This is a genomic window from Gardnerella sp. KA00771 (assembly GCF_049244045.1).
GTDB lineage: Bacteria > Actinomycetota > Actinomycetes > Actinomycetales > Bifidobacteriaceae > Bifidobacterium > Bifidobacterium swidsinskii.
Genome location: NZ_CP058368.1, coordinates 692,056 through 807,398, shown reverse-complemented (window position 1 = coordinate 807,398; position 115,343 = coordinate 692,056). Strand labels below are relative to the sequence as shown.

General features: G+C 38.8%; 98 protein-coding genes, 1 tRNA gene, 1 other RNA gene and 3 pseudogenes (2 of these 103 only partly in view). 33 read left to right on the top strand and 70 right to left on the bottom strand.

What is annotated here, in order from left to right; all coding sequences use genetic code 11:
• Positions 1–749, bottom strand: the 5' portion of a protein-coding gene (locus HXT57_RS03490) for a hypothetical protein (protein WP_012914156.1). Its footprint begins 112 nt before the window's first position; only the first 749 of its 861 coding nucleotides appear in the window; its start codon is at positions 747–749; its stop codon lies beyond the left edge, outside the window.
• Between the two features lie 188 nt (positions 750–937).
• Here HXT57_RS03490 and HXT57_RS03485 point away from each other — a divergent pair, with 188 nt between their 5' ends.
• Complete coding sequence (locus tag HXT57_RS03485; protein WP_012914155.1) at positions 938–1,237, top strand: hypothetical protein; 300 nt, start codon at positions 938–940, stop codon at positions 1,235–1,237.
• Between the two features lie 102 nt (positions 1,238–1,339).
• Here the strand turns inward: HXT57_RS03485 and HXT57_RS03480 are convergent, their stop codons facing one another.
• The 9 genes and pseudogenes from HXT57_RS03480 to HXT57_RS03440 all read right to left on the bottom strand — a co-directional run bounded on the left by HXT57_RS03480 (position 1,340) and on the right by HXT57_RS03440 (position 9,373).
• Positions 1,340–2,053, bottom strand: a complete 714-nt coding sequence (locus HXT57_RS03480; protein ID WP_119504431.1) for a hypothetical protein — start codon at positions 2,051–2,053, stop codon at positions 1,340–1,342.
• 299 nt (positions 2,054–2,352) lie between these two features.
• Complete coding sequence (locus tag HXT57_RS03475; protein WP_012914153.1) at positions 2,353–3,753, bottom strand: hypothetical protein; 1,401 nt, start codon at positions 3,751–3,753, stop codon at positions 2,353–2,355.
• 204 nt (positions 3,754–3,957) lie between these two features.
• A pseudogene (locus tag HXT57_RS03470) lies at positions 3,958–4,179 on the bottom strand (recombinase family protein); the annotation flags it as partial.
• A gap of 431 nt (positions 4,180–4,610) precedes the next feature.
• Positions 4,611–5,537 (bottom strand): hypothetical protein, encoded by a 927-nt coding sequence (locus HXT57_RS03465; protein WP_012914151.1) that lies wholly within the window; start codon positions 5,535–5,537, stop codon positions 4,611–4,613.
• A 9-nt stretch (positions 5,538–5,546) separates the two neighbouring features.
• Complete coding sequence (locus HXT57_RS03460; protein WP_012914150.1) at positions 5,547–6,107, bottom strand: hypothetical protein; 561 nt, start codon at positions 6,105–6,107, stop codon at positions 5,547–5,549.
• 596 nt (positions 6,108–6,703) lie between these two features.
• Positions 6,704–7,696, bottom strand: a pseudogene (locus HXT57_RS03455) (Fic family protein); the annotation flags it as partial.
• Positions 7,697–7,743: 47 nt separating this feature from the next.
• Positions 7,744–8,178 (bottom strand): cytidine deaminase family protein, encoded by a 435-nt coding sequence (locus HXT57_RS03450; RefSeq protein WP_064621773.1) that lies wholly within the window; start codon positions 8,176–8,178, stop codon positions 7,744–7,746.
• Between the two features lie 349 nt (positions 8,179–8,527).
• A complete protein-coding gene (locus tag HXT57_RS03445) occupies positions 8,528–8,707 on the bottom strand; it encodes a hypothetical protein (RefSeq protein WP_041160496.1) in 180 nt (59 codons plus the stop codon).
• A gap of 174 nt (positions 8,708–8,881) precedes the next feature.
• On the bottom strand, positions 8,882–9,373 hold the full coding sequence (locus HXT57_RS03440) for an NUDIX hydrolase (RefSeq protein WP_012914148.1): 492 nt from the start codon (positions 9,371–9,373) through the stop codon (positions 8,882–8,884).
• A gap of 962 nt (positions 9,374–10,335) precedes the next feature.
• On the opposite strand from HXT57_RS03440, the gene HXT57_RS03435 reads away from it, so the two are divergent.
• The gene (locus tag HXT57_RS03435) at positions 10,336–10,590 is read left to right on the top strand and encodes a type II toxin-antitoxin system Phd/YefM family antitoxin (protein WP_004110957.1); all 255 of its coding nucleotides are present in this window, start codon (positions 10,336–10,338) and stop codon (positions 10,588–10,590) included.
• Positions 10,591–10,966: 376 nt separating this feature from the next.
• Here the strand turns inward: HXT57_RS03435 and HXT57_RS03430 are convergent, their stop codons facing one another.
• Positions 10,967–11,764, bottom strand: a complete 798-nt coding sequence (locus HXT57_RS03430; RefSeq protein ID WP_004110959.1) for an LEM-3-like GIY-YIG domain-containing protein — start codon at positions 11,762–11,764, stop codon at positions 10,967–10,969.
• 317 nt (positions 11,765–12,081) lie between these two features.
• On the opposite strand from HXT57_RS03430, the gene HXT57_RS03425 reads away from it, so the two are divergent.
• Complete coding sequence (locus HXT57_RS03425; RefSeq protein WP_004110960.1) at positions 12,082–12,357, top strand: type II toxin-antitoxin system RelB/DinJ family antitoxin; 276 nt, start codon at positions 12,082–12,084, stop codon at positions 12,355–12,357.
• A gap of 286 nt (positions 12,358–12,643) precedes the next feature.
• On the opposite strand, the gene HXT57_RS03420 is transcribed toward HXT57_RS03425, so the two are convergent.
• Entirely contained in the window at positions 12,644–12,769 is a 126-nt protein-coding gene (locus HXT57_RS03420; RefSeq protein ID WP_269199233.1) for a hypothetical protein, read from the bottom strand.
• On the opposite strand from HXT57_RS03420, the gene HXT57_RS03415 reads away from it, so the two are divergent.
• Both HXT57_RS03415 and HXT57_RS03410 read left to right on the top strand, forming a co-directional pair.
• Positions 12,711–13,199 carry a DUF4143 domain-containing protein gene (locus tag HXT57_RS03415; protein WP_196768831.1) on the top strand — a complete coding sequence of 163 codons (489 nt, stop codon included), beginning with the start codon at positions 12,711–12,713 and terminating at the stop codon, positions 13,197–13,199. The two genes, HXT57_RS03420 and HXT57_RS03415, sit on opposite strands and share 59 nt — an antisense overlap.
• A gap of 88 nt (positions 13,200–13,287) precedes the next feature.
• On the top strand, positions 13,288–13,428 hold the full coding sequence (locus tag HXT57_RS03410) for a hypothetical protein (protein WP_196768836.1): 141 nt from the start codon (positions 13,288–13,290) through the stop codon (positions 13,426–13,428).
• A 32-nt stretch (positions 13,429–13,460) separates the two neighbouring features.
• Here the strand turns inward: HXT57_RS03410 and HXT57_RS03405 are convergent, their stop codons facing one another.
• Complete coding sequence (locus tag HXT57_RS03405) at positions 13,461–14,864, bottom strand: sensor histidine kinase (RefSeq protein WP_076002864.1); 1,404 nt, start codon at positions 14,862–14,864, stop codon at positions 13,461–13,463.
• 6 nt (positions 14,865–14,870) lie between these two features.
• Positions 14,871–15,572, bottom strand: a complete 702-nt coding sequence (locus HXT57_RS03400; RefSeq protein ID WP_076002863.1) for a response regulator transcription factor — start codon at positions 15,570–15,572, stop codon at positions 14,871–14,873.
• 139 nt (positions 15,573–15,711) lie between these two features.
• On the opposite strand from HXT57_RS03400, the gene HXT57_RS03395 reads away from it, so the two are divergent.
• The 3 genes from HXT57_RS03395 to HXT57_RS03385 are packed head-to-tail and all read left to right on the top strand — an operon-like array spanning position 15,712 to position 17,976.
• A complete protein-coding gene (locus HXT57_RS03395; RefSeq protein ID WP_012913763.1) occupies positions 15,712–16,476 on the top strand; it encodes an ABC transporter ATP-binding protein in 765 nt (254 codons plus the stop codon).
• The gene (locus HXT57_RS03390) at positions 16,473–17,198 is read left to right on the top strand and encodes an ABC transporter permease (protein ID WP_012913764.1); all 726 of its coding nucleotides are present in this window, start codon (positions 16,473–16,475) and stop codon (positions 17,196–17,198) included. Before HXT57_RS03395 ends, HXT57_RS03390 begins: the two co-directional genes overlap by 4 nt.
• A 13-nt stretch (positions 17,199–17,211) precedes the next feature.
• The gene (locus tag HXT57_RS03385) at positions 17,212–17,976 is read left to right on the top strand and encodes an ABC transporter permease (RefSeq protein WP_076002862.1); all 765 of its coding nucleotides are present in this window, start codon (positions 17,212–17,214) and stop codon (positions 17,974–17,976) included.
• 593 nt (positions 17,977–18,569) lie between these two features.
• Here the strand turns inward: HXT57_RS03385 and HXT57_RS03380 are convergent.
• The 5 genes and pseudogenes from HXT57_RS03380 to HXT57_RS03360 form a co-directional block, all read right to left on the bottom strand.
• A complete protein-coding gene (locus tag HXT57_RS03380; RefSeq protein WP_119504415.1) occupies positions 18,570–20,411 on the bottom strand; it encodes a hypothetical protein in 1,842 nt (613 codons plus the stop codon).
• 385 nt (positions 20,412–20,796) lie between these two features.
• Positions 20,797–21,080, bottom strand: a pseudogene (locus HXT57_RS03375) (hypothetical protein).
• A 91-nt stretch (positions 21,081–21,171) separates the two neighbouring features.
• Entirely contained in the window at positions 21,172–21,765 is a 594-nt protein-coding gene (locus HXT57_RS03370; protein WP_012914145.1) for a DUF4097 family beta strand repeat-containing protein, read from the bottom strand.
• Between the two features lie 26 nt (positions 21,766–21,791).
• The gene (locus HXT57_RS03365) at positions 21,792–22,115 is read right to left on the bottom strand and encodes a recombinase family protein (RefSeq protein ID WP_244261701.1); all 324 of its coding nucleotides are present in this window, start codon (positions 22,113–22,115) and stop codon (positions 21,792–21,794) included.
• 92 nt (positions 22,116–22,207) lie between these two features.
• A complete protein-coding gene (locus HXT57_RS03360) occupies positions 22,208–22,792 on the bottom strand; it encodes a GNAT family N-acetyltransferase (protein ID WP_415697734.1) in 585 nt (194 codons plus the stop codon).
• Between the two features lie 382 nt (positions 22,793–23,174).
• Here HXT57_RS03360 and HXT57_RS03355 point away from each other — a divergent pair, with 382 nt between their 5' ends.
• Together HXT57_RS03355 and HXT57_RS03350 are read left to right on the top strand one after the other, a co-directional pair.
• A complete protein-coding gene (locus tag HXT57_RS03355) occupies positions 23,175–23,315 on the top strand; it encodes a type IIL restriction-modification enzyme MmeI (protein ID WP_012914143.1) in 141 nt (46 codons plus the stop codon).
• A gap of 306 nt (positions 23,316–23,621) precedes the next feature.
• A complete protein-coding gene (locus HXT57_RS03350) occupies positions 23,622–24,305 on the top strand; it encodes a DUF4190 domain-containing protein (RefSeq protein ID WP_119504414.1) in 684 nt (227 codons plus the stop codon).
• 91 nt (positions 24,306–24,396) lie between these two features.
• On the opposite strand, the gene HXT57_RS03345 is transcribed toward HXT57_RS03350, so the two are convergent.
• The 6 genes from HXT57_RS03345 to HXT57_RS03320 all read right to left on the bottom strand — a co-directional run bounded on the left by HXT57_RS03345 (position 24,397) and on the right by HXT57_RS03320 (position 32,815).
• Positions 24,397–27,003, bottom strand: coding sequence for an ATP-dependent Clp protease ATP-binding subunit (locus HXT57_RS03345; protein WP_119504413.1), 2,607 nt, complete (start codon positions 27,001–27,003; stop codon positions 24,397–24,399).
• 151 nt (positions 27,004–27,154) lie between these two features.
• Complete coding sequence (locus HXT57_RS03340) at positions 27,155–28,543, bottom strand: DUF3027 domain-containing protein (RefSeq protein WP_103014020.1); 1,389 nt, start codon at positions 28,541–28,543, stop codon at positions 27,155–27,157.
• Positions 28,544–28,560: 17 nt separating this feature from the next.
• Positions 28,561–28,950 carry a cold-shock protein gene (locus HXT57_RS03335; protein WP_012914139.1) on the bottom strand — a complete coding sequence of 130 codons (390 nt, stop codon included), beginning with the start codon at positions 28,948–28,950 and terminating at the stop codon, positions 28,561–28,563.
• 191 nt (positions 28,951–29,141) lie between these two features.
• Entirely contained in the window at positions 29,142–31,088 is a 1,947-nt protein-coding gene (locus HXT57_RS03330; RefSeq protein ID WP_012914138.1) for a sensor histidine kinase, read from the bottom strand.
• A 2-nt stretch (positions 31,089–31,090) separates the two neighbouring features.
• Positions 31,091–31,831: a response regulator transcription factor gene (locus HXT57_RS03325; RefSeq protein ID WP_004111521.1), complete on the bottom strand. Its 741-nt coding sequence runs from the start codon at positions 31,829–31,831 to the stop codon at positions 31,091–31,093.
• Between the two features lie 78 nt (positions 31,832–31,909).
• Positions 31,910–32,815: a hypothetical protein gene (locus HXT57_RS03320; RefSeq protein ID WP_004111520.1), complete on the bottom strand. Its 906-nt coding sequence runs from the start codon at positions 32,813–32,815 to the stop codon at positions 31,910–31,912.
• A 51-nt stretch (positions 32,816–32,866) separates the two neighbouring features.
• On the opposite strand from HXT57_RS03320, the gene HXT57_RS03315 reads away from it, so the two are divergent.
• Positions 32,867–33,160, top strand: a complete 294-nt coding sequence (locus HXT57_RS03315; protein ID WP_004111519.1) for a WXG100 family type VII secretion target — start codon at positions 32,867–32,869, stop codon at positions 33,158–33,160.
• A 106-nt stretch (positions 33,161–33,266) separates the two neighbouring features.
• Here the strand turns inward: HXT57_RS03315 and groL are convergent, their stop codons facing one another.
• Both groL and HXT57_RS03305 read right to left on the bottom strand, forming a co-directional pair.
• Positions 33,267–34,892: a chaperonin GroEL gene (gene groL / locus HXT57_RS03310; protein WP_012914136.1), complete on the bottom strand. Its 1,626-nt coding sequence runs from the start codon at positions 34,890–34,892 to the stop codon at positions 33,267–33,269.
• Between the two features lie 200 nt (positions 34,893–35,092).
• On the bottom strand, positions 35,093–35,761 hold the full coding sequence (locus HXT57_RS03305) for a LytR C-terminal domain-containing protein (protein ID WP_102703072.1): 669 nt from the start codon (positions 35,759–35,761) through the stop codon (positions 35,093–35,095).
• Between the two features lie 127 nt (positions 35,762–35,888).
• On the opposite strand from HXT57_RS03305, the gene HXT57_RS03300 reads away from it, so the two are divergent.
• The 12 genes from HXT57_RS03300 to HXT57_RS03245 all read left to right on the top strand — a co-directional run bounded on the left by HXT57_RS03300 (position 35,889) and on the right by HXT57_RS03245 (position 48,474).
• Positions 35,889–36,605 (top strand): uracil-DNA glycosylase, encoded by a 717-nt coding sequence (locus HXT57_RS03300; RefSeq protein ID WP_004106746.1) that lies wholly within the window; start codon positions 35,889–35,891, stop codon positions 36,603–36,605.
• A gap of 90 nt (positions 36,606–36,695) precedes the next feature.
• Entirely contained in the window at positions 36,696–37,820 is a 1,125-nt protein-coding gene (locus HXT57_RS03295; RefSeq protein WP_033888761.1) for an AAA family ATPase, read from the top strand.
• Positions 37,817–38,758: a DUF58 domain-containing protein gene (locus HXT57_RS03290; RefSeq protein ID WP_415697733.1), complete on the top strand. Its 942-nt coding sequence runs from the start codon at positions 37,817–37,819 to the stop codon at positions 38,756–38,758. Before HXT57_RS03295 ends, HXT57_RS03290 begins: the two co-directional genes overlap by 4 nt.
• A gap of 1 nt (position 38,759) precedes the next feature.
• Positions 38,760–39,287 (top strand): hypothetical protein, encoded by a 528-nt coding sequence (locus tag HXT57_RS03285; protein WP_004111504.1) that lies wholly within the window; start codon positions 38,760–38,762, stop codon positions 39,285–39,287.
• Positions 39,287–40,423: a vWA domain-containing protein gene (locus HXT57_RS03280; RefSeq protein WP_410311130.1), complete on the top strand. Its 1,137-nt coding sequence runs from the start codon at positions 39,287–39,289 to the stop codon at positions 40,421–40,423. The genes HXT57_RS03285 and HXT57_RS03280 overlap by 1 nt, the downstream gene beginning before the upstream one ends.
• The gene (locus tag HXT57_RS03275) at positions 40,420–41,535 is read left to right on the top strand and encodes a vWA domain-containing protein (RefSeq protein WP_415707597.1); all 1,116 of its coding nucleotides are present in this window, start codon (positions 40,420–40,422) and stop codon (positions 41,533–41,535) included. Before HXT57_RS03280 ends, HXT57_RS03275 begins: the two co-directional genes overlap by 4 nt.
• A complete protein-coding gene (locus tag HXT57_RS03270; RefSeq protein ID WP_410311132.1) occupies positions 41,532–42,122 on the top strand; it encodes a DUF6466 family protein in 591 nt (196 codons plus the stop codon). Before HXT57_RS03275 ends, HXT57_RS03270 begins: the two co-directional genes overlap by 4 nt.
• A gap of 110 nt (positions 42,123–42,232) precedes the next feature.
• Positions 42,233–42,421: a hypothetical protein gene (locus HXT57_RS03265; protein ID WP_041160494.1), complete on the top strand. Its 189-nt coding sequence runs from the start codon at positions 42,233–42,235 to the stop codon at positions 42,419–42,421.
• A 1-nt stretch (position 42,422) separates the two neighbouring features.
• The gene (locus HXT57_RS03260) at positions 42,423–44,030 is read left to right on the top strand and encodes an alpha/beta hydrolase (RefSeq protein ID WP_116440618.1); all 1,608 of its coding nucleotides are present in this window, start codon (positions 42,423–42,425) and stop codon (positions 44,028–44,030) included.
• A 62-nt stretch (positions 44,031–44,092) separates the two neighbouring features.
• On the top strand, positions 44,093–45,535 hold the full coding sequence (purB, locus tag HXT57_RS03255) for an adenylosuccinate lyase (RefSeq protein WP_415697730.1): 1,443 nt from the start codon (positions 44,093–44,095) through the stop codon (positions 45,533–45,535).
• A gap of 15 nt (positions 45,536–45,550) precedes the next feature.
• On the top strand, positions 45,551–47,986 hold the full coding sequence (locus tag HXT57_RS03250) for a lysylphosphatidylglycerol synthase transmembrane domain-containing protein (protein ID WP_119504410.1): 2,436 nt from the start codon (positions 45,551–45,553) through the stop codon (positions 47,984–47,986).
• Between the two features lie 206 nt (positions 47,987–48,192).
• A complete protein-coding gene (locus tag HXT57_RS03245; protein WP_004119480.1) occupies positions 48,193–48,474 on the top strand; it encodes an HU family DNA-binding protein in 282 nt (93 codons plus the stop codon).
• An 89-nt stretch (positions 48,475–48,563) separates the two neighbouring features.
• On the opposite strand, the gene HXT57_RS03240 is transcribed toward HXT57_RS03245, so the two are convergent.
• The 3 genes from HXT57_RS03240 to HXT57_RS03230 all read right to left on the bottom strand — a co-directional run bounded on the left by HXT57_RS03240 (position 48,564) and on the right by HXT57_RS03230 (position 51,811).
• Positions 48,564–50,915 (bottom strand): RelA/SpoT family protein, encoded by a 2,352-nt coding sequence (locus tag HXT57_RS03240; protein ID WP_116431719.1) that lies wholly within the window; start codon positions 50,913–50,915, stop codon positions 48,564–48,566.
• Positions 50,916–51,037: 122 nt separating this feature from the next.
• Positions 51,038–51,517, bottom strand: coding sequence for a dUTP diphosphatase (dut, locus tag HXT57_RS03235; protein WP_004106773.1), 480 nt, complete (start codon positions 51,515–51,517; stop codon positions 51,038–51,040).
• Positions 51,518–51,811, bottom strand: coding sequence for a DUF4193 domain-containing protein (locus tag HXT57_RS03230; RefSeq protein WP_004111484.1), 294 nt, complete (start codon positions 51,809–51,811; stop codon positions 51,518–51,520).
• 158 nt (positions 51,812–51,969) lie between these two features.
• On the opposite strand from HXT57_RS03230, the gene sepH reads away from it, so the two are divergent.
• Positions 51,970–53,178, top strand: a complete 1,209-nt coding sequence (sepH, locus tag HXT57_RS03225) for a septation protein SepH (protein WP_012914123.1) — start codon at positions 51,970–51,972, stop codon at positions 53,176–53,178.
• 134 nt (positions 53,179–53,312) lie between these two features.
• On the opposite strand, the gene HXT57_RS03220 is transcribed toward sepH, so the two are convergent.
• Positions 53,313–54,572, bottom strand: coding sequence for an alkaline phosphatase family protein (locus HXT57_RS03220; RefSeq protein WP_004111479.1), 1,260 nt, complete (start codon positions 54,570–54,572; stop codon positions 53,313–53,315).
• 161 nt (positions 54,573–54,733) lie between these two features.
• Here HXT57_RS03220 and HXT57_RS03215 point away from each other — a divergent pair, with 161 nt between their 5' ends.
• Positions 54,734–57,397, top strand: coding sequence for a DNA gyrase/topoisomerase IV subunit A (locus tag HXT57_RS03215; protein ID WP_415707602.1), 2,664 nt, complete (start codon positions 54,734–54,736; stop codon positions 57,395–57,397).
• A 36-nt stretch (positions 57,398–57,433) separates the two neighbouring features.
• On the opposite strand, the gene HXT57_RS03210 is transcribed toward HXT57_RS03215, so the two are convergent.
• From HXT57_RS03210 to HXT57_RS03175, 8 genes are all read right to left on the bottom strand, one after another.
• A complete protein-coding gene (locus HXT57_RS03210; protein WP_415707603.1) occupies positions 57,434–59,590 on the bottom strand; it encodes an InlB B-repeat-containing protein in 2,157 nt (718 codons plus the stop codon).
• 120 nt (positions 59,591–59,710) lie between these two features.
• Entirely contained in the window at positions 59,711–59,938 is a 228-nt protein-coding gene (locus HXT57_RS03205) for a DUF3791 domain-containing protein (protein ID WP_004111475.1), read from the bottom strand.
• A gap of 6 nt (positions 59,939–59,944) precedes the next feature.
• Positions 59,945–60,439 (bottom strand): DUF3990 domain-containing protein, encoded by a 495-nt coding sequence (locus HXT57_RS03200; RefSeq protein ID WP_012914120.1) that lies wholly within the window; start codon positions 60,437–60,439, stop codon positions 59,945–59,947.
• On the bottom strand, positions 60,436–60,678 hold the full coding sequence (locus tag HXT57_RS03195; RefSeq protein ID WP_012914119.1) for a DUF3791 domain-containing protein: 243 nt from the start codon (positions 60,676–60,678) through the stop codon (positions 60,436–60,438). The genes HXT57_RS03200 and HXT57_RS03195 overlap by 4 nt, the downstream gene beginning before the upstream one ends.
• 144 nt (positions 60,679–60,822) lie before the next feature.
• On the bottom strand, positions 60,823–62,010 hold the full coding sequence (locus HXT57_RS03190; protein ID WP_415697727.1) for an MFS transporter: 1,188 nt from the start codon (positions 62,008–62,010) through the stop codon (positions 60,823–60,825).
• Positions 62,011–62,126: 116 nt separating this feature from the next.
• Positions 62,127–64,505, bottom strand: coding sequence for a DNA gyrase/topoisomerase IV subunit B (locus HXT57_RS03185; RefSeq protein ID WP_415697726.1), 2,379 nt, complete (start codon positions 64,503–64,505; stop codon positions 62,127–62,129).
• A 106-nt stretch (positions 64,506–64,611) separates the two neighbouring features.
• Positions 64,612–66,081 (bottom strand): RNA polymerase sigma factor, encoded by a 1,470-nt coding sequence (locus tag HXT57_RS03180; protein WP_415697725.1) that lies wholly within the window; start codon positions 66,079–66,081, stop codon positions 64,612–64,614.
• 129 nt (positions 66,082–66,210) lie between these two features.
• Positions 66,211–67,077 carry a hypothetical protein gene (locus HXT57_RS03175; protein ID WP_119504403.1) on the bottom strand — a complete coding sequence of 289 codons (867 nt, stop codon included), beginning with the start codon at positions 67,075–67,077 and terminating at the stop codon, positions 66,211–66,213.
• Positions 67,078–67,271: 194 nt separating this feature from the next.
• On the opposite strand from HXT57_RS03175, the gene HXT57_RS03170 reads away from it, so the two are divergent.
• Complete coding sequence (locus HXT57_RS03170; RefSeq protein WP_119504402.1) at positions 67,272–68,378, top strand: polyprenyl synthetase family protein; 1,107 nt, start codon at positions 67,272–67,274, stop codon at positions 68,376–68,378.
• A 97-nt stretch (positions 68,379–68,475) separates the two neighbouring features.
• Positions 68,476–70,866, top strand: coding sequence for a Stk1 family PASTA domain-containing Ser/Thr kinase (locus HXT57_RS03165; protein ID WP_415697724.1), 2,391 nt, complete (start codon positions 68,476–68,478; stop codon positions 70,864–70,866).
• Between the two features lie 117 nt (positions 70,867–70,983).
• Here HXT57_RS03165 and HXT57_RS03160 read toward each other — a convergent pair whose 3' ends face one another.
• On the bottom strand, positions 70,984–71,691 hold the full coding sequence (locus HXT57_RS03160) for a lysophospholipid acyltransferase family protein (RefSeq protein WP_012914113.1): 708 nt from the start codon (positions 71,689–71,691) through the stop codon (positions 70,984–70,986).
• Between the two features lie 75 nt (positions 71,692–71,766).
• Here HXT57_RS03160 and HXT57_RS03155 point away from each other — a divergent pair, with 75 nt between their 5' ends.
• Positions 71,767–72,435: a hypothetical protein gene (locus HXT57_RS03155; protein ID WP_012914112.1), complete on the top strand. Its 669-nt coding sequence runs from the start codon at positions 71,767–71,769 to the stop codon at positions 72,433–72,435.
• A gap of 84 nt (positions 72,436–72,519) precedes the next feature.
• Here the strand turns inward: HXT57_RS03155 and secA are convergent, their stop codons facing one another.
• From secA to HXT57_RS03125, 6 genes are all read right to left on the bottom strand, one after another.
• Entirely contained in the window at positions 72,520–75,315 is a 2,796-nt protein-coding gene (gene secA, locus HXT57_RS03150) for a preprotein translocase subunit SecA (RefSeq protein ID WP_119504399.1), read from the bottom strand.
• 187 nt (positions 75,316–75,502) lie between these two features.
• Entirely contained in the window at positions 75,503–76,174 is a 672-nt protein-coding gene (gene hpf / locus HXT57_RS03145) for a ribosome hibernation-promoting factor, HPF/YfiA family (protein ID WP_004106803.1), read from the bottom strand.
• A gap of 215 nt (positions 76,175–76,389) precedes the next feature.
• The gene (locus HXT57_RS03140; protein ID WP_050567888.1) at positions 76,390–78,042 is read right to left on the bottom strand and encodes a recombinase family protein; all 1,653 of its coding nucleotides are present in this window, start codon (positions 78,040–78,042) and stop codon (positions 76,390–76,392) included.
• Positions 78,043–78,112: 70 nt separating this feature from the next.
• Positions 78,113–78,280 (bottom strand): hypothetical protein, encoded by a 168-nt coding sequence (locus HXT57_RS03135; protein ID WP_180947200.1) that lies wholly within the window; start codon positions 78,278–78,280, stop codon positions 78,113–78,115.
• Between the two features lie 17 nt (positions 78,281–78,297).
• Complete coding sequence (locus HXT57_RS03130) at positions 78,298–79,245, bottom strand: phage major capsid protein (RefSeq protein ID WP_421783720.1); 948 nt, start codon at positions 79,243–79,245, stop codon at positions 78,298–78,300.
• Between the two features lie 418 nt (positions 79,246–79,663).
• Positions 79,664–81,988, bottom strand: coding sequence for a phage/plasmid primase, P4 family (locus HXT57_RS03125; protein ID WP_421783718.1), 2,325 nt, complete (start codon positions 81,986–81,988; stop codon positions 79,664–79,666).
• 312 nt (positions 81,989–82,300) lie between these two features.
• Here HXT57_RS03125 and HXT57_RS03120 point away from each other — a divergent pair, with 312 nt between their 5' ends.
• Together HXT57_RS03120 and HXT57_RS03115 are read left to right on the top strand one after the other, a co-directional pair.
• On the top strand, positions 82,301–82,513 hold the full coding sequence (locus HXT57_RS03120; protein ID WP_421783716.1) for a helix-turn-helix domain-containing protein: 213 nt from the start codon (positions 82,301–82,303) through the stop codon (positions 82,511–82,513).
• Positions 82,513–82,803, top strand: coding sequence for a DNA methylase N-4/N-6 (locus HXT57_RS03115; RefSeq protein WP_421783714.1), 291 nt, complete (start codon positions 82,513–82,515; stop codon positions 82,801–82,803). The genes HXT57_RS03120 and HXT57_RS03115 overlap by 1 nt, the downstream gene beginning before the upstream one ends.
• A 117-nt stretch (positions 82,804–82,920) precedes the next feature.
• Here the strand turns inward: HXT57_RS03115 and msr(D) are convergent, their stop codons facing one another.
• The 3 genes from msr(D) to HXT57_RS03100 all read right to left on the bottom strand — a co-directional run bounded on the left by msr(D) (position 82,921) and on the right by HXT57_RS03100 (position 86,277).
• Positions 82,921–84,384: an ABC-F type ribosomal protection protein Msr(D) gene (gene msr(D), locus HXT57_RS03110; protein WP_000420313.1), complete on the bottom strand. Its 1,464-nt coding sequence runs from the start codon at positions 84,382–84,384 to the stop codon at positions 82,921–82,923.
• A gap of 119 nt (positions 84,385–84,503) precedes the next feature.
• Positions 84,504–85,721, bottom strand: a complete 1,218-nt coding sequence (gene mef(A), locus HXT57_RS03105) for a macrolide efflux MFS transporter Mef(A) (protein ID WP_000417519.1) — start codon at positions 85,719–85,721, stop codon at positions 84,504–84,506.
• Positions 85,722–86,106: 385 nt separating this feature from the next.
• Positions 86,107–86,277 (bottom strand): hypothetical protein, encoded by a 171-nt coding sequence (locus tag HXT57_RS03100; RefSeq protein WP_000873143.1) that lies wholly within the window; start codon positions 86,275–86,277, stop codon positions 86,107–86,109.
• A 580-nt stretch (positions 86,278–86,857) separates the two neighbouring features.
• On the opposite strand from HXT57_RS03100, the gene HXT57_RS03095 reads away from it, so the two are divergent.
• The 3 genes from HXT57_RS03095 (at position 86,858) to rnpB (ending at position 90,382) form a co-directional block, all read left to right on the top strand.
• The gene (locus HXT57_RS03095) at positions 86,858–88,804 is read left to right on the top strand and encodes a type I restriction enzyme endonuclease domain-containing protein (protein ID WP_421783745.1); all 1,947 of its coding nucleotides are present in this window, start codon (positions 86,858–86,860) and stop codon (positions 88,802–88,804) included.
• Positions 88,805–88,869: 65 nt separating this feature from the next.
• The gene (locus HXT57_RS03090; protein ID WP_415705298.1) at positions 88,870–89,793 is read left to right on the top strand and encodes an ABC transporter substrate-binding protein; all 924 of its coding nucleotides are present in this window, start codon (positions 88,870–88,872) and stop codon (positions 89,791–89,793) included.
• Positions 89,794–90,008: 215 nt separating this feature from the next.
• An RNA gene (rnpB, locus tag HXT57_RS03085) (RNase P RNA component class A) lies at positions 90,009–90,382 on the top strand.
• 19 nt (positions 90,383–90,401) lie between these two features.
• On the opposite strand, the gene HXT57_RS03080 is transcribed toward rnpB, so the two are convergent.
• From HXT57_RS03080 to eno, 21 genes are all read right to left on the bottom strand, one after another.
• Positions 90,402–91,082, bottom strand: coding sequence for an HAD family hydrolase (locus tag HXT57_RS03080; protein ID WP_421783712.1), 681 nt, complete (start codon positions 91,080–91,082; stop codon positions 90,402–90,404).
• On the bottom strand, positions 91,066–92,850 hold the full coding sequence (recN, locus tag HXT57_RS03075) for a DNA repair protein RecN (RefSeq protein WP_012914108.1): 1,785 nt from the start codon (positions 92,848–92,850) through the stop codon (positions 91,066–91,068). Before recN ends, HXT57_RS03080 begins: the two co-directional genes overlap by 17 nt.
• 54 nt (positions 92,851–92,904) lie before the next feature.
• Positions 92,905–93,828 carry an NAD kinase gene (locus HXT57_RS03070; protein WP_012914107.1) on the bottom strand — a complete coding sequence of 308 codons (924 nt, stop codon included), beginning with the start codon at positions 93,826–93,828 and terminating at the stop codon, positions 92,905–92,907.
• A gap of 90 nt (positions 93,829–93,918) precedes the next feature.
• Positions 93,919–94,722: a TlyA family RNA methyltransferase gene (locus tag HXT57_RS03065; protein WP_012914106.1), complete on the bottom strand. Its 804-nt coding sequence runs from the start codon at positions 94,720–94,722 to the stop codon at positions 93,919–93,921.
• Positions 94,719–95,819 (bottom strand): HAD-IIA family hydrolase, encoded by a 1,101-nt coding sequence (locus HXT57_RS03060; protein ID WP_012914105.1) that lies wholly within the window; start codon positions 95,817–95,819, stop codon positions 94,719–94,721. Before HXT57_RS03060 ends, HXT57_RS03065 begins: the two co-directional genes overlap by 4 nt.
• Positions 95,820–95,963: 144 nt before the next feature.
• Positions 95,964–97,595, bottom strand: coding sequence for a hypothetical protein (locus tag HXT57_RS03055; protein WP_012914104.1), 1,632 nt, complete (start codon positions 97,593–97,595; stop codon positions 95,964–95,966).
• 152 nt (positions 97,596–97,747) lie between these two features.
• Positions 97,748–99,067, bottom strand: coding sequence for a tyrosine--tRNA ligase (gene tyrS / locus HXT57_RS03050; RefSeq protein ID WP_076002805.1), 1,320 nt, complete (start codon positions 99,065–99,067; stop codon positions 97,748–97,750).
• A gap of 166 nt (positions 99,068–99,233) precedes the next feature.
• Entirely contained in the window at positions 99,234–100,751 is a 1,518-nt protein-coding gene (argH, locus tag HXT57_RS03045) for an argininosuccinate lyase (protein ID WP_102155228.1), read from the bottom strand.
• 38 nt (positions 100,752–100,789) lie between these two features.
• Positions 100,790–102,004 (bottom strand): argininosuccinate synthase, encoded by a 1,215-nt coding sequence (locus tag HXT57_RS03040; protein WP_119504397.1) that lies wholly within the window; start codon positions 102,002–102,004, stop codon positions 100,790–100,792.
• Between the two features lie 274 nt (positions 102,005–102,278).
• Positions 102,279–102,818, bottom strand: a complete 540-nt coding sequence (locus HXT57_RS03035; protein ID WP_032842537.1) for an arginine repressor — start codon at positions 102,816–102,818, stop codon at positions 102,279–102,281.
• Positions 102,819–103,075: 257 nt separating this feature from the next.
• The gene (pheT, locus tag HXT57_RS03030) at positions 103,076–105,697 is read right to left on the bottom strand and encodes a phenylalanine--tRNA ligase subunit beta (protein ID WP_004111426.1); all 2,622 of its coding nucleotides are present in this window, start codon (positions 105,695–105,697) and stop codon (positions 103,076–103,078) included.
• 5 nt (positions 105,698–105,702) lie between these two features.
• Positions 105,703–106,770, bottom strand: coding sequence for a phenylalanine--tRNA ligase subunit alpha (gene pheS / locus HXT57_RS03025; RefSeq protein ID WP_033888768.1), 1,068 nt, complete (start codon positions 106,768–106,770; stop codon positions 105,703–105,705).
• Between the two features lie 70 nt (positions 106,771–106,840).
• Positions 106,841–107,749, bottom strand: a complete 909-nt coding sequence (locus HXT57_RS03020; protein ID WP_012914098.1) for a TrmH family RNA methyltransferase — start codon at positions 107,747–107,749, stop codon at positions 106,841–106,843.
• Between the two features lie 112 nt (positions 107,750–107,861).
• Positions 107,862–108,836, bottom strand: coding sequence for a cation diffusion facilitator family transporter (locus tag HXT57_RS03015; protein WP_421783743.1), 975 nt, complete (start codon positions 108,834–108,836; stop codon positions 107,862–107,864).
• 291 nt (positions 108,837–109,127) lie between these two features.
• A tRNA-Leu gene (locus HXT57_RS03010) sits at positions 109,128–109,211 on the bottom strand.
• Positions 109,212–109,253: 42 nt separating this feature from the next.
• Positions 109,254–110,930 (bottom strand): DUF501 domain-containing protein, encoded by a 1,677-nt coding sequence (locus HXT57_RS03005; RefSeq protein WP_049762351.1) that lies wholly within the window; start codon positions 110,928–110,930, stop codon positions 109,254–109,256.
• A 111-nt stretch (positions 110,931–111,041) separates the two neighbouring features.
• Positions 111,042–111,515: an FtsB family cell division protein gene (locus HXT57_RS03000; protein ID WP_012914095.1), complete on the bottom strand. Its 474-nt coding sequence runs from the start codon at positions 111,513–111,515 to the stop codon at positions 111,042–111,044.
• 190 nt (positions 111,516–111,705) lie between these two features.
• Positions 111,706–112,845: a dihydropteroate synthase gene (folP, locus tag HXT57_RS02995; protein ID WP_012914094.1), complete on the bottom strand. Its 1,140-nt coding sequence runs from the start codon at positions 112,843–112,845 to the stop codon at positions 111,706–111,708.
• A gap of 56 nt (positions 112,846–112,901) precedes the next feature.
• Positions 112,902–113,402, bottom strand: a complete 501-nt coding sequence (gene folK, locus HXT57_RS02990) for a 2-amino-4-hydroxy-6-hydroxymethyldihydropteridine diphosphokinase (RefSeq protein WP_004119382.1) — start codon at positions 113,400–113,402, stop codon at positions 112,902–112,904.
• Between the two features lie 261 nt (positions 113,403–113,663).
• Complete coding sequence (locus HXT57_RS02985; protein ID WP_012914093.1) at positions 113,664–114,578, bottom strand: L-lactate dehydrogenase; 915 nt, start codon at positions 114,576–114,578, stop codon at positions 113,664–113,666.
• Positions 114,579–114,772: 194 nt separating this feature from the next.
• Positions 114,773–115,343, bottom strand: the final stretch of a protein-coding gene (gene eno / locus HXT57_RS02980; RefSeq protein WP_004111411.1) for a phosphopyruvate hydratase. Its footprint extends 725 nt past the window's final position; only the last 571 of its 1,296 coding nucleotides appear in the window; its start codon lies off the right edge, out of view; it ends in the stop codon at positions 114,773–114,775.

Sequence of the window (115,343 nt, the reverse complement as noted above, 5' to 3'; positions counted from 1 at the left end):
TTTGTCCAAAATTCTTTTGGATACCAAGAATTACTTTGTTGATCAACAAATGCACCTAAGTAATTTAAACGAACAAATTCCTTCCAATTATTGTTAAAATTATCCATCCATTTCTTGAATCTAAATACAGACTCAGCCATATGATCATTTCCATTATATCTGTTAAGCAATTCAAAAAGATATTTGTCATCATATGAATGACACCATTTAAAAATACAATACATGACTATATCCCAATAATCAGAATCGGCATATTCTCCACTCCTCTCTCTATTAAAATACAAAGGAACTGGAATTAAATTGCCCTTCGAATGTGCTAACTTTGAAAAATCCTCCATCCTTTTTGGCAATTTTGAACCCGCAATGATTTTGTCCGCGCATCTAATCTTGCCAACACTACGCATACCTTTAAGTCCTTCAGTTAACACAAAATACTTTCTTATAAAATTACCAAATGAAGTCATTGTATCCCCGTGATACACTATGCCATCTTTTACTATTTCAAATTTGTGTTTACTCTTACCTTCATATTGTTTTTTACACTTACCATTTTTTAAATAAGAATATTTTTCCAAATATTGATCGATAGCCCACTTCGATACATCTACATCTATTATGTTATTCTTTTCTTTATTAGTTTTACAATAAGCTGCCCATAATAAACTCGAAGACTTTTCAAGCTCTTCTTTATTGAATCTATTTTTTATATACAATGAGATAAATTCTTTTTTACCGTCATATAATTCCATAATGATTGCACCTACTTAATAATCTTTGTGAATTGTGAATTGTGAATGTTATATCATATACCTTTAATACTTCCAACATTTTAGCAACCCCTCAATCATTTTCCCATCCACTCGCGCCTTCCACATACCTACTTGTTGCCTTTGTTTCTACATTGAAGTATGTTATCAGCAATAGGAGGTACAAATTCATGGATAAAAATGAAAACATTAATTTACCTACGAAGGTCACCATTACTTTAGATCTTGACAAATTATACAATGAACTAAAAGAAAATGGTTGGAAACCTAATAGTACGGCTAAATACTACAAGCATTACATCCTTAAACATATTGGTAAAGAAGATACTATTCTTGGACCTGATGAAAGCGTGCGATATCTAATTGATCTGCTAGCCACAATTTCATCCCGTCATTTCTTATCAATGATTGAACCAGGCCCTGGCAAAGACGCTCTTATAAAACGTGTTATACACGAATATGAAAAATAACCCCCCTATTTTTTCAAACACAAAAGTCTAACTTTTTTTTGGGGGGGGGGGGCACATCACATTTACATCTGATAACTATTTCTTAGTTCTAAATAATATTATTTATTCAACTCCTATGGAATTTAAAAAATCAATAAGTGTTTTTCCAAGTTCTTCGTTTTCTTTTACTAGTTTTATGCATTTTTTAGGAATGTAGTAGAATTTATTGTCTCCGGCTCTTAAAACTATGAAATTTTTTTCTTCGCCTTTAGGGCAATTATTTTCTCCGTATAAAACTCCGCAATGAGATTGATTTTTAGTATTTCTTACTAGCATGATCTGTTTAATTTCTTTTCCTTTTATTACTACCTTCAAAGCATCATGCGGGTGAAAATTACCTGTAGTTATATCTACGTTATAATTGTTAGAATGTATTTTAGCTTTTTTATATTTTTCTTTTCTATTTTCCTTACTTATGATATCAAATAAGCGATTATCTCCCAAGAAATCATCTTCTTCATAATTTTTCAAATCTATTTCCGTACTTGTATTTGTATTTAAATCATCTTCTGTAAGTCCAAAAGTATATGGCATTAAAAGAATTTTGTTATATTTAATCCTGTAAATATCCACATCCACATTATCTTTTAGTTTTATTTCCCACCAATATAAATTTTTTAATAATTTTGATATAGATGCTCCTCTAGACACGTTAATTTTATTTTTAATTGTTGCAAATTTACTTAAATACTTATTCAATGTTTTTATCTCAGAATATGCTTCTCTAGCATTATTTATTTCAGCAGTTAACTCGTCTTTCGAACTATCGTTACCCATAATAAACTCTCTTTCCTTCTGCGTAAAATTCACATACAAAGCCAGGTGCAAATGGTGTGCATTTTTCTTACATCAATCTTGTACACTCAGCTCGTTTCGATACTAGTCTTTGACATCAATACTACACTCTCCACGCGTCTCGACATTACGCCTTGGACATTAGGCAAACACACTCCACGTGTGTCGGGTTATAACTATGGATTGAATTTGATATGTTGTGTAGGTGGTTTAGATGCCACAAATTACTGATACTATTTTCCTACATTTAAACTCATCATTTACACAACTTAAACATGTTGCTATTTTATTAACGCATTCACATTATTTATAAATTGATTCATGTTTTCCACAGCAATTTTTATTAATTCAGTTCTTTTATAATAACAATCTTCAAATACATAATATACTTTATCATCAATAACTTCTAATTTTATTCTACCATGTGCTATTGCATTTCTTATCTTATGTAGAATATATATAGTGTTTCCAAACTTTTCATCCCTACTTCTAATCGTACCATCTGATATTTTCTTTTTAACAAACAATGCCATTTGTGAACTATCATATTCAAAGTCATCTACGTTTAAAACAGAATATTTTATCGATTCTAGGTCAGTATCTTCCAACCTCAATGAAAAATTAATAATATATATAATTTTAAAGAACCATCGGAATTCTATCCATGAATCACTGTCTTCTTTTAATTCATCAATACTTTTCAATATTCGATCGATCATCTTAGCTTTTTTTGAATCTATAGCAATTTTATAATCTATGATTCTATCATTCAACTGAATTAGGTGAGTTAAAAAATTTGAAAATTCGGTTTCTATATCATAGATGCTTTTGACAAAATATCCTAGCTCATTCTTTGTAATATCTTTACCTAGATATTTATGTAACATTTCACAATACTTCGTTAATTCTTTTTTTGTAATTTCCGTTTTAGTAATTTCAAAGCAATCCTCATTATTAACTAAAAATTCTTTTAAAGCTTGAAATTCTCCACTCGAAAAGACCTTATTATTCATAGGATGTAGCTGATTATCAAGAGTATATTTTCGCTTTCCTTTATATTTAACTTCCATAAAATATGAAAGTTCTTCACTTAATTTAATATAGGTATGTTTGTAGGCAATAGATTTTGTCATTTGATTTAAGTATAGTTTTCCTATTAATTCATGACAAAGTGGTTCTATAACCAATCCCTTGCTTTTTAAAATCCCCTTATCTTTATTGAATGCAAAATAATATGGAATTGGGCCGTTCTCTCCATAACTCATAAAACATCCGTACTGCATATGTGCAAATGAATTTCTTAAAATTTTTCTACTATCCCATAATGACTTAGGTTTATATTTTAATTCTGATTCATTAAACTCATAATAAAACGTGTCATCAACAGTTATTTTAAATCTGTCTTCAATTTCTTTAATCGTTTCTCCATATTTATTCTTAATACTAGCAATATAATTTTTAGGATCAAAAGTATCTTTTAAATAATCTTTTTCTAATTTTTCTTTGTTAAACAACATCACACAAGAATCTAAAAAAATTCGAAATCTGAATAAATCTACTAAATTCATATCTATTTTGTTTGTGCAAATATCCTGCTTAATTTTATCGATATCAAAATTATGTTTATAATAATCCTCATATTTTTTTATTTGTATCACATTATTCAAAAAATAATTAGTCAATATTTGTACCCCCCGACCAACTTTTAATTTGTTATATATTATACATGCTCATCACTTATACTATACAAAAAAGAGATACACAGAACTATGTAAAGAAGGCAATCCTACATAGGTCTATGACTCTCTTACTTTTTAATATTGATAACTTGCCCTGTTTTCAGCTTTAACTCTAAACTAGCATCTTTTGCTCGTACTTCATCAACTAGCATCCATCGTATTGATGTTTTCCTTTTCAAAGTAAATAGCAACTTGTTTAGCCTTTAGCTCACGAGCGTATTGTAAGCAATCTAAAGTATTTCTGGCAAAGCGTGAAATAGATTTAGTAATCACTAGATTTATATACCTTGCTTTACACTCTTCAATCATTCGATTAAACTCTCGCCGATTCTTCATGTTAGTCCCAGAAATACTTTCATCTGCATAAATATCTACTAAATATATAGAATTAATTAGTAACGTTCATATGCTGTCCCTTTCACGGGAATTCTTACAGCAAAAACTAGGACTTTTTTGGACTTCTATTGTAATTACTTTTATAGTTACTTCTGCATAAACCACCCTGGGTGCACTTTTTAACGTTAACATCCTGTGCACTCGACCCTAGAACGTTGATATCTTCCCTCAAACAGCCAAAATACGTTCAAAAACCGAGCAAAGCCAGCTTAAATCCACCACAGGCTAAACCCTTTAACGATAACTCTCGCTAAGCCCTGCTACACAAAGGCAAATTTGCACCCACCTAATCAGACCTTGACATCAATACAACGCTTTTGACGTGCGTAGAGTTTTTTGCTCAAAAGAGAAGAAAACAGTCTTATAAAATCTTATGCGTCTACTGCAGTTCTTCTCCATGGGTGCTACTTGATAACGAGAACAATATCGGTAAGCACAATACCAACAACTACGCTTACCCATGCCAAACTCGGCGTAAAAAGCCAAGCGAGAACACCAAAGATCAGCAGTCGAAGCAGTACAACAATAACCAAGAAAGGCCAACTTTTTGTTAGGCATTTCTGTTGATCAGCCTTCAATGCGCCCATCAGAACCATAACCGCAGCCGCCGCGCAAGAAAATAGCATATTGCCCAAGAATATGACGAGTAGCGTGCGCCAGCCATCGATAGTACAAAGCATCCACCATTGCAGTATCAATGCAAGCAAAAATGTGACAACATCGCATACTGCTTCCATCAGCATATTCGCAACGATTAACGAGGAGAATGTTAAAGACGTACTTCTAGGAGTGCCTGTTTTACCTGCGCTCGCATGCTGTAATGCAATCATGTTTCTCGCCTCGGCGCGCTTTACGCGCTCTTCTTCAAGCATTTGAACGCCAAGCTCAACCGATTTCTTTGAAGCTTCCTGTAATTGCGCATCCGTCATACCTGGCTGCCAAGGCTTTTCAAAAACAAACAGCAACACACTAGTAATCGCTGCGCCAATAATAATGCTTAGCAGCGTAGTATTGGAAACAAGCAATGAAGCAATACCAGAGGTCACCAGCAGCCTGAGCACAAAATCGATGATTCCGATGAGCAAATCACCAGACCTGTCATCTGGTCTACGATGCCTGTCCCACTGCAGATACGCTGTACTTAGCAGCGAAAACACCACAACACTCAACGCGAGTATGACCACAGTTTCCCAACCTAGTACGCGGTGCCCTACGAACTGTTGTACAAGAAGCGAAATAATAAGAGTGCAAATGCCAGCAACAGTTTCTATAATCACATTATCCCAAAAAGCATGCTTGAAAAGCACTGGCCTTACATTCGTCTCGCCCATCATCTAACCCTAGGAAAGGCAATTACGAGTAATTGGCTCGATACCGAGAATCATTTCCAAAAACTTAGCTCCATCAGAACCAAGATGAGCTTTAAGCTCTCCTCGCGCTTTCCAGATAGCCGACACAGTTCTATATATTTGCTTCGCTCGCTTCAGCCAACCAAGTGCCTTAGCAATAGGCACACCATATTGAAATACAAATGAAGCTATCGCTAATGCACATCCGACCCAATTAACCATCGGTGCATAATGTCCAAACATAGAAACCCTATTCCTACGCATCAGTGACTTAAACGTTAAGCCATGCAATGCTGCATTTAAGCGTGCTTCATAATTTGAAGTTGTACGTGGATTAGCATACTGCAAATCAGCAGGCACTGATTCAAATGCACGGATCAACGCATCCAAGTCTGCATCTGTCATAGTTGTAGTAGAAGATAGGCTACCAGCAGCATATGTGAAGTTACCGCGCTCTGTCAATGTGTTAGCGGAAGACACTTCAGCTGAACACAATACTAGTGAGACACTAACAATCGGTACAGATAACATTTTCATTGCTTTACGCATCATTCTCTCTCCTCAAAAATCAGAAAACCCGAATTGATCCGCATTGTTAAGATGCGCGTCGGGTACTGTTATTTGCGTATGCTACACCAATGAGAGTATTTTATTAAATATTGCAAACTAAAACAAATTTTTCTTTCTAACAAGATTATTTAGTCTTACACTCACCTTTATGAACACAAATAAATGTCAGAACGAAAACGCTACAACAGGCTGCAGGCACAGTAGAAATCATCAAAACGCTATTGCGATTCAGTGAGATTTGCAAAGAAGCGCTACTGATTCTGTATGGCTCGACTGCTTCATCTTGGTGTCGAGTGTGTAGACAGATTCGTGCTCGTTCGCTGGAATTGGTCAAAGCGTGTTTTTGCTCGGAAACACACCGATTTTTGCCCTTATGCGTTCTCGGAAAAGTTCAAAGGACATGTTCCTGCCCATGATATGCAAATCCGTAGATTTGACGTTCATTTCAAGACTTCACTCTGAGGAAATAAGTCCGAAATCCCATCGTCTTGACATACCTATTTGTGAAACCAATACTGTACGTTGAATGTCCGTTTTCCTCTATTCGATATATGGTTTCTGTCTCCAATGGTCGCTTTTTAATCTTCAATGTTCACTTTTTTATATTTCTGGTTCCTGCTGTTTGGCTTATCTGGTATCGTCATTTCTATTTTTCCTGAACTAAGCAAAGGCTTGATATATTTTTCAGAAAAGTTTCTTCTACCGGTCAGCCCCATAAATTCTTGCATTTCTTTCCGACTACGAGGAACGATACAAAATTGAAGGAGAGCTTGTATCGTAACTTGCTCCTTTACTTGTTCCCTATCTTGTTCCCTATCTTGTTCCCTTGGATCAAGTTCTTCGGTCGGCCCGACCTTGGCAGTTGCAGCCTCAGAAAGAGGAATCACTGTCGTAAAAACATCTGCCTCTGTAAAGACAGGCTCTCCACCAGAATACATCTTCGTGTATTTATAGCTGTTGCGCATACCGCTTCCCAGTTCGTCAGCAAGACCGATCTCACGGAACACTTTTGCTATCGGCGGATTCTTTGCAAATGGCTTGAATGTTTTCAGATTCAAGTTTCCGTGCCCATGCGCAAGGTTCGCATTCTCTGTTGTAATCTTATCCCGTTCAATGACAAGCTTTGGTACATATCCACTGGAAAAATCACGGTGCATGAGCAGGTTGGAAATAATCTCACGCAGGATTTTATCTCTGGCGCTTATCCGCTGGACACCATCCAATGTAAAAACATCATTCAGATGCTTCTTTCCAAATTCCATCAGACGATCATAGCTTTCAATCAGGTTTGTGATCACCACATCCCTGTCATCATAACGATCAACATTGAACACTCTGAAAATAGCGTCTGTCTTATGCCGAGGTAACACGGTTATGATACGGTTATTCGTACCAAAAAGCAAGACTGCCGCAAGTGTGATACCTTCTTTGTTCGTTTCCGGATCCTCAAGTATGAGTCCGCAGCTTCTGAGCATCTCCTCATCCGTCATGTCAACCCACAGATGGTGCGCAGTATTCACTCTCGCCATTCTCCTTGCCCGATCCATAAGATCATGGCGAAGGCTTGAAACCAGGATGGCAGTGTGGGAGACTTGATCTGTCTATACAAGCGGGACGGTCATTTTGCTTTCGCTTCAGCATATCTATCTTTGCCCCACCAATTTGGCATGAGCTCCTTCAACGTGACAGTCTTCCGCTGTTCAAAGTCCTCCATAATCTCCATTTTTTCATTTTCTTCATTCAATTGATAAAAGAACTCTCTACACGCTCCACAAGGCATACCGCTTCCCGCGCCATAAGGTGCCTTGTCGCGGAATGCGATAAAGCGCTTCACCTTCGTCTGTCCGCTATTCACATACATATTAAGAGCGGCCACGCGTTCTGCGCACAAATTAAGAACACCACTGCAGCTCTCAATGCAGAAACCCGTGAAAATTTCTCCGTTTTCAGCTTCTATTGCACATACAACATGATGTGCGTAAATGAATGGAGAAACTTCCTCTGGATGAAATTGTGGCTTCGCCTTTTCATACATTGTATCCCAAATATCCATATATTCCTTTTCTCCTAAAATACCTGAATTTATCGCATAGGCCTTCCTATTCGCATATACTACAGTTTCATCATGATCTTTCCTGCCGAAAACTATTATCCGAATTAGGCATCTATCTCACAGCTACAACTACACCAACATCTAACTCGGCAACTCAACATAGTGACATCTATTAAGGCAACTCAACTCTCACACTTTTTGACCGATTACCCTAACTAATCACCGGCTAAACAGGACGGACATTGAGCCTGACTTTAAGATTCATAAAAAGAAGTGACTATTACTGACAGAGATCAGTAATAGTCACCCAACGTGAGATATTCAACTATTGACTTGAACCAAACAAAATTCAATCAGTCTTTCGAAGGACAGTCTTAAGCGAGATCACTGTGACACCAATAACAAAAGAGGTAAAACCAATTCTAATAGCAAGTGTGCCATCCCATATTAAGGCAATCAGCATCGCGATTAAGGCAACCGTCAAGCCGAATGTCGCTACTTCACGGCAAAAACGAACGAGCTTGTCCATTATCCTTAAACACCTCCTCGTACACATACTAACAATCAGGTTTCATTTTACCTTTTGAGCTATATTTCCCCACTTCACAGGGTGGGTGCAAAGTGTGTGCACTTTTTAACGTTAACATCCTGTGCACTCAACCCTAGAGCGTTGATATCTTCCCTCAAACAGCCAAACTTGAATTTATATATCTACTGTTTTAATAAGTTTGATTGCCCTTGATGATACTAACTCGTCTTGGCTCATTTCCAAAAGGCTCTTTTTATCTACCCACTTATAATTAACCGTTTCTCCTTTTTGAAGAGCAATTGCATTTTTCTTACAATCGGTTACGCATAGATATTCAACATAAAGAGAGTGGTAAACATCCTGCACAAATCTTCCGATCTCCATAATTTTTGAAGCTTCAATACCTGTTTCTTCTTTTAATTCTCTTACTGCACATTCTAATGGTGTTTCATATTGCAATGCAGAACCACCTGCTGTCAACTCCCACATTCCACCGAATTTCTTTTCAAAATCTCTTTGCATAATAAGGTAAGTCCCATCTATATGTTTAACAATTACTTCGCCCACCAAATGATACATGCCGTCAGGAATTGGTTCTCCTCTCACTAATATAATATTCTTTAATTTATTAAATTCTTTATCATACGCATCCCAAATCTCAGCCATAAAACCCTCCATAAGGCCTGATTGTCAATTTCATTAAATATGAATTTTATCTTTCTCCAGTGGATACAAATATATAATCGGATTTTGTGCCAACTGATTTAACTTCAGTCCGGATATTTACTTTCCAATGTAGTATTACTAATAAATATTATAATAAAAAGAGCTCAAAATTTCTTTTATACCCTCTGCATACATATCTAAAGTTCTATTAGACTCTAATTAATCCTTTTTCGTCTCTGCGATAAACTTCTTATTATCCATTCCTTAAACACCTCCTCGTGCACATACTAATAATCAGACCTCATTTTACCTTTTGAGCTATATTTTTCCACTTCACAGGGTGGGTGCAAAGTGGGTGCACTTTTTAACGTTAACATCCTGTGCACTCGACCCTAGAGCGTTGATATCTTCCCTCACACAGCCAAACTGCACTCAAAGACCGCGAAAACCCAGCCTAAAGCTGCCTCGCATTAAACCTTTTAACGATAGCCCTCGCTAAACCCTGCTACATAAGGGCAAAAATGCACCCACCTAATCAGCCTTTGACATCAATACGACAGTCTCCACGTGGATTGAGAGAACTCCAAGTATAGCTACACTTTTTTGAGTGCACAGCATGGATAGTGGGTGCACTTTTTAACGATAGAAAAAACTATCGTTAAAAGGTTTAAGATTGGCTTGATAACACGTTTACATTACAATTCTTCCAGTTGTTTAGTCTGGTCTCTTCCCATGTAAATAACCGCAAGTATTTGAACTTCTTTTCTACTCTCATCAACACAACGTTTTCTCATCCATATCAGCAAGCGTATACGATACGCAATATAAATATATTAAAGACGTTACTTATATACGAACCAATATTTATACACATCAAATACAGTTTTGAGAGTTTTAGACAACCATATAATTGTAATCTTGATAATATTATGATACTTTTTTGATAAAAGGAGGTTGATACTATGATCAATATTCGCCCAGTTTCCGATTTAAGAAATAAATTCCCAGAAGTAGAAGAAACAGTTATAAATTCAAATACACCAGTATTCCTTACAAAAAACGGTTATGGAACTATGGTTCTCATGAGCATCAAACAATACTCTGCTCTCACTGACGACATTGAAAGAAAACTCGACGAAGCAGATACTTTTGCCGCAAATACTTCTACGCGTCTTTCTAAAGACGACGTCTTTGATAGTGTAAGGAGAAGGGATTAATCAACACGAGAACACCACTACTACAGGATTAGTGTACGCAACTTTTCTGTTTTTTACGTTGTCATCGACGACACTATGGAAGTGCGCAGACTTCTATATTCAAAACGAAATATTGACGCACTACTGGAATAACTATTCCTAGTAACTATCATTATTATGTTAACGATTATTGAAAAAGCTATCGTTAAAAAGTTTAAGATTGGCTTAATAGCTTGATTTTAGGCAAGATATCCATTCTCTTAATACCATGCCCATGCAATATTAGATTGTTGACTGGAAGCCGTGGCGTTCTAATAATAGGCGTAAATTTCAATTTCAACTTCAAAACAAACGCACTTTCTAATAAATCATTTCCTACAATAAACTATAATTTATCTCACTTCTGCGGATTTAGGTATGTAATCGGATTCTGCGCCGACTGATTCAATTTCAATCTGATTATAGATTTCCCTAGATAAAAAGCTTCATTTTCATCAAGTGTAAATCCTTGTTCATATCTATCATCCACAAAAAATAATCTATTCGCCTTTTTTGGCTCAAGAATGATATCCTGCCTTGGAAGTCTGTCCTTTGCCTCTTTACAAACAAACCACTTTGACGGCTTATATACAGCCACAATCAAAGAATTGTATACACCAAAAACATATTCAACGGTTTTTACTTTTTCTTTTGATACTCTCCAGATACCACGAACAGCATCATACAATACATTCTCATCCATGCACCTCCGATAAAGCCTATTTATTTTTATAACAAGAATTCTGTGCTTTATGTCTTTTTCTTCAAGTTCGACCGCACCATTTATTCTTTCGTATTCATCAACCGATAATGCCTCTGCAGAATGATGCCCGGCAACAATATTAGTGAGGCCTGTGTCACTGACGTAATTAAATGCATTGATTAAAGACGCCTCTGACGCAAACGCCTCTTCTTCAGTAAGGTTTGAATTAATGATAATCTTTTCAACTTCAAGTCCAGCAGCCTTAATTTCTGATATTGTCTTAAGTTTCAGGTTTTCACTTTCAGAACTACCCAGGATTTTTTTCTCGTGTTCAAATACTCTGTTTCCTGCGCCTTTTCCAATATAGAAGATTCGCTTACTACGTGGATCGATAAGTCCATACACATAATAATCTCCAAGTGAAAGAAGACTTTTCTCTGAAAATCTATCCATCGTTTTCTCCTAATGAGCAGTTTCCCATTATTCGTATACAACTAAAATACGACTTAACAAAATCCAATACAATCATCTTCATCTGTTGATATAGCAAACTCTACATCCGTTTTTCTCTGAAATATTAAAGTCGATCAGCGTTTTTATCATAAAAATCAACAAATTGCATGATGTACTTCAAATTGTAATTTCCCATTGCAATTTTTTACTCTTTTAACATTAACACTAATTATTGAGTGCAAAATACTACTATTCCCTCTTTATGCTTGACAACGTATACCGTTCGTATCATAATCATTTTAAAAGGAGCTAATACTATGGCAACAAGTCCTACTCAAATTCGTATTGATAGTAATGTCAAAACAGAAGCAAATGAACTGTTTAGCGAACTCGGCATCGATATGTCAAGTGCCGTAAACATCTTCTTACGCCAATGCGTTTTGCATGGAGGACTTCCTTTTAAAGTAGAAATCCCAAAGTTCAATACTGAAACACTGGCGGCCATGCAAGAAGCCAAAAGAATTTCCAGAGACCCTAACGTACCATCGTATTCTTCTATGGAAGACCTTAAGAAAGCGCTGTTGCAAGACTGATGTACAACGTTAAGTTCACGAATGCTTATTATTCTCACCCTCACACTTATCAATACTGGTAGCCACGCAGACCTATTTGGTATGTGAACGTAAGAAATGCACGAAAATTAAAACTTGCTGCTTACCGTTCACCATATATGACTTAGCGCCTGTTAAAAACAAATGGGAGTCACGCACTACCATCACAAACTAGATCTTTTAACATTTAGTCCTTACAACCATATTTCTGAACAAAGCCAATCGTCGGAACAAAAACCCGCCAATCGTCGGAATGAAAGTTCGCTAATCATCGGAACGAAGATACGCCAATTAGTGAGGAAACTGTTGCGTCGTACGTTGATGCGCTTCGCAAAATATTTGTTGTAGAAGATATTCCTGCCTGGAATCCAAATCTAAGATCAAAAACTGCCATTCGTTCATCAGATACACGTTATTATATCGACCCATCTATCGCTGCAGCGGCTTTGGGGATTGGATCAAACGACTTGATAAATGACTTAAATACTTTCGGCTTTCTATTCGAGACACTTTGCGTCAGAGATTTGCGCATTTTTGCAGATTCTCTAGGCGGCGAGGTTTATCACTACAGAGATAAAGACGGACAGGAATGCGATGCGGTTATTCATTTAAGAAACGGTAAATATGGTCTTATTGAAATTAAACTCGGTGGCAGCAAACTCATTGAAGATGGTGCAAAAAGCCTTAAAGCGATGAAAGATAAAATCGACACCAATAAAATGGACGCGCCATCTTTCCTTATGGTTTTAACTGGAACAGGTGACTTTGCGTATTGCCGTAAAGACGGTGTTTATGTGGTTCCTATTGGCTGCTTAAAAAACTAATATAAATTGAATATTACTACACAAAACAACATACAAAACAACATATTTTCTTCAACCCAAAAAGGGGTAATTCCAAAAAGGAGCTCTAATGAACACATACCGCAAACTGTTTGCCTATATCCCACAGTTTAAGGGTTTGGCTAGCGAAAAAACAACGCTGCTACTGCTGATAAATGGTTCAATTCCGCTCTTCTATCAAGGAAATGTAAAAGGCAATATATTAAATTAAACTGTCGTTCATGCATGTTGCACAAGATTGATTCATATGTAAGTCTGCGATATCGTTAGAGAGACCTTAAGCCCACCATGTTTGCTTTTACTTATATCAACCGTTCCGTTATGAGAGCTAATAATCTGCTGAACAATTAGCAGACCCAAACCATGCCGCTGTTCTGCAGTACTTGTATCGCAAATCATATAGTGCGGTGCATGATTAAGCTTTTCGATTTTTTCATCTGAAGCACCTATACCATTATCCTCAACACAAATAATACAATTGTTATTATTTGCAGCAACGGATACATAAATCGTACACCCATTTTCATTATGAGATATGCTGTTCTGAATAAGATTAGATATTGCTCGTTTTAATAAATCTTTGTCTACGCTAATATTGCAAACAGTCAATTTAGCATCTGTTTCCCATTTAATCGAAAACTCATCTTGCATACCCATATTCATAAAATCCACAACAACTTGCCTAACAACAGCAACAATATTTTCTTCTTTTTTCATAATTGGTTGCATATTATATTCAAGTTTTGAAGCCAAATTAAGGTCATTAATCAAATTCTTCATTCTTGCACTTTGCTTAATAATCATCGTCGCTTTTTTACGATCTTCTTGCGAAATATGGAGAGAATTTTCTAACTGTCCTGCATACCCCATAACCATAGATAACGGCGTACGAATATCATGTGAAACTCCAGCTATCCAATTCGCTCTTGCAGTCTCCTTTTTTCTCAATTGTTCTTTTTGTATTTGCAAAATATCGGAAGCAGAATTTATGTTAGATGAAATTTCTGAAAGTGCTCCTGTTTCTGGAATATGCACGCTTTCTCCACTAGATAAACGTTGTATCCCTTTTGTAATCGGATTAATTGATTTTAGTAGTTTTATATTAGCTATTAAATAAATTCCAAGAATCAGCAAAATGTTGATAAATAATACGCTTAAAACAATCTGCGGAAAATTTAAGATTAAACTGTAGTTCCAACTCGGTCGCGTATGTTTCCAAAAGCTTTTATGCGGAAATCCGACTACAACAACTCCATTCTTATTATCACCCGTGTAAGTTGGATAACCATCAATATAACCAACGCTCAAATTAGCTATATCAGACAAAGTATAATCGTTTGGAATAGTTGCAGGGACATTTTCTGTTTTCCATACGACTTTCAACGTATTATTATCAATCAAAATTGCCCATGCGCCAGAATTTGTCAATTTGGAAGACATATTTTTTGATAATGCATAATCCCCACTTGCGGATAATTGTAATGCTTCTCCCGTCTCTTTTGCTATGCTATAAGGAGATATCTCTTTATCGGGAGCGTAATTTCCTATAAGTACAACAAACGCAATAATATTCATTAATACTATAAGCACAGAGCTTAGTAGAAAAATACTTATAAAGCGTTGTATTAGTTTTGGTATGCTTTTCATTCTGCTTTACTCCACAATCAGCTTATATCCTAAGCCTTTAACTGTTATTAAAGAAACAGGCTGCGATGGATTGAGTTCTATTTTTTCTCTGATACGACGTATATGCGCCATTAAAGAATTTTCATATCCAAAAGGATTATCACCCCATGCAGCTTCACATAACGCGTCAATTGTTACGATACGTCCCGCATTTCTATATAAAGCAGAAAGTAAATCGTGTTCTTTGGCTGTGAGTGGAATATGTTCGTTATTTTTTATTACTTGGGCAGAAGAAAAATCAATCTGACTATTTTTCAGTTTAACAATGGGATTTTCACTCTTATAGCTTCGTCTTAAAATTGCCATAATGCGAAAAGTTAGCTCTTTTGGAAGAAACGGCTTTACAATATAATCATCTGCTCCTAAGTCAAATCCCTTAAACTTATCTTCATCCTCACCGCAAGCAGTAAGAAACAAAACAGGACAATCACTATATTGTTTTATCTTCTCCATTAACTCAAATCCATTACCGTCAGGGAGCATAACATCAAGTATTGCTAATTCTGGACGTAATGTTTGTGTTGCTTCTACAGCATCTTTCATGCTTTTTGCAGTAGTTATATTATGAAAACCATATTCGCTTAATATGGATACAACCATATCTAAAAGTTCCTGCTCATCATCAACAAGCAGAATATGCTTGTTCAACAAATAATCATCCTGATTCATGGAGTGCCCCCTAACATATATTATGCCATGTGAATATTCATTTTTTGACCTCGCATAAAAATGTAAGGTAGATGTAAGGTGAAGAGAATGTTGTAGAAAGGTTGACGCAATATCATAAATCCTGAAAGGAGATATTGCCATGAACAATATTGTTACAACAGAACATTTAACAAAAAAATATAAATCATTTATTGCTGTTAACGATGTCTCACTCCATATTCGCAAAGGTAGCATTTATGGCTTTCTTGGACCGAATGGAGCTGGAAAATCTACAACAATGAAAATGCTCCTAGGACTTACAGCTCCAACAAAAGGCGTATTTACAATCGACGGAAAACAGTTTCCTGCCGACCGCATACCTATTTTGAAAGAAATAGGCTCGTTTATTGAATCCCCATCTTTCTATGCAAATCTAACAGGTAGAGAAAATCTTGACATTATACGTCGCATTTTAGAACTACCTAAGAGTGCAGTTGATGACGCATTAGAATTAGTAGGTCTTTCCGAGTTTGGAGACCGTCTTGCAAAAAAATATTCGCTTGGCATGAAACAAAGGCTTGGTCTTGCTGGAGCATTGCTTGGTAGACCACCTATTTTGATTTTAGATGAGCCAACAAATGGACTCGATCCATCTGGCATACACGAAATCCGAAATCTGATTAAGTCACTGCCAGACCTTTACGATTGCACGATTCTTATTTCTTCTCATATGCTATCCGAAATTGAGCTTATTGCAGATGATATTGGAATACTCAATCACGGACACTTGCTATTTGAAGGTAGTTTAGATGAACTACGACATCATGCATTACAATCTGGTTTTGCTTCCGACAATTTGGAAGATATGTTCCTATCCATGATCGATGAAGACAATAAGATCAGGAAGCAGAGTGCAAGACTATGAAAACGCTTGTAATCGAACTCAAAAAATGCAAGAGAACTGGCTTTATAGCTCTTATGATTGCTATTGGCGTTATGGGAGCAGCATACGCTTTTGTAAATTTCATTGTACGAAAAAATACATTATTAAACCTGCCTTTAGCTCCTATGGATATTCTTCTCACACAGCTTTACGGCATGATTATGGTGTTAAACATGTTCGGCATAATAGTCGCCGCATGCATTATCTACAACATGGAATTTAAGGGAAATGCAGTAAAAAAGATGCATATGCTACCTATGAGCGTTCCAACTATGTACCTATGCAAATTCATGCTGCTGACCGTTCTGTTACTAATCGCTATTTGCATACAAAATTTAGCACTTGCAAAAATCGGTGTAACAGATTTGCCACAAGGCACGTTTAATGTAAGTACTCTTATATCTTTTGCCGCATATTCATTTATTACATCAATGCCCGTATTGTCCTTTATGATTTTTGTATCATCACGATTTGAAAACATGTGGGTAACGCTTGGAATTGGTGTAGCAGGATTTTTAAGCGGCATGGCATTGGCTTCTTCAGACATCGTGCTTTTTATGGCATCACCTTTTATAGTTATGCTAAAACCAGCAGTTGCCATGAGCGCGCAACCTAATACTACGGTCGTAATCGTATCCATAGTTGAAACAATTCTGTTTTTATGTTCTGGATTGTGGGCAGCTAAGAAGCTGCACTACGAATAAGGAGATTATGAAAATGAGATTTTTTGAACTTCTTAAAATTGAATTTACGAAAGTAAAGCGGAGTAAAATTGTTCCTTTGATTTTTATTGCACCGCTAATTGTGGTTGGATCTGGTGTAGCAAGCCTGCATAGATACTTCACTCCAGAATATACACACGCGTGGTCTGCTATGTTTATTCAAAGCGCATTAGTCTACTCATATTATCTGCTTCCGCTTAGTATGATTGTTATTTGCGTGATGATTGCAGGACGTGAAACAAGCAATAACGGCATATTAAAAATGTTGGCTCTGCCTGTTAGCAGATACGCGATTTCTGCTGCAAAATTTTGCGTACTGTTATTTTATTTGCTTATGGAAATGGTTGTATTTTTTGCCGTATTTGTTATAGCAGGATTGTTTGCAACCAGTAGCACAGGAGTTACAGAAACGTTACCAATTATGTATCTACTAAAATGGTGTTTAGATCTGTTTTTGACTATGATTCCAAGCGTAATAGTCATGTGGGCTATTACTGTGCTTTTTGAAAAGTCAATGTTATCCGTTGGATTAAATATACTTCTTGTAATTCCTGGCGTATTAATAGCAAATACTCCGCTTTGGCTATTTTATCCTTATTGTTACAGCGGATATATGGTTTCCCGCTCTTTACATGCAGTTACATCAACAGGACTAGGGAACGGATTTAATCTTATCCCATTTTTGCTATGTGCAATTGCAATATCTGTGTTCGTATTTTTGATTGCAATAACACAATTTGGTAAAAAAGAGATGAGATAACAAGGGATACTAAATAATAATGCAGCGAAATAACAAATAAAACGAAACAACAAATATAAACGTGATTAGCAAAAGCGCACCCAGCTAATCTGTGCTTGGCATCATTTACAGTGCTCTCAATCTACATTGAGAGCACTCGTAGTATTTATACACTTTTTTGAGTGCACACTATTGATAGTGGGTGCACTTTTAACGTTAACATCCTGTGCACTCGACCCTAGAGCGTTGATATCTTCCCTCATACAGACAAAATACGTTCAAAAACCGCGAGAACCCAGCCTAAAGCCGCTTCGTATTAAACCTTTTAACGATAGCCCTCGCTAAGCCTTGCTACACAAGGGCAAATTTGCACCCATCTAATCAGCCTTTGACATTAATACGACACTCTCGACGTGAAACAAGTGAACACTAAGTATGTCAAGTGAACCTGTCTGTATGTTGGAACATATCGACTAAACTATTTAACGATAGCATAAGGTTATCGTTAAATAGTATCAGACTATAATGTCCCATACATAGAATACTTTTTGAGACATGTTTTAATGAATCTGAGTCTGTTTGTGAAAATATAACTTAAGAACTATTCAAGTAAATTATTTTATACTATTAAATTCATCTTCTTGTTTACAGTACCTTTCTATTCTTTTACAATATGTGTCTTTGTTGAAATTTTGCCGTGTAATATACAATTTATATCTTTTAAAAATTTTCTCTTTTAAAAAAATTTTTTCTATTGCACAACATGGGCTAATTTCATAATTATTGTTATCTCTAAGAAAATCAATAAATGTATTTGCTTTTTTATTTCTAAACAATTCTGGAGATAACATCCCTATTCGGAAATATTTCTTATTTTTATTATCAAAATAATGTACCACGGGCTGATTGGCAGTTATAAAATTGTATAACTTTGTATCATTTAAAATATATATTCCCTCTCTTTCAACAAAGGGATAAGAAATATTTGTTAATAAAACTGGGACTACATTTACATTATTTATATTGCATTTAATAGCCTTAAGCTTTGAATTGATGCTTTTCTTACCATTTTCATTCTCGGTAAAATATTTTAAATTACGTTTGAATTTCTCAATGTAATAGTCTAATTCCTGACTATTACGACAATATCCTCTCACATTATCATGCTGAAATTGAGTTTTGCACTCAATGACAAACAGTGTATCATCTATATATAGTAAAATATCTAATTCATAACTCTCGCCATTACTACTTGTTTTAACATTCTTAATTGCACTAAGATTGTATCTCAATAATAAATTATGTATGTTTTCTTCATATTTTGAACCCTTTTTCGATATTTCATTATTATTAGTAAAAAGAACCATTACACTTTTTAGTGGTTCAATTATTTTTATTAATGACGGAAGTAAAAGTATAAAATTGTTGTATTCAATTAAAAATGATGAGAATAAATCATTTTTGCTTTGACCAAATACCAGATGCTTAAAAATAACCTCTATTTCAGCTTCACTAAATTTATTTTGAAGTAAATCATTTTTTAATTTTTCTATTTCTATTTTTAGTACGTTTTTCTCATTAATAGCTAGTTTATAGAAATAAGTGTAGATGGAAACCCATCTTTCCAGTTTTATGTCTAGGTATTCTTCAGTTAAGTCTTCGCTATAAAAGAATTCTTTTAATTTTTCTCTAAAGGAATTCGAATATTTAATTATGTCATTTTCATTATCAAAATCTTTCAAATTTTTAGCATTATTTAAATTATAGTACTCTAAAAATGAAAATATTCTATCCGTAATTATTCCATGATTTTCTCTAATATATAATTTATTAAATAATCCAGTATTTACTTCCACATCTCCGAACATCCAATTAACAATTATATCATTTACTAAATTGAGTAACTGAATTAAAACTAGGATATCATTTGAATTTTTATCATCAGTATTTTGAAAACACGTCGACTTGTTATTTTTAAATCCATCTCTAAGCAATGTTCCTAATCCTAAAATGATATTTTCGCTAGAAACTAGATATTGTTGTCGCTTAGACTCAGATGAAGTTTTACTTAATTCATCTAAATTTTTAGATATTTCGTCATTAAATCTTTCCACCCAGTTTAAATATGAACAATTCATCTGTCTGAGTTTTAATATATCTTTTTTTATTTGATTTCTTTTTTTATTTAGTTTATTACCCTCTTTAGATAATCGTTTAAATTTCTTATAACTATTATCTGAAAGGTTATCTTTAACCCAATTTTTTATTATACGTTTAGTATCGTTACTAAATAATGTTTCATTTCTATCTGTAACAAAAAAACCCGAGTATTTTAAAACTTTTAGTATTTCTTCCTCATTTTTATTTTTGTTAATATAATCCAAATATTCTAAAGGATTATTCTTCATATTTCTTTCAATTGAATTTATTCTCACATCATTGTATTTCTTACTCATATGAATACTCCGTATTATTTTGCCAACGTTTATCAATTTCTATTTCTTAAGTATTTTAAAAGCATAATTATTGTTTTACAATATATAAATTTTTGTATCTATCCATCTATTGCACCTGCCCGTTTTCATTTTTTCACCCAACCATACTACAATTTCTGTCTGGATGGATTCCCATTAAACAATAACAAGAAGAATACCGTGATTCAAAATCATCTGCTTTAACTCCCAGATTTCTTTGATTTCGAGATTTTTAAGTCTTTCACTTCTATACTTTTGGCAGCAAACAAACCGTCTCAACGTGAGATTGTTAGGCTATTTTCAGAAATTGGTCTAACCCTTTAGTTTTTCCTGTATTACTACGGTTATCACTGCTTTGCTTTTTCAGTTATTTCAATTCTCGATTAGGTAATTTTCCAGTTCTCAAAGCGACAGTAACAAACTCAACCTCTTGCAAGCACTTCTCGCAAAGTTCATAACCTTCATTAAAGTTCACTCTTGACCTAAATGTGCTAGCAATGAATTCGCATGGTGAGGTGATCCTTTCAACTACACCGCACCGTTCGCACTCAGCATACACATTTCCATCCTTAATTGGAATAAACAGCCATGGTCTTTCTCATTTCCCATGACACTAACATCTTCGAAATCATCAAATTTTACATAGAGCATATACGACTTCCTCCTTTATTGGCATGTCTATATACGCTCTAATTCCAACTTATATCAAGTTTTATTGCTTCTTTTTTAATCTATATGCCTGCTACTTCGCAATAGCTTTCCCATTAAGACAGTGCACCATGTAATGCGCAAAACCATCGTTTTTACAATTTATCTTCTTCTTATCTGAAACCTCGGTGACACCATTCTTACAATCTACTTCAAGGCTTGCATCCTTGGTGATTGTTCCTTCTAAAATACTCATGCCATTTAACGTATCAAGCGTACAAACATGAGTTACTTCTACGTTTGTTGCTGAAGCCGACCCATTACAACATTTAAGAAAGACATCATCCGCTTTCAAATTAACAACTTCTACCTTGCCATTGTTCACTTCTACATAAAGCTTACCAATCTCAATATCCGTGATGAGCACTTGATTAGAATCAGATTCAACCTCACAAACTTCCACATCATGTGGCAAACTCACAACAATTTCAGGCATACCCTGAGTAAGCCACCTCACCCAATTCGAAGCTGAGACTTTTTTAGTTTGAATAAGCCTTATAACATTTTGCTCTTCCTCAACCCTCAATATATCTTGTTCACAGTTAACAAAGCTCACACCAAAGGTATCAGCACGTTTCACCGTTAAACGAACATCTTTCGTCTCTGCGATAAACTTCTTATTATCCATTACTTAAGCACCTCCCCGTGCACATACTAATAATCAGGTTTCATTTTAACTTTTGAGCTATATTTCTTAGACTTGCGTTTGACCGTTCCGTCTTCTCCAACTTCCAAATTACTCCGAGCCGCCATCTCAAGCTCAACGGCTTCAAACTTCTCTTTAGAAATAATTCCGGAATGATGATCCGAATACAAATATTGCCTGTCAGAACCGCCTGAATCTGCTATAGCCACATCGCCTGCATATTTACGCCTAGTCAAAGTACTCTCAACAGCCCGTTTACTCCAAATGTCTTTTCCCTTTGGAGACTTAACACCTCTATTTTTTAGCCTTTTAATAATACCGCCGATGCTCAAGCCTTTTAAATATCAGTCAAAGATATCTCGTACCACTTGCGCCTGAGCCTCAGCAATAACCAGCATGCCATGCTTATCTTTGCTAAAATTTCCTAATTATTATTTATCAGATATCTCCCTTGTTCAAAATAATCTTCGCTAAAATAATACACATTCCCGTTGCCATCATAGTCATCCAAAGCAGGATCATGTTTCAACCCTAGTGTCATGGCTGTCCGTATGGAAGGAATATTAGTGTTTAACGTTAAGGCAACAATAATATGAGATTGAAGCAGTGGGCATTCTGGTTCACTTATATTATCACTGGATGCTGGCCGAAGCACAGTATCAATAATCGTTCGTGCGGCTTCCTTAACATATCCACGACGCATTTTCTCTGGAGTAATCCGATAATAGAGATTTAAGTAAGGCTCTCCTTGAATAGTTACATGCTTGAGTCCACAAGCACCAACGTACCCTGCATCACTTTTATCAATGATGACATAATAGCCAAACCCATACCGGTCATGGTGCTTGATCCACCTATTTAATTCTTGCTGAAATACCTCTCGATTACGCACAGGCCCTGCCGGATTATAGCGGTTAGTCGCCGGGTCAGCATGGATCTGAAATAAAGGTTCTAAATCACTAGGCTCTGGCTTTCGCAATAGCAAGCGTGATGTTTCGATAACCAACATATGCTTACCTCCTAAAACAGATTTCTTTCTGCTTTATATTTCAATATCTTTTTGGCTGGGTGCAAAGTGGGTGCACTTTTTAACGTTAACATCCTGTGCACTCGACCCTAGAGCGTTGATATCTTCCCTCATACAGCCAAACTGCGCTCAAAAATCGCTCCGAGCCATCTTACAGTCGCCACTCACTAAACCTTTTAACGATAGCCCTTGCAAACCCTTGCTACACAAAGGCAAATTTGCACCCACCTAATCAGCCTTTGACATCAATACAACACTCTCGACGTGGTGAGTGTTGGGATATATAACACAGAAAGCAATAGTTTCAGAGTTCAGAAGGAAAAGTTTCATTGCACACAAGAGTTAAGAAACTGACCAAACATACATGCCAACAGATTTGCGCAAAGCTCATGACGAGCTAGATAAAATAGTAGATGTTGCTTTTGGTGCTACAAAGCCTTGCTCTAATAACGACGAGCGCCTAGAAATTCTCTTCAAATCCTATATTCGCATGACTAAGGAATGAATTTAATATAAGCAAACCTATAAAACGAAAAACCAATCTGTAGTTTCTACAAGTCAGGATTTATATTAAGAAGTGTTGATTGCTGTTAGCAGAGGGTCACAAGTTTTGTGTGACCCTCTAGCATATTCATTCTTCTGAAACAATACGCAGTTGAATTGTGAAACTCGTAACTGAACCTTTTATCCACATAGTTCGAAAAAAATATTGCTTTTTTTTAAGTGAATAAACTTTATTGTGTTGTATGCAAATTTTGGGGCTGACTCTAATTTTGCATAATTTTCAAATCGAATTAAGAAAGGAAGAAAGATGAATGGGGAGAATATGGAAATGTCTCCAGTGAATAATGATAACAATAACAAGCATTTGAGTGGGCTTGGAGTATCTGCGCTTGTATTGGGTATTATTAGCATTGTATTTTCTGTAGTTCCAATTATTAATAATATGTGCTTTGTGCTTGGAATTCTTGCTATAATTTTTGCTGGATGCTCTTGGAAATCAACTGGTAAAAAAGGACACAAGCGTGGTCATGGAATGGTAATCGCTGGTCTTGTTCTAGGTATCCTTTCAATAGTAATTACTTTATCTATGCAAGCAAGTTTTAGTGCTTCTATAGATAAAGCTAAGTCTGGCTTAGATAAAGCAAGTAAAAAGCTAGACAATATGGCAAAAGGTATTGCCAATGAGAATGCTAAAGAGATGAAGATTCAAGTTAAGGGCACTGCTCCAACTGATATTAACTTATTAGTTTCTGGTTCTAACAGCAATGAAAGCACAAATAATGGTGTTTGGGAGAAAGTCTTTACTGGCAAGGATGCTCAAAAGGATTGGACAATCATGGCATCGCCAAAAATAGACGTTGATAATCCAACGCCAGACAATTACAAAGTTGAATGTTCAATTACTGTTGATGGCAAAGAAGTGTCTCATAAGAGCGCAACTGGAACTTCTGCTAATGTAATGTGCACTGCGTCTGACACAACTGCTAAGTAATTTATACGTTTTTATAAAATTTATTCAAACAAAAAGCCCGACGAGTTTACGCGCCGGGCTTTTAGTGTATTCAGTTAGTTATTGTGTAACTTTACTTATTCTTATTGCTATCTTCTTTAGCTGCGCTATCTTCTTTTTCGCTATCTTCAGACTTATTATCCTCAGATTTATTTTCTTCAGACTTATTTTCTTCAGTAGCAACAGCAGCAGTTGTGTCTATTGTCTCAAACTTTTCGCCTTTAATTGTGAACTCCCCCAGCAATCCTTCGCCTTCAGCATCCACCTTAATGTGTTCGCCGTCAGAAAGTTCACCAAGCAAAATCTTTTCAGAAATAGTATCCTCAATATCTCGCTGAATTACGCGACGCAACGGACGTGCACCAAGCAAAGGATCGAAGCCTTTCTGTGCAAGCAAATTCTTAGCGGCATCCGTAATTTCTAGAGACATGTGACGATCAAACAGCCTGTCGTTAAGCAACTTCACGTCCATGTCAACAATTTGACGAACTTCTGGCTCCGTAAGCTGACGGAACACAATAGTGTCGTCCAAACGGTTTAAGAACTCTGGACGGAAATGACGCTTAAGCTCAGAATTAACCTGATCTTTCATGCGCTGATACGTGGAATCAGCGTTATTTCCAAGTGTAAAGCCAGTATTTGCAGCCTTCGCAATATCGCGAGTACCAAGATTGGTGGTAAGAATAATAATCGTATTCTTAAAGTCCACTTTTCTACCCTGACCGTCTGTTAAGTGACCGTCATCGAGTACTTGCAAAAGCGTGTTGAAAATATCTGGATGAGCTTTTTCAATCTCGTCGAAAAGCACCACAGAGAATGGCTTTCTGCGAACTTTTTCAGTAAGCTCGCCACCTTCTTCATATCCAACATATCCAGGAGGAGCACCGAAAAGCCTAGACGCAGCATACTTTTCTGCAAACTCTGACATGTCAACTCTGATTAAGGCATTATCGTCATCAAACAAGAAGTTTGCAAGCGCCTTGGCAAGCTCAGTTTTACCAACTCCAGTAGGACCAGCAAAAATAAACGATCCAGAAGGACGTTTAGGATCCTTCAAACCAACTCGAGCACGACGAATCGAGCGAGCTAAAGCAGACACAGCTTCATCTTGACCAACAATACGCTTGTGAAGTTCAGATTCCATTTGAAGAAGCTTCTGTGATTCCGCTTGAGTAAGCTTTACTACAGGAATGCCTGTAGTGCTTGAAACAACGGAAGCAATCATGTCTTCATCAACAACCATCTTGACATTAGACTCGCCTTCGCGCCAAGCCTTTTCCTTCTCTGCAGCTTCATTCTCAAGCTTTTCTTGATCGTCGCGAAGATTGGCAGCTTCTTCAAAATCTTGCTGCTTGATTGCTTCATCTTTCTTTTCAGAAATCTTAGCAATCTTATGGTTTAATTCTTTGAGCTCAGGCGGCTGAGTCAAGCGCTTAATACGCAAGCGCGCACCAGCTTCATCAATAAGATCAATAGCCTTATCTGGAAGGTGACGATCTTGAATGTAACGATCAGAAAGCTCAGCAGAAGACTGTAAAGCTCCATCGGTAATAGTTACATGATGGTGATTTTCGTAGCGAGAACGCAATCCTTTAAGAATCTCGATTGTTTCAGCAATTGTAGGTTCTGGAACTTGAATCGGCTGGAAACGACGCTCCAAAGCAGCATCTTTTTCAATATACTTGCGATACTCGTCAGTAGTAGTAGCACCAATTGTCTGTAGCTCTCCACGCGCAAGCATTGGTTTAAGCATATCGGATGCACCAAGAGCTCCATCAGCAGAACCTGCTCCAACAATAGTGTGAATCTCATCAATAAAAAGCACAATATCGCCGCGTGTTTTAATTTCTTTAAGCACTTTTTTCAAGCGCTCTTCGAAATCGCCACGGTAGCGAGATCCTGCAATCATTGAACCTAAGTCTAGAGAATAAACTTGCTTATTTTTTAACGTTTCCGGCACATCGCCTTCAACGATTTTCTGTGCGAGACCTTCTACAACTGCAGTCTTACCAACTCCAGGCTCTCCAATAAGCACAGGATTATTCTTCGTGCGTCGGCTAAGTACAACCATAACGCGTTCAATTTCTTCAGAACGACCTATAACAGGATCAAGCTTTCCTTCTTGAGCTTCAAATGTTAAATTGCGTCCAAATTGATCAAGAAGAGCAGAGCCGGATTGATTTCGCTTATCTTGTACACTTCCAGCATTAGCTAACTCGCCCTTCTCGCTACCATTAGGAGCATTATCTCCACGAATTAAATCAACAGTAGTGCTTCGCAAGTCTCCAAGATCAACTTCCATCTTTATAAGTACTTGCGTGCCCACACCTTCGCCTTCGCGTATAAGCCCTAGCAAAATATGCTCAGTACCAATATAACTGTGACCAAGCTGAAGAGCTTCGCGCAAACTCAGTTCAAGCACTTGCTTAGCGTGAGGCGTAAAAGGAATATGACCAGCAGGCGAAACAGTGCCTTTGCCGATCATCTCTTCAACCTGTTTGCGAGTGCCTTCTAAGCCTACGCCTTTTGAGCTTAACGCTTTCGCGGCAATGCCCTCACCTTCGCGAATAAGCCCGAGCAAAATATGCTCAGTACCAATATAATTGTGCTGAAGTGAGCGAGCCTCTTCCTGAGCTAGCACAATCACGCGTCGTGCGCGATCAGTGAACCGTTCAAACATAACTACCTTCCGTTCTTTTCTTTCATTCCATGGTAACGAGTCGCCATGACGCGAAGCGTCGTATATATTTATTCATTCGTACAGCATTCCATAGCATCACAATAATCATGAATGATGAACCTAAATATTCATATTCTCGTTTCTTGCATAATTACTTATGTTGTCTGCGAGATTTTCTTTTATATAATCGCATTGATGTGGATGCTGTAGTTTTTGAAGTGTCTTCAGATTCTTGTGACTCTTCCACTTTTCCTGTTAACGGTATTTCTTCTGTAACAGAATTTTCGTCTACTAAGTTTACTTCTGAAGAATCAGGATAATCTGTATCTTTTTGGGATTTTTCAAATTTTTCAGATTCATTAGCTACAGTCTCTTCAATTTTTTCAGTTTGATTTTCAACTTCAATTTCGCGATTTTTGTCATCATTATTTTCATATGATTTTTCGTCAATAGTTGAATTGTCTATTAAATCAGATTCAGATAAATTATTTTGTTCATCTTTGTCTGTTGAGGCTTCTTTTTTGTTGCGCAATTTTGAATCTAATTTTCTGCGCTTACGACGATGCATCTTACTGTCTTCGATTGCTTCCTCAATAAGCTCAACGTCTGCTCGCTCATCTCGTGGAGCTTGTTGCAAAATGTCAATATGATAATCGTCGTATGCAGGTTCAGATTGAATCCAAAGCTGCGATGGCTCAGGTGGTTCAATGTCAGAATGCTCACCACAAGCATGATCAAGCGATACAACTCGCCCATCGTCTGGGCTCCACATGTTTGCGCATACGCCAAACATAGAGCCTAAACTTCCAGCTAGAGGAATGAGGAATCCGCATGATGAACATGCTTTGCCATCGGCAATTTTTGTAGATAACGACTTTGGGCCATGTTGACCTGCGTACCAGCGTTTAGCTGTTTGTGAAATTGCTTCCGCAGTCATTACTCGTCTGCGAGACAGTCTTAGCGTTGAAACAGCTTCTTCAAGATCTTCGTCAAAATCATTATTTGCATCGCAAGATTCTTGATTTTGATTAATATCTTTTTCTGCGTTTGCGTTTGTGTCTGCATCTTCTTCGCTAGTATTAGCTTTAGCGTCATCTTCAGTTTTAGACTCAGAATGATCATCTGAATTTGTTGATTCTATATTCTTTTCAGAATTATTATCATCAATATTATTTACTTGGCGGAAGCCATCTTCTAGTCGAGAATCGTCTTCAGATGTGCCAATAGAGTCCATTACAGAAAGATCACTTGGTTTCAAGCGGTCTTTCCACGGAATCCATGGTGGTGAAAGCAAAGAATTTTCAGTAGGAACAAGCGTTGATTCGTTCACGGTCCAACGTTGCGTTTCTTCATCATGATACAACGTAACTGACCACTGCCAGCCTTCATACCCAACTAAATTGCTTACGAAACGAAAGTCTGTAACTCCGTTGCCAAGCTCTATAGAAGATACAAAATCTCCTACTGCATCAGTACGTTCTGAAGTTTCCACAGCTATACTTCTAGCTAGTTCTTGTGGATCCATCACTTCATCAGTCATAAATAATATTCCAGACACTATTCCTGAACGTCAAAATTATCTGCCACTGCACGCAACAATGTAGCAAGTTTTTTGCTTTCAGCAGTTGATGGGTAATGACGTCGACGCAAACCATTACCAGCAGAATCAAGAAGCTTAATAAGATCTTCTACAATAGCTGCCATATCTTCGGCTTTAGGACGAGTAGCCTTTACAAGCGATGGTGCTGTTGCAATAACATTCAAGCCCATAGCCTGTGGTCCTTTGCGACCTTCAATTACAGAAAACTCAACTCGTGTACCCTTGTGTAAACTTTTTACAGTAACTGGCAATGCTGCTGCTGGCAAGAAAACATCCTTACCATCATCTCCAACAATAAAGCCGTACCCCTTCTGCGTATCGTACCAACGCACGCGCCCATTGGGCATAACACACCTCACTCCAAATAATTCTCATTTCGCACGCTGAAGTGCACAAGGCATAAAGTATCAGCATATGCGATAGGTTTATAGATAGTGTACCAAATATTGTTATTACTTGTTTCCTTATTACATTGTAGCGCATACACGCGGGCAATAAAATTTTTTTAACCTACGCAAGTGTTGCTAATGCCAATATTTTAATCGCTAACAATTTTAGAAGGCTCATCGATTTCATTAACTGGCAGAACTACAGTAAGAGTTAGGCCATGAGCTTTAACATCTATTTGCTCAGACCCATCCATAGTGTCATCAAGATTAGTTTTAGAATTGGTCGATGCTTCTAATGGAGAAGATATAGTTGCGCAAATAAAACCATGATGTGCTTTTACTACAGATTGCGCAATTGCCATACCCAAGCCAGTTCCACCTTTTTCTCTAGCTCTTGATGGGTCAGCAATATAGAAACGCTCGAAAATTCTAGACAATGATTCTTCTGGAACTCCAGGGCCATGGTCAACAACTCGAATTACAGCATACTTATGACCCGTATCAGTAGATTGGCTGACTTCCGCTGCTTCCAAAAACTCCTTCAGTGATTCTTTTACAGAAGGTAATTTAGATAATTCATTTGGAGTTATAGACGCCTTCATAACTCCTACTGCAATTTCTACAGGAGAATCAACAGGGGTGTATCTATGAATATTTCCTACGATATTTGTCATTACTTGGCGTAATCTAGCACCATCACCGAGTAGCGTAACAGTTGGAAGTGTACCAACATGGAATTGGAGCTTACGCTCAAAATCGCAATTTGTGCAACTCATAAGCTTCCACTCATCCGAAATAGTTAAATAGCCTTGTTGAACGGATCTAGCAGGATCAAGAGCATGTAGATCATTAGCCGCGTCAGAAAGTATTGGAGATAAGCTAACTTGCTGTGAAATATTAATTCCACGACCCTCATCAAAACGCGCCAAAGAAAGCAAATCTTCTACTAGTTCAGTCATTCTCTCGCTAGAAGCCTTAATGTGGGCAATAGAGTCATCTGCTCTCTCCTGCTCTCCTGGCATGTTGCGCCACATTGTATATAACTCAGCATATCCATGAATTGCAGCTAATGGAGTACGTAATTCATGACTTGCATCTGAAACGAATCGCTTCATTTTTTCTGTCATATCTTCTTGCTCATTAAATCCTCTTTCAATACGAGCAAGCATAGAGTTAAGAGAAGCTGCTAAAGATCCAACCTCAGTATTTTCAGGAGCAGATGGAACTCGTTTGCTTAAATCTCCAGAAGCAATTTTTGAAGCTGTTTTTTCAATTCGTTTTAACGGTCTTAAAGCTGATTGAATAATAATTGCTGAAAATACTGCTCCAAACAAAATAACTGCAATACTCACCATTATACAGTAACGAGTAAGTGTGCTAACGGTATCAATTTGATCGCTAAGAGATAAAGCAATATAGACATAACCGCTAACACTTAACTCTGAATTATAGCTATTTTTTTGACCCCACGTTAATACTAAAACTCTCCATGGAGCTGTTGCAGCCTTTTTAGTGATTGCATCGACTTTATTAGTATTCCCCTTGACGATTGCAGGTGCTGTGTAAGGCTTGTGGGTAACAATTTTTTTACTATCAAAACCGTCTGCAGGAAGTTTAGGAACCGAAACAACCGATCCTTTAATTGGTATTAATGGAGTAGAAATAATTTTATTATGCGTATCTCTAACTTGCATAAAGTAATTATTTGGACCTACTGAAGATTGATTTGAGTTTTTCATGCGCAATGAATCAACATTGTCATAAACAAATTGCGCTTGACTTGCTAATTGTACATCAGTTTTTTCTAGCAAATAATTTCCTACGAGCTGCTGAATTGATAGTGATATGCAAAAAGCGGCTACAGTTAAAATAGCGAGAGTACATGCAACTAAACGCGTACTCAGTGGTATTGCATTTATGCGACGACGTAGCCAGCAGGTTTTACGAGGCTTTTTGTTTTTTTTGTTATTTTCACTTAGCTCTATCGCAACACTTTTTCCAGCAGTTCTAACATCTGAATCATCTTTAGAGTTATTATTTGTGCTGTTGCTAATAGTTGATTCAGCGTTATTGTAGTTATTATTACTAGATTGCATGATCAGGCTTGACCTGCCTTAGGCTCTCGAATCATATAACCGATGCCACGTTTAGTTTCAATAAGAGGAACTACTTTTTGCTGTTTTCCTGAATCATCAGTAATTTCAATGCCATCAATCTTCTTTCTTAAATAAGAAATATAAGATTCAACGATTGCTGCGTCTCCGCCCCAATCGTACTGCCATACGTGATTCAAAATCTGGCTTTTTGACAGAACTCGACCTTCATTGTCCATAAGATAATGAAGTAGTTTGTATTCAGTTGGGCTAAGTTCGATTGGCACGCCACATCGAGTTACGTCATGAGAATCCTCGTTAATCTCAAGATCCGCAACTTTTATAATATGAGTTTCTTCATCAGGTTCTTGTGTTCTGCGAAGAATTGCTCGTATTCTTGCCACTACTTCTTCCAAGCTGAATGGCTTTGTAACGTAGTCATCTCCACCAACGGTTAGACCCATAATTTTATCTTGTGTATCGTCTCTTGCAGTTAGGAACAATACAGGAACTTTAATTCCATTTTGACGAATACGCCTCGTAACAGTAAAACCATCAATATCTGGGAGCATAACATCCATAACGATAAGATTTGGATTTACTCGTTCAATTACTTCAACAGCTTCTGAGCCGGATGCAGCAGTTTCTACTTCAAACCCAGCAAAATGCAAAGATGCTACCAAAAGTTCACGGATTGATGGCTCGTCATCGACCACGACAATAGATGCTTCAACGTTCTTACTCATATTGATTAGCATCACTTATCAAGCTGAATGTTTCCTGAATAATTGCTGAAAATAAAACAAGTTATCGAATATTTTTGTCTACCTGTGACGAGCGTGCCTTCTACGAGCTTTTCTAACACCAGCAAGTATTTGACGTTGTATGCGATTCTTTCTAAACAGAATAATCGCGACTATTGAGAATAATGCCAACAATATTAATAGCATAATAATTGTAGAAATAAGACTTGCAGAAGAAGTTGTTGACGTACGTTTTGCACGCATTATTTGTTTCATCATCATTATTGCAGATTGATCCCAATGCGTTCCAGTTGTGCTTACTAATGGCTTATAAGCTGCATCGGATAACGAGTCTACAGTATTTTTATTTTTGAGCCATTCATCGGAATTAGGCGAAACAGCTACAACTAATCTTCCATCATGAGTTGCTACTGCAAGCAGCACAGTATTTTTAGCTGGAAGCGTACTAATCAACAAATCACTAGCCCATTTTGATGGATTTTTTGTATTTCCAAAAGTAGACAAATATAAGAGCCTAACATTTACTCCTGTACGCTTTTTTGTTGTCTCAATCATGTCAGCAACTTTACTGACAGAATCCCCAAGCAAATTTTCTGTGTCTGTTATTGAGTCTGTTGCAACTATTCCAGAATTTTGCTCATTACTTTCAGCATATGCATTAATTGTATTTACTCTATTTAAAGGTGAAAATATGAGCGAATTTATTGGAAGAGTTGGAAGAATAAAAGAAAAACTAAATAAAAATGCCATTAATAAAAGCAATACGCGTTTAGCTAAAAATAGTTTTGAATGAGAATGCTGGTAGTTAAAATTTGCAATACGCGTGCAAGTTAAGCTTTTAACCACATTGGTGCATGAATCTTTTTCGTAGTTTTTTGATGGCATATATTCATAATAGCGTGACATCACACAAGTAAAAGTAGCATTATAAAAATCCTTGCTTAATTTATTTGGAATGTTTCGCAAAATAATTTATAAAAAGCGTTTATTTAGACGCAAAACAAATGGAGGGGAAATATGGCACAATTTCGAGTTGATTCAGAGCAAATTCAGCAGGCTGCGGCAGCCGTTGGAACCTCGGTTAGTGCAATTAGAGATGCAGTCAACGGGATGTATACCAATTTACAGCAATTGCAGAGCGTGTGGACTGGATCGGCGGCTACACAATTTGCGTCGACCGCTCAGCAGTGGCGAGCGGCGCAACAACAAATGGAACAATCATTAGAAGCAATTCAGCAAGCTATGCAACATGCGTCAGGAGTGTATCTTGATGCGGAAGCTCAAGCTACTTCCCTATTTGGAATGGGCTGAATAGTCTGAATAATCTAATGAAATATAAATGGCGGTATACTTTACTTGTGAGCATACCGCCATTTACTATGAGCTATTCAGCTATAAAATTTTTACAACTTTTAATTTAGTAGCCCATGTCGGCACCAGCTTGTGGTGCTGCAGCTGGTTTTTCTGGCTTGTTAGCAACCACAGCTTCAGTGGTTAAGAACAAACCTGCAATAGAAGCAGCGTTCTGTAGAGCAGAACGAGTTACCTTAACTGGGTCAGTAACGCCAGCAGCCATCAAATCTTCGTAAGTGTTGGTTGCAGCGTTGAAGCCTTCGCCTTCTGGAAGCTCACGCACCTTGTTGAGCACAACATCTCCAGAAACGCCAGAGTTCTGAGCAATCTGCTTGATTGGAGCTTCTACAGCGCGGAACACGATTGCAGCACCCGTCGCTTCTTCGCCCTTAAGCTCTGTGATTGCTTGAGACTTTTCAATCTTTGCAGCAGCCTGAACCAAAGCTACGCCACCGCCTGGAAGCAAACCTTCCTCAATAGCAGCCTTAGCGTTACGAACTGCATCTTCAATACGATGCTTACGCTCCTTAGCTTCAACTTCAGTAGCAGCGCCAACCTTAATAACAGCAACGCCGCCAGCAAGCTTAGCAAGACGCTCCTGAAGCTTTTCGCGATCGTAATCGGAATCAGTGTTCTCGATTTCTGCGCGAATCTGAGCCACGCGAGCATCAACATCTTCCTTAGATCCAGCACCAGAAACGATAGTTGTTTCATCCTTAGAAACAATAACCTTAGCTGCGTGACCAAACACAGAAGCGTCGATAGAATCGAGCTTTAAGCCAAGGTCGTCAGAAACAACCTGTGCACCGGTCAAAATAGCCATATCTTGAAGCATAGCCTTACGACGATCGCCGAATCCTGGAGCCTTAACAGCAACAGTGTTGAAAGTGCCACGAATCTTGTTCAAAACAAGTGTTGGCAATGCTTCACCATCAACATCTTCAGCAATAATAAGCAATGGCTTGCCAGACTTCATAACAAGCTCAGCGATGTGGACGATATCCTGCTGGCTTGAAACCTTGCCAGAAGTGAGCAAAATGTATGGATCTTCAAGAACAGCAGTTTGATCGTCAGCGTTAGTGACGAAGTAAGGGGAAATATAGCCCTTATCAAAGCGCATACCTTCAGTGAAGTCCAAGTCAAGACCAAACTTGTTGTTGTCTTCAACTGTGACAACACCATCCTGACCGACCTTATCCAAAGCTTCAGCAATCTTTTCGCCAACTTCAGGATCAGCTGCAGAAATCGTAGCAGTAGCAGCAATCTGTTCCTTGGTCTCAACATCCTTTGCAGAAGCAAGCAATTCCTTGACGATTGCTTCAGCAGCCTTTTCGATGCCGCGGCGAAGAGCGATTGGGTTGCTTCCTGCAACAACATTCTTCAAACCTTCATGCACCAAAGACTGTGCCAAAACAGTAGCAGTTGTAGTACCGTCGCCTGCAACATCATCAGTCTTCTTAGCTACTTCCTTAACAAGTTCGGCGCCAATACGCTCGTATGGATCTTCAAGATCGATTTCCTTAGCGATAGAAACGCCATCATTTGTGATAGTTGGTGCACCGTAAGTCTTATCTAATACAACGTTGCGACCCTTTGGACCAAGTGTAACTTTAACAGTGTCTGCAAGCTTATCCAAACCGGCGAGCATACCCTGGCGGGCGTCTTCCTGGTAGGCAATAATCTTTGCCATAGTTCCTCCACATACGTTATTTATGAACTTTTCACTGCAATCTTGAGTAATAAGCCGTCAGCTGCTTATTATCACTCTCAAGGCTTGAGTGCTAATTTGAAGATTAGCACTCTATGTACCCGAGTGCCAACTTTTTTGGCGTTTATACATAAAAACCGGTTAGAAAATAATTCTAACCGGTTATTTTTATGCGAAAAATATTACTTGCAAAGCACAACTACAATCGGAGAAACGATTTGTTTTTCATTTTCGACAGCACTAATACCTAAAGTCTTTGCAATATCTTCAGCTGCAGCTTTTTGTGAATCGTCTTTATACCAAACAACAGACTCGCCTGGGACTTTACCAGTTGGATTTCCAGCTGTCACATTTGCGTATCCCGCTTGCTTTAACTTATCTGCGCCAGCAGCAGCATGACCGCTTATCTTGGTTGCGTTAAGAACTTTCACAGCAACTGATTTATCTAGTGAAGTTTGCGTCTTAGAATCATTTGCTGAATTATCCTTAGAGTCACCAGCATCTTTCCTATCTGATTTATTTTCTTCAGATTTATTATCGTCGTCATCTTCGCCTTCAGAAGATTTATCTTCGTCGCTTTTAACCGACTTTTTGTTTTCAGAAGTCTTAGAAGGCGATGCTGATTGAGATGATTGTTGCTGATGATTCCAAGGCAACGGAAGATGTGAGATTTCGCCAGAAGCGATAGCCCAAACCAAAACACCAACAACCGCTGCAACAATTAATGCAACAAAATAAGGAAGTATTACGGCATACCACGCAGGATTTCCACGATGAACTCCAATCGGTCCCTCTGGTGGCTCATCAAAAGCATCAGGCGTATACGACACGTTCTGATTATTTCGCGCCATAATTGCACTCCTTATAAAATCATTTAAACAATAATGAATCTATACTATCTAATGCTTAGCACAAAGCACAAATTTAGAAAATTTGATTGGTTTCCTTTTATGGTATGCCTTGACATACAGTAGCAATATGAATCCTCAAAATATTAAACCTTTAAACGAGCTAATGGATCCTGATTGGGCTGAAGCATTAAAGCCAGTTGAGCCACAAATACGCGCAATGGGAGTATTTTTGCGAGAGCAGATAGAAAGCGGACATCATATTCTTCCTGCTAGCCACAACATTTTGCGTGCTTTTTCTATTCCACTAAAAAGCATTAAAGTTTTAATTGTTGGCCAGGATCCATATCCAACGCCGGGCCATCCAGTAGGCTTAAGTTTTTGCACAGCTGCAAAAGTGCGCCCACTGCCAAAAAGTCTCATAAACATTTATAAAGAATTAGTAAACGATTTAGGTGTAGAAACTCCAAAAAGTGGAGATCTAACACCGTGGACCAGGCAGGGTGTGATGCTTCTTAACAGATGTTTAACTGTTGAGGCCGGTAAGGCAAATAGCCACCAAGGAAAAGGTTGGGAGCCTGTAACCGATGCAGCTATTCGAGCATTAAACAATAGAACTGATTGCAATGGTAATCCATTGCCGCTTGTAGCTATTTTATGGGGTCGTAATGCGCAAAGTTTGGCTCCTTTGCTGACGAATGCAACTCTTATTACTTCAGCGCACCCAAGTCCTCTTTCTGCAATGCGAGGATTCTTTGGATCGCATCCATTTTCAAGAGCTAATCAGGCCTTAATTAATATGGGAGTTTCGCCAATTAATTGGTCCCTAGATTCTCAAGAAATCTAATTGTCTTAAATATTGCAAATTATCTTATAAAGACAATAAAAATGCCATTTTTGAACATGTCAGTACTGCATATCGGTTAAAATGTCTCTTATGGCATTATTTCCACCGCAACCACAGAAGAAACCGTTAACCGATAAAACTTCAATTGCTTCTAAGCTTGGCATTGGATCAGCTGTACCTCAACCGTCTGCTGTTTCTAATGCAAGTGCGCAAGTCACTGCAACTATTTCGAGTGATGACATACGTCGTTGTCAGCAAATTGCAAATATTTTGCGCGCACGTTTTGCACAAACTTTAGTCGGTCAAGACGCTTTACGAGAGTCTCTTATTCTTACTCTTATTGCAGGCGGACACATTCTTATTGAATCAGTACCAGGTCTCGCAAAAACTACTGCTGCTCAAACTCTTGCAACAGCTATGTCAGGTAGTTTCCGTCGTGTGCAGTGTACTCCGGATTTAATGCCAGCAGATTTAGTTGGTACTCAAGTTTTTGATTTTGCTTCTCAACATTTTACTACGCAAATTGGTCCTATCCATGCAAATGTTATTTTGTTGGATGAGATTAATCGCTCAAATGCAAAAACTCAATCTGCAATGCTTGAAGCTATGGCAGAAGGAGCAACAACTATTGGAGGCGAAAGAATTCCTCTGCCTCAACCATTTATGGTTATTGCTACGCAAAATCCAATTGAGGAAGAAGGAACATTTAATCTTCCAGAAGCCCAAATGGATCGTTTTATGGTAAAGGCAGTTATGACTTACCCTAATCCTGAAGAGGAAGTTCGTATGCTGCAATTACTTACTCAACGCGGATTGGATGTCGTTGATCCTTCAAAGCTAAATACTCAACGCATAAGTTTGCAAGATGTTGTTTTTATGCGTACTGCAGCGCGTCGCATACACGTTTCTGAAGCAGTTATGAAATATGTAGTTGATTTTGTTGCAACTTCTCGCGGTGAAGGTACGCATCCACTTCCTACAATTAATTCATTGGTTCGTATGGGAGCTAGCCCGCGTGCATCAATTGCACTTATTCGTATTGCTCAAGCTCACGCTTTACTTTCTGGACGCGATTATGTGATACCTGAAGATATTAAATTGTTTGCGCATGAAGTGTTAAGGCATCGCATACTTTTAACTTTTGAAGCTTTAGCTGATTCTATTACTACAGATCAAGTAATTGATGCATTAGTTAAGACGGTTCCTGTGCCATGATGCGTACGAAGCGGTTAGTATTATCTGAACCTGCTAAAGCCGTGCGTCGCAAAATTGAGCTTTTGGATCAGCGAATTGATTTGCCTATTGCGCGTAAAGCTTTAGGCTTATTAGAGGGAGACCATCCTTCGCACAGACGTTTTGGCACAGGTGATGTTATTGACATACACGCGTGGCAGCCAGGAGATGAAGCTCGCATGATGAATTGGTCTGCGAGTGCTCGAACTGGACAACCTATGGTGTCTTCTAGAGAGCGTACTTCGTCTTCTCATACTTGGATTGCTTTAGATACAAGCATCAATATGAATGGAGCTTGTGTTTCTGGAGAATCTCTGTATGAAGTTGCGTCTAACTCTGCATGCTTTTTTGCATCTTTGAGTTTAAAACGTCATGATGCTGTTTCTTTGTTGTGTGCAGATGGAAAAAACGTTATCAATGTTCATTCTGCTAGTAATCTTTCTGATTTTGAGCGAAATCTAGATTATACGTTGCTTAATACTCGTAGGAATACCAGAGACATTGATGCGTTGCTTACTTCGTTACTAAAAAATATTGACAATAATGGTCTGGTAGTTTTAATAACTGATGAGTATGCATTACAAGCTCATAACTCTGAATCTTTGCGTAAAATTACGCAAAATCATAAGCTTGTAGTTATTGTTGTCTCTCCTATTAATCCTTTTGATGCTGCAATTGATTTGCAAATATTTGATGGAATTACTTTACGTAAAGTACCGGCGTTTTTGAAAAAAGAATCAAATAAAAATGAAGTCGAAGCTCGTAGAAATTTTAGAATAAACGCTTTATACGATATGCTGCTTGGTGTTCAATCTTCAATAATTTATGGTTCTTCAAGTGAAGAAGTTTTCCATATTTCTGCACAAAAAGTGAGCCGTACAAATTATCTTGCTGACTCATTTAACAAGGAGGTTGAATAGAATGAGCCTGGAAGATATTCAAAAGCCTTTACATGATGAAACGCTTTTTTTAATACTACTTTCTGCATCGCTTGTTGTTATCTTTATTGCTTTTGCGGTTTTATATTTTTCTTTTAAAAAGCCAAAAAAATTAACTGAAAGTAGCAACTCTACAGAAGCAGTTCACGTTCATAATGTAAACAAACAAGCTTGGCGTAAAGATATTGATGCGATTGTTGAGAAGTATCATAACAATGAACTTACTAAAGATCAGGCTTGTGCAGAATTGGCTTCTATTGCTAGATCTTATGTTTCGAAGATGAGCGGTGAAGATATTCAAACTCACACTTTGGGAGAATTGGCTTCTTTGCGTTTGAAATGGCGCAATAAAAAAGGTGCTGATATGTTACGCCAAACAATATCTGCTTTGTATCCTCCAGAATTTGCTGATCGCAAAGCAAACGAGCAAGCGCGAAATACTACTGTTGAGCAGGCTGCTGAATGGGTTTTAGTATTGCTTGAAGGCTGGCAAACGAAGGACAAACGTTGATGAGTAATAATGTTTGGGAATACATATGGCCATGGAGATGGCAATGGCCTTTGCTTTTTGTTGCAGGCGTTGTTATTTCTGTAGCAATTTTTGCTGTCTTACTAATTTTAGATTCCATTCGTAGCAATATTTTAAAAAAGAAGTATAAGAGTCAAACTAGTAATATTACGCGAAAATTCTATACTTTTACTTTTGACAATGATCTACAAGGAACTACTACTAGTCATTCATGGTATATGTGGCGAATGTTTAGAAGGTTTGCTGCGGCTGCATTGGTAGTATCTTTGTGCAGTTCGCTTGCTGTTGCTTCCAGGCCAGCCCGAGTGTTTAATGCGAACGAGCAAGTTAGTTCTAGAGACATTGTTTTATGCTTAGACGTTTCAGGTTCTGCTTTACCATATGATCGCGAAGTAATTCAAGCGTATCTTAATTTTATTGAGCATTTTCAGGGTGAACGCATTGGATTAAGCATTTTTAACTCCACATCTAGAACAGTTTTTCCACTGACTGACGATTATCGACTAGCTAAAAAACAATTGCAATATGCTGCAAATTTGCTTGGCGGAGTTCAATCGCAAAGTCGTATTAATCGTTTACAACAACGCCAATATCAGGAAATTTCTGACTGGCTTGAAGGAACTCAAAATCGCAAAAACGCAACATCTCTTATTGGAGACGGTTTAGTTAGTTGCGCAGCAATGCTTCCAGGTTTTATTTATGGTTCTGCTCATAATAACCATAAAATACAAAGCCGTTTTAATAGAAGTGCTTCCATTGTTCTTGCTACAGATAATGTTGTTTCTGGAAAACAAACTTACTCATTAAAGCAAGCTTTAGATTTAACAAAGCAAGCTAAAATTACTGTCGACGGGTTATATTCCGGCGCAAAACAGAATGAGAATGATGATGCTACGTTAGAAATGAAACAGCTTATTGAATCTCATGGTGGAATTTTCCTTTCTCAACGCAATTCTGATTCTGTTATTAATTTAGTAAAAGAAATTGAAAAAAGACATACTGCAATTCCTCAAGGCACTGCTCAGTCTGCATTTAGCGACGATCCTGGTCTTTGGGTTTTGCTTACTGTGTTTAGCGTTGTGATTTGGCTAGCTATTGCAAAGAGGATGAAGCGATGACAACAACACTATTTTCTGCTACTACCCTACTGTTTGCACACGCTAAAATTGAAGCTTCTGACACTTCTCAAGCAGGTCAGTTGGTTTTTTCTCCATCATATGGCTGGATTATTGCGATTATTGCAATATTAGTTTTGTTGGCAGCAATGTTTTTTGAAATTGTGCCTATACGTAGGAAACCAGGATCAAGTGATGAAACTTTTTGCATGAGATTAAGACGTATTGGCATATGCATAATGCTAATAATTTGCGTGCTATCTCCAAGTATTATGCGTTCAACTTTACAAAGAGCAGTAAATGCAACAAACGTGATTATTGCTCTAGATATAACAGGTTCAATGAGAGCAAAAGACGCTGATTATGCAAAAAATAGTAAGATTGAGCGTATTGATGCAGCAAGGAATATTATTCGTCAAATAACAAAATCCTATGCTAACTCAAGTTTTGCTGCTATTTCTTTTGGTGCTTCTACGTCTGTCGATGTTCCATTAACGCCTGATGCTAGAGCAGTTGACAATTGGATAAATACTTTACGAACTGAACCAACTAGCGTAGCTACTGGAACTAGTCTTGACGCTCCTATAGATCAAACTTTGCTTACTGCAAAAACTATACATGATGCTCATCCAGATGATACAACAGTTTTGTATGTTTTAAGCGACGGTGAGGAAACAACACAACGAAAGCGCCGCACATTTTCATCGCTCAGAGCTTATATTACTAACGCATTTGTTATTGGAATAGGCTCATCTAAAGGAGCTAAAATACCTTTGGAAAAAACACAGCTGCAACTTGACGACTACAGCGAAGACAATACCTCTAATCAATGGGTTATTGATCCGGCTACAGGAAATCCTGGCATTTCAAAGCTTGATGAAAAGAACTTACGAAATATTGCCGATGAGCTTAGCGGCAAGTATATGCACTCATCTTTAAACGTAACATTTGGAGACGAAGCAAAACCAATTCTTTCACACCAATGGAGAATGAACGAGACAGCAAAACCTCGTTTGAGACCTGAACCAATTATTTGGCCGTTTGCAATATTTGCGTCGATACTTTTAATTTGGGAATTAATGTCGTGGTTTATAACTTCAAGGAAATTAGTATGAAGCACATGTCTAGTCGCACAATTATTCGCATTGTTACATTCTTGTTCTTGATTATTGCGATATTCGTAGCGTATTTTGCTATCGTAAATTGGAGAGCACAATACACATATAATACTGCTACTGATAGCCTTATTTCTAACATAAAATCTGCTAAGAGTATAGATAGCGACAAGAATGTGCTTTTAACTCAGCAACAGCAAACTGATGCGCAATTTGATGATGCTAAATCTCAAGAAATGATACTGCTTCCTCAACTTCGAAATAGTATTGACAAAAATGCTGAATTATCACGAAAGTTAACAGAAAAATTAAAGCAGAATCAAAACAATACTAATAAGCAACAGAAACCGAAAAAGCATAACAATCATTTTAAAAACGATAATTCTAACAATTCTTCTAAAGATAAAAAGCAGTCAGATTCGTCTAAGCCTCAATTGAGCAATGCTCAGCGCAATAAAGTTGAAAACTTGCTAAAACAGAACGATCATGTGGATTCTCAATCTTCACAGAATCAAGAAGACCAGCAAGGTTTAGAAAAGACAGAAAAACGTACTAAAACTGATGAAAGCAGCAATAAGCCTTGGTAATTAAATCTTTAACGATTATCTATAAGCGAAGCAATAAGCATTAATAACCTTTTAACCACATTGAATATTTTTTAGTGACTTTTCATTAATAAACGTGTGTAATAACGATTATGCACACATATTACGAATGGCAATGGCTTATACAACGCACTCAAGAGTGCGCTCGCTGCGTTATGGCAGAATCCGCAGCGACTGAATTAGAAGATTGGCAAGGGCTTGCAGCCGAACATTTTCGTCATAGTATGAAAAATATTTCTGCACAAGCGTATGCGTTATATAACATTCGCGGAGGAATATAGTATGTCTTGGAAAGTTAAGTCCTCTGTTGTAGGTGGAATGACGCTTAGCGTTGCTGATAGAGAAGCGTATATTAGTTTTTCCAGAAAACTCAATAATATTGCTAAAGAATTACTTACGCTAAAAAATTTATGGCTTAATGCAGCGATGGTTATTGCCGGTCAAAATTATGGTATACAAAAAGAATCAGGAGCATATATTCATGATTCTTCGCAATCATTTTTAACTGAAAGCATATGTCATGAATATGCTCATAAATGTTATTTAATGTCTCAAAATTTAGAAAATCTTGCTTTTCTTATTGCAAGAGCAAATAATTTGTATGAAGATGCAGAATTTCGTGCAAAAGACGAGTTAGACAATAAAATTTCTTTCTTGGCTCTTGCAAACCCTATTTTTGCTTTACATGTTTTATTGTCCGCAGGTCTCGCCGTTAATCAAGATAATAAAAATCATTCAGGTTTCCAAAATCTTGCTAGATGGTCCTACACAACTAAGAATATACAACAAGGAATTATTCGAGGTTTATCGCAGCACCTTATTTTAAATCCTATTACAAGTTTGCCAATATTTATTGCCGGAAATGCGAAAGGCCCCATAAATAAAAAAGAGCGTGAAACCTCACTAAACTTTTTATCCAATGCTCAAAAATATTTATCACAAGCTATTCCATTTATTTCTAGTGCTCTTAGCTTCGTAAGCGCGCCTATTAATGATCGAAAGCAAGGTAATAATTTACTTCTCACTAAAGTAAATGAGATGTGGAGAAAACCTGGATCTGTTCTTGCTAGACCTGGACGTAATCTGCTTGAAACTTTAGAAAATTTAACGGAACTTGGAAGCGAAAATTTGGGCGTTAGACCACCACTTGTTAATCCAGATGCTGCTACTATTGCAATTCAACGTTTTAGGCGCAGCGATGGCAGTTCGTCATGGTTAGTAATAATTCCAGGAACTGACGGTAAAGCACACTCTCCTTTTGGTTGGGCACAAAACGCAGAAGTAATGAGTCATAGTTCTTTAGTTAGAAAACAAGCTGATAGCACTCGAATGGTTGTAGAAGCTATGAAACGTTCTGGAATTAAATCTAACGAGCCTGTTGCTTTAGTAGGACATTCTCAAGGAGGTATTGTTGCAGCAAGCATTGCAAGCGATTACGCTAAGCAATACAACATACAGCATGTTGTTACTGCTGGATCTCCTATTGCAAATCATCCAATTCCTAAGAAAACTTGGGTTACTAGTATTGAGATGGACGATGAGATTGTGCCTTCTTTAGATGGCAAAGAGAATCCTCGTAGAAATAATTGGGTGACTATTCACGGTCATGCAATTCATGTTAAAGAATCTAAGTGTTCTTTACCTCCTGGAGTCACGCGTTTTTCTGGCAAACAATATTCGACTAAAAAATTCGATAATGACGGAATATTCGTTAATGACGTTCCAGAAGAAGGAACTTTAACTCATGATTTGCATTACCATACTGCAGCTTATGAAGATGCTCTTCAACTCGGATCTAAAAGTGTGCGCGAGCAAGATCGACATTTTCAGAATACTATTAATGGCAAATTGCAAAGTACTACATTGTGGCAAGGAGTAATGAAAAAATAAAATAATTAAATTCTTATTGAGTAAAATTAAGCTAATTCGCAGCATGATGTAACCTTAAAACTATGAAGCTTACCGATATTTCTCCTGCAATAGCTCTGACTCCTCTCGATGGGCGTTATCATAATCAAACATCCGCACTCGTTGAATATTTAAGCGAACCTGCGTTAAATCGCGAGCGCATGCGTGTAGAAGTTGAGTGGATGATTCTTCTCGCAAATGGTTATGAAGCTAATCAATTCCAGCCAATTGTTAAGGGTGTTAATCCTTTAACTGATGAAGAATGCTCATATTTGCGTTCTATTCCTGAAAATTTTGATGCTGAAGGAATTGCTCGTCATGCTGCGCATGAGGCTATTACTCATCACGATGTTAAAGCTGTTGAATACTACATTGACGATGCGTTAGACGAAGCAGAAAATAAGCTTGGTCGTGCTACTGAGCTTTCAAATTTAAAAACTTTAGTGCATTTTTCATGCACAAGTGAAGATATTAATAATCTTTCTATTGCGCGTTGCGTAAAGCAAGCTGTTTTAAACGTTTATCGTCCGAATTTAGAAGCGATAGTTGATTATTTAGTTAAAAATGCTAACGAATATAAAGATTTATCTATGCTTTCGTTAACTCATGGCCAGCCTGCTACTCCAACTACTTTAGGTAAGGAATTGGCAGTGTTTGCATATCGTTTGCGTCGTCAACTTCGTCATCTTGATAATCAAGAGTATTTAGGAAAGTTGAATGGTGCTACAGGAACTTTTGGAGCTCATTTAGCTGCTTTCCCAGAAGTTGATTGGATTAGCGTATCTCAAGAGTTTGTTGAAAATAGAATGGGTCTTCAATGGAATCCATTAACGACTCAAATTGAAAGCCACGATTGGCAGGCTGAACTTTATAGCACTGTAAGTCACATAAACCATATTCTGCATAATCTTGCAGTTGACGTATGGATGTATATTTCTAGGGGTATTTTTGTGCAAGTTCCTGTAAAGGGAGCTACAGGATCTTCTACTATGCCTCATAAGGTTAACCCTATTCGTTTTGAGAACGCTGAAGCTAATCTTGAGATTTCTTGCTCACTGTTTGACACATTATGTGCAACTCTTACTGAAAGCCGCTGGCAGCGTGATCTTACAGACTCTACTACTCAAAGGAATGTTGGCTCAGCTTTCGGTTATGCTCTTCTTGCTTTGAATAATCTTTTAGGCGGTTTGAAGTCTATTCATCCTAATAAAGAATTTATGGCAAAAGAATTAGACGAAAATTGGGAAGTTCTTGGAGAGCCAATTCAAACAGCAATGCGTGCTGAAGAAATTGCTGGCGTACCTGGTATGGAACGACCATATGAGCAAGTAAAAGAATTAATGCGCGGTCACCATATTTCACAAAGTGACGTAGAAGAATTCATTAAATCTCGTAGCTTTGATGCCAATACTGCAGCTCGTTTGCAAGCAATGACACCAGAATCTTACACTGGATTTGCTTCACGATTGGTGGACTTTATTGATTAAGTAGACGGTAAAGCGATGCAATCTAGCATAAATCCAAATCTTGTTATTGAAGATACTCAGCCTAGCTTAGTACGTAGTTGGGCTGATTTGTTGTATGCAATATCATCAGTTGTAATTGGCGTTTTTACTTTGTTGTCGTCAATGTGTTTGTCAGCAACGGCTGATGCTATGAAGATTGATGCACGAAGTGCTACTCAAATTATAGGGTTATCTTTTAATAATCTTTCATTTGTTCTGATACAGCAAGGTCTTACTCTTATTGTTGTTGCAGAAGTTATTGCACACATGGTTTCTGACAGGCGTTGGATTGATACCGCTATTTCTGTTATTACACTGTTTATAAGTTATGGTTCAGTATGGCTGTTATCTATTGCGATATTTTCTACACACAATATAGCTTTGATTGAATCTTTACAAATGCGGTCCAATAACACTTGGGCTGATTTGCTTCCAGACATGTATGCTGTTCTAGTTGCTTTTCTTACAGTTAGTGGTCCTAGACGCGAATATAAGCATGTAATGTGGGGCTGGAATGCTTTATTCATTGTTACAGCAATACTTCTATTTTCATCTTGGGACTCCTACTCCGCTGTTCTTGTATCATGCTGCTTAGGAAGAGCAATCGGTACGCTTATTCGTTTCGCAAAAGGCACACGCAGTAAGGGTGCTTGGGGTGACGATATTGTTCTTGCTTTAAAAAATATTGGCATAGATAATCTTACTCAATTAACTCGTAGAACTCAGCAAGCTGATCATACTGGAGTTCTTCGTTCAAGTCTTGATGACGATTTAATTGAAAATTCAAGATTGTATGATGCAACAGACATTCACGGCATACGTTATGTAATTTCAGTATTAGATAATCAAGTTCATTTACCAGGTTATTTAAATCAATTATGGCAGTGGGTGCGTTTAGTAGATATACCTACTCGTAGAGATCGTTCTGCTAGGCATTCTGTTCATCACCACCTTTCTATGCTTCTTGTTTTACGAAATATGCATTTGCCAACAGCGAATGTTTATGGAGTAAGCGACAGTGATAAATCTTCAATAATGGTTTTTCATGCTTCTAACGCTCTGCTGCCTTGTAATTTGAACACTTTAACTATTGATGATGCAGCAAAATTAATGCGTTATGTCGATGCGGCTAATACTCGCGGTATTACGCATAGACGCATCACTCCTGAAACTATTGCTAGGCTTGAAGATGGAACCCCAGTTATTGCAGGTTGGCAAAATGGCGATGTTGCCAGCGATGATACAAATATTGCACTTGATAAAGTTCAGCTTTTAACTCTTATTGCATCTTGCACAGATATTGACACCGCTCTTAAAGCTGCTATTAACACATGGGGTGTAGAAAAGTTATCTGCGCTATTGCCTTTTATGCAGAAAGCTGCTATTCCTGCTTCCACGAGATCTTTGCCATCTTGGAATAAAAAAGTTTTCCAAAATCTTTGCAATAAGTTAAGTCAAATAGTTGCTTTACACACAGATGAAGAAGATTATGATACTGTGCGTTTAGCGCGCTTCAATATACGTTTCTTTGTTAGCTTGGTTCTTTCGATTGTTGCTGTCGCTGTTATTGCTACACAGTGGCATCCTCAGGAAGTATTTGCTGCCTTGCGTCACGCAGATAATGTAATGGTATTTATGTGCTTTGCTTGCAGCATGTTTGCTTGGATTGGATCTGCAATTACTCTCGGCTCATTCATGGATGATCAAAAACCTTCTGCACATGTTTTGTTTGCATCTCAAGCAGCTACTGGTTTCACAGCAGTTTCTATGCCTGCTGGTGTTGGTCCTGCATTTGTAAATATGCAATTATTAAAGAAAAGCGGGTACACTTCAGCTCAAGCTACAGCAATTACTAGTGCAGTATGGCTTATTCAAGCATTAATGACAACTTTAGTATTACTTTCTATAGGCGTTTTCACTGGTAAAAATGTGCTTTCTGGAATGATTCCTACTCATATGCTCATTACTTTCATTGGAATAATCACACTTATAGTTTGTGTTTTAATGGTTATTCCGTCCGCTCGTAAAGCAATTCGAAAGCATTATTTGCCAATATTATCTGATTACGGCCATCAAATTAAGGAACTTATTTCACATCCTATGCAACTTATTGCAGGCTCTTTTGGTGCTATTGTGCTTGTTTCATGCATTGGATTGGGTTATTGGATTTCTTTGCTTGCATTTGGATATTACGCAAATCCTTGGGAAACAATCTTACTATTCTTACTTGCTAACGCTGCTGGATCGGCAGTGCCTACGCCAGGCGGCTTGGGTGCTGTTGAAGCTTCTCTTACTTTCGCATTTACATCTGTAGGTGTTCCTCCAACAGTTGCTTTGTCTGCCACTCTTCTGTATAGGCTTATGTTCTACTGGTTGAGAATTCCGTTAGGCGCGTTTGCAATGAAGTGGCTCAGCAATAATGAGCTTATATAAGTGAGATTTACAAACATTTGTGTATTTTTATTAGCAAATATCGTATCTGTTTCTATGCAAGTGCGTTTTAAATAAAAAACAGCAAAAAATAAATAAAAAATATTAAGAAAAAATGCAAAAATGGCTACATTTGTAGGGAAAATGTACTAATATCTAGTATGAACGTGACCTTTGAAGAGAAGGTCCCCTGACACAAAGGATGCTGCATGGCATACAACAAGTCTGATCTCGTTTCTAAGATCGCACAGAAGTCCAACCTGACCAAGGCACAGGCCGAAGCCGCCGTCAACGCATTCCAGGATGTGTTCGTTGAGGCTTTACAGTCCGGTGAAGGTTTGAAGCTTACTGGTCTGTTCTCCGCAGAACGCGTAAAGCGTGCTGAGCGCACTGGCCGCAACCCGCGTACCGGTGAAACCATCAAGATTCCAGCTTCTTACGGTGTACGTATTTCCGCTGGCTCCTTGTTGAAGAAGGCTGTTACTGCCTGAAATTAAGCGTTTTTCGTATTTATTACATTAAACAAATACTATTTGCGCAAAAACAAAGATGGGCACTCCAAAGCTGGGGTGCCCATCTTTTATAGATTTCCTCGTTCCATTTTTCGCAAACGCGGCTCTGCGCTATCTTTTGCTCCCGTAATGCGGTAAACGTCAAAAACGCCTTCAATTTTACGGATAGCAGCAAGTAGAGTTGCTAAGTGCTGAGGATCTGCCATTTCAAAGGTAAATTGACTTGTTGCAACACGGTCATCGCCTGTAGCAATAGTTCCGGAAAGAATATTTACTCCATGATCTGAAAGAACGCGAGTAACATCCGAAAGAAGATGTTGTCGATCCAATGCTTCAACTTGGACCTTAACCAAGAACAAGCCTTTATCGCTAGTCCATTGAACAGGAATAACGCGCTCTGATTGAGTTTTTTGCAAATCGAGCATGTTCTGGCAGTCAGTCCTATGCACAGACACACCTTGGTTTCGTGTTATAAAACCAATAATCATATCTCCTGGAACTGGCATGCAACATTTTGCAAGCTTGACCCAAACGTCTCCAACACCCTTAACTGATACTCCCAAAGCACCGTTAGACTTATGGCTGCGCTCAACATGGCGTAAAGGCAATGCTTCTTGTTCTACTTCTTCTGCAACTTCATCAGCGCCCGCATCTTTTACTAAACGCGAAATAACATTCTGTGTAGAAACTTGACCTTCGCCAATAGCCGCATATAAAGACTCAACATTAGTAGGCAAATTCAATTCATCAGCAACGCCAATTAATGCCTGCTGCGTCATCAAAGTAGTTAAAGGCAAGTTACGTTTACGCATAGCGCGAGTTAGCTCATCCTTGCCCTCTTCAATCGCCTCAGAGCGGCGTTCCTTGCTAAACCATTGGCGTATTTTATTTCGAGCACGAGGAGATTTTACAAAACTCAGCCAATCGCGAGATGGTCCAGCTGTATCCGACTTTGAAGTAAGCACCTCTACAGTGTCACCGTTTGAAAGTTTCGTATCAAGAGGAACCAAGCGTCCATTTACACGCGCACCCATCATGCGGTGACCAACTTCAGTATGCACAGAATATGCAAAATCAACAGGAGTTGCATCCTGCGGAAGCGCAACAATACTCCCCTTTGGAGTAAAAACATAAACTTCAGAAGCACCAAGATCTTGTTTTAATGAACCTAAGAATTCATCTGAATCTGGAGTCTCACTAGTCCAATCAGCAAGCTGTTGAATCCACTTAAGATTATCTGCTTCGCTAAGCTCTTTTTTGTCATCAATATTATTTTCGCGTTTTAAATCATCATTATCAGGCTTACTTAAAGCTCGACCAGCCTGACCATTAGCTTTGTACTTCCAATGAGCTGCGATGCCGAATTCAGCACGCCTATGCATATCCCATGTGCGTATTTGAATCTCTACTGGCTTTCCACCAGGGCCTACAACTGTAGTATGCAAGCTTTGATACATATTCAATTTTGGAGTTGCAATGTAATCCTTAAAACGTCCTGGAACAGGGCTCCATCGAGCATGCACTGCACCTAATGCTGCATAACAGTCACGAATAGAATCGACTATTATTCTCACACCAACTAAATCGTAAATATTAGCAAAATCATGACCTCGAACGATCATCTTTTGGTAAATAGAGAAATAATCTTTTGGTCGACCTTTTACCGATGCTTTAACATGTTGTTCTGCAAGATCTGCATTAATTTCTTCAAGAATTTGTCGTAAATAAACTTCACGCTGACCTGCTCTACGAGCAACTAAAACAACAATTTCATTATAAATTTTTGGATACAGTACTTTAAAACTCAGCTCTTCAAGTTCAGTTTTAATTGCATTCATGCCTAAACGGTTAGCAAGAGGCGCATATACGTCAAGAGTTTCTCTTGCTTTTTTATGTGAACTTGATGGCTTAACATACCTCCAAGTACGAGCATTATGCAAACGATCCGCAAGCTTTACTACAAGCACTCGCACATCGCGGCTCATTGCAACAACCATCTTACGAATAGTTTCTGCTTGAGCACTTTCGCCATATTCCATGTTGGATATTTTTGTAACACCATCTACAAGACCTGCTACAGTATCGCCAAATTCAGCTCGACATTCTTCTAGCGTGTAATCTGTATCTTCTACAGTGTCGTGTAATAATCCTGAAGCAACAACAATTGGTCCCATTCCAAGATCTGCAAGAATTTGAGCTACAGCAAGAGGATGAATAATGTATGGCTCACCAGATTTGCGTCTTTGACCTGTATGCTGCTTTACAGCACGATCATAAGCTCTATGAAGAATGCTCATATCCTCATTAGGATGATGCCATTTGCACATGCTCAATATCGGCAATAATGGATTTCGAGAATCTTCGCTGATTTCACATCCGAGCCTATTGGATCCTTTTACATCCTCTTGAAGTTCACCCATTTGGCACCTCCTGGTACTTTTTACTATCCTACCTGCAATTCGCTCAATACACTACCAAAACAAAAAATACATACAATAAATCCGACTCAGTTTTAAAAACCGGTCGGATATTTATAAAAAGATTATTGTACGCCAGTGGAGCCAAAACCTTTATCAGAGCGATCAGATTCAGGTAATTTAGATGCGGGAATAAATTGTGCTTCTACATAACGTTGTATAACCATTTGAGCGATACGATCACCTTTATGGAATTGCACTGTGTTCTCAGGATCTAAATTAATAAGAGGAACCTTAATTTCACCACGATACCCGGCATCAACTGTTCCAGGTGCATTTAGCACAGTCACACCCTGTTTTGCTGCTAAACCAGAACGAGGATGCACTAAAGCAACATAACCTGCAGGTAAAGCTATAGCAACTCCAGTAGGAACAAGCGCTCTCTGGAAAGGACGCAAAGTAAAATCTTGGGTAGTTCTTAAATCGGCACCTGCATCACCTGCATGCGCGTAGCAAAGCGGCTGTAATGTAGATGTTTCATCATCGAGATACTTAATTAATACCTCAACCTGTTCGGGGCCAGTATAGGTCTCGTCATATGCCATTTAAGCTGCGCACTCCTTGCAAACAGGCTGACCATCAGCATTAGTTTCAGCTAACTGGCTGCGATGCTTAACTAAGAAGCATTCAGAACAAATAAATTCATCGCCTTGCATAGGGATAACAGTTACGGATGCATCTTCGTTACTTAAATCAGCACCTGGCAACTCGTAGTCTTCAGCAATAGCATTTTCATCATCGTCAATATCGCTGTTTGAATTTTGAGAACCTTTACTCAAAGCTTCCAACGACTCTTCGTCCTCATCTTTGCTACGAGGAGAATCATAATCCTGTGCCATTATGGTCCTTTCGTTTTTAAAGCTACTTACGCGCATAGCATACACGAATGCTACCCCGTATATTACACATTTTTTATTTTAAATAAAATGGTAAAGAATGCAGTGTATGGACTAAAGTATATAAATAGTATTGTTAAAAGCGAAGAAAGTGGTGCATAATGCTTGAAAATCCGCCAAAAGAGGCGAGTTTCGACCATATTGACGCAGACGGTAATTTGATTTTCATTTGTGAAAACACGCCGTTACGTATTCAAGTGGACGACACGCTGGAACGCGCCATCGCTGGTTCACATAAAATTACGAGTAAAAACAGCGATGAACATAACTCAGCAGATGCTGGCACAAATTCTATGCAATCTAATGCAACATTGCCTATTTCGCAAATTCAGGCATTGATTCGCGCAGGAGTTGCACCTTCACATGTAGCGCAAAGATACAACGTTAGTGAAGCACAAGTTAGGCGTTTTTCTGCAGGCGTTGAAACCGAAAAGCAGTATGCAATTGAGCAGTTCCTTCTAGTACCTGCTCCTAAACAAAGCAATATGCGCACTATTGCAGATTTAATTGAAAGAACATTAGCTAAAGCACATATTGGCATGGAAACAGTGCAATGGAAAGCAACGCGCAGAGGATTAGAGCCATGGCGAATTACTGCTACTTTCAAAACTGCTACTCGCACTATTAAAGCTGAGTGGACATGGAACATGCATGACAACTCTGTTACATGCGCGAACCCTTCGTCTAGATTATTGCTTGGTGAAGATGTTAATGCAGCGGATACTTCTAAACAATCTCCATATGGTGGAGCTTATAGAGACACTGTAAGCATTAATTTCCCATTCAACACTGAAGAGCTTCCAGGAAATTCTATTCGTTCTGCCAGAATCGAACGAGCTGTTTCTCAATGGGAACTTAGAAACAGTGACAAACTTGCAGATGCACAAGCCCAATCTTCCTTCGAAAATCAGGACAATAATTCTGACATACAGCAAGTATTAGAAAAAGGCTATTCTAAGCGTTCTACTGAAACAAATACGCAATTTATTAAAGAAGATAATCCTCAGCAGACTTCGCTAATACAACCAGATGCTGAATTTATTAATAGAAACGAAACGAATAGCAAAATCGTCAATGCGTCTAATGAAGCACAAAAATCATTGGCTGCGAAAGTTCAAAATGCTGAAAAAGCAGATATTGTTAGTACGAATTTGCAAAAAAATGCTGCTGAAAGTAATCAAAATTCTGCTAAAAATAATCAAGAAATTAATACTAATGGCCAAGAAAAATCATCTTCTGAGCACAATAAACGTAAAGCTGGAAGAGCAGCAGTACCAAGCTGGGATGAAATATTATTTGGCGAAAGCTAAATAAGAAGTTTAAAAATAAATTTTTCGCTTATTAATAATATGTGTGACACTCTTAGTAAAATTTGAGTGTCACACATTTTATTTACTAAGTTACGATTTATAAAATATTTTCAATAATAGAAGCAAAAAATCGCTTACACTAAATCTATGAGGCACGGAATATCCATTTCCATATGAGTCATCGATCCATGAACGCTAGGTAAACTCATAGCTTTATCAGATTGAATGCGAGAATCAACAATTGTGTAAGCTCCACAAGCTTGCACAATAACATCGCCAATAACATCCTCTGCCCTGTTGTTTACTAAACCAAAAATACCATCGTCAATGGCTTGTTTTTTACTGCGTACAATTGCATTAGTTCCAAAATATTCACGCCAACGGTAAATAATATCTTCAGGATTTGCGTCACTGTTAGCATACAACATTACAGAACGAGGTTCACCGCCAACCATCGATACGCCTTTTATCAGCTCATCATGTTTAGCAATATCAATTCGCTTATTGGGATCGGATTTAATCATCCCATGATCTGCAGTAATAACAATTAATGTTCCAGGAGCACAATTTGCTCGCAAAAGACGCAACTGCTCGTCAATTTGCTCAAAAACAGAAACCCACTGCTGAGAATCCCAACCATAATTATGACCGGTTTTATCAGCGTCACGTAAATACATATAAGTTAAACCTGGAGTTTTACTGTTATTAGCAGCCTTAAGAATGCGAGCTCTAGGAGTTCCAGCAGTAATATAATTTGCTCCACGAAAAGCAGCTTTGGTAAGAGGAGTATTTTCAAACTTTGGTAATCCCACGCTATCTGCACGGACTCCATTAGAAACTAAACTTTCAAATATAGTCGGCTCTTGCTGCAAAACTAGCGGATCAGGCGCATCATTAAATTGAATAAGCTGCGCAAGTTTACCAGTTTGAGAATTCTTTTGCGTGTAACCAGTCATGCAAGTAAGACCAGGACATGTGCCTGTTCCAAAAGTAGCCATTGCAGCAACAGTTGTGCTTGGAACGCACGTGCTAATTGGTCGTTGATTTATTGATTCGTTAAGCAAGGATCGTAAATAAGGAGCGTGACCTTTGCGCATAAGAATATTCCAGTATCCTAAACCATCTATTAACACTACAATTGCAGAATTAGATTTAGGGAAACCAAGACTTTCTCGCAAAGCGTGTGGATCGTTATGAATAGCTGTTTTAACAGGAGCATCTATTGCATCACTTAAAGCTGGAAGAACCGAAGATATATGTAACGCTCCACCAAGATTTTTTTCATTAAAATCGTAAGAAAAATTTTCATTAACTGCGGAATTAGAAAAATCACCGTACTTAACATTACCAACAAATTGCAAAAGATCATTTTCAGACGGTATTTCAGCACTCATACTTACTATTGAACCACTTATATTGCATTGAACAAAACGCGAATAACAAATATTTATATAAATAACTAGTCAAATTGCTGAAAAATTCAGCAAAAACATGCTGTTTGTGCATATAAATTGGTAAGATTGATAGCCGTAATGTCATTCAAGGAGTTCTAAATATGCCCTCACGCCATCACTCAACACAGCAAGCTTTCGACCCAAGAAAAGTTAAAGAGCATATTGTTGAAACACCATTAAACGAAGAAATGAGCAAATCCTTCTTGGAATATGCTTATTCAGTTATTTATGCTCGAGCTTTACCGGACGCACGAGACGGAATGAAACCAGTGCAGCGACGCATTGTGTATCAAATGGGCAATATGAATTTGAGTCCTGATCATGCTTATATGAAATCAGCGCGTGTTGTTGGTGAAGTAATGGGTAAACTTCATCCTCACGGTGATTCTGCAATCTATGAGGCAATGGTTCGTCTAGCTCAACCATTTTCCCTACGCTTGCCGCTTGTTGACGGACACGGTAATTTTGGCTCTCTTGACGACGGTCCAGCAGCTTCTCGATACACCGAAGCGCGTTTAGCTCCTGCATCACTAGGTATGAACGCGGATATCAACGAAGACACAGTTGATTTTGTACCAAATTACGACAATAAACTAAAAGAACCTACTGTGCTTCCTGCAGCTATTCCAAATCTTTTAGTAAATGGTGCTTCTGGAATTGCTGTAGGCATGGCAACTAATATGGCAACACATAATCTAGGAGAAGTAGTTGCTGCAGCAAAATATGTTATGAAACATCCTGATGCAACCCTAGATGATCTTATGAAACTAGTTCCAGGACCTGACTGGCCTAGCGGAGGAATTATCATTGGTAGAAATGGCATTCGCGAAGCTTACGCAACAGGTCGCGGAGCATTCACTACAAGATCTACAACACATATCGAAAATATTACTGCTCGCAAAAAAGCTATTATCGTTACAGAACTTCCGTTTATGGTTGGCCCAGAGCGCGTTTTGGAAAGAATTTCTCAAGGAGTTAAATCAAGAAAATTAGACGGTATTTCAGGTGCTATTGATTTAACAGATCGACATAACGGAACTCGTATTGTTATTGAGATTAAGACAGGTTTTGATCCTAACGCTGTGCTTGCTCAACTTTTTAAGCACACTCCTTTGCAAGAGAGCTTTACTATTAACAATGTTGCACTTGTTGACGGTAGACCTCACACAATGGGCTTGCGAGAGCTATTAGACGTTTGGATTTCTCACCGCAGAACCGTGGTACGCAGACGCAGCGAATTTAGGCGCAAAAAAGCTCAAGAACGCTTACATTTGGTTGATGGCTTGCTTCTTGCACTTCTTGATATTGATGAAGTAATTCAGGTCATTCGTTCATCTGAAGATGCAGATAGTGCAAAAACTAAGTTAATTAAAGTATTCGATCTTGATGAAATTCAAGCACAGTATATTCTTGACTTACGTCTTCGCAGACTTACTAAAATGAGCCGAATAGAGCTCGAAGCTGAACGCGACGATTTGCTCAAAAAAATTGAAGAGCTAAATCAAATATTAAGTTCTGAAGCTAAACTCGACAACGTCGTAATAGCAGATATGGATTCTGCAGTTAAACAATGGAATACTCCACGCAGAACAATTTTGCTTGACGAAAATGAAGATGGTAGTTTTACTCCAGTAGCCTCCAGCATAAATAAAAACAGTGAGGATATTGCAATTAAAGCCGTTCAATCAGCAAATAAAATTACTTCAACTCAAGCAGATTTGGCTGCAGCAGCTAATGCAGCTCGTAAAACTGGAGAAGCTGACGCATCTTCTGTCGCAATGCAATTAAGTGACGAACCTTGCGCAGTAGCATTAAGCACTTCCGGGTTAATTGCCAGAACAAGCATTGCAGTGTTAGAACATTGGAATTCGCACAACAACAACGTATTTAACACTCCTTGTAAAACAATGTTTGCAACAACAACGCGTTCAACTTGTGCTCTTGTTACTTCATCTGGTCGACTAGTTCTAGCTCATGTTGCAGATTTGCCACAACTTAACTATGAAGAAGGAAAACCTGCGCTGCTCAACCACGGAGTAAAAGCACAAGAACTGCTAACTTCCACGCAAAGCACGGATCCAGTAAGAGGAGAACGCGTAGTTTCAGCAATAGCATTTGATGCCTCACAAAACGCTACTCCACTTGCAATTGGAACACGAAACGGTGTAGTTAAAAGATGGAATTTTGAAGCTCCAACTACCATGGATTCATGGAGCATAATTGACTTAAAAGACGACGACACCGTTATTGCCGCAGCTCCAGCAAAAGACAACGACAGACTCGTGTTCATTAGTAGTGATTCTTCATTACTTACCTTTGACGCTAAACAAGTTAGACCACAAGGACGCACAGCAGGCGGAATGGCAGGCATTCGTTTAGCAGAAGGTGCTAAAGTTGCAACCTTCGCAGTAGTGCCAGAAAAATCAATAGAGTGGCATTACGAAGAAGGTGAAAATGGTTTATTCTCCGCTTCTGGAACAGTTGTATTCACCGTTGCTGGAGACAGTGAAGCTCTTCCTGGAACCGAAAACGGTTCTGCAAAGATTACTCCATTTGACATGTACCCAACAAAAGGTCGCGCAACTGGTGGCGTGCGCTCGCAAAGATTCCTTAAAGGTCAAGATACGTTGATACACGCGTACGTTGGATACTATCCATTGCAAGCCGTTACAGAAGGCGGAAGCAATGTTGAGTTACCTAAGCCAGATATGCGTAGGGATGCTTCTGGAACTGAACTCGTTTCCCCAATTGCGCACATTGGGTAGTAATGTTTTTGCTTGCTAGTTTTACACTTTTTAAAGCTAGTTTTTGCGAGCATGCTTGGAATATCTGCGAAGTGATTTTCTAGCTTCTACAAGTGCAAAAATTCCTGCAGTCACAGATGCAAACAAATAATTTATTACCATAGCTACTGAAGAGCCAGTTTTAGGAAGATGCTTAACAACGCGCTTAGCTTCCGGTTGCTCGGGTTGCGAAAGAGCTGGAGCGGACTCAGGTTCTGTCTCAGACTCAGAAGGTGTCAGAATCGGACCTGGAGCGACAGGGGCCGGCGACTCAGGAACTGGAACAGGAGTTGGTGGAGTTGGAGGCGTTGGCTTCTTATTAACAGTTACTGTTGCAACTGCTGTTGCAGTAGCACCGCCATTGTCCGTTACGCTAAACGTGATAGTGTAAACGCCTGGAACATTGTTATTAAAACCACCGTCACTAATACGCTTAACCTTAGTTGCTATAGAATTATCCTCAATATCACTAACAGACACAACAAGACTATTCAAATCGAGTGAATCACCCTCAGTAATAGTCTTATTCTGAACTGTAATAACTGGTAAGTAATTCTTAAAAATGGAGTAAACTTTCAAATTTTTGTTTACACTAGTGCTGGCAAGGAACACTGCACCAGTACCGTCTTGATCTTCATTCCACCCTTCAAAAGTGTACCCAATCTTCGTAGGATCTTTAGGCATCGACTGACTATCAACACTCTTATCGTTTATGCTCTTGCCTTCCTTAACTTGCACAGAAGCATAATGAGAATTAGTGCCATTTACAAAAGTAACTGTGTAAATTGTAGCTTTAGGAACAATGTTGTACGTAAAATGCGATCTACCAATCATCCTAGGCACACGCTGAACAAAGTCATAAAAAATGCACTGACCTTCAAGTGTGCCAGTTTTTACAGCTACATATTTTCCATCAGCATTTTTCTTAAAATATGGTGAGAGGTCAATCGTTACAGGATTTCCATTCTCCTCAAAACCCTCCATAACACTGATTGTATGACCAGTGCTTTCTTGCGTAATTTTGATAGGACTTTTGTATTCCTCTCCCACTTCAATAGTGAAAGGTCCAGGATTTTGATTGTCAAACGGTGAATCATTTTCCCCTGAGCGAAACTTATATTGTCCTAAATTACCTTTTACGACAATTTCAGAAATTTTATTACCTTGGAAAGCAACACTACCAACTCCAGCAAGATAATACGGATTAGTATCTATATCGTGCTCTTTTCCCTTATCATCAAGCACGCCTTCAAACACAACTTTTTCAATTTCATTAGCAACAAAGGCTGCATCGCTTACTGAAACCACATTTTTTGGAATAACAACGGTTCCTTTAATTTTATTCCAACCAAAAGCTCCATATTCTATTATTCTAAGAGATTGCGGAAGAGTGACACCCTCAATATAAGTCTCGCCGTCAACGTGTTTATGCTTATTCCCGACTTTGTCAGCCTGACCGGTAAAAGCACATTCATGAATTACCTCAATACCCTCAGGAATCACAACATGATGATTTTTCTTAAGTTTCTCCTTGCCTTTGGCACTAAGTCCGTCCACATACTCATTTACCGTTTGACCGGTCTCCGGATAATAAACATTTTTCCTACCTCCAATAGTTTTACCATCGTCAGAAATGTTAAAGTCGTCCTTCGTCCAAGTTAAAGATGCATCATCTGTAGTACCCGAATCAGTTGATGCTGCTTTAGATTCTGCAGATGCGTGTACGCTTCTATCTTCACGATTATTTGTTTGAAGATTAGTATTGCTTACATCTATAAGAGTTTGTGTAAGTCTAGCATTTTCAGAATTTTCAGCATCAGTTACAGATTCAGAAGCTTTAGAAGATTTAGTAGATTTTGTGGTTTCGGCAGTTTTTGCAGTTTCGCTAGACTTGGAAGGTACAGTATTTCCAGAAGGTTTTGCGGAAGTGCTATCTAAAGCAGACCCCCCATTGGGCGTATTAGAAGCTGCGTTATAAGAAGTTACGGAAGAAGAACCTTCTGTAGAGGAAGTTTCTGTATTAGAAGCTGTGGTAGAAGAATTTACAGTCGTATTAACACCAGAAGAAGCTGAAGTTTCGGCAGCATTCGCACTTTGTGCCATGCAGAAAGCACAAGCAGCAGTAGCAATACCCATCATAGTGGCAGTCAACATAAGACCAGTTCTCTTATTCATTTACCCTCTTAAAAAATAGATAACGAGATAATGTAAAAACGTATACACATTGTACGCTTTATAGTCGAAATACAAATGCAAGCATGGTATATCACACAATCGTTTAATTTATTACAAAAGTCATGCATTAACACACATTTTAGAATTATGCATCTCATCAAGCAAATCTTGAACCAAATATCCGTCGCTCATACAATGCATATCCGAAATACCATTACGCATCAAATCGTAAGTAACAGAATGGTAAAACACGTCAAGCGCCTGCTCATAACTCAACCCAGCACGCTCAGCCAGAAGACTTACAACCCTAGCATACTTCTTTTGCAACAAAATAGGATTCGCCTTCAAAATCCATCACTCCCCTAAAAACTTACTATTTACACACTCGCTTTTTATGTATGTAAGACACAAATCAATAGCTTTTTGACTTCTAAAACATATTTGATTATTAGGTTTTTCATATTTTAGTCTGCCTAAAGCTTCAGACTTAGTAATTAAATCATCAAAAAACAATTCAAGTGTGTTATAAACCTTATCGTTTGCTACACCGCCAATTACTACATCAAAACTGCTTGTATCATTTCCAGAACGAGCATTAAGTATGAAATTAAGCCATTCTTCAGAATATGAATCAAACTTAAGAACAGATAATTCATTAAGAACATTATTGTCAAAATTATAAGAAGAAACAAAAGCATCTTTGTCCTTGCGAATAAATTTCTTCGCCCAATTATCAGCCTGACTACGTATTGATGTAACGTAGAATCCTGCGCCAAAATCAACATCTTTACGCGAATGCAATACATCTGGAAATTCAACAGGCATAAAAGAACCGTGATAAACAATCATACTTTTACACCTTTTTCGCGCATGAAGGAAATAATATCGTTTGTAATATACTCTTTGCCTTGAGTGTGCAAAACGTCATAAGATGGAACAATATAAGACATAAGAATATTACTCTTCTTAGTCAAAGCATCATACGTATCGCGAGGGTTTTGATTAAGCTTCTTAGCAACATTTTCAATACAAAATATTGCAAAATCAAGCTTATCTTTGTCAAAGACTTCTTGCTTAATATCATTCATAACCCCTCCTTTTGTAAAAACATTATTAGAAATACATCTACTAGATAATGCGTATACAACAAGTTCTAACACACCTAGCACACATAACACATCTAACACAAGTCTACATCAAAAAAATATAAGCAATCGCGCACACAAATGCTTTCAGACTCGAGTTACGCAAGTTCGAAGCAAGCGCACGTGCATAAAAGTCATTACAGCGAGAAGAATAAGCAAATAAGCCGGAAGAAGCACCATAGAAACATTCTGCGCAATTAGTCCAAAAATCGCAGGCATTACCATAGACCCAATATATGCGCTTGCCATTTGCATGCCAACAATAGCTTGAGACTTATCTGCACCAAAATAATGCGGCGTGGAATGAATAATGCATGGGTAAACTGGAGCGCAGCCTAGTCCAATAATTACAAATCCTGCAATAAGCTCAATATGATTCAGCAAAGGCAGCAACAATACCAGAATGCCCATAAGCATTACGCACTGCCCAATACGAATCATCGTTGCATCGTTAAAACGCATAGTAAGAAATCCGCTTACAAAACGACCAACTGTAATGCCAACATAAAACAAGCTTGCCCAACCTGCCGCAACAATGCGGCTAACTCCTCCATGCAAAACCATGTAACTACTAGCCCACAATCCTGCAGTTTGCTCCAACGCACAATAGCAAAAGAACATAATAAGAATATTCTTAGCTCCTGGAATGCGCAAAACTTCTGCGTAAGATAGCATCCCAGAAGATTGTTTCTTTACCTCAGTAAGATTATGCGTCTCTGCCTTTTTATTATTATTTTTCCACAGCGGCAAACTTATGAATAACACAAGAGTGAGAGCAATTTGTATAACAGCAATATACTGGTAGCCTGCAGGCCAGCGCTGACCGTGAGAAAGTGCGAAACCCATAGCATAAGGACCTGCGGAAGCACCAATTCCCCACATGCAGTGAAGCCAGCTCATGTGCCAGCTTTCATAGTGAATTGCAACGTAATTATTAAGAGCCGCATCCACTCCTCCAGCACCTAAACCGTATGGTATAGCTAGAAAAATAAGCACAAGATAATTCGGAGCAAAAGAAAAACCTAGTAACGCTAAAGCTGTTAAAGCAACTGAAATAAGCGTAACCTTCCCAGGGCCAAACTTATGCGTAAACCTATTAGATAGCAGCGCAGAAACAATTGTTCCTGCAGAAATAACCATTGATATTCCACCAGCCCAAGAAATTTGCGCACCAATATCATGACTCATCGTAGGCCACGCAGCTCCAAGAAGAGCATCCGGCAAACCCAAGCTTATAAAAGCAAGATAAATAACAGCAAGAAGAAGGTTAACCATAAAAATTCCCCAACACTAGTACTTCATATTTGTAATGCCAACGCGACTTTATAAAGCAATATAAAGGAATACAAATATACAAGGCGACATAAAGCGACGCGAGCGGCATACCGATATCAGGTATCGATTTTGGAACGATCGAAGTCGTCTGCGTTATCAACAATAAACTGCTTGCGCGGAGGAACATCATCGCCCATTAGCAAATCAAATACTTCACTCGCTTGCTGAGCATCTTCCATACGAATCCTTCGAAGCATGCGAGTTCTAGGATCCATGGTTGTGTCTGCAAGCTGATCTGCATCCATCTCGCCCAAGCCCTTGTAACGCTGAATATCGCTGTTAAAATCAATGCCTTTAGCTTGCAAATCATCAAGCTTTCCAGCCAATTCATCGTCGGAATACGTGTAAATATACTCGCCCTTGCGCTTTCCAGCGAGCGCAATTCTGTGAAGAGGCGGCACTGCAGCATAAACATGACCGTGCTCAATAAGCGGACGCATATAACGATAGAACAGCGTCAGCAGCAAAATACGAATGTGCGCGCCGTCAACATCAGCATCTGTCATCATAACAATCTTGTTATAACGTGCTTGTGAAATATCGAAACTTGCGCCAGATCCTGCTCCAACAACCTGAATAATTGCAGCGCACTCTTTGTTGGAAAGCATTTGTGCAAGACTTGCTTTTTGCACGTTCAAAATCTTACCGCGAATTGGAAGAAGCGCTTGGAAAGCAGAATTTCGAGCAGCTTTTGCAGTGCCAAGTGCAGAATCGCCCTCGACGATGAAAAGTTCTGCAACATCGTCGTTTCCAGGCTGGCAGTCAGAAAGTTTCGGTGGCATTGAAGCAGACTCAAGAGCGTTCTTTCTGCGCGTAACTTCCTTAGTTTTACGCGCTTGAATACGCGCATGCATTTCGGAAACAATTTTTTCCAAAACTCTAGAAGACTGCTCTTTAAAACCTCGCTTAGAACCGGTAATCATCTCACCGAATTGAGCGTCAGTCATTTTGGTAACGATTGGCTTAACTTGAGCAGTTCCAAGAACATCCTTAGTTTGACCTTGGAATTGAGGCTCAGCAATGCGAACAGTTACGACTGCTACCAATCCTGCTGTAATATCATCGCGCTCAATTTTCGTATTCGAATCTTTAAGATTTACTTTTAGTTTGCGCGCGTTGTCTTCAACAGCTTTACGAATTTGCTTAGTCAATCCTTGCAAGAATCCGTCTACGTGCATACCTCCGCCAGGAGTTTCAACAACGTTTACGAAACTAATAATCGTTGAATCGTAGCCGTTTACCCAACGCATTGCAATGTCAACGCCGCATTTTCGAGTTACTTGCTGCGCGTGTAAATCTCCTGCAGAATCAACAGCTTGCGTTTCTTCTACATATGTATCTTCGCCAGAAATACGCCAAATATCCGATACTGCTTCACCTTTTGAAAGAAAATCAACGAAATCTTTAACGCCACCATTATGCAAAAATTCAACTACTCGAGGATGATGCTTATTTTGCATTGAGTTAGCAGACTCAGCATTCGCAACAGATTGTGCAACTGATTCTTCAGATTCAGCATCTTCAGCCTCATCTTCAGTCGCGATATTTTCAGTCTTATCTTCAGAATCATCTTCATCTTCTAATGCTGTTTCAGATTCTAATTCTTCAAATTCAGACACAAAGTTATCGCTATTATCAGACTGGTTTTCAAGAAGATTATCTTCTGCAACATCATCTTTAGTAGAATCAATTTCTTCAATATTTGCAGATTCACCTTCAGGAACATGCTCGTCAATAACAGTAATTTTTAAGCCTGGAACCAGGAAACTTGTTTGACGCACGCGAGCAATAAGCTGCTCATAGCTGAAATGCGCAGTCGAATTAAAAATTTCTGGATCCGCCCAGTAGCGTACACGAGTTCCGGTAGTTTTTGGCGAAACAGTGCCGATAATTTCAAGCTCAGTAGGCTTGTTCTTACGCGTACGCTTAAATGGAGAAGCTGGAGATGGATGCTCCGGGTCAGCATCGCTATACACACCAGGATGCCCTTGATGGAACGCCATATGATGCGTTTTACCGTCTCTATCGACTTCAACATCTAAACGCAAGCTTAAAGCGTTTACAACAGAAGATCCAACACCGTGCAAACCGCCTGCAGCATTATAAGAAGCGTTACCAAACTTTGCTCCAGCGTGAAGCTTAGTTAAAACAACTTCAACACCAGTGAGCTTTGTTTTTGGCTCAACATCTACTGGAATACCACGACCGTTATCTGCAACTTCAATAGATCCATCGTCGTGAAGAGTAACAATAATATGGTCACAAGCACCCGCCAAAGCCTCGTCAACCGCATTATCAATAATCTCCCAAAGGCAATGCATTAAGCCTTGGCTGTCTGTAGTGCCAATATACATGCCTGGACGCTTTCTTACAGCATCCAAGCCTTCTAGCACTGTCAAACTGTCGGCATCATACTGCTCTTTATGAGAGACCACTTCTACCCCTTGCACTTATTAAACGTACAACCGATTATTTTAAGCAATAAGTGTCGTACTATCGCAAAAGCAACAATACGACACTTTGTAATATAACTTCACACAATCACTGATCTAAGAAGTCACGCAAAGTTTGCGATCTAGAAGGATGACGCAGCTTAGACATTGTTTTAGACTCAATTTGACGGATACGTTCACGAGTAACACCATAAACGCGACCAATATCGTCTAAAGTTTTTGGCTGACCATCTTCCAAGCCGTAGCGCATCTTAATAACTCCAGCCTCCCTAGGAGCCAAAGTTTCCAAAACTTGCCTGAACTGTTCTTGAAGGAGCGAGAACGCAACAGCATCAGACGGTGCGATTGCGTCAGTATCTTCAATCAAATCACCGAACTCGGAATCGCCGTCCTCGCCCAGAGGAGTGTGCAAAGAAATTGGCTCACGACCGTATTTTTGTACTTCCTGAACCTTTTCTACTGGCATATCTAGTTCGCGAGCAAGCTCATCCGGCGTAGGTTCACGACCTAAATCTTGAAGCATTTGACGCTGAACCCTAGAAAGCTTATTAATAACCTCAACCATATGCACTGGAACTCGAATAGTACGAGCCTGATCTGCCATAGCACGCGTAATAGCCTGGCGAATCCACCAAGTTGCGTAGGTTGAGAACTTAAAGCCCTTCTTCCAGTCGAACTTTTCAACTGCACGAATCAAACCAAGGTTACCTTCCTGAATTAAATCAAGGAAAAGCATGCCTCGACCGGTATAACGCTTAGCAAGAGAAACAACAAGACGCAAGTTTGCTTCAAGAAGATGATCTTTAGCTTTCTTGCCATCTGCTGCAGCCCACTTAAGCTCACGTTTACGCTTAAACTCCATTTGATCAATTTGAGTATCAAGCAAATGCTGAGCATACAATCCAGCTTCAATACGCTCTGACAAATCAACTTCTTGCTCAGCATTAAGCAAGCTAACTCTACCTATCTGCTTTAGATAATCCTTAACAGGATCCGCAGTAGCACCTGTAGCAATTACACGACGCTTAGGATTACCAGATGGAGTTAGATTATCGTCATCGTCATCATCACGTACAACAAATGCGCCTTTTGCTTGTGGCACTTGCGGAGCATCATGCTTAATTTCGTCGTGATCATCAATTTCATCAAGATCTTCAGACTCTTCATCATCAAGATCATCTGCAACGTCAATATCGCTTAAATCGTCAACATCAGATATATCTTCTGGCTGAATATCGTCCAAATCATCAAGATTCAAATGTTCATCACCAACATCAAGATGTGAATCGTCATCTAAAGGATCGTCAATAGATAATTGATCTTGAGATTCAATGTCTACGCTATCTTCAGTTTCGTCATGTTCAGCATCAGCCGATACTGATTCAGTATCAATCTTGTTGTCTTCAGTTTTCTTTGAGCGAGAACTGCGCGTCTTGCTATCAGCTGACGAAGTTCGAGTACTGGTTTTACGCGCAGCGCTAGCCTTGCGAGTTTTTACAGGCTTAGTATCATCTTGCATTTCGTCGCTGTCGACCGTTAATCCAACTTCACTCGTCAAACTGTTCCTCCTGTATTATCCCCTTGTAACGCATATAGGCATAGTTCATGCAAGGGCAAGTTTTACCTTAAGTAGTAAACCATTTAAGCAAGACGATTATTCCACAACTAATTTTTGCGGCGTGGCGAATTATTCAATCCATGCTGGCTCAAGACCATTTTCGAATGCTCCACACACTATTTTTGCCATAGAACAATCAGGATCAATGCGCAATGCACAATCACAATAATATTTTACTTCTCCGAGCCTAAACCACCAGCTGATATAAGCTAACAAAGCGTAAACTTGCACAGATAATTTTGGAATGCTTCTAGTAATAATAGCCATAGATTTTAAAATTTTGCACGCGAAAATAGCTCTCTTTATATCAGGCTTATTATTTGTTTGAGTGAATTTTGCTTCTAAACAATGCCGCAAATTACGAGATACTTCAGGTGTATGAGGGCACCAAGCAAATTCCGACAAAGTTTTTTCGTCATACCATTCTTGATTTTCATCCAGAATAGAAATAAGCATTGCATCACGAACATTAATATTATGCAACATTGCTATTGGCAGATTTACTAAATCATATCCAAACATTTTTTCATCGTAAGCAAACATGTTGTACCATCGCATAAGTGCTCTGCTTGCAATATCTCTAATCGCATATTGCTTGCCATTTTGATTAACATTTTCTATAAAAGCTTCCGAAACTGCCGGAACCCAATATTCTAATCCTTTAATCCATTGCGCACTATCACTACAGTTGTTGTAAATATATTCCTTAGAAAAAGTCATAAAAAAGCTGCACTCTTTGGAAGGATATATAGTACCATTAATATCTGAAATTTCTCTTCCAGCAAAGCTTTCAAAATCTTCTGAACCTGCAAAATCTAAACAACCATTAAAAGAATTAGCACTTTCACCATAAATTTGCATAAGACTTTGCATATCAAAGTCATCAATACAATTATGCGATATCTTCGTTTTCAAATCATCCTCTACAATTTCCATGCATACTCCCCCTCATTTTTTACATGATTTTTTATTTTGATAATCAAACTATGCAATAGCATTTTTGATATATTGAAGTTTCTCAAGATATGAGTCAGCATTCAATAAAAAACTATTTCCGTGGTGAAAAGCTTATTAAACCATAATAATAACTGCGTTTTGTAATGTTCAGCCCTGTGGATAACTTTCATAATATGAGCACATTTATAGGCAACAATTACAGTCTTAACGATATTGAATCTAGAATTACTTTTTTAATTTCTCAGCAATTTAATACTGGATTAGAAAATAATCTTTCATCCACATGTGCGCAAATACTACAGCAAGTAATAAAGCAAGCTATTGTTTCAAGCGAAGGCGGAAAACGTCTTAGAGCTCTTCTTACGATTTCAGCATTTTACGCTGCATCAAAAGAAACCAATATTCAAAAAATCCATGAACAGTCTGTATTTGACATAGCTTGTGCTCTAGAAGTATTTCAAACAGCTGCATTAATTCATGATGATATTATTGACGAATCTTATTTAAGACGTGGAAAGCCTAGTGCGTATTGTGCATTAAGTAAAGCTTGCAATAATAAGCATATTGGCACAGGCTTAGGTTTAATGCTGGGAGATCTACTTGCCACAGAAAGTTTCGATATTGCAAGAAATTGTGCGAAGAATTTTACTTATGGCGAGGAATTGTTAGCAGCATTTGCGTCTATGCAAAGAAATGTTGGTATTGGTCAAGTATTGGATTTGTCAATAGAAATGATGCAACTAGATAATCCAATACAACTTGCGGAATCATCTTTGAATGTTTTTAGATGGAAAACAGCCAGTTACACTACTGTTGCTCCATTAACTCTCGGCTTTCTTGCAGCAAATATGCAACCAACTGAAGCATACAATCTTGCTAATTCTATTGGCAATTCGTTAGGTGTTGCTTTCCAAATTGCTGATGATTTGCTTGATATTGTTTCAGATAGCAAAATTACAGGTAAGCCTATTGGCGGTGATATTAGAGAAGGTAAGCGTGCAGTTCTTCTTGCAGATGCTTTGCAATACGGAAACGATAACGAAAGAGAAATACTATTAAAAGCTTACACGAGTAGTACTCGAAGCGAAGATGATGTAAATAAAATAATACAGATTTACCATACTTCTGGTGCTATTGAAAAATCAAAAAAGCGAATTGAGAATCTGTGGAATGATTCACAACAAGCAATCGAATCAAGTACATTGAGCGACAGTGGAAAAGCTATTTTGCATGAAATTAGCAAACGATTTATACCTGAAGCATGGCGTAATGTACAATAATATTTAGCAAATAACGCTCGAAATTAGCTTTCTTTACTATCTTGCTTGTACACTCGTAAGTAGTAAAAATGGTTTTACGCGTATAAGGATTGTGACAATGGATGAAGCTACGCAGGCGCAGCCAGGTATGCGCATTGAAAATCGCTATCGCATTGTGCGCAAAATAGCTCAGGGTGGCATGGCTACTGTGTATCAAGCAGAAGATGAACGCCTTGATAGACCTGTAGCAATTAAAATCATGCACACTCAACTTGCTCAAGGGGTGCATCGCCAGCAATTTATTGCTAGATTCCGCAGAGAAGCGACTTCTGCTGCAGCAATTGCAAATCCACATATTGTACAAGTTTATGATACAGGCGAATATGACGGGCTCGATTATCTCGTAATGGAATATGTTCATGGCGTTAATTTGCGTTATGAAATGAATATGCAAGGCACATTCAGTGTGCGAGATACGCTGCGTCTACTTGCAGAAACTTTGGATGGTCTCGCTTCTGCACATAATGCTGGAGTTGTACATAGAGATATTAAGCCGGAAAATATTTTAATTAACGATCGAGGTCATGTTCAAATTACTGATTTCGGTTTAGCTAGAGCAATTTCGCAAGCAACACTATCTTCTACAGGATTACTTCTTGGCACAGCAGCTTATCTTGCTCCTGAACTTATTGAGCATAATCTTGCAACTCCTCAAGGTGATTTGTATTCAGCAGGCATGATGGCTTGGGAAATGCTTGCAGGAAGAGTGCCTTTTACTGCAGATAATCCTGTTACGCTTGTTTTCAAGCATGTGCATGAAAACACTCCTTCAATTGCTACAGCTTGCCCTGGAATTAGCGAAAAAGTTGCACAATTCATAGCAAACCTCACTGCTCGCGACATGAACGAACGACCTAAAGATGCAAGTGAAGCATTAGCAACATTACGTGCACTTTCTACACAATTAAACTCTGAAGATTGGCAATACAAAGCAGAAGAACCACAAGAGTTTTCAGAAGAAACAGACTTTTCTCCTATTAATAATTTGCGTGTTTCCCCTGAAGCAAATTATTCGGACAAATTGAATCCTAATAATGACTCAGATGCTACACGAGCAATAAATACTTCAGGCTCTAATTTTTCTGCTAATTCCAACTCTTTATTGCAAAATGCTACAGACGAAACTGTTGCAATACCTAGAGATAATTCTGTAAGTGAACTCGATTCACACACAAATAATGATTTACATAATCCTGAAGTCAATAATGTAGCAATAGACAATTCACTAGCGAAGTCCGACAGTGCTTTCGATACGAACAATCTTCAAAAAACACAAGCTATGCAATGGAGTGCTGCTAATGCAGAAGATGTGTCATACAATTCGCAAGATAATCCTTTAGAAGAATTTGACGATAGCAATATGCCAACAATTGCTATTAGCTCTCGCAATTTTAACAACAACTTAAATGCAGCAAAACCGTTTGGCATATCAAATAAGGCAAAAAACTTAGCAAACAAGCCTAATCGCTCTTCTAAAAAGCGTGTTTTCCTTATTGTAGGTTTAAGCGCAGCTGGAGTATTGACAATTGCTGCTATTGGTGGTTTTTGGTATTTCTTAGGTCCTGGCAGTTATTGGACGCTGCCTAAGCCCGACGACCTTCAATGCAAAAATTATGCATCTTGCAAAATAACTGATGTCAATTGGCAACAATATGAGCACACGCTTAAAATTGCTGGAATTCCTTACAAAGTTTCAAAAGATTATAGTGACGATGTGCCAGAAGGAAAAGTAGTTTCAACAAATCCTGATGTCGTCGGCAGCCATATTCAAAAGCACAATAATAGCACTCTTAATGTTGTGATTTCGCGTGGAATTCGTAAGGCTACAATCCCGGACGATATTACAGATCCAAAGACTTACAATGGCAAAAATCCTTTGAAAACATTGCGTAAAGCAGGATTTACTAACATTGTTCACGATAAGTCAGGAGACACGTATTCTATAGACATACCAGCTGGCAGCTTAATTGATATTAACCCTAAACCTGGCACACGCATGAACCATAACGAAGAAGTAAGTGTTTTACTTTCCAAGGGACCTAAGCCTGTGCAAATGCCAGATATTGTTGGGAAAACAAAGAGTGAAGCTGACTCAGCTTTAACTGACGCTAAGCTGGATGTAAAGTACGAAGAAGAAAATAGCGATACTGTAGCAAAGGGTAAGATTATCCGCGCTTCCGTTGAAGCTGGTTCTGACTTACATTGGGGCGATAGTGTTAAAGTTGTTGTTTCTAAAGGTCCAAAAACTGTTACATTGCCAAACGTTTGCGGAAAGAACAGTGATGAAGCTAAAAGGATTATTGAAAATCTAGGACTGAAAGTTCGTATTTCTGCTCCACTTGGTGATTTAATGCACGTAGTGCGCTTCCAATCCCCTGGAGCTGGAAGTGAAGTACCATTGAAGGATTCTAATGGAAATCCTTCTATTATCACTCTTACAGTAATATAAGCGTGTTTTAAGTATTATAAAAGCGGCGGAAGCTAAATAACTTTCGCCGCTTAAATATTTGAATATAAATAAAATTTAAATATCTAATAACGCTAGCCTAATAGCATTAGAATTATATTATTTATTTTCATTACTTTCTTCACGTTTTTTACGCATACGTTCTTTTACAGTTTGAGCATATTCATCAACGTATTCTTGACCACTCATTTGCTGAATAGACTTAGTTACTTTATCTGTAATTTCACGTAAACGCTCGTGGGTAATCTCGCTTTCGTCACAAACACGCTCTACTTGAATAGGCTCGCCATAAATTGCCTTAGTTTTACCTTTTGCAGGAATAACTTGACCATGCACTTGCAATTCTCTAGTTCCAATAATTGCAACTGGTATAATCGGGCAACCTGTTTCAAGAGCAAGACGTGCAGCACCAGTATGACCGCGATATAAACGACCGTCTGGACTTCTTGTACCTTCAATATGAATACCAAAAAGCTGACCTTTTTCTAATATTTCACGAGCATGATTCAAGGCGCCAAGCGATTTTGCGCCTCCAGAACGATCTACAGGAAAAACGCCAACAGAAGTAAACCACCACTTCTTGAAACGACCCTTTAAACCTTTGCCTTCAAAATATTCTGCTTTACCCATAAAGTGAATCATACGAGGACAAGTCAATGGCAGAAGCGCGTCATCAATAACAGCAAGATGATTTGCAGCAATAATAGCTCCACCCTTTTTAGGTACATTTTTAACACCTTGCGCTGATGGATGAATCCTCATGCAGGCAATACCCCCAAGTCCCTTCACGAAGAACCAGTACAACATACCATATCCTTTCTTGCAAGTCCAATTTCGAACATTTTAAGCATAGAATCAGGAAGACTTGCTACAGTATAGTTCATGACTTCTTCTAAGAATACCAACGACCCTCGCCGTGATGACGAGTTAACGTCAGAATCATTAAAGAATAATCAAAAACAAAACAATAGAAATTTTGATGATGATTGGTCATCTTTTATTGCAGAGCATTCTGACGATATGAATGATATTGCTAATTCACGTAGCGCAAAAAGCTTTGAAAAGCACGCTCAGAAAGAAGAAAAAAAGAAAGAACGCAACAGTATAGCAAGCGATAATAATTCTAAAAATCAAAAAAATGCTATAAAAAATAAATTTAGCTTAAAAAATCTAAGCAGCCATAAATCCTATATTATTCCTACTAGAATGCAAGACCCTCACACGATCATAACTGCTAAAGGTCCTCGTGATAACGCACGCACAAGTTGGCTTGATTTAGATAAGACTATGGAAGACTATGGAGATGATTTTGTGCCCCCAAATCCACGATTTTATAACGTATCTTTAGTTAATGTAGTTTTGTGGATTCTATTTGTTATAGGTATCTTCGGTGTTATTGTAAGTGCTTTTATTCCTGCTATAGCAAACATTGTTGGTATTATATGCGGCCTATTAATGCTACTTAGTGGAGCAGGATTACTTATGAATCGCAAAAAACCTGATCCGTATAAAGAAGATTACAGCGATTATGGAGATGGTGCTCGAGTATAGCTAATAATCAATCGAATATAATAAAAAGGCGGCATGATTATAATCACACCGCCTTTTATTTATTTTACTTAGCAAGCTTTCAAGTTACTCAGCTTCATTTCCAGATTCGTTTTGACCATGGCAAAGCTTGTACTTACGACCAGAACCACATGGGCACTCTTCATTCTTATTTGTTCCTGGGAATGTACGACCATCAGACCATGGAGTCTTCCATTCTTCATTCTTTGGTCGCATGCTCAACGGAACATCTCCCTCAGCATGACTCAAAGGTGCAGGACCAACAATACCAGCAGCCTGATCTTCAGCATCTACCTCAGACGAAGCTTGTGCAACATCTTCATCAAGCTCATCGTCAGAAGAAATATCTTCAGTAGAAGCAATCTGATTGATATCAATGTGGAATAGAAGCTGAATGCTTTCTTCCTTAATTGCCTCAATCATCGAATTGTACATCTGGTAGCCTTCACGCTGGTATTCAACGAGCGGATCACGCTGACCCATACCACGCAGACCAATACCATCCTTCAAATAATCCATCTCATAAAGATGTTCACGCCACTTGCGATCGAGAACAGAAAGAACAACGCGACGTTCAATTTGACGAAGTGGATCAGCGCCGAGACGATCTTCGATGAGAGAGTAAACCTTTACTACACTGTCGACAATCAAATCACGCAAAGCAGAAACAGCTTTTTCGCCCTTAAGATTGATAATCGTTTCACGCACCTGATCCCAATCAAGAAGTACAGGCATTACAGAGTTAAGAGCATCTTTTAAGCCGTCCAAATCCCAATTCTTTGGCTTATCAGAACCGTTCATTGCGCCACGCACATAACTTTCTACGGTGTCACTGATGAACTTCAAGATGTCCTCGTGAATATCTTCACCCTTAAGAACCATCTGACGCTCTGCATAAATCACAGTACGCTGCTTATTCATAACATCGTCATACTTCAAAACGTTCTTACGCATTTCAAAGTTACGAGCTTCAACAGTCTTCTGTGCCGTGCGCACACCGTTAGAAACGTACTTAGACTCAATTGGTTCGCCTTCTGGCAATCCCTTAGCCATAACACGAGCAACAAGCTGAGTGTTGAACAGGCGCATCAAATCATCTTCCAAGCTTAAGTAGAAGCGGGACTCGCCAGGATCACCCTGACGACCAGAACGACCTCGAAGCTGGTTATCAATACGACGAGATTCGTGACGCTCAGTACCAAGCACATACAAGCCACCAAGATTCTTAACTTCTTCGTGCTCGTCCTTAACTTGCTCTTTAACTTCAGCTAAAACGCCTGGCCAACGCTTCTCATACTCTTCAGGAGTATCGTCTGGAGAATATCCTTCAGCCTTCAACTTAGCATCTGCAAGGAACTCAACATTGCCGCCGAGCATAATATCGGTACCACGGCCTGCCATGTTAGTAGCAACAGTTACAGCACCCTTACGACCTGCAACAGCAACAACAGCAGCTTCCTTAGCATTCTGCTTAGCATTCAAAACCTGGTGAGGAATGCGAGCAACGTCAAGAAGCGAAGAAAGAATCTCAGAAGATTCAACAGAAGCTGTACCAAGCAACACAGGCTGACCCTTTGCATGGCGCTCAGCAACATCTCGCACAATAGCAGTAAGCTTTTCTTTCTTTGTGCGGAAGATCAAATCGTCCTTATCTTTACGAATTACTGGACGGTTGGAAGGGATTGGAAGAACACCAAGCTTGTAAGTTCCCATGAACTCTGCAGCTTCAGTCTCAGCAGTACCAGTCATACCAGCAAGCTTGTCGTACATGCGGAAGTAGTTTTGCAAAGTAATAGTAGCAAAAGTCTGATTTTCTGCCTTGACTTCCACGTTTTCCTTAGCTTCAATTGCTTGATGCAAGCCCTCGCTATAACGACGACCTGGAAGAACACGACCAGTATGCTCATCGACAATCAAAACTTCGCCGTTTGTAACAACATAGTCACGATCTAGAAGGAAAAGCTCCTTAGCTTTCAAAGCGTTATTCAAATAGCCAATAAGAGCTGTATTGCTTGGCTCATAAAGGTTATCGATGCCCAAGTAATCTTCAATTTTTGCGATGCCAGGATCAAGAATACCTGCGGTTTTCTTCTTTTCATCAATCTCGTAATCAACATCGCGAGTAAGCTTCAAAACAAGCTTTGCAAATTCACGATACCAATGAGTTACATCACCTTCAGCAGGACCTGAAATAATAAGTGGCGTACGAGCCTCATCGATAAGAATGGAATCGACCTCATCGACAATTGCATAGTGATGACCGCGCTGCACAAGCTCGCTCTTTTCCCACGCCATGTTATCACGCAAGTAATCGAAGCCAAACTCATTATTTGTACCGTAAGTAATATCAGCATTGTATTGCTTACGACGCTCTGGCGGCTGCTGGTCTGTAATAATGCATCCAACACTCATGCCAAGGAATCTATAAATACGACCCATAAGCTCGCTCTGGTAGCTAGCAAGGTAATCGTTGACTGTGACAACGTGCACACCTTTGCCTTCCAAAGCATTCAGATAGCTTGGCAAAGTAGCAACCAATGTTTTACCTTCACCAGTTTTCATTTCTGCAATATTGCCCCAATGCAATGCAGCGCCACCCATAAGCTGCACATCAAAATGACGCTGGCCAAGCGTACGCTTTGAAACCTCTCGCACAGTAGCGAAGGCTTCAGGCATCAAATCATCAAGCTTTGCACCATTGTCTAAACGCTGCTTGAATTTAGCAGTTTGACCCTTCAATTCTTCATCGGAAAGCGCGGAAATTTCATCTTCCAACGCATTCACAGCCTTTGCTACGTTCTCAAGGCGCTTCAATTGATGGCCTTCACCCATACGCAAGGCTTTATCGACGATATCTACCACGTTTTGCTCCCTTAGGTCATGTCTATGACGACGGCCTAGCCAACATAGACGTAAACTGTGCCTATATTACGCGACGGCTACGATTTTTATAAGTTAGCGAGTCTGATTACTACATAAAAATGCCCGCCCAACATTGTGCTAGACGGGCATGCGCACTTATTCGCGCATTTTAGATGTGTTTTAATTATTACTTTTGCTTAGCAACATTTTCAGGTGTATCAATTTCAAATACGCCATAGCTCCAACCATGTCTGCGATATACTACAGATGGTCTCATAGTTTCTTTGTTTACGAACAAGAAGAAATCATGCCCGATAAGCTCCATCTCATACAAAGCCTCATCTATGCTCATAGGCTCTGCAATATGTAACTTACGACGAATCACAATAGGAGTGTCGCCAACACTTACTTCCACAGATTCACCAGGACCTAAATCGGAAGCAACAGCAGCATCTGCGCTATTAACCTCATTTTCTTCTGGCTCTTCAACAGTAGTCTCAATCTCAGGCTCTACAGCACCCATGTCTACAGGAGTCATTTCCGTATATCCACGGCGATGATCCTTACGACGATCGCGAGTGCGACGCAAACGAAGCGTCAACTTATCAAGCGCCATATCTAATGCACTAAATTGATCAGTGCTAGAAGCTTCTGCGCGAATCACTGTGCTTCCTGCAACAACAGTAATTTCAACTCGCTTTGCTGTGTCAGCCTGCCTTGGATTGCCTTCATGAGTCAACACGATTTGCACGCGCTGCGCATCAGGCGCAATGGCGGTCACACGATTCATCTTACTTTCTACAACGTCACGGAACCTTTGATTAATCTGCGTATGACGACCAGTAATGACGATTTCCATGCGAAACCTCCCCATATAGACTCGAACCTTAAGCTCGATTTGTACAACCCGACTGCCACGATGCCGTCGGTTCTTCTATTATATCTGCTAAATCCATACAAACCTAGCGATTTATTAAATTAAAATAAAAAAATTAACGTTGGGTGCGTTCACTTAGGGATTTAATTCCTAAAAAATTATCGGCGTAATCGGTATTACTACCGGCTACGCCGATTTTACTTATGGAGTGGAATATCAACTGCACCTATGTAATTCCACTGTATCCATATGGTTTGTTTCTTGGTTCTTGTACCTGCTACCTTTTCAGATTTTTCAACATAAATCTTATCTACAAAAGTTCGAATGATCTCTGCATTAAGTTCTTGTATATCTGTGTATTGTCGTACTAATTTCAAGAAAGAATCTACGTTGAGACATTCCTCTTGCGCTTTAGAAATAAAGGCTTCAAGGGATTCAATCTTGCTTTTCAGTTCAGCTTGTTCCTTGTCGTAGGACTCAGACATGCTCTTAAATCGTTCATCAGAAATTTTACCGTCTAAGTTGTCTTCATAGAGATGCTGAACAATTGTGTCAAGTTTGCTAATTCTTGCTTTTGCTTGCTCGAGTTCCCTATTAGAGGACTTTAACTTTTGGGTTAGTTCTTTCTCGCTTTTCTTCATCACAAGTCCCACGAACTCTTCTTCGTGCTGTTTGGCAAATGAAGTAATAGTTCTAAGCTCGTGAAGCAGTATTGCTTCGATCTGAATATTTCTAATTTGATGTGATGAGCATTTGCCTTTTTGCTTACGATAGGTAGCACAGACAAAGTATTCTTTATCATGGCTCCAATCTTTTCCTCGAACCTGATAAAGCTTGTTACCACAATCCGCACAAAATAGCATTCCTGATAACACTGGCATTTCTCCAAGATTGGCACGCACTCGTCTACCATCTCTTATACGTTGAACAATATCAAAAGTTTCCTGGTCAATAATTGCTTCGTGTGTGTTTTTGAAAATTAGCCAGTCTTCTTTGGGATTCAATAATGTTTTCTTGCACTTGTACGATTTCTTTCTTGTTTTGAAATTGACCGTATGCCCAAGATATTCTTGCTTTTCAAGCATATTAGAGATAGTTTTTTGATTCCAGACTCCCTTAATCTCCGATTTCGCGGAAGGAATTTTAATACCAAGAGAGAAAAAATGCTCAGAAGGTGTTGGAATATTCCTTTTGATTAGCTCATTGGCAATCTGGCTAGGCCCATACCCATTAACGCAGAGTCTAAAGATTTCACGCACTACACTGGCAGCTTCTTCATCTACAATCCAATGATTTTTATCTTCAGGATCCTTAAGATATCCGTAAGGAGGATTGATGCAGAGCGGCTTCCCACTTTGTCCTTTTGCTTTAAACACAGCTTTTATTTTTCTGCTTGTGTCTTTAGCATAAAACTCATTGAAGATGTTGATGAAAGGTGTCATGTCGTTGTCTGACTGATTATTGCTATCTACGCCGTTATTTATTGCAATAAAGCGAATATCAGCGTTAGGGAATACCATCTCTGTATACATACCAACTTGCAGATAATCTCTACCCAAGCGTGACATGTCCTTGACGATAATGGTTCCAATCTTTCCTTCGTCAATGAGAGCAGTTAATTTAAGCCAATCAGGTCGCTGGAAATTAGTACCCGAGTAGCCATCGTCTACAAAGAACATAAGATTGTTGAAATGATTGTCCTCGGCATACTTTTTCAGCATGCTCTTTTGATTGATGATGGAATTGCTGTCACCTTGTAATTCATCGTCTTTGGATAAACGGCAGTAAAGTGCCGTTATCTTGCCTACATTATCTAGAGTATAAGAAGGCTGTCTATTTAGTTTATTCATCTGTTTTCCTCCTTTCCGACAGCCTTCAAGCGGTCAGTATATATTCCCGTATAACTCAGAATTTATCAAGTTATTTAGCTTCTATTACATGGTTTAAATTGCTTAAAATAAGGTGTTTGATTAGGTCTTTGACACCTTTCTTAGCACTCTTGCTTTCAAGAGAGTGAACCGTAAATTCAGTATTTCCGATTCTTAACACTTCGGTTTTTACCGGTGTATCCTTAATTTGTTCATCCATGCATTTTGACCTCTTTTTTAAGAAAGTTGCAATACTTTAATTGCTTCAGGATGTACCAGTTTCCCATCCAAATACTCAAAAGAGAGGTAACCTATCTGGTCTATAAGAGAAAATATTTCGTTTAGAACCTTGATGGTTGGGTTATGGCGTTCGATAATCCAATAGTTGGAAAAATCACCAAAGGCGATAACTTTTGCTCCCTTTTGAGAAGAAGGCATGGCATTGTCAATGACCACAGGTCTGCCCATTAAGTTGCCATCAAAATCAGGTAGGATATATGATCCTGTAGTGTCCTTTAAGGTTTGAAGATAAAGAGCAGTTTCATCATTCATAAGCCACGTGGCATTTTCTCGATACTTACTATCTAGCGAGAAAAATAAACGTTTGATGGTATCTGCGGAAATCTCTTTTGCTTGCACAGCAACCTCAGCACCTGATGTATCTGATAAAATTCCTGTCGGCTTAGTTATCCCATCGCCATTTATAAAAGCTTCCGACTCACTCAATGTAAATTGCTTTGTCAGTTCGCTTGTGATGAACTCTTCAATATCAAAGTCAAGATCAGCTGTAAAATCCGTACCCAAACGAATAAGGTTAACTAGGGTATAATCCGTTACATCAATACGCTTAAAGCCATCTTTAATAGGCATATGCGTCATGATATTCGCATCATAATCTTTCATCCATTTAGTGAACGGTGTACCTTCATAGATGAACAATTTGCTTGATTGCGAGTGTGCTTTTACCACTGTACACAGTTTTCTAAGATTACTTTTGTTTGCAAGTTTTGCTTCGAGTTTTGCTAGAGAAGAAGTCGGCAAATCATAGGCATCCGTATAATGGTGGCGCAGCTTTTTTTCAATATTATTCGCATTACCATTTGCATTGCGCAATACGTTCCAAAACGTGCTGTGGTAGTCCTGACTTGCTAGTTTCATTTCTTTTTCAATATCTCTGTTAATCATAATCGTTAGTTCCTTTCATTACTGTTTTCTGCAATTGCTGCAGTAATTTGCTTGATTTTGCCCATTTACCCTTTTGAATTCGCTGTTTTTGCACGCAAGACCCTGCGCCCGTTCCCGAAGGGGTACTCTTTAGAGATTTGACCCCCCCTAGGGGGTTAGGTTCAGAAAGTAGTATGCGAATAAATTTCCAACAGCACAGTATCTAGGCAGGTTTTCTTTCTTCAATGTTGTCAAAAAACTGAAATCATTTCAGTATTTTGATTTGTGCATGATAGTATTTCTTCTTCATGTTCAACACAGGTTTGCGATACGAATTACGCAATCATAGGCACCACCTCCTTAAACGTGGCATGATGTGGCAGTTAAATTTCGTTATTGCCTTATAGGGTTATATGGGGATATAGGTTATTAACTGCCACTAGTTGCCACTTAAAAAATCGCTAAACTCACTTTTAAGCCTGTAGCCTTTAAGAAGCGTGGTTTTTTCTCCGCCTGTATTGGGACGCTTTCTTACAACCTCGGCAAATTTTCTTAATTCCTGATTGAAGTTCCTGCTGTTCTCAGAAAAACAGCCGTTATCAATGCACCACTTCTTGTAGTGGTCGTATACAACTGCCGTTCGAATCTCAGAGCTCTGGTCTTTAACGAGTACATCTTCAGCAAACTGTGCCATCTTGTCACTGTCATGGGCATAACTAAAAATGGCATCAAGAACGCTATTAGGCGGCTTAAAGCCTTCATCTCGGAGGCTGGTAAAGCCTTCAAGAAGCCAGTTTAAAATGGCACTTTGCACCTCTTTTTTAGAAAACTCCGCCTTCAAGGTTTTATCCTGTTCCCACGCTTCAAAATGCCTGTTAAAGGGAATAATCTGCATGCGGTCGCTACTAAACACTGTCATATCGCTGATGACGGGCAGATAATTGGTGTTCACGTACAGTTTGAACTGTGGCTTAAAGTCAAAGCTGTTCTCATGCAGGAATCGAGCGTTTAAGGTATCACTTCCCGTCATGTATTTAACTTGGGCTGAATTAAGGAATAGTCCTCGGCTCGGCTCAGATATATTGGCAAAGCGAACACCGGCAAGGCGTGCTACATCCTCGGTTGGCTGTGAGCTATTAGGGTTCTTCTTTAGAGCAATGGTTTCCGCGCGTACCGCTTTTCCGTAATCGCCCATCACAGACAGAACGCTTTCCATGAGTGTGCCTTTACCGTTTCTTGTGCTTTCTCCAAAAAGAAAGAACATGCACTCATAGCGTGTATCACCGCTTAACGCATAGCCTAATGACTTTTGAAGATACAAGGCTTTCTCACAATCTCCGCTCATAATTTCATCGACAAACTGGCGAAAACGTTCACTTCTTGCCTTCGGGTCATAAAACACAGGTGATACTTTGGTAATAAGATCTGTTGCTAAGTGCTTGCGAAACACACCGTGCTGAAGGTCTAAAGTTCCGTTTTGGCAGTTAAATAGATAAATGTTCTTATCGAACGCTTCCATCGAAATGGGGTAAACGCTTTGAGCTTCCTTGATATAAATCTCACGGTTACGACGGCTGCTCCATTTGTTCCAATACTCAACAAGCATGGAACGGGTTCTCTCGTCTTTAATGGCACCAGCATAACGTATAAGAGAAAGAGCTAAATCCTTGCATAGTTCCATCGTTTTAAGCGTTCCAATATCGCAAGTCCAACGTACACCATCGAAGATGAACCACATCTTGCGCTCCGGTACATAGTGCAGAATGTTTTGGAAAATATCAGCAAACAATCTGCCATTACCTAAATCACCGTTGCGATATCGGATATTTTCATCAGGCTTTAGTTCCTGTAATTTAGATAAGAGATCATCAAAGTCTTCCTCAGCACTTGCATTATGGAAAGGCTCATAGAACGTATGACATTTAGAAACAGCTTTCTGAATGGTTGTGTTGCCATAAGTATCCGCGCCACGGTGTTCATCCCACTTAGGACGGAATAAAGCAGACTTACGAAAAAGTCGGTCTATTTGCTCCTTGTTGCCGCCACAGTAAAAGGCAAGAATAGACACAAGCGCTGCATCCGCTTCGCTATGAGAAGGGTAAGCTGAAATGTCACCATGCCAAAGTGCTATAAATTTAGCTCCATTTACGGCGTTGCCAGCTTTTTCAATAACAGATGTATCGCTTAAATATGACCTTGCACACACGTTATTTTCTTTTTCATGAGTGTTTATGTTTCGCTTCATGTACGTGTCTAAAAGCCACATGATGGCTTCATCGTCTTCTAAAAGCTCGCCTTCCTGATACACGTCGCCCGTAACTGTTAGATAGCGATTCGTAGCTAGAGCGCTGTAAACCTCAATATCCCCATGCTTGATGTAATAAGCTGTTTTATCGTATGCACCATTAAACAGAAGCAGGATATGAAAGCCATGCTTACTTGGGCTGTATTCGATATAAGCGTGCTTGAAACGGGAAATAATCTCTTTTGCCCAGTATTTAATGATGCCATTATCGATGCAGTGATCTAAATCGATACCTAAGAGGTTATCAACAAGCTTTATCCCAATCCCGTCGTATTGGTCTTTGACGTTCAAGACGGCATCAAGCGAGGTAAAATCGCTTAAGTTGTCTGTAGCTGCTTTCTTTCCCGTTATGGGATTATAAGGCGGCTTAGTGAGCCTACCGTTTTCTTGCTGCTCGTACTTCCATGAACAAAAGATATTCTTGTTCTTTAGTGCTTTTGGCAGTTTCTCTAGATCCATATTTGATCCTCCTTTTCTAGAAGGCTTATCCCTTCTACATCACAGGCAAAAGAAAAAGCCGACTTTTTAACCTGTCTTAAAAAAGTTTTTTTGGTCTTCTACTTGGTAGCCATGAAAGAGGATGTAATCTGACGGTTTTATAAAAAATTTTTGACAATAAAAATCTCCTAAGCATTCATTAGGCATTTGCCTTGAATGAATAGCAAAGGAGACTTTTTTTAATCTGCCTTATTCCGGTGCTATTGGTTCTTTATATCGTTGATATACTCACAGAATCGTGATAGCATAAATTAAGAAAATAAGGAGGGAATTATGGCTGTTAGTTACAAAAAACTTTTACATCGCATGATTGAGGAAGATATTTCCAATCAGGACTTAATGAGAATGAGCAATATTTCCGCCAACATTATTACGAAACTACGCACTGGGCAATATATATCACTGGAAAAAGTGGAAGGCATATGCACGGCTTTACACTGCACGCCCAACGATATTTTGGAATTTACAACGGAGGATGAAAAATAATGGTTAATAATCAAAAACTGGAACTTACGTGGCTTGGTAAGGATAAAGAAATCAAAATAGAGCCTAGGATTCTAGTTGAAGATAAAGAAAAATCAAACTGCAAAAATGATCCTAATACAGAAAACATGCTCATACATGGAGATAACCTACTCGCACTAAAAGCGTTAGAAAACAAATATGCAGGTAACCGCGATCACTTCTTCATATTTGAAGTAAGTACCGTAGATGAGAATCCGCTAATCTATCATTATACATATAAGAAAACTACAATATATTTAGCAGAAAAATAGGAGCAGTTCAATTGACTGTTCCTATTTTTAATATTCATAAAATCTAAAGTCTTTATACTCTTTAACAATGGAGTCGCCAACCAGAACAGACTATACTGACCAGCGACTACCTTAAATTTAATGTTTCAGATTTATTTTCTTATCTCTAATTTCATAAACTACATCTGCTACATTTTCGAGTAATCGTTTATCGTGGGTGATAAACACGATAGTTCCGGTGTACTCCTTCATTAGTATTTCCAAAGCCTCTAAACTTGGTATGTCAAGGAAGTTACTGGGTTCATCCATTATTAGGATGTTATATCTACCCATGAGCATTTTAGCAAGCAACAATTTTATAATTTCTCCACCGCTTAAAACAGATAAACTTTTTCCAATATCGTTCTGTTTGAACCCCATAGATGCTAGCACTGAACGAATTTCTGATATATTGTAGTCACAATCCTTCTGCATAAACTCCATAACATTCTGATTACTGTTGTACTTGTAACCATTCTGTGCAAAGTAACCTATTTTTGCCTTAGGCGAAATAGAAATTCCTTCTTCATGGTTTAAGATCATTTGGATTAAAGTTGTTTTTCCGATTCCATTACCACCAGTTAACGCCACTTTTGCTCCTAACGGAATTTGAAAAGATGCATTTTCAAACAGAGCCTTATCCCCAAATACTTTATTAATTTCTGCACCGACTATAGGGTATGGATTATGGAGCTCCAATGCTTTACTTTGCCTGAAACGAATTCTGCGAATGCCTTCCGGAGCTTCTACTTTTCCTAAGGCCGCAATCCTGTGCTCTAGGGTTTTAGCAGCATTATACATCTTTTTTTCCTTACTTCCTATTGATTTTTGATGAGCTAAACGCCCTCCGTCTTCAGTACTTTTTTTCTTTGAAGAACCTTTTGCCTTCTGTTCTATTTTACGAGCCTGTTTTCGCTTTTCCTCCGCAGCCCTTTCCAATCGGGCACGTTCCGCAATAAATTGTTCGTATTCTGCAGCTTGGCTCTTACGTTCTTCCTCTTTCTGACGAAGATAATCAGAATAGTTTCCCCAATACTCAGTGATTTTGCCATCTTTCAGTTCCCATATTTTATCTACTATTTCATCAAGAAAATAGCGGTCATGGCTAATAACTAACAGTGCACCTGTAAAATATTTTAGCTGTCCTATTAGAAAATCAATTCCTTCACGGTCTAAATGGCTCGTAGGTTCATCCGCTAAAATACCATGAACCTGTGCCGATAAGGCCTGTGCTATTTTAAGCCTTGTTTCTTCACCACCGCTCATAGTCTGTATATTTAATTGCTCAACACCTAGCTTGCCTACAAGTGCAAAATCTTTTTCCTCCTGCAGAGTTACTTCGTCCAACTGGGGAATATAGGCAAGTTCACCCAGACGATTCATTTTACATCCTGGGGGAGTTAATTCTCCTAAAAGTACCCTGAGTAAAGTGCTTTTTCCAGCACCATTTGCTCCTACTAAACCAATACGGTCATAATCATATACTTCTAATTCATTTATATCTAAAACATCGCGTCCTTTGAATTCCACACGAATGTCTTTTGCTTTTAATATTAATTCCATAACATTTCCTCCTGTCTATAATCGCATGCTTTCATTTGCTTGTATGCAGGGAAAACCCTGCGATTTTAGCAGGAAGAGTTACATGAAAATAAGATACATAAATATTCCTCCAATATTGTTTATTTTAAATCTAATTTTCTAACCTCAGTTATCATTTGGCAAACTATAGCAATGCCAATAATTAAAATACCTGATAGTAAAAACCAATGATTTACACCGATTTTATCAGCAAAGAATCCAGAAAGAATTAACCCAATTGGCATAGCAAGTGACATGATACTTCCGATCAAAGAAAATACACGTCCTAAATATTCAGGCTTAATTTTCTCCTGAAAAAGAGCTGTTTGCACACCGCTATAAAATGGCACCGAAAGCCCCATTATTGCACAGCAAACTACGAATATTACAAATCCATTTGGAGGAAGTATTCCCGAAACGGCTAAACTGGTCCCCATTATAAAAAATGAACTTGTTATTAGTAATACATGCTTTTCGAAGCCCCCTAATCTTCCTAATAATAAGCCTCCTGCTAGCATCCCAAATGCAAAGGAAATTTCCGTAATAGAAATATGCACAGGCGTTCCATTAAAGTGTTCCATGCTTATTAAAGGAAATAGTGCATTGATTGGCATATAAACAAAAGTATATAGTGTTCCTAAGAGTAATAAGGCAAACAATCCTTTGTTTTGTCTCAGAACCACAACTCCTTCTTTCATCTCCCTTATGAAATTTGGTTCTAAACTTTGCACTTGATTACCCAGCTTAGGTATACGTACAATTGCTACCGTAATAGATGCAATCACAGCACCCAATACGTCGATGGCAATAATAGCATTTAAATCCCAAACGGAGTATAAGAGTGCTGCAACTGCCGGACTAACAATATAGCTTATAGACTGCAAAGACTGACTATAGCCTGCGCATTTCGTTAGCTGTTCTTCTGGTACTAAAAGTGGTGTAACCGCATTGAGTGCTGGGGTATGAAAAGCTGTTCCAATGCTACGGATAAACAATACTATCATAATCATCCAGACAGGTAGCTCCATACAGAATGCAACAATAGCAAGCACTGCACCAGCTGCTGCGATAATTAAATCGGCACCAATCATTATCTTCTTCCTATCATGACGATCCACTAGCACACCAATGGCAGGTCCCAAAATCGCATAGGGTAAAAAACCTACTAATGAAGCCATAGACAAGACCATCGCAGATCCTGTTTTTTCTGTAAGGTAAAAAATAATCGCCATTTGCAGGATGGCACTAGTGATTAATGATACTGCTTGCCCTGCCCATATTGCATAAAATTTTCGTTTCCAATTGTTGTATTTTTCCATTTATATTATCTCCTGCATATTATTTTGCTTGAATTTCTATTTTGAATAGCATTCTAGGCAATAAAAAATGCAGGCCAAACCCCACAATGTGGCTTTTGGTCTGCATACATACAATTTGGAAACATTCATATTAAAGACATAGTTAAATAAAGGTATAGTTAAATAACCAATATCCTCACCGTAACTAATGAATGCTCAATATCGTATAAATAAGCACAACAAAAAAGCCTATCATCGGGTATAGATTCTGCTTTTTTTATTGCCAGCTTATCTTAAACGCATTGAGGCTGTCATAGTTTCGGTTCCTCCTACATCTTTGTTTATATCAATTTATAGTATAACACAACAAGATGATATGTTCAATATAAAAGTTATGGAATGAGACTCATACTTCCAATTCGATGCCAGATTTAAAGGATATGACGAAGTTTTCTTCATAGACTGTAACGCTCTGGATTATCTTCCTTAGTAGCAAGCGATTAGCTTTCACAAAATCTTCTGTTTGTAGTTTTAAAAATTCATCAGGATTTTCTAACTCAACCTCAAAATATTTCATTTTACATTCCCTCATTTCATTTATTGATAAATTGAGTTTGCAAAAAAGAGTGGACAATTTTTGTCTACTCTTAACCTTTAAAATAGTTTTTTTTTAATCGATTTGAAGTTGCCTAAATTATTACTTATTCGGTAAAATGAAGTATTGCTTTCAACAGATTTCCTTCAACTACACTTCACTTGATTCAAACAAGGTGGGTACATTTCTATTCCCACAAACTCCTTGTCAATGGAAACAAACACGTACCCACAGGGTAAATGGAAATAGAAACTGATAATTTCTAGCTATCACTTCTACTCATTCCAAAAATTTTCTCACTCTGATACTTACCCACCATAAAGCAAAAAGCCTTGCAATCAAGGCTTTCATTATCCCTTTCGTTCAAAGGTTTCTAAGCTTTTACGAGCAGAGCGACACACTCAGCGGTTCGCTATCTCCGTTCTGTCTGCGTGCTAGCACTTGTCAATCACGGACAGCTATCGCATGGGCGGAAGTAAATGCTAATCTTCGTCGTTTTACTCCTTGACTAGCAAACTTACCGCCTCAACATGCTACGTTTGTAGGTTTCACAGGAACTCCTATTGCCGAAACATATCAGACCTTTGGTCAGGAAATTGATAGATACACTATGGATCAGGCGGTCGCAGATGGACTAACTGTTTCTATTAAGTATCATCCTCGTATTGCCAAGGTGTTACTTGATAAGACCAAAGCTAAAGAAATTGAAAATTACTATAAAAAGTGCGACGATGATGGTGCAACGTATGATGATATTGAAGCCAGTAAACGTGCAATGAGTTCTATGGAAGTTATCCTTGGCGAGCCTTCTCGCTTGGAGAGGCTTGCTATAGATATTCATGACCATTATATTTCATCTTGTGATAGTGACCCAGATAGAATTCAGAAAGCAATGATTGTCTGCTCTAGCAGAAAAATTGCATATTCACTTCTTTTGAAATTCAAGGATAAATATCCGGAATGGTTTGAAGAAAAGAAAACTCCTGACGGAGTTACTGCAACAGATGAAGAACTTAAAGAATTAAAGCCTATGCCATTTATGGCTATGGTATCGAGTGTTGGAAGTAATGATGAAGCTGAGATGTATAACTATCTTGGTGGCGTTAAAAATGATAAACGTTGCGAAGAACTGGATGCAGCCTTTAAACAGGAAAGGTCTAATTTCCATATTGTTATCGTAGTTGATATGTGGATTACGGGATTTGATGTTCCGTCACTTACATATTTATATAACGATAAGCCTTTGAAGAAGCACTTGCTGATTCAAACTATCAGTCGTGTAAACAGAAAATATCCCGGCAAAGAATATGGTATGGTTATCGACTATATTGGCATTCGCGATAATATGCGTGAGGCCATGAAGGTTTACGGTGGTGATACATCAGTTGCTCCCACATCGGATGATGTTGAGCAGGCTACCTCTGCATTCAGGGAGGAGCTTGAAATACTTAAAGCACTGTTTACAGATTATGACTTAGCGCCATTCCTTAATCCGAAATGTGACCCTGTTGAAAGATATAAATTACTTTCCAAAGCCGCTGAGTATGTCTTTACATCAGCACAGGTCTTGCAGACAGAAGGAAACGGAAAAACTAATCAGGTCTCGTTTAAGACATATTTCTTAAAGTCTGTTAAGAGAATGAGAAGTGCTTTTGATATTTGCCAACCTTCTGGGAATCTGGGCGAAGAAGAATCTGCGCTTGCACAGTGCTTTATGGCTATAGCAGGTTTCGTTCGTAAAATGAGCGGAACCAGCGATGTTGATGCTGAAACTATGAATCTTGTGGTATCAAAGATGGTTGAAGAGGCATTAAAATACAATAAGGTAGAAAGTGTTCTTGAAAGTGGCGAGGAAGAAGATATCTTCTCTCCTGAATATTTTGAAAAATTATCAGATGTAGAAATGCCTGCTACAAAGTTAGAATTACTTATCAAAATGCTCCGTAAGCAAATAAAGGAATATGGCAGGGTCAACCAATTAGCAGCGAAATCTTTCCAAGAAATGATTGAAAAGACTATTGATGAGTACCATGAAAGACGTAAGCACCTTACTGCTGAAGAAGCCGGGGCAACACAGGAAGCTGCCTCAGAAGATATTATTAAGGCTGCAACTGAACAAGCTTTAGTGATACTTCGTCAGATGAACGAAAATCGTGAGAGTTTCCGTAAAATAGGATTAACCTTTGAAGAAAAGGCATTCTATGATATTTTGATTGCTCTTCGTGACCAATATAAGTTTGAATATGGCATTGACAAAGAAGTTAACGGTGTTGTGGTAAACGATAAATGCAAGACACTTGCTAAAAAAGTTAAGGAAATAATAGATACCGAGTCTTCATTTGTAGACTGGCTCAACAATCAGAATGTGCGTAATCAGTTAAAATTGAAGATAAAGATTTGTTTGGTTAAGAACGGCTATCCGCCACAGTATAGTCCTGAAGTGTTCACAAAGGTTATGGAGCAGGTAGAAAATTTTGAGGAGCATTCTGAAACAACTTCAGAAAGTTAGGTTATTCCTTTTCCTTATTGCTTCTATGTGAAGAACTATGATGTTTGCTGAGAATAGTGCCCCATATGGCAGAAAGAAAGATGGTGAATAACATGGGAAGTATTGTTTTAGAATTACAGAATGAAATTGTGTCATCAAATTGCGATGTTGTTAATATATTACGCAAAGCACATTTGATTGCATCAAAATTAAAGCTTAATGATTTTGATCAATGGATTAAACACGAATTAAATGGTTATCCTGACCAAGAATCTTGCCCTGAGTATAGAAAGGTTCGTGGAAGTTTAAAAACTTTCAATCCTTATCGCGGTTGGATTCCAACCTCAATACAGGATAATGAAGTCGAAAAAAAGATTTGTGAAAGAAAGTTAGTAAATTCAATTTCTGAAATCATTTCTTTATGTCAGTCCTCAGGAAATGTATTAACTTTAGATTTTTCAGGCGAACAACTTGCATTGTTTGATAAAATGGCTGATTCGCTGCTTCCAATGATGTATGCATTACATATACCTACAACTGCAGTTAAAGACATTGAAGAAAAAGTAAAAAATACTATTTTAGAATGGACATTGAAATTAGAATCGGAAGGTATTGTAGGGGAAAATATGGTTTTCTCTAAGACTGAAAAAGAATCCGCAGTGAACATGCCACAAACCGTGAATAATTATTACGGAAATACAAGTGTGATCAATTCACCATCCGATAATGTACAGATAGTGTCTGGAAGTGAGAATACAGTTACATTTTCCTATGATAAAGTTAAGGATGTAGTTGATGCCGTTGAAAAAAGTATTAGTGAATCTGATTTATCAAAAGAGGATATAGAAACAGCAACAGAATTATTAGCTGACATCAAATTAAAAATTGAAGAAGAGAAGAAACCGCATATTTTAAAATCAGCATTGGTCGGACTAAAAGACTTTTTAATCAATACAGGTGCCGGCGTTACTGCAGGGGTAATACAAGCTAAAATACAAGGTTTGTTCTAAAAAAATCTCCCATACCATTTCGTTACTTGAGAATAATAAAACGACCATACAGAGTATTTCTACTCATGTATGGTCGTTATTTCTTATGTTCCCGCTTAAAGGCTTTCAGTCGGTTTTCTTTTAATCCCTTACTGAACACTCCTTTTATTACGGAATTTCTTATAAAATAACGAATTTTTTACGATATTAATATCATCTGCTATAATTGGGAAGGTTGAGGTTTCACGATGGCCGCGGTCACAATGTTCATTCGGAGTGGCTGAGGAACTTCCGGGCTCCACAGAGCACAATGGCGGATAACGTCCGCCCAGGGCGACCTGAGAGATAGCGCAACAGAGAATAGACCGCCTGAACGTTTCGTTCGGGTAAGGGTGAAACGGCGGTGTAAGAGACCACCGGACTTCTGGTAACAGTAAGCCGCATGGCAAGCCTCATTGGGAGCAAGGTCAAGCAGAAGACGCTTTAGAGCTGCTCGCTCAAGTCTTCGGGTAGACTGCTAGAGTTTGGCGGTAACGTCAAATCGAGATGGATGGCCATCCGCATGCACTTGTGTATGCGACAAAACCCGGGGTATGTGAAACCTCATCAACTCAACCAATAGCATATTTTCAACTTATATCGCTGATTCTTGGAGCGAAAGAAAAATCAGAAAATACTGCTAAGCATTTATTAAACGACGAATCTAAATCAATTTTTACGTTTGAATTATCAACTACCCCACATGTTTGCATACCAGTTTGCTGAGCTGAACATAAAGCTGTAGCAGAATCTTCAAAAACTACACATTTAGCTGGATCTACTTTAAGTTGATTAGCAATATCGATATACGTTTTAGGACTATGCTTACCTTTTTCAGATAAATCTTCTCCAAAATGAATAAAATCAAAACAATTAAAAATGCCAACTCTTTTTAAAGCTGGAATACACAAGCGTTTAGAAAGAGTTGTAACAAGAAAAAGCTTTATACCATTAGAACGCAAATAATACACATATTCATACGCGCCTTTTCTTAGCGGAAGATGATTAGCATAAGCGTCAAAAGCCATATCTGACCACTCCTTCATCAAATCTTCAGGAGCATCAGTAAATCCGTAATTTTTAATAACATATTCTGCAATTTGTCTAGGATTCATTGTTGCAGTCGTATTCGCAAAGATTGAAGGAACGTTCATACCACGTTTCGCAAAACTTACTCGATCAATATCATCCCAAACGCTTAAAGAATCAAGTAATGTGCCGTCAAAATCAAAAATCGCTGCAACAATAGACGAATTATTTTGTAAATCCATCAATGATCTTCCTACTTGCACTCAATAGCTCACGAGCATGTTCTAATGAAGTTTTTGATTCACTTCCATCAAGCATCCTAGCAATCTCTTGCTCACGCATCAAATCATTAAGCTCAATAACAGAAGTATCCGCAACTATAGCAGAAGAACTATTCTCACTATTCTCAACAAGATTTTTTTGTACTGCAAATTGTGCATCTGCAAAAGAAGCAACCTGAGCTAAATGAGTAACAACAATAACTTGAGCATGTTGAGAAAGTTGAGCCAAACGTTTACCGAGTTCTACTGCCGCAACACCACCAACACCAGAATCTACTTCGTCGAAAACAAATGTCATATTTTCTTCGTCGCAATCTGTCAACTTCGCAACAACAAGCTCAATTGCAAGCATAAGCCTACTTAATTCACCACCAGAAGCACTTTTGCTCATCGGCAAATCTGAAGAAGCAGGAAATGGTCGGAACAAAAACTCTACATCATCACATCCGTTAGAATCAAGCGGAATAGAACCAGATAAATCTTCGCAACGCCTATTTACACTGATAATTAATTGAGCACCTGGCATAGCCAAAGAATGTAATTCTTCACTAACTAAAGTGCCAAAATCATGAGCTGCATTTAAACGAGTTTTATATAATTCTTCAGCAAGTTTAAGAGCATCATCATATCGTTGAGCACACTTAGCACGCGCTTTGGCAATAGCTTCAGGAGAATCATCTAAATCTTCAAGTTCAAACTGAGCTTTTTCGGACCAATCAAGTACGTCATCTAATGTTGGACCCCACCTACGAGTTAAATCAGTAAGATCATGAATACGAGAATTTAAATCATCTAAATCTTTTTCACTTACATCGATATCCAACTGTTGAGCAAGCTGCATTACAATATCGTCAAGTTGAGCATGAATATCGTCAAGTTGATTTGCAATAGAATTGAAAGAATCATCTACACGAATATTTCGTAATGCTTGAGAAGCTTTATCTACAAGAAAACAAGCATCTTCAGATGATTCTGAAGCACCATAATCTATTTGACTGGAATCAAGGGATGCGAGCGCAATGCTCACTGCTTTAACAATTTGAGCAGAATTCTCAATTCTTTCTCTTTTTGCACGCAATTCCTTATCTTCATTAGGCAGCGGATTCACATCTCGTATTCTCGCTAACGATTCTCTAAGGTAATCTGCACGTTGTCGCGAAGAAGACGCTTGATTTTCTAGTCGATTACATGTTTCTTTAGCATCTTTCCACGCTTGATACGCACATGCGTATTGCTTAAGTAATTCACTATTTTTAGATACAGTATCAAGCAATTCGCGTTGTTTTGAATTTGTTGCTATACGTAATTGGTCACTTTGTCCATGAATAACTATCAATCGTGAGCATACTTGTTCAAGAACTGTTTTTGGTACTGCGAAACCAGAAATTGTTGCTCTTGAACGACCTTCTTGTGGTACTGTTCTAGAAACATACATATCTGATTTATTTTCGTCATTTTCTGAAGGCTCTAATTCAATACCGGATTTTCCAACAGCATCTACTAATTCACTTGTTTTAGGAATACTAAATATGCCTTGAACCCATGCTTCTTTAGCGTTTGGTGAAATCCTTGCAACTTCTGCTTTGGATCCAGAAATAAGCTTGATAGCACTTAAAAGCATTGACTTTCCAGCGCCTGTTTCGCCCGTAATAGCTGTCATGTGAGACGAAGGAGTAATAAGCGCATGTGAAATTGGCCCAAGATTACGTATTTCTAACTCTTCAAGCACGCTGTACCTCGTTTTATAAATGCTATATTTAATATTATTTTCTACTTAAATAATTCAGTTTAAAGAATTATTATTGTGCTCACGCCATCCAACTATTGGCAAATCAAATTTTGTAACTAAACGCTTCGTAAAAGGAGCACCAGAAAGTCTAGCTAATAATAGGTCATCTTTTGATTGACGAACTTGAATCCTTGACCCTTGAGGAAGAGCGCGCTGTCTTCTACCATCGCAACAAATCCAACCTCCAGAAGACGATTCATTAAGAATATCAATAGTAAAAGTAGAACCGGCACCAATAATTAGAGGACGCGCAAAAAGAGCATGAGCAGCTAATGGCACTAGTTGTAACGCTTCTACATTTGGCCACATGATTGATCCACCTGCTGAAAATGCGTAAGCTGTGGAACCAGTAGGAGTTGAAACTATTACACCATCGCAACCAAAAGATGACATTTCAACATCGTCTACTCGTATTGAAAGTTCTACCATTCGACCTCTGTCTTCGCGATCAAGAGTTATATCGTTCAACGCCCAATCACTTAAAGGCTTACTTTCGCCAGGAAGCCACACATCTACATGAGCTTCCATTCTCCTGTCAATAGTGTAATCCTTGTTTGCAATCCTACGAATAGCATCATTAATTTGAAAACTTTCAAATTCTGCCAAAAAACCAACATGACCAAGATTTATGCCGATAATTGGAACAGTAGTACAATGCACTAACTCAGCAGCCTGAAGCATGGTGCCATCTCCCCCAAGCACCACAACTATTTCCGTATTTTCATCAACTATACGAGTAGTTTTTTTAGCAAAATCAGACACAGAAGCACTGTTGAATACGTCAACAACGAATCCAGCTTTAATAAGTTGAGTCTTGACTTGATTTACCACATCACTATGAACATCGATTCTAGCGTGAGTAACTACAAGAGCACGACGAGCCGACGAAGCGGAATTAGTATCGAAATGTTCCTGCATATACAGCCCCTTCGTACTGTTTAAACACAACTACTACTATTGTAATTGTTAGGATACATATTGAAAAATGCTAAACATTCAATAATTAACTTACTTCTCGTAACGCGCATAAAGAAGATACTCCGTATTGCCATGCGTTCCTTCAATAGGAGATTCGCAAGAGGAGATAACCTTTAGACCGTTTTGATTTGCACAACTTTTTATTGTTTCTAAAGCTTTAATTCTTAAAGTCTCGTCAGTTACTATTCCACCTTTTCCAAGGTTTCCTTTTCCTACTTCAAATTGCGGCTTAACTAAAAGCACAATATCTGCATGCAATTGAGCTATTCTAGAAATTACTGGAATAACAAACGTTAGAGAAATAAAAGAAACATCCGAAACTATAAGATTTGGCTTATATGGCAAGTTCTCTTCGTACACATCTCGAATATTTACGCCACTCATTTCAATTACATGTGAATTGTTAGCTATTTTTGGATGCAATTGACCATGACCAACATCTAAAGCTATTACAGAATGAACACCTCTTTGCAAAAGAACGTCGCAAAAACCACCCGTTGATGCACCTATATCTAGAGCTTTAGTTGATTTGGAAGTAGTTAAACCATTTTTAGAAAACGCTTCGAAAGCACCTTCTAACTTAAGTGCTCCACGAGAAACGTATCTAATACAAGATTGCGTATTTTTTGATTCGTCGATTGTTATTGTATGTGAATTGTTTACTAAAAATGAGGATTTCGTAATATTTCGATTGTCAACACTCACTACGCCAGCACGAATTAAACGTTGAGCAGTTGTCCTACTTTCTGCTAAACCACGATTAACCAAAGCGCAATCTAAGCGTTGTGAAATATTGCTATTTGAAAGTTTACTTAAATCCTCATTCAAAGTCATAAGGAAAACTCCGGAAGAGTATAATTTTCCATATTTTCACCGCAATCTTGCAAGCTCCATGCCAGCGCGCAAGCAGCTCTTAAAGCATTGCAATCGTTAGTGTTATTAACTTCAATAATATTATTATTCACAACTCTTGCTATAGCATCTTCACAAGTAAAAGTACTACCGTTAACGCGTTCAGGAGCGTTATGAGATTCGTTTAATCCTCGCAAGTCTTTAGAAACAAAACTTGGACGCAAATGTTTTGGCGCAAGCATAAGCATGCGAGGATCTGTAACTCCAGTAAGAACAAGTAATGAAGCATAGCCTCCTCTTGTTCCAGCCTCAATATCAGTATCTAAACGATCTCCAACTGCTAATGAATGTTCAATACTAATTACAGGATTCCCATACTCGTCTTTTTCAGTGTATTCTTCACATTCAGAATCATCATGCTTAGCATTAGCAGCAACCAAAAACCTTGCTTCATCATACATTGCAGATTCTGGTTTTCCAGCAGACGAAATAGGCTCTACACCCGTAGCATTAATAACAGCTTGAATCATGGAACCGCATCCAGGAGCAATACCATGCTCTCTTGGAATAGTTAAGTCGCGGTTAGTAACGAAATATTTTGCACCATGCTCAACAGCGAAAGAAACTTCCGCCATTTCTTGCCAAGTCATTTGAGGATACCAGCCTTGAATAACAGCTTTAGGATTATCTTCGCACGAATCTACGAGTTGTAATCCTACGCGTTGCACTTCTTGACGCAAATGTTCAGCGCCGAGAACAAGAACTTTGGATCCTTTCTCAACATTGCGAGCTACCATCCTTGCTGCAACAACAGAAGACGTTATAATCTGCCATGGTTCTACTTTTAAGCCAAAACTTTCCAGTTGTTTTGCAACAACAGATTGGAAACGCGAAGAATTATTAGTTGTGTATTCAATTGCCATTCCATTTTTTTGCGCAAACAAAATGGAATCAGACGCATATTCAACAGCATTTCCACCACGATATACAACACCATCTAAATCAAGCAGTGCTAAACGAAATGCATCGCTTAACGGACGATTACATGAAGAAAAATTCTTTTTCGTTTCAACTTGCATACTATACCTCATTTAAGTTTGCTAAACACTGCACTTAATTTAGATTCAAATTTTTCAAATATATTTTATAAATATCAACTCTCAAAGCAGCAAGTGCCCGGCTTACTTAAAAGCAGCCGGGCGCAAATATTCAAATGTTACGAACTACTCTTCGTCAGCGTGAACAGCACTCATCTCGATTGTATCCGTATTATCCGCATTCTCAGAGTTACTTGTCTCTTCTGAGTCTTCTAAATCTTCAGAATCTTCAGTTGCTTCAGATTCTTCATCAGCATATTCATCAGATTCTTCATCAGGAGCAAATTGAGCATCATCTTCACTCATGCCAATTTCATCCATCATGTCATCATTCAAATGCTCTAAATCATAGTCGATAACAATATCATCAGGATTTATATCTTCGTCATCAACATCAGCATACTGTTGCTCAAGCTTATCAAGCAAAGACTCTAATTCAATTGCTTCGTCACTACGCCCGGCTTCTTCCAAGAAGTATTGTTCTGCTTGAACTGCACGCATACGATACTCCCCAGGAAGACCCTTTGAACGACCCATTGCATGAACCAATTCAATAGCCTTATCAGCATGACCAGTATCAGCCAAAACACCTGCATAAACGAGGAACATTTCGGCTTTTACTTCTCCCCTTAAGGTTTTTGCTTCATCTGACATGCAAATTTCTAAAGCCTTATCTAGATTTCCCATACCGCGCTCGCAATCGGCAATAAATGGCAAATAATCAAGGTAACCATTCATTCGCATTGCAGTGCGGAATTCCTTAGAAGCAAGCTTGTAATCGCCCTGACGATAGGCCACAAAAGCTAAAGTTTCGCGAGCAAAATCAATACGAGAAGCTTGCTTAGCAGCCCACTTTGCATGTTCTAATGCAAGTTCAGGATTTTCTTCTTGCAAAGTATAAGCTGCAAGAATATGAAGACCAATATTTTCAGCATGCTCCTTTGAAAGACCGCGCAAACGCTCGCGATCTTCTTTAGAAAGCATTGCCCATTCCAAACCTTTTGGCATCTTAGGTTCACCAGGGCGACGTGCTGTATAAGGATTTTGAGATGGATAAGAAACAGTTCCGTCAGAATTGCGGCGTGGACCATCTTCAAAGCGGAAGTTACTACGCGAATTTGTGCTACGATTATCTCTGCGATCGTCACGACGATCAAAACGACGCTCATTATCTCTGCGCTCATCGCGACGATCGTCTCTGCGGTCATCACGGAAGCCACCCTTAGAGCCTTTATGGAAATCTTTATGGAAATCGCCATTGCTATGGTTCTCACGACGATTATCCCTGCGATCGTCACGATGATTAAAACGATGTTCACCATCAAACTTCTTGTAGCGTGGGTTGCCACCTTCTTCACCAGAATGTTCAAAATCTCTAGAGCGACGGTCATCGCGACAATCATCTATACGATCAAAATGACGGTTACGATCAAAGCGACGATCATTATCGCGATTCTCTGAGCGGAATCCGTCCTTCTTAAAACCATTCTTCTTAAAACCACCGCGACGGTCATCTTTACGATCGTCATGACGGTTAAAACGACGATCACCATCACGCTTTACGCCAGAGTGGAAGCTCTCTTCACGGTCATCATCATTACGGCGGAAACCACCCTTCTTAAAACCGCCTTTATGGAAACCATCCTTATGGAAACCACCGCGACGCTCGCTACTTTTACCACCATTGCGATGACCAAATCCACCACGTTCACCAAAAGATTTCTTACCACTCCGCGAGTGTTCGCGTTCTTCGCCCATTCTGGCATACCTCTCATCTATGTGCAATTTTATTACAAAATCACATTTTAATTATATTCATAAAACAACTAAACATCTGCTGAAGCAAGCTATAGCATACATCAAGCAGCAAGCTTACAACAGATGTATTTTTAATAAATCACAAACATTTATTAAGCGCGCTCTACGGCACCGATAGCTTTCTTGCCACGGCGAAGCAAAGCGAAACGACCGTGCAAGAAAGAGCCCTCACTTAACACATCGTCGACACCACTTACACGTTCATTATTCAGATACAAACCGCCTGCTTCAATAGCACGACGAGCTTCAGAAACAGTGCGGAACAGACCAGCGGCAACTGCAGCCTCAACAACACGATCTGCAACTTTAGCCTTAGCGAAATCTAAACTACCGTCTTCAGCCTTAACCTTAACGCCATCTAAAGCAGCTTCAAGAGTCTGCTCATCAATATTGCAAAGATCACCACGTCCAAACAAAGCGGAAGAAGCTTCAATAGCCTGGTTTGTTAAATCTTCACCGTGAACGAAACTTGTAACTTCCCACGCAAGCACGCGCTGAGCTTCACGACTTCCAGGATCATCCTGAATTTGCTGAGCTAAACGCTCAATTTCATCTTTTGGCAAGAAAGTGAACACCTTAAGCAACTTAACAACTTCATCATCAGGCTGATTGAACCAGAACTGGTAGAAGCGATAAGGGCTAAGCATAGAAGGATCAAGCCACATGGCATTACCTTCTGACTTACCAAACTTACGACCTTGATTATCTGTAATAATCGGGCTAGTAAACACGTTTACGGATGTGCCACGAACCTTACGAATCAAATCCATGCCGGAAGTGAGATTACCCCACTGATCCGAACCGCCAAGTTGCAAAGTTACGTTGTAATTATCAAACAAGTACAAGAAGTCGTTGCCTTGCAAAACTTGATAGCTAAACTCAGCAAAAGAAATACCTTCATCGGAATTTAAGCGACGAGCCACAATATCCTTAGAAAGCATTGTGCCAACACGGAAATTCTTACCAACATCACGCAAGAAGTCGATAGCAGACATCTTAGAAACCCAGTCGTAATTGCTGACAAAACGAACAGGATTTTCACCATCAAGAGGCAAAATTCTGCCAATCTGCTTACGCAAACGTTCAGCCCAGCCAGCCACAATATCCTTAGAATTAAGAGTGCGTTCTCCGCTTTGACGAGGGTCACCAATCAAACCAGTGGCACCACCAACTAAAGCAATAGGATGATGACCTGCAGCCTGCAAGTGACGCATATTAATAAGCTGTACAAGATTACCAATATGCAATGAAGCAGCAGTAGGATCGTAACCGCAATAATACGTTAATGGTTCTCCGTCAAGCGCTTGAGCAAGCTGCTGCTCATCAGTAGATTGTGAAATTAATCCACGCCACTTAAGCTCTTCAAACAAAGAAGCAAAACCTGCTTCCTTGTAGTTCCTGACCTGAGCCATTCGTATCTCCTTAATACAGAATACCGATAAATATCGGGCGCTTTGCGCGTCCACAAGCCTTTCAATTTTTGCAGCACATGACGACACGCATAATAAAAAAGTGCCAAATATCATAAAGTACAATATTTGGCACTATAACGTGACAGCTAATAATCTAATTTTAAAATTATTTTATAGGCGAGATATAAGCAGAGCCATCACTTTTCGAATTTGCAAATTTATAATAATTATCCATTGCGTTTTCAGTCTCTACAATTTGCTCTTTAACTCGCACGAAGGCTGTACCACCACGACCGCATCTGGCAGATACAGATCCAGCACTAGACAATATTGTTCTAATATTCGCAATTTCTGCGCTATCAACAAAACCGCTTAGAATATTTGAAAAATCATCATCGCTTAAATCAGCAAGATCTCCCCCAATTTCCTCAGCTCGCTTTACACACAAACCAGATAAAGTATGAGCATTACGGAATGGAACACCCTTTTTTACAAGCCATTCTGCAATATCTGTAGCAAGAGCGAAACCAGTAGAAGACTGTTCATAAAGTCTATTTAAATCAAATTTCATAGTTTCTACCATTCCAGCAAAAGCTGGAAGAAGCACTTCTAAAGTGTCAATTTGATCAAAAACAGCTTCTTTATCTTCTTGCAAATCGCGAGCATAAGCAGTAGGAAGACCTTTAAGAGTTGCCATTAAACCAGTTAAATCGCCTATTAATCTACCAGCTTTACCGCGAGCAAGTTCAGCAATATCTGGATTCTTTTTTTGAGGCATAATCGATGAGCCAGTTGAATAAGCATCATCTAAACGAACAAATGCAAATTCTTGAGTATTCCAAATAATAATTTCTTCACTTAATCGTGATATATCAACGCCAATCATTGCTGCGATGAATGAAAATTCTGCGACTAAGTCTCTACTTGCAGTTGCGTCTATAGAATTAGCGCAAACTTTAGAAAAACCAAGCTCTTTAGCTACTTCTTCTGGATTAAGACCAAGAGTATTGCCTGCCAAAGCTCCTGCTCCATAAGGGCTTTCATCTGCACGCAAATCCCAATCTATGAAGCGATTTACATCTCGTAAAAGCGGCCAAACATGTGCCATTAACTGATGCGCAAGCAAAATTGGTTGAGCATGTTGCATGTGAGTGCGACCCGGCATCACTGCGTCTTTTGCATTTTTTGATTGATTCAGCAACGCTTGGCAAACTGACAACAATAATGATGCAATAACGCGCGCATGCCTACGCAAAAACATACGTATTAAAGCTGCAATTTGATCATTCCTAGATCGACCTGCACGAAGCTTTCCACCAAGCTCATTTCCAGCAATTTCAAGTAAACCGCGCTCTAATGCTGTAGCTTCATCTTCATCTTCCTCAATGGGTGCAAAAGTTTCATCATCTACACGCTTTTGCAATTCATCTAATGCACAAGATAAATCAGCATACTCTTTTTCGTTAAGAAGACCTGCACGATGCAACGCATGCGCATGAGCTCTAGAACCAGCAATATCATCATCCGCTAATCGCCAATCAAATTGTGTGGACTTGCTTAGTTTCGCCAGCTCTGCTGAAGGACCTGAACTAAATCGTCCACCCCACAATGCAATAGGGTGATTAGTATTATTACTTTCATTATTTTCTAGTTCTGCGGCTGCTACTTTTGTTGCATCGTGCATAGTTTATTACCTTTATATCTTTTTATATATATATCGTATTAGTTGTTGTTTGCAACGCGCATATCTCTTGCTGCTGCAACCTTGCTAGACAATCCGTAGATTTCAATGAATCCATTGGAAGCACGCTGATCAAATGTATCTGAAGAATCATACGTTGCTAAATTAAAGTCATACAATGATTCCTCAGAACGACGTCCAGTAACTACAGCTTTGCCAGCATACATAGTCATTCGAATCTCTCCAGAAACATGCTCTTGAGTTTCATTAATAAATGCGTTAAGAGAACGCACAACTGGAGAGAACCACTGACCATCATAGACAAATTCAGCCCACTTTTTATCAAGAGCACGCTTTAACCTATGCTGCTCACGCTCCAGGCAGCAATTTTCAAGCTCTTGGTGTGCAACAATTAAAGCTTGAGCACCTGGAACTTCGTACAATTCACGAGATTTAATTCCTACAAGACGATCTTCAATAATATCGATTCGTCCAATTCCTTGCGCTCCAGCTCTTGCATTCATTTCTTCAATTGCTTGCAAAGGCGTTACACTATGACCGTCAATTGCGACTGGAATACCTTTTTCAAAAGTAATTCTAACTTCATCCGGTTCTTGAGATTCAAGAGGATTTTGCGTATAAGAATAGCACTCTTCAGTCGGAGCATTCCATGGATCTTCTAGGAAACCGGTTTCAATTGCACGACCCCACACGTTTTGGTCAATCGAATATGGGCTTTTCTTGCTTTGTTCAATTGGAAGCTTGTGCTCATTAGCGAATTCTATTTCAACATCACGAGTAAGTGACAAGTCTCGAATTGGGCTAATAGCTTTTAATTCTGGATCCAAAGATTGGATTGCAACTTCAAAACGAACCTGATCGTTTCCTTTGCCGGTGCAACCATGCGCAATTGTGTCTGCATCAAATTGATGAGCTGCATTCACTAAGTGGCGAGTAATCAAAGGCCTAGAAAGAGCAGAAACCAATGGATACACGTCTTCATACATTGCGTTAGCTTTTAATGCAAGCATGCAATAGTTATCTGCGAATTCTTCGCGAGCATCGACAACATATGCTTCAACTGCACCACAAGCCAAAGCACGATTCTTAATTACTTCAAGCGCTTCACCGCCTTGACCAACATTTAGCGACACAGCTACAACGTCTTGACCTGTTTGCTCTTTAAGGTATGGAATTGCTACCGAAGTATCGAGGCCACCTGAATACGCCAAGACAATACGTTTTTTATTAGTCATTGTGACCTCCCAGGTCATGTATTGAATAAATAAACAATAAAGAGCATATTATACATCTAAAATAAAATCAACAGATGCGCCAAAAAATTATTATATTTTTATCATCTTCGAAGAGTTATTATAAAATATAAAAAATATATCAATTATAGTTATACATGTAAAAACGCGCGCAGCTCAACAATGCACTGCACGCGTATAAATCTTTTCGTTACTGCAAAATTATTTTTTAATACAATATTTAATTAAATAGCCACAATATTTTTTAATAAATTGTTTAACGAGAAGCTACTGAAAGCATCCAATTTGCTCGATTTTCAGCTTCTTCATTTGAAACGCAAACCATAATAACTGTATCATCTCCAGCAACTGATCCTAAAATACCTTTCAAAGGCTGACGATCTATAACACTTGCAACATATTGTGCAGCGCCTGATGGAGTGTGAATAACAACAATATTATTTGCATGTCCAACTTCAGTGACAAGACCTGCTAAAGTGCGAGCAACTTGCTGATCAATTCGCACAGTATCCATAGCATGACGATTGCCAGTACCATCGCCAAGCACATACGCAATCCTGCCATCCGTCAATCGAATTTTAACGGCATTTAACTCATCTAAATCTCGGCTCAAAGTAGCTTGAGTAACATTAAAACCATGACGCGCCAACACTTTAGCGAGTTGAGATTGAGAAGTAATCACTTCTGCCAGTAACGCTTGTTCAATAGCGTTTAAACGCGCTGCTTTTGTTGCAGGACGTTGCTGTTTTATTGACACTTCGTTATTTGATTCTGCATCCGTTTCTGGATTCATCATAATTTTATCAAAACCTTTCATAAACATATTTTCAATTAAATATATACGAATATATGTATACATATCTACATGCATAAAAAAATTATTTATGTGTTCTTCGTCACACATATCTATTATGCATGAAAATGCTATATTTTATTTAAAAAATAGATGTTACTTTACATAAAAAGAAAAAGAGTTAATAATACAATAAATGCGATTATGCATACTACTATTAGAACGTATGCACAATCGCATTAACTAAAATATATTATATTTTACACTCGCAAAGTTGCGTGCAAGACTTCAGCAGCATCCGTAATCTTCTTACGAACTTCTTCCATCTCTTCGCCAGAAAGTGTTCTATCATTTGCTCGGAACGTTACGGAATAAGCAAGAGAACGCAAACCTTCTCCAAGCTGCTCACCCTCATACACATCGAACAACTCAACAGATTCAAGCAAATCTCCAGCAGACTTTTCAATAGCAGACTGCAATTCATTCGCTTTCAACTCAATTGGTGCAGTGAAAGCGAAATCTTGCTTTACAGGAGGGAAAGTCGAAATTGGTTTAGCTTGAACAGGCTTCATAATCATATTCTTAAACAATTCAGTTAAATCAAGCTCGAATGCTGCAGAATGCTTAGGTAAATCTAGCGCTTCACAAACATGTGGATGCAATTCGCCAACAACACCGAGATTGACGCTTGAACCATCTTCAGCAAGAACACAAACTTGAGCACTACGACCAGGATGCCAAGAAGATGGAGCATCTTGAGCTTTAAACTGTTCGAGAATGAACTTAACACCAATTCTCTTACCAACTCGCTGGAGTGCTTCAACAGCATCGCTCCAATCAACATCTCTATGAGTACCAAGCCAACCAGTTTCTTCAGCATGACCAGTTAGCAAAGCAGCAACATGCAAAGGTTGTTCCGGTAATCCAGCATCCAACGCAGCAAGCTCAGCATTAGAAGGTCTAACAGAACCAGGTAATGCAGGAATTGCAGGAGCATTTGGATCACTAAAGTACACATGACCAAGCTCATACATGGAAATATCTGTTAAACCACGATGAAGATTGCGTCGAACAGTACCAGCCAAAGTCATCAAAACAGAACGACGAAGCCAAGGCCTGTCTCCAGCTAAAGGATTAGCAATACGAACACTTACTTCAGCAACTTCATCCACATTTTGACGGAAAGCTTTAATATCTTCCTCACCAACAAATGGATAGCTTAAAGATTCAACAAAACCAGTTTCCGCTAACTCATAAGCAATAGCTCGTCTAGTTTGCTGTTGCGCAGTTAAGCCAGTTCGACCAGTAACAGGAACAGCAGGAACCTTAACAGGAATCTCATCATATCCAACAAGTCGAGCAATTTCCTCTACTAAATCGCAAGGCTCATTCAAATCAGGACGCCAAGTTGGAGGAAGAACGGAGAAGGATCCATTGCCACCACCAGCAACAGAGCAACCAATATCGGTAAGAATATCGCTAATGCGATTCAAATCAACATCCAAACCGGCAACTCGCTGCACTTCATTAGCTTTAAACACAATCACATTTCGCGACTGAGTATTATTGACATCACACGGCGATGTAGATGGCTTAGCTCCACCAAACTGTTCCAAAAGATTTGCAGCCATTTGTGCAGCTGCTGGCTGCAATTGGGTATCAACGCCACGCTCAAAACGACGAGAAGCCTCAGAAGGAATCTTATGTCGACGAGCAGTACGAGCAATTGAAACGGGATCAAAGTGAGCTGCCTCAATCAAAATATTTTTCGTTTCACTCGTAACTTCGCCATACATGCCGCCCATAACACCTGCCAAGCCAAGCACGCGTGAACCATGGTTTCCACGAGGAGAATCGCAAATAACTAAATCCTCAACATGCAATTCATGATCTTTGCCATCCAAAGTCGTAAGATGTTCGCCCTCATGTGCACGACGAACTACAATTGGACCTTCAATTTTGTCTAAATCATAAGCATGAAGAGGTTGACCCAAATCAAGCATGACATAATTAGTGATATCAACAGCAAGAGAGATACTGCGCATACCTGCACGCGTTAAACGACGCTGCATCCAACGTGGGCTTGCACAAGTGGAGTCAAAACCGTGTACAGCACGCGCATAATATCGATCACAACCAGGTACACCATGAATTGGATTAGTATCTTCAATACTCACGTCAATATCTGAAGTCTTGTGACCTTCATCATTAATTTGCGATACCTGCTCATTCAACTTTGAAACAGGATCCGTATAAACAGCACCAGTTGAATGATGATATTCACGAGCAACACCACGATAAGAGAAAGCATATCCACGATCAGGCGTTATGTTAATCTCCAAAATCGGCTTATTAAGATGCAACAACTCCATTACATCGTCGCCAGGCTTCAACTCATCATATTCAGCCTTAGAGAAGCCATATTCACGCAACAAAATAATGCCATTGTGGCTATCTCCCAAACCAAGCTCACGCTCTGAAGCACACATACCGTCAGAAATATGACCGTAAGTCTTACGCGGCTCAATCTTAAAATCTCCAGGCAGAACAGCACCAGGAAGAGTTACAACAACCTTTTCACCAGCAGCCATATTAGGAGCACCGCAAACAATGCCACGAGGAACTTTCTTGCCGTTCTCGTCAACATCGTTGTATTTATCTCCAACATCAACATGGCACCAATTAATAGTTTTGCCATTTTTCTGCGGTTCAGGAGTTGCATCAACTACGTAACCGACAACAATTGGACCGGTAACTTGAGAAGTATGAATTTCTTCTTCCTCTAAACCAACACGAACTAAATCTTTAGCAAGCTGTTCGTAAGTTAAACCTTCTGGCACTTCAACATGATCTTTGAGCCAGTCAATATCTACCATTGGCATGAGTTTTACTCCCCCATTACAAACTGTTCACTGAAGCGCTTATCGCCTTCAACCAAATCATGCATATCGTTAATATCGTGACGAAGAAGCAGAGTCCTCTCCAAGCCGACACCAAAAGCAAAACCGGTATACACTTGTGGATCTAAACCTGCAGACTTCAACACATTAGGGTTAACCATTCCGCAACCGCCCCATTCAATCCAGCCTGGACCGCCCTTTTTATCTGGGAACCAAAGATCCAGCTCAGCACTAGGCTCAGTAAATGGGAAGTAGCTTGGTCGCAAGCGGCTCTTTGCATCTGGACCAAACATCGCAACAGCTAAACGATCGAGAACACCCTTTAAATCAGCCATTGTTAAATGCTTATCTACAGCCAAAGCTTCACATTGATGGAAAACTGGAGTATGCGTTGCATCCAGTTCATCAGTGCGGAACACTCTACCAGGAGAAGCAATATACAGAGGAACTCCACGCTCAATTAACGCACGTACTTGATCAGAAGAAGTTTGCGTGCGCAAAACCATGTTTGAACCAACAAAGCCTGCAGCATCCTTAGCTTGATTACCCTGAACGTAGAAAGTATCTTGCATTTGACGCGCAGGATGATCCGGACCAAAGTTCAATGCATCAAAATCAAACCATTCAGTTTCAACTTCTGGACCTGCAGAAATCTGCCAACCCATAGACACAAAGAAGTCTTCAAAATCCTCAATAATACGAGCAATAGGATGACGAGCACCTAAAGGCTTACGATTAATTGGAAGAGTCATATCTACAGTTTCTGCAGAAAGCATGTTAGCCTCTTCAACAGCTTTAATTCGCTCTGTAGCTTCTGCAAAAGCTCGACCAAAATCAGCTCGCAAAGTTGACATCACCTTGCCAACTTCCTTCTTTTGATCCGCAGGCAAAGAACCAATTGCTTTACTTGCAACAGTCATCACTGACTGCGCGCCAGCATACTTAGTTTTAACAGCCTTCAGCTCTTCCATAGTTTGAGCAGCTGTAACGCTAGCAATACCTTCTTTTACTGCTTTACTTACAGCTTTAATATCGAATGGCTTATTATCGGTCACAGCACCTTTCCTATCTGTGTTATACGTATATTCATTGTTTATATACGATATTGCAAAATATTGCCCAAAGCTATATTTTTCGCTCATGACTCGACATAGCCAAGCCCATAAGCATTACTGCTGCACTTGTTGCAAGGTTCATTGATTCCGCTTTTCCATATATTGGAATTATTGAAATATCGTCAACCTGCTGCAATACTTCTTTAGGTAAGCCTCTAGCTTCATTACCAAATAAAATAGCCAAAGAACTGCTAATAACCTCGGAATTGACTAAAATTTTTGGAAATGGCACAGGTTTAATCTTGTCAGTTCCGTAAATATCAGCTGCAATAATTCGAATATTTGATTTTGCAGCGCATTCGAACCAGTCTTGAACGCTTAATTGCACTACAGGAAGATGAAATAGTGAACCTGCAGTCGAACGCACAAGCTTAGAATTCCAACGACTTACGCAATCATCAACAAAAACAACAGCATCGCATCCAGCAACATCTGCAACGCGAATAATAGCACCAGCATTGCCAGGATCTCTTACCTGCCAGCAAGCTGCAATACGAAGAGGCTTAAAATCGTTTTTTGATTTTACTTGTGCTGATTGTTGCAAATTTTTAAACTCACTAAAATAGATATCATCTAAAGATTTCGAATTAGCAACCGCAACAATTCCCTGTGAATCAGCACTAATTTTTTGCATAATACTCGGTTCAACAGGATGAACATAACAAGATCGAGATAAAGCTTCTTTAACTATTTCCCGCAAAGAAGAAAATTGGGAACTTTTCTTTTCATTACCTTCACAAGCATCTTTAGTAACATAAATATCACATAACGAATCTGTGGCATAACGTACAGCTTCGCGCACACTTTGCGGACCTTCAACTAAAAAACGCTGCAAATCATGCGACTTTGCGCGACCTAAAGAAACGAGTCTGCGCACGCGCTCACTGTGAGTATTATCAATTAGTTCTTTTAACGGCATAAATATAACTTTACTTCAAAAACGATTACGACACAGGAAATACACATTCACAGATTTATGCAAACCTGCCACATTCATTGCAACAAAACTTATAAGCAAAACCTTATAAACTCTATTCATGATGCTCTGAAGCACTGGAAGTTGTATAACCCTTAGGCTCAAGCTGGAAAGTAGTGTGAGAGACAGAAACAGGAAAATGCTCGCGCAAGCAGTCCTGAAGCTGGGAAAGCACCTGAGAGCATTGAGACATTGTCATATTAGGATCCACAACAACATGTGCCATAAAAATCGGCATACCAGTAGAGACAGTACTAGCGTGCAAATCATGAACTGCAAGAACATGAGGAACATGCTCTAGATGTTCACGAACTTTGTTTAAATCAAGACCTTCAGGAGTCTGCTCAAGAAGAACCTTAACAGCATTCTTAAGAAGCTTTAACGCACGAGGAATCATAAGAAGCGCAATAATACCGCCAGCTAAAGCATCAAAACCTGCCCAACCTGTACTCATCGTTACAATAGCTGAGACTACAACTGCAACAGATCCAAGAGCATCGTTCATAACCTCAAGAAAAGCAGCACGCATATTCATATTGTCTTGCGATTGCGACATAAGAATTACAAGAGAACCTAAATTCGCAGCTAAACCAAGGATACCAAAGAATAGCAGCTGATTTACATCGTGAATGCCTTGATGGCCACTACCAAAAAGACGCATTCCAGCTTCAACAAGAGCATACACTCCTACAAGCAGTAAAATAAGAGCTCCCGCAGCAGCTGTAATAACCTCAAGACGCGCCCAACCCCACGTGCGCTTACTATTTGGACGACGACGCATAAGAATTGCAGTAACTGTTGAAGCTGCAAGAACCGAAATGTCTGTAAGCATATGACCTGCGTCTATAAGAAGCGACAAGGAATTGGTTATGAAAGAACCAATTACCTCAGCAAAGAACACAGTTGCAGTAAGAGAAAGCGTAAGAAGCAAACGATGCTGATGTGCATGACTTGCGTGAATTGCTTCTGCTTGGGAAGCTGCGTTGGCGTTATTGTAATTAGTATCGGAAGAGTTGACATTTGCATTCACACTGCTTGAGCGTGAACCAGTGCCGTTAGTTTGAATTACATCGTTATGATTATGCACTTTCCAACCTCCTAAAATATTAAAATATTTGGGCGATATCGTTTCTCAATATCATTCGCATTTTGCCTTATACGCAATGAACCCCAGCCTAAGCCGGGGTTCACTATTATCAATTACTTTGTCTATAACTATGTAATCACAAGCTGTCAACATGCACGCATTATGGGTTATAGGTAAAACCAACAGAAAAGCAAAAGGCGCCACACAGCTAAAAACTGTGCAGCGCTTTGTTTGTGCCTCCGGTGGGACTCGGACCCACAAGCCCGTAAGGGCGTCAGATTTTAAGTCTGATGCGTATGCCAATTCCGCCACAGAGGCAGCAATCACTTATTATGCCATATATCTAAGCAAAGAACAAGCTCAGCGTGTGGCGAGTAACTTTCTTCCCAAATCAAGCGTAATTCCGTCAAGCAAACCATGCTCACTTGCAACAAACGTATCCAAAACCCCACCGTGATCCTCATACGCAGCTTTTGCTAATCTCTCCAACACACGGCTCCAAATCACTGCTCCACCGCCGACAACATCCACACGCCCTGGGTGAATCGTCGCATACGTGCGCCTGCAGTCCCTAGGCATACGCAAAAAGCGATTATTAACAGCATAAGCCTGCTCTAATCCAATATGCACACCATCGACAGCAGTATGATCATAATGCTGCAATCCCATAGTCAAAGCAGCCATAGTTGTCACAGTTCCAGAAACGCCAATAATAGTACGAGCTCGCCCTGCAGGGACAACTTTGAAAGCATCATCAATATGCTTGTCAATATCTTCAATCGCAGCTTGAATTTCCTCTTCCGTAGGAGGATCAGTATGCAAATGCCTTTCAGTCATTCTAACAGAACCAACATTCATGGAGTATGCTGCAGAAACCTTGTGCGCCGGCAAGCAGTCCCCATCCCCTCCAAGCACTAACTCAGTAGAACCTCCACCTAAATCAACTACGAGATACGGTGGCTGCAACTCATCGCGAGACACAACGCTTGTTGCACCAAGGAAGCTAAGAGCTGCTTCTTCAGTACCACTAATAACTTCAGGACGAACACCAAGCTCATCAATCATCATTTGTTCAAAAATCTCACGATTTTCAGCATCTCGTGTAGCTGAAGTTGCCACAAAACGAATCGCATCAACTGGATGTTCTTTCAAAACTTGCGCAAATTCGTGCGCAGCATCCCTCACTCGCTCCAAAGCGTCATCTGCGAAACGATGAGTTTCGTCAATTCCCTGACCTAGTCTAACAACGCGAAGCATACGAGGTACAATATCTTTCATTCCATGCTCAGAAACTTGCGCAATTTTTAGTCGAATAGAATTCGTACCACAGTCAATTGCGGCAACCTGTACTGTTTTTTCTGCACAAGTAGTCGTGTCGCTTTTCACAGCTTCGCCCTCTGCAGTTTTATCTTTTGCAATCGTTTCGTCTTCCACAACAACTTCCGTTTCAGTAGCATATGCATCATCGCTCCACGGAGTAGTACAACGGCACACGTTAGGATCAAACTCATCTTTAATGCGCTCTAGCACCATGTCACCAATCGGATTTACACCTTTGCCCATTACCAATGTTTGCGCGAGCAAAGCATGCAAGCATTTAACACGAACTGGCATTCCACCAGCGCTCATCTGACTAATATGCTCTTCACTATCCCCCAAAGACACAGCTAATTCATGACGGAATTCCAAATAATACTTATGCGCACGCTCATATTGTTTCTTCAGATCTTCGTCCGATTGTAATAGCTCGTTATATTCTCGCATAATACCGTCTGCTTCTACGCGAGACACCGCTTTTACAGCTTCAGGACTGGTAAGGTAGCATGTAGTTGGGAATGGTGTGCCATCTTCTAAGCATGGTCTAGTAATAACAGCAAGAGGTCTACCACAAACGCAACGCGCACCAACAGCTACCATTCCTCTAGGGAATCTTCCAAGTTGCTTTTCAACAATTGTACGCTCAGCATCACTTGCAGGTGTAGTAAATAAACGTTTCACAGCTTCTTCTGGAATATATTTCTTATTACTGTTCTGCATTTTATCTGAACTTTCTTGGCTGTTAGCCATGCGTTTCTACTCCTGTTAAAGCTGTTTTACAAATAAATAATCTTTTACTTTATCAGTTTATATATTTTATCAGTTTATATGTTATAAGGATGGCACAGTATCTGGTTTGTCTGCTTTATGTATTGCATACATTAAGTCACTATACCAAGGCAAGACTGAATGAGTCTTAGTTTCGCTATTTTCTTGAGCAAATTCATTCGGAACTTTTCCAGTTACTGCTTCAGGATGCTCTACGCGAACAGCCTGCTCACCGGGAAAAATAAAGCCGAGACGATCTCTAGCTTGAGCGGTAACGTATGCTTTGTCTTTCCATCGGTCAATATTATTATCCAACGTACGTTTTTGTTCACGTAAATCACTTTCTTCACGCTGAAGTGCATGAAGCTCAGATAAGCTTAACGCATAATTTCTAACTGTTGAAATGCACTCAATTGAACCAACAGTAACTACAAAAACCATAAATAAAAACACAAGTGGTCCTGAAAGTAGTCGACGCTGTTGCAATGGTGCTACATCTTCACCTAATGCTGTTTTACGACGCTTTTTCATAACCATACTCTCTAAATTACTTGATGTATTCGACGTGAAAACATCATACATTCCGCTAGTATCTTACGCGCTTTTAGATGCAAAATGCTGTTGTGCCACATTTACAGTCACGCTACATTTACAGTAACTCACATTTATTCGTTATTAAAATTAAAAAAACTGACGAACAAAACTGCAAAAAAATATTCAAATTTTTCTACTTAAACCAGTAATTTCTATTAATAACATCGATCATTTCAACTAATTGCTTTGTTTCTGCAATATCATGAGCACGTATTACACGTCCACCAGCCATAAACATCGCTGTTTCTGCAACTAAAGTGACAGGCAAACGATCTTCTTTATCTAAATTAAAAAGCTTCTTACCAAAGCCTTTTCTAGAAATCGCAACCAGTATTGGTCGACCAAAACGATGCAATTGATTAATATTGCGCATCATTGCATAATCTTGTTCACCATCAGCAACCTTTGCATAGCCAATTCCTTGATCAAGAATAATCCTATTTAAGTCAACTCCTCCATCAACAAGCATTTTTAAATTATCGCTAAAGAATTGACACATAACCTTTGTTAAATTGTCATATTCTGTATCTCTATTGCTATGCATTGTTACTAATCCAACGTTAGAATCTGCCATAAGCTTTACTTTTTCTGGAGAATCAAACGCACGAACATCATTTATAATATCTACGCCAGCTTCAATTGCAGCTTCCATTACAGGTAACTTGTAAGTGTCTACTGCTACAGCAATTTGAGGATAATTTTTGTGAATATACTTAATAGCAGGTATAACGCGACTTATTTCCTCTTCTGGAGTAATTTCTAAATAACCGCCAGGTTTTGTAGTTTGACCGCCTACTTCTATAACATCAGCACCAGCTTCAACTATTTCTTTAATATGGCTATTTATCTCGTCTTCACTTTGGTACTTGCCGCCGTCATAGAATGAGTCAGGAGTAATATTCAAAATCGCGTAAACTATCGGCTTGTCAAGTGTATCAAAGCAGAATCGCCCTGCATTCCACACAATTGCTTTTTGCTTTAATATCGAGCGCAAACTTGCAAGTAATTCTTGATCTTCGTACCATGCTTTTTCGCATTCTTGCATAAAAGGTTTAAGAGCAATAAGCGGCAAAATGAAGTCAATAGAAGACTCGGAAACTTTGATAGCTGTATCAAAATGATCGAGAAAATCAGCTACTTTGCTTAAATCGTTTTCGCTAATATTTTCCCACGTGCATAAAATTTTTTGATTTACACAAAGATCCTGCAGCAACGCTATATCTGCAATACTTTTAGAAGACGCATTCTCCAAATTGCTTTCAATAATTCGCATTTGTATTCTTTCTTTCTAAAACCTCATATTTAAAAAAACTAAATTTATATTCCAAACTAATTAAAAACTTCGCTACTTTCAATAATATTAATCCAATTAGTGTCGCTAGTTTTATTAAGCTTATCTTGTATAAGTTCATGATAATTTGCATCGTCTGCGCTTATTTCAAGCAAAGGAACTAATACAAATCTGCGATTATCTCTTTCTTTGTGCGGAATCGTAAGATTTTCACTTTTTATAGTTTGACCACCAAAATCAATAATATCCAAATCGATTGTTCGAGGACCCCAACGAACTATGCGCTTTCTGTGAAGACGCTGTTCAATATCATGAATAAAATCAAGCAATTCAAAAGCTGTTAAATCAGTGTCCAAACGTAAAGCAATGTTATAAAAACTGTCTTGCACTACGTCACCAACTGGTTCAGTTTCATACACTGAAGAAACGATAATATTGCTTATATGTGAATTTTGCTTCAATAGCGAAACAGCTTGACGCAAATTAAGTAATCTATCACCTATATTGCTTCCAACACTTATGTATGCACTGGAAATCATATTTCCACCCCCAAAAAAATAATTCAATTTATAGTTAAAAGTATATATCATGAACAGTTAGGACTAGCCAACTTTATAAATTCAAATAATAAATAAGCTAATATCAAAAAATTTTTATAACAAAAATGTCGCTGTAAATTCAACACTCTTTAGGAGCAATTAAACCTACAACGACATTTTCCAATACGCTTTTATCTAAAATCTGTAAAATATTTTAGATTCAAAAGTAGTATTTTTTAGTTATTTTATTTTTTGACTTATCTATTCTGCTTGAGCTTTACTCAAAATTGTATCTGCAGAATGCTGCAACTTTTGCAACTCTTCTTCAGTCAAGTCAAGTTGGCATTGCTTAACAATTCCTTCTCTACCAACAATTGCTGGGTAAGAAAGATAAGAATGGTATTCTTCGCGATAGTTAGAAACAGGCATTTGCTCTTTAGAATCTGAAAGAACTGCATCCACTAAACGAACTGCAGCAGCACCAATACCGTAGTTTGTGTACTTCTTTCCGTAGAACACTGTAAATCCGCCTTCGCGAGTTTCCTCATCAATAGCGTCTAAATCCATGTTCTTTTCTTTAATAAGCTCTGTTATAGGCTGCTCAAAGACCTTAACAGTAGACCACGCAACGAATTGCGAATCACCATGCTCTCCTAAGCTATATCCCTTAACAGCCTTTGGATGCACGCCAAAGAACTTGCCTACTGCACGATGCAAGCGCGCAGAATCAAGCAAAGTGCCAGTTCCAATAATCTTTTCGTAAGGAAGACCAGTAGCTTCCTTGTAAAGCTGGCAAATAGCGTCGCAAGGATTTGTTATGTCGATTAAAACACCGTGGAATCCCGAAGCCTTAATCTTTGCACCAACTTCTGCAACTTCCTTACGATTATACTTAAGCTCTGCAAAACGATCTGGATGAGGAACGTCTAAAAGCTTTATATGACCCAAGGCGCTTACGATTACCTCTACGTCTTTTAATGCTTCATAATCATTAACCGTAATATTAACGTTAAAAGGCACATTATCCATTGAATCTTCAAAATCCAATGCGTCGGCATTCACCTTTGCCTCATTAGTATCATAAAGATACAAATCATCAGCGTGACCGCCAACAACAAGTTGATGCGCTACTGCTGCACCAACGTTTCCCATGCCTATAACTGCTACTTTTCTCATATGAAACATCTCCTTCCGTTTTTAGTTTTCCATAAAAAATAGCACTATTTTGATGAGAATAAAAGTAATGTTAGAAAAATTTATATATTTTTTCAAAAAATCGCTAAAATATACGAAAAACGGTCAGCCGTAAACACGACTGACCGTTAAAACTCAAAGACTCAAGAAGCCACTAAGTTACTTAAAACTAAAAGTTACTTCATATACTTCTTGCAAGCCTTGAATGCGCTGTAACCAGCATACTGAGCGGTAGAACCAAGCTCTTCTTCAATCTCAAGCAAGCGGTTGTACTTAGCAATACGCTCGCCACGAGCAGGAGCACCAGTCTTGATTTGGCCAGTGTTCTTAGCAACAGCAAGATCAGAAATGGTGGTATCTGGAGTCTCGCCAGAACGATGGGAAACCATAGAAGTGAAGCCGTTCTTAGTTGCAAGCTCAATAGCGTCGAGGGTTTCGGTGACGGAACCAATCTGGTTCAACTTCACGAGCAAGGAGTTAGCTGCACCAAGCTCAATACCCTTAGCCAAACGCTTTGGATTGGTGACAAGCAAGTCATCGCCAACGAACTGCAAACGATCACCAAGACGCTTGGTGATTTCTGCCCAATCATCCCATCCTTCTTCCTGGAATGGATCTTCAATGGAAACGATTGGATACTCGTTGATGAGCTTCTCGTAGTAATCAAGCATGTAAGCAGATTCGCGCTCTTCGCCATCAAAACGATACTTACCAGTTTCCTTGTTGTAGAACTCAGAAGAAGCAACG

Excerpts from the sequence above, each read along its gene's own strand:
- HXT57_RS03485 (WP_012914155.1), top strand. The coding sequence starts at position 938 with ATGGATAAAAATGAAAACATTAATTTACCTACGAAGGTCACCATTACT.
- HXT57_RS03480 (WP_119504431.1), bottom strand. The coding sequence starts at position 2,053 with ATGGGTAACGATAGTTCGAAAGACGAGTTAACTGCTGAAATAAATAAT.
- HXT57_RS03465 (WP_012914151.1), bottom strand. The coding sequence starts at position 5,537 with ATGGGCGAGACGAATGTAAGGCCAGTGCTTTTCAAGCATGCTTTTTGG.
- HXT57_RS03460 (WP_012914150.1), bottom strand. The coding sequence starts at position 6,107 with ATGATGCGTAAAGCAATGAAAATGTTATCTGTACCGATTGTTAGTGTC.
- HXT57_RS03450 (WP_064621773.1), bottom strand. The coding sequence starts at position 8,178 with ATGGATATTTGGGATACAATGTATGAAAAGGCGAAGCCACAATTTCAT.
- HXT57_RS03445 (WP_041160496.1), bottom strand. The coding sequence starts at position 8,707 with ATGGACAAGCTCGTTCGTTTTTGCCGTGAAGTAGCGACATTCGGCTTG.
- HXT57_RS03440 (WP_012914148.1), bottom strand. The coding sequence starts at position 9,373 with ATGGCTGAGATTTGGGATGCGTATGATAAAGAATTTAATAAATTAAAG.
- HXT57_RS03435 (WP_004110957.1), top strand. The coding sequence starts at position 10,336 with ATGATCAATATTCGCCCAGTTTCCGATTTAAGAAATAAATTCCCAGAA.
- HXT57_RS03430 (WP_004110959.1), bottom strand. The coding sequence starts at position 11,764 with ATGGATAGATTTTCAGAGAAAAGTCTTCTTTCACTTGGAGATTATTAT.
- HXT57_RS03425 (WP_004110960.1), top strand. The coding sequence starts at position 12,082 with ATGGCAACAAGTCCTACTCAAATTCGTATTGATAGTAATGTCAAAACA.
- HXT57_RS03420 (WP_269199233.1), bottom strand. The coding sequence starts at position 12,769 with ATGGCAGTTTTTGATCTTAGATTTGGATTCCAGGCAGGAATATCTTCT.
- HXT57_RS03410 (WP_196768836.1), top strand. The coding sequence starts at position 13,288 with ATGAACACATACCGCAAACTGTTTGCCTATATCCCACAGTTTAAGGGT.
- HXT57_RS03405 (WP_076002864.1), bottom strand. The coding sequence starts at position 14,864 with ATGAAAAGCATACCAAAACTAATACAACGCTTTATAAGTATTTTTCTA.
- HXT57_RS03400 (WP_076002863.1), bottom strand. The coding sequence starts at position 15,572 with ATGAATCAGGATGATTATTTGTTGAACAAGCATATTCTGCTTGTTGAT.
- HXT57_RS03395 (WP_012913763.1), top strand. The coding sequence starts at position 15,712 with ATGAACAATATTGTTACAACAGAACATTTAACAAAAAAATATAAATCA.
- HXT57_RS03390 (WP_012913764.1), top strand. The coding sequence starts at position 16,473 with ATGAAAACGCTTGTAATCGAACTCAAAAAATGCAAGAGAACTGGCTTT.
- HXT57_RS03385 (WP_076002862.1), top strand. The coding sequence starts at position 17,212 with ATGAGATTTTTTGAACTTCTTAAAATTGAATTTACGAAAGTAAAGCGG.
- HXT57_RS03380 (WP_119504415.1), bottom strand. The coding sequence starts at position 20,411 with ATGAGTAAGAAATACAATGATGTGAGAATAAATTCAATTGAAAGAAAT.
- HXT57_RS03370 (WP_012914145.1), bottom strand. The coding sequence starts at position 21,765 with ATGGATAATAAGAAGTTTATCGCAGAGACGAAAGATGTTCGTTTAACG.
- HXT57_RS03360 (WP_415697734.1), bottom strand. The coding sequence starts at position 22,792 with ATGTTGGTTATCGAAACATCACGCTTGCTATTGCGAAAGCCAGAGCCT.
- HXT57_RS03355 (WP_012914143.1), top strand. The coding sequence starts at position 23,175 with ATGCCAACAGATTTGCGCAAAGCTCATGACGAGCTAGATAAAATAGTA.
- HXT57_RS03350 (WP_119504414.1), top strand. The coding sequence starts at position 23,622 with ATGAATGGGGAGAATATGGAAATGTCTCCAGTGAATAATGATAACAAT.
- HXT57_RS03345 (WP_119504413.1), bottom strand. The coding sequence starts at position 27,003 with ATGTTTGAACGGTTCACTGATCGCGCACGACGCGTGATTGTGCTAGCT.
- HXT57_RS03340 (WP_103014020.1), bottom strand. The coding sequence starts at position 28,543 with ATGACTGATGAAGTGATGGATCCACAAGAACTAGCTAGAAGTATAGCT.
- HXT57_RS03335 (WP_012914139.1), bottom strand. The coding sequence starts at position 28,950 with ATGCCCAATGGGCGCGTGCGTTGGTACGATACGCAGAAGGGGTACGGC.
- HXT57_RS03330 (WP_012914138.1), bottom strand. The coding sequence starts at position 31,088 with ATGCAATCTAGTAATAATAACTACAATAACGCTGAATCAACTATTAGC.
- HXT57_RS03325 (WP_004111521.1), bottom strand. The coding sequence starts at position 31,831 with ATGAGTAAGAACGTTGAAGCATCTATTGTCGTGGTCGATGACGAGCCA.
- HXT57_RS03315 (WP_004111519.1), top strand. The coding sequence starts at position 32,867 with ATGGCACAATTTCGAGTTGATTCAGAGCAAATTCAGCAGGCTGCGGCA.
- groL (WP_012914136.1), bottom strand. The coding sequence starts at position 34,892 with ATGGCAAAGATTATTGCCTACCAGGAAGACGCCCGCCAGGGTATGCTC.
- HXT57_RS03305 (WP_102703072.1), bottom strand. The coding sequence starts at position 35,761 with ATGGCGCGAAATAATCAGAACGTGTCGTATACGCCTGATGCTTTTGAT.
- HXT57_RS03300 (WP_004106746.1), top strand. The coding sequence starts at position 35,889 with ATGAATCCTCAAAATATTAAACCTTTAAACGAGCTAATGGATCCTGAT.
- HXT57_RS03295 (WP_033888761.1), top strand. The coding sequence starts at position 36,696 with ATGGCATTATTTCCACCGCAACCACAGAAGAAACCGTTAACCGATAAA.
- HXT57_RS03290 (WP_415697733.1), top strand. The coding sequence starts at position 37,817 with ATGATGCGTACGAAGCGGTTAGTATTATCTGAACCTGCTAAAGCCGTG.
- HXT57_RS03285 (WP_004111504.1), top strand. The coding sequence starts at position 38,760 with ATGAGCCTGGAAGATATTCAAAAGCCTTTACATGATGAAACGCTTTTT.
- HXT57_RS03280 (WP_410311130.1), top strand. The coding sequence starts at position 39,287 with ATGAGTAATAATGTTTGGGAATACATATGGCCATGGAGATGGCAATGG.
- HXT57_RS03275 (WP_415707597.1), top strand. The coding sequence starts at position 40,420 with ATGACAACAACACTATTTTCTGCTACTACCCTACTGTTTGCACACGCT.
- HXT57_RS03270 (WP_410311132.1), top strand. The coding sequence starts at position 41,532 with ATGAAGCACATGTCTAGTCGCACAATTATTCGCATTGTTACATTCTTG.
- HXT57_RS03265 (WP_041160494.1), top strand. The coding sequence starts at position 42,233 with ATGCACACATATTACGAATGGCAATGGCTTATACAACGCACTCAAGAG.
- HXT57_RS03260 (WP_116440618.1), top strand. The coding sequence starts at position 42,423 with ATGTCTTGGAAAGTTAAGTCCTCTGTTGTAGGTGGAATGACGCTTAGC.
- purB (WP_415697730.1), top strand. The coding sequence starts at position 44,093 with ATGAAGCTTACCGATATTTCTCCTGCAATAGCTCTGACTCCTCTCGAT.
- HXT57_RS03250 (WP_119504410.1), top strand. The coding sequence starts at position 45,551 with ATGCAATCTAGCATAAATCCAAATCTTGTTATTGAAGATACTCAGCCT.
- HXT57_RS03245 (WP_004119480.1), top strand. The coding sequence starts at position 48,193 with ATGGCATACAACAAGTCTGATCTCGTTTCTAAGATCGCACAGAAGTCC.
- HXT57_RS03240 (WP_116431719.1), bottom strand. The coding sequence starts at position 50,915 with ATGGGTGAACTTCAAGAGGATGTAAAAGGATCCAATAGGCTCGGATGT.
- dut (WP_004106773.1), bottom strand. The coding sequence starts at position 51,517 with ATGGCATATGACGAGACCTATACTGGCCCCGAACAGGTTGAGGTATTA.
- HXT57_RS03230 (WP_004111484.1), bottom strand. The coding sequence starts at position 51,811 with ATGGCACAGGATTATGATTCTCCTCGTAGCAAAGATGAGGACGAAGAG.
- sepH (WP_012914123.1), top strand. The coding sequence starts at position 51,970 with ATGCTTGAAAATCCGCCAAAAGAGGCGAGTTTCGACCATATTGACGCA.
- HXT57_RS03220 (WP_004111479.1), bottom strand. The coding sequence starts at position 54,572 with ATGAGTGCTGAAATACCGTCTGAAAATGATCTTTTGCAATTTGTTGGT.
- HXT57_RS03215 (WP_415707602.1), top strand. The coding sequence starts at position 54,734 with ATGCCCTCACGCCATCACTCAACACAGCAAGCTTTCGACCCAAGAAAA.
- HXT57_RS03210 (WP_415707603.1), bottom strand. The coding sequence starts at position 59,590 with ATGAATAAGAGAACTGGTCTTATGTTGACTGCCACTATGATGGGTATT.
- HXT57_RS03200 (WP_012914120.1), bottom strand. The coding sequence starts at position 60,439 with ATGATTGTTTATCACGGTTCTTTTATGCCTGTTGAATTTCCAGATGTA.
- HXT57_RS03195 (WP_012914119.1), bottom strand. The coding sequence starts at position 60,678 with ATGAATGATATTAAGCAAGAAGTCTTTGACAAAGATAAGCTTGATTTT.
- HXT57_RS03190 (WP_415697727.1), bottom strand. The coding sequence starts at position 62,010 with ATGGTTAACCTTCTTCTTGCTGTTATTTATCTTGCTTTTATAAGCTTG.
- HXT57_RS03175 (WP_119504403.1), bottom strand. The coding sequence starts at position 67,077 with ATGGAAATTGTAGAGGATGATTTGAAAACGAAGATATCGCATAATTGT.
- HXT57_RS03170 (WP_119504402.1), top strand. The coding sequence starts at position 67,272 with ATGAGCACATTTATAGGCAACAATTACAGTCTTAACGATATTGAATCT.
- HXT57_RS03165 (WP_415697724.1), top strand. The coding sequence starts at position 68,476 with ATGGATGAAGCTACGCAGGCGCAGCCAGGTATGCGCATTGAAAATCGC.
- HXT57_RS03160 (WP_012914113.1), bottom strand. The coding sequence starts at position 71,691 with ATGTTGTACTGGTTCTTCGTGAAGGGACTTGGGGGTATTGCCTGCATG.
- HXT57_RS03155 (WP_012914112.1), top strand. The coding sequence starts at position 71,767 with ATGACTTCTTCTAAGAATACCAACGACCCTCGCCGTGATGACGAGTTA.
- hpf (WP_004106803.1), bottom strand. The coding sequence starts at position 76,174 with ATGGAAATCGTCATTACTGGTCGTCATACGCAGATTAATCAAAGGTTC.
- HXT57_RS03140 (WP_050567888.1), bottom strand. The coding sequence starts at position 78,042 with ATGAATAAACTAAATAGACAGCCTTCTTATACTCTAGATAATGTAGGC.
- HXT57_RS03135 (WP_180947200.1), bottom strand. The coding sequence starts at position 78,280 with ATGGATGAACAAATTAAGGATACACCGGTAAAAACCGAAGTGTTAAGA.
- HXT57_RS03130 (WP_421783720.1), bottom strand. The coding sequence starts at position 79,245 with ATGATTAACAGAGATATTGAAAAAGAAATGAAACTAGCAAGTCAGGAC.
- HXT57_RS03125 (WP_421783718.1), bottom strand. The coding sequence starts at position 81,988 with ATGGATCTAGAGAAACTGCCAAAAGCACTAAAGAACAAGAATATCTTT.
- HXT57_RS03120 (WP_421783716.1), top strand. The coding sequence starts at position 82,301 with ATGGCTGTTAGTTACAAAAAACTTTTACATCGCATGATTGAGGAAGAT.
- HXT57_RS03115 (WP_421783714.1), top strand. The coding sequence starts at position 82,513 with ATGGTTAATAATCAAAAACTGGAACTTACGTGGCTTGGTAAGGATAAA.
- HXT57_RS03100 (WP_000873143.1), bottom strand. The coding sequence starts at position 86,277 with ATGAAATATTTTGAGGTTGAGTTAGAAAATCCTGATGAATTTTTAAAA.
- HXT57_RS03090 (WP_415705298.1), top strand. The coding sequence starts at position 88,870 with ATGGCAGAAAGAAAGATGGTGAATAACATGGGAAGTATTGTTTTAGAA.
- HXT57_RS03080 (WP_421783712.1), bottom strand. The coding sequence starts at position 91,082 with ATGGATTTACAAAATAATTCGTCTATTGTTGCAGCGATTTTTGATTTT.
- HXT57_RS03070 (WP_012914107.1), bottom strand. The coding sequence starts at position 93,828 with ATGCAGGAACATTTCGATACTAATTCCGCTTCGTCGGCTCGTCGTGCT.
- HXT57_RS03065 (WP_012914106.1), bottom strand. The coding sequence starts at position 94,722 with ATGACTTTGAATGAGGATTTAAGTAAACTTTCAAATAGCAATATTTCA.
- HXT57_RS03060 (WP_012914105.1), bottom strand. The coding sequence starts at position 95,819 with ATGCAAGTTGAAACGAAAAAGAATTTTTCTTCATGTAATCGTCCGTTA.
- HXT57_RS03055 (WP_012914104.1), bottom strand. The coding sequence starts at position 97,595 with ATGGGCGAAGAACGCGAACACTCGCGGAGTGGTAAGAAATCTTTTGGT.
- tyrS (WP_076002805.1), bottom strand. The coding sequence starts at position 99,067 with ATGGCTCAGGTCAGGAACTACAAGGAAGCAGGTTTTGCTTCTTTGTTT.
- argH (WP_102155228.1), bottom strand. The coding sequence starts at position 100,751 with ATGCACGATGCAACAAAAGTAGCAGCCGCAGAACTAGAAAATAATGAA.
- HXT57_RS03040 (WP_119504397.1), bottom strand. The coding sequence starts at position 102,004 with ATGACTAATAAAAAACGTATTGTCTTGGCGTATTCAGGTGGCCTCGAT.
- HXT57_RS03035 (WP_032842537.1), bottom strand. The coding sequence starts at position 102,818 with ATGATGAATCCAGAAACGGATGCAGAATCAAATAACGAAGTGTCAATA.
- pheT (WP_004111426.1), bottom strand. The coding sequence starts at position 105,697 with ATGCCAATGGTAGATATTGACTGGCTCAAAGATCATGTTGAAGTGCCA.
- HXT57_RS03020 (WP_012914098.1), bottom strand. The coding sequence starts at position 107,749 with ATGCCGTTAAAAGAACTAATTGATAATACTCACAGTGAGCGCGTGCGC.
- HXT57_RS03005 (WP_049762351.1), bottom strand. The coding sequence starts at position 110,930 with ATGCAGAACAGTAATAAGAAATATATTCCAGAAGAAGCTGTGAAACGT.
- HXT57_RS03000 (WP_012914095.1), bottom strand. The coding sequence starts at position 111,515 with ATGGTTATGAAAAAGCGTCGTAAAACAGCATTAGGTGAAGATGTAGCA.
- folP (WP_012914094.1), bottom strand. The coding sequence starts at position 112,845 with ATGCGAATTATTGAAAGCAATTTGGAGAATGCGTCTTCTAAAAGTATT.
- folK (WP_004119382.1), bottom strand. The coding sequence starts at position 113,402 with ATGATTTCCAGTGCATACATAAGTGTTGGAAGCAATATAGGTGATAGA.
- HXT57_RS02985 (WP_012914093.1), bottom strand. The coding sequence starts at position 114,578 with ATGAGAAAAGTAGCAGTTATAGGCATGGGAAACGTTGGTGCAGCAGTA.